98 protein-coding genes and 4 tRNA genes are annotated in these 102,258 nt (G+C 61.1%); 23 read left to right on the forward strand and 79 right to left on the reverse strand.

The window, feature by feature from the left end; all coding sequences use genetic code 11:
* Window positions 1-87 precede the first annotated feature (87 nt).
* From LU684_RS05545 to LU684_RS05555, 3 genes are read left to right on the forward strand one after another with little or no spacing between them, the layout of a single operon-like run.
* The gene (locus LU684_RS05545) at window positions 88-2,334 is read left to right on the forward strand and encodes an ATP-binding protein (protein ID WP_232894240.1); all 2,247 of its coding nucleotides are present in this window, start codon (window positions 88-90) and stop codon (window positions 2,332-2,334) included.
* 15 nt (window positions 2,335-2,349) lie between these two features.
* Window positions 2,350-2,811 (forward strand): response regulator, encoded by a 462-nt coding sequence (locus LU684_RS05550; RefSeq protein ID WP_016485929.1) that lies wholly within the window; start codon window positions 2,350-2,352, stop codon window positions 2,809-2,811.
* A 13-nt stretch (window positions 2,812-2,824) separates the two neighbouring features.
* Window positions 2,825-5,212, forward strand: coding sequence for a hybrid sensor histidine kinase/response regulator (locus tag LU684_RS05555; protein WP_232894241.1), 2,388 nt, complete (start codon window positions 2,825-2,827; stop codon window positions 5,210-5,212).
* Window positions 5,213-5,429: 217 nt separating this feature from the next.
* Here LU684_RS05555 and LU684_RS05560 read toward each other — a convergent pair.
* A tRNA-Gln gene (locus LU684_RS05560) sits at window positions 5,430-5,504 on the reverse strand.
* Window positions 5,505-5,763: 259 nt separating this feature from the next.
* Between LU684_RS05560 and LU684_RS05565 the strand changes: the two genes are divergently transcribed.
* Together LU684_RS05565 and zapE are read left to right on the forward strand one after the other, a co-directional pair.
* Window positions 5,764-6,006: a hypothetical protein gene (locus LU684_RS05565; protein WP_016485928.1), complete on the forward strand. Its 243-nt coding sequence runs from the start codon at window positions 5,764-5,766 to the stop codon at window positions 6,004-6,006.
* Window positions 6,007-6,133: 127 nt separating this feature from the next.
* Entirely contained in the window at window positions 6,134-7,204 is a 1,071-nt protein-coding gene (gene zapE, locus LU684_RS05570; RefSeq protein WP_232894242.1) for a cell division protein ZapE, read from the forward strand.
* A 125-nt stretch (window positions 7,205-7,329) separates the two neighbouring features.
* Here the strand turns inward: zapE and LU684_RS05575 are convergent, their stop codons facing one another.
* Window positions 7,330-9,219, reverse strand: a complete 1,890-nt coding sequence (locus tag LU684_RS05575) for a propionyl-CoA synthetase (RefSeq protein WP_070086769.1) — start codon at window positions 9,217-9,219, stop codon at window positions 7,330-7,332.
* A gap of 178 nt (window positions 9,220-9,397) precedes the next feature.
* On the opposite strand from LU684_RS05575, the gene LU684_RS05580 reads away from it, so the two are divergent.
* Window positions 9,398-10,264, forward strand: coding sequence for a LysR family transcriptional regulator (locus LU684_RS05580; protein ID WP_023049247.1), 867 nt, complete (start codon window positions 9,398-9,400; stop codon window positions 10,262-10,264).
* Here the strand turns inward: LU684_RS05580 and LU684_RS05585 are convergent.
* The 5 genes from LU684_RS05585 to LU684_RS05605 all read right to left on the reverse strand — a co-directional run bounded on the left by LU684_RS05585 (window position 10,238) and on the right by LU684_RS05605 (window position 14,270).
* On the reverse strand, window positions 10,238-11,392 hold the full coding sequence (locus LU684_RS05585; RefSeq protein WP_095114807.1) for an HPP family protein: 1,155 nt from the start codon (window positions 11,390-11,392) through the stop codon (window positions 10,238-10,240). The genes LU684_RS05580 and LU684_RS05585 overlap by 27 nt on opposite strands.
* A 270-nt stretch (window positions 11,393-11,662) precedes the next feature.
* Window positions 11,663-12,982: an ATP-binding protein gene (locus LU684_RS05590; RefSeq protein WP_016485923.1), complete on the reverse strand. Its 1,320-nt coding sequence runs from the start codon at window positions 12,980-12,982 to the stop codon at window positions 11,663-11,665.
* Window positions 12,979-13,647, reverse strand: a complete 669-nt coding sequence (locus LU684_RS05595) for a response regulator transcription factor (RefSeq protein ID WP_016485922.1) — start codon at window positions 13,645-13,647, stop codon at window positions 12,979-12,981. Before LU684_RS05595 ends, LU684_RS05590 begins: the two co-directional genes overlap by 4 nt.
* Window positions 13,648-13,962 (reverse strand): PepSY domain-containing protein, encoded by a 315-nt coding sequence (locus LU684_RS05600; RefSeq protein ID WP_016485921.1) that lies wholly within the window; start codon window positions 13,960-13,962, stop codon window positions 13,648-13,650. It lies immediately after the preceding gene.
* Window positions 13,962-14,270: a PepSY domain-containing protein gene (locus LU684_RS05605; RefSeq protein WP_016485920.1), complete on the reverse strand. Its 309-nt coding sequence runs from the start codon at window positions 14,268-14,270 to the stop codon at window positions 13,962-13,964. Before LU684_RS05605 ends, LU684_RS05600 begins: the two co-directional genes overlap by 1 nt.
* 193 nt (window positions 14,271-14,463) lie before the next feature.
* Here LU684_RS05605 and LU684_RS05610 point away from each other — a divergent pair, with 193 nt between their 5' ends.
* On the forward strand, window positions 14,464-15,543 hold the full coding sequence (locus tag LU684_RS05610) for a patatin-like phospholipase family protein (protein ID WP_016485919.1): 1,080 nt from the start codon (window positions 14,464-14,466) through the stop codon (window positions 15,541-15,543).
* A 53-nt stretch (window positions 15,544-15,596) separates the two neighbouring features.
* Window positions 15,597-15,953, forward strand: a complete 357-nt coding sequence (gene queD, locus LU684_RS05615; RefSeq protein ID WP_012271598.1) for a 6-carboxytetrahydropterin synthase QueD — start codon at window positions 15,597-15,599, stop codon at window positions 15,951-15,953.
* A 10-nt stretch (window positions 15,954-15,963) separates the two neighbouring features.
* Here queD and LU684_RS05620 read toward each other — a convergent pair whose 3' ends face one another.
* Complete coding sequence (locus LU684_RS05620; protein WP_161775554.1) at window positions 15,964-16,446, reverse strand: DUF1289 domain-containing protein; 483 nt, start codon at window positions 16,444-16,446, stop codon at window positions 15,964-15,966.
* Window positions 16,447-16,852: 406 nt separating this feature from the next.
* On the opposite strand from LU684_RS05620, the gene acnB reads away from it, so the two are divergent.
* A complete protein-coding gene (gene acnB, locus LU684_RS05625; protein ID WP_016485917.1) occupies window positions 16,853-19,462 on the forward strand; it encodes a bifunctional aconitate hydratase 2/2-methylisocitrate dehydratase in 2,610 nt (869 codons plus the stop codon).
* A 74-nt stretch (window positions 19,463-19,536) separates the two neighbouring features.
* On the opposite strand, the gene prpD is transcribed toward acnB, so the two are convergent.
* From prpD to LU684_RS05655, 6 genes are all read right to left on the reverse strand, one after another.
* Window positions 19,537-21,021, reverse strand: coding sequence for a 2-methylcitrate dehydratase (gene prpD, locus LU684_RS05630; RefSeq protein WP_016485916.1), 1,485 nt, complete (start codon window positions 21,019-21,021; stop codon window positions 19,537-19,539).
* A gap of 72 nt (window positions 21,022-21,093) precedes the next feature.
* Complete coding sequence (gene prpF / locus LU684_RS05635) at window positions 21,094-22,284, reverse strand: 2-methylaconitate cis-trans isomerase PrpF (RefSeq protein WP_232894243.1); 1,191 nt, start codon at window positions 22,282-22,284, stop codon at window positions 21,094-21,096.
* A gap of 150 nt (window positions 22,285-22,434) precedes the next feature.
* Window positions 22,435-25,023, reverse strand: a complete 2,589-nt coding sequence (gene acnD / locus LU684_RS05640; protein WP_232894244.1) for a Fe/S-dependent 2-methylisocitrate dehydratase AcnD — start codon at window positions 25,021-25,023, stop codon at window positions 22,435-22,437.
* Between the two features lie 193 nt (window positions 25,024-25,216).
* The gene (gene prpC / locus LU684_RS05645; protein ID WP_016485913.1) at window positions 25,217-26,344 is read right to left on the reverse strand and encodes a bifunctional 2-methylcitrate synthase/citrate synthase; all 1,128 of its coding nucleotides are present in this window, start codon (window positions 26,342-26,344) and stop codon (window positions 25,217-25,219) included.
* Window positions 26,345-26,402: 58 nt separating this feature from the next.
* On the reverse strand, window positions 26,403-27,293 hold the full coding sequence (gene prpB / locus LU684_RS05650) for a methylisocitrate lyase (protein WP_016485912.1): 891 nt from the start codon (window positions 27,291-27,293) through the stop codon (window positions 26,403-26,405).
* Entirely contained in the window at window positions 27,290-28,006 is a 717-nt protein-coding gene (locus tag LU684_RS05655) for a GntR family transcriptional regulator (protein WP_016485911.1), read from the reverse strand. The genes prpB and LU684_RS05655 overlap by 4 nt, the downstream gene beginning before the upstream one ends.
* Window positions 28,007-28,312: 306 nt before the next feature.
* Between LU684_RS05655 and rloA the strand changes: the two genes are divergently transcribed.
* The 5 genes from rloA (at window position 28,313) to LU684_RS05680 (ending at window position 33,736) form a co-directional block, all read left to right on the forward strand.
* Window positions 28,313-28,849 (forward strand): retropepsin-like aspartic peptidase RloA, encoded by a 537-nt coding sequence (gene rloA / locus LU684_RS05660; RefSeq protein ID WP_016485910.1) that lies wholly within the window; start codon window positions 28,313-28,315, stop codon window positions 28,847-28,849.
* A 5-nt stretch (window positions 28,850-28,854) separates the two neighbouring features.
* On the forward strand, window positions 28,855-30,390 hold the full coding sequence (gene rloB / locus LU684_RS05665) for an osmotic stress tolerance membrane protein RloB (protein WP_016485909.1): 1,536 nt from the start codon (window positions 28,855-28,857) through the stop codon (window positions 30,388-30,390).
* Window positions 30,390-31,370: an alpha-L-glutamate ligase-like protein gene (locus tag LU684_RS05670; RefSeq protein WP_023048389.1), complete on the forward strand. Its 981-nt coding sequence runs from the start codon at window positions 30,390-30,392 to the stop codon at window positions 31,368-31,370. The genes rloB and LU684_RS05670 overlap by 1 nt, the downstream gene beginning before the upstream one ends.
* 208 nt (window positions 31,371-31,578) lie before the next feature.
* On the forward strand, window positions 31,579-32,922 hold the full coding sequence (gene pabB, locus LU684_RS05675; protein ID WP_232894245.1) for an aminodeoxychorismate synthase component I: 1,344 nt from the start codon (window positions 31,579-31,581) through the stop codon (window positions 32,920-32,922).
* Between the two features lie 79 nt (window positions 32,923-33,001).
* A complete protein-coding gene (locus LU684_RS05680; RefSeq protein ID WP_016500538.1) occupies window positions 33,002-33,736 on the forward strand; it encodes a phosphoadenylyl-sulfate reductase in 735 nt (244 codons plus the stop codon).
* 39 nt (window positions 33,737-33,775) lie between these two features.
* On the opposite strand, the gene cysB is transcribed toward LU684_RS05680, so the two are convergent.
* The 3 genes from cysB to LU684_RS05695 all read right to left on the reverse strand — a co-directional run bounded on the left by cysB (window position 33,776) and on the right by LU684_RS05695 (window position 36,459).
* Window positions 33,776-34,750 (reverse strand): HTH-type transcriptional regulator CysB, encoded by a 975-nt coding sequence (gene cysB, locus LU684_RS05685; protein WP_016485905.1) that lies wholly within the window; start codon window positions 34,748-34,750, stop codon window positions 33,776-33,778.
* 128 nt (window positions 34,751-34,878) lie between these two features.
* On the reverse strand, window positions 34,879-35,376 hold the full coding sequence (locus LU684_RS05690) for a universal stress protein (RefSeq protein ID WP_016485904.1): 498 nt from the start codon (window positions 35,374-35,376) through the stop codon (window positions 34,879-34,881).
* Between the two features lie 135 nt (window positions 35,377-35,511).
* Window positions 35,512-36,459: a putative 2-dehydropantoate 2-reductase gene (locus LU684_RS05695; RefSeq protein WP_232894246.1), complete on the reverse strand. Its 948-nt coding sequence runs from the start codon at window positions 36,457-36,459 to the stop codon at window positions 35,512-35,514.
* Window positions 36,460-36,692: 233 nt separating this feature from the next.
* Between LU684_RS05695 and LU684_RS05700 the strand changes: the two genes are divergently transcribed.
* Window positions 36,693-37,769, forward strand: a complete 1,077-nt coding sequence (locus LU684_RS05700; protein WP_016485902.1) for a 3-deoxy-7-phosphoheptulonate synthase — start codon at window positions 36,693-36,695, stop codon at window positions 37,767-37,769.
* A gap of 134 nt (window positions 37,770-37,903) precedes the next feature.
* Here the strand turns inward: LU684_RS05700 and LU684_RS05705 are convergent, their stop codons facing one another.
* Window positions 37,904-38,185: a GNAT family N-acetyltransferase gene (locus tag LU684_RS05705; protein WP_003250290.1), complete on the reverse strand. Its 282-nt coding sequence runs from the start codon at window positions 38,183-38,185 to the stop codon at window positions 37,904-37,906.
* 508 nt (window positions 38,186-38,693) lie between these two features.
* On the opposite strand from LU684_RS05705, the gene oprI reads away from it, so the two are divergent.
* Window positions 38,694-38,945, forward strand: coding sequence for an outer membrane lipoprotei OprI (gene oprI, locus LU684_RS05710; protein ID WP_003259780.1), 252 nt, complete (start codon window positions 38,694-38,696; stop codon window positions 38,943-38,945).
* Window positions 38,946-39,077: 132 nt separating this feature from the next.
* Here oprI and LU684_RS05715 read toward each other — a convergent pair whose 3' ends face one another.
* The 3 genes from LU684_RS05715 to LU684_RS05725 all read right to left on the reverse strand — a co-directional run bounded on the left by LU684_RS05715 (window position 39,078) and on the right by LU684_RS05725 (window position 41,123).
* Window positions 39,078-40,055, reverse strand: a complete 978-nt coding sequence (locus tag LU684_RS05715; protein ID WP_016485901.1) for a L,D-transpeptidase family protein — start codon at window positions 40,053-40,055, stop codon at window positions 39,078-39,080.
* 113 nt (window positions 40,056-40,168) lie between these two features.
* Window positions 40,169-40,459, reverse strand: coding sequence for a hypothetical protein (locus LU684_RS05720; RefSeq protein WP_016485900.1), 291 nt, complete (start codon window positions 40,457-40,459; stop codon window positions 40,169-40,171).
* Window positions 40,460-40,517: 58 nt separating this feature from the next.
* Window positions 40,518-41,123, reverse strand: coding sequence for an arylesterase (locus LU684_RS05725; protein WP_016485899.1), 606 nt, complete (start codon window positions 41,121-41,123; stop codon window positions 40,518-40,520).
* A 10-nt stretch (window positions 41,124-41,133) separates the two neighbouring features.
* Here LU684_RS05725 and LU684_RS05730 point away from each other — a divergent pair, with 10 nt between their 5' ends.
* Both LU684_RS05730 and LU684_RS05735 read left to right on the forward strand, forming a co-directional pair.
* On the forward strand, window positions 41,134-41,817 hold the full coding sequence (locus LU684_RS05730) for an ABC transporter ATP-binding protein (RefSeq protein WP_016485898.1): 684 nt from the start codon (window positions 41,134-41,136) through the stop codon (window positions 41,815-41,817).
* Entirely contained in the window at window positions 41,817-44,324 is a 2,508-nt protein-coding gene (locus LU684_RS05735) for an ABC transporter permease (RefSeq protein WP_232894247.1), read from the forward strand. The genes LU684_RS05730 and LU684_RS05735 overlap by 1 nt, the downstream gene beginning before the upstream one ends.
* A gap of 64 nt (window positions 44,325-44,388) precedes the next feature.
* Here the strand turns inward: LU684_RS05735 and greB are convergent, their stop codons facing one another.
* The 3 genes from greB to LU684_RS05750 form a co-directional block, all read right to left on the reverse strand.
* Window positions 44,389-44,862 carry a transcription elongation factor GreB gene (greB, locus tag LU684_RS05740; protein WP_232894248.1) on the reverse strand — a complete coding sequence of 158 codons (474 nt, stop codon included), beginning with the start codon at window positions 44,860-44,862 and terminating at the stop codon, window positions 44,389-44,391.
* A gap of 11 nt (window positions 44,863-44,873) precedes the next feature.
* Complete coding sequence (locus tag LU684_RS05745; RefSeq protein ID WP_016485895.1) at window positions 44,874-45,182, reverse strand: hypothetical protein; 309 nt, start codon at window positions 45,180-45,182, stop codon at window positions 44,874-44,876.
* A 218-nt stretch (window positions 45,183-45,400) separates the two neighbouring features.
* Window positions 45,401-46,807: a transglycosylase SLT domain-containing protein gene (locus LU684_RS05750; RefSeq protein ID WP_016485894.1), complete on the reverse strand. Its 1,407-nt coding sequence runs from the start codon at window positions 46,805-46,807 to the stop codon at window positions 45,401-45,403.
* Between the two features lie 157 nt (window positions 46,808-46,964).
* Here LU684_RS05750 and LU684_RS05755 point away from each other — a divergent pair, with 157 nt between their 5' ends.
* The 3 genes from LU684_RS05755 (at window position 46,965) to LU684_RS05765 (ending at window position 49,794) form a co-directional block, all read left to right on the forward strand.
* Window positions 46,965-47,762, forward strand: coding sequence for a TatD family hydrolase (locus LU684_RS05755; RefSeq protein ID WP_016485893.1), 798 nt, complete (start codon window positions 46,965-46,967; stop codon window positions 47,760-47,762).
* A gap of 109 nt (window positions 47,763-47,871) precedes the next feature.
* Window positions 47,872-49,350 carry a methyl-accepting chemotaxis protein gene (locus LU684_RS05760; protein WP_232894249.1) on the forward strand — a complete coding sequence of 493 codons (1,479 nt, stop codon included), beginning with the start codon at window positions 47,872-47,874 and terminating at the stop codon, window positions 49,348-49,350.
* A 75-nt stretch (window positions 49,351-49,425) separates the two neighbouring features.
* Window positions 49,426-49,794 carry an Mpo1-like protein gene (locus tag LU684_RS05765; RefSeq protein ID WP_016485891.1) on the forward strand — a complete coding sequence of 123 codons (369 nt, stop codon included), beginning with the start codon at window positions 49,426-49,428 and terminating at the stop codon, window positions 49,792-49,794.
* Window positions 49,795-49,930: 136 nt separating this feature from the next.
* Here LU684_RS05765 and LU684_RS05770 read toward each other — a convergent pair whose 3' ends face one another.
* The 3 genes from LU684_RS05770 to LU684_RS05780 form a co-directional block, all read right to left on the reverse strand.
* Window positions 49,931-50,728 carry an acyl-CoA thioesterase gene (locus tag LU684_RS05770; RefSeq protein ID WP_016485890.1) on the reverse strand — a complete coding sequence of 266 codons (798 nt, stop codon included), beginning with the start codon at window positions 50,726-50,728 and terminating at the stop codon, window positions 49,931-49,933.
* An 88-nt stretch (window positions 50,729-50,816) separates the two neighbouring features.
* On the reverse strand, window positions 50,817-51,584 hold the full coding sequence (locus LU684_RS05775; RefSeq protein ID WP_060518922.1) for a CHAD domain-containing protein: 768 nt from the start codon (window positions 51,582-51,584) through the stop codon (window positions 50,817-50,819).
* Window positions 51,585-51,598: 14 nt separating this feature from the next.
* Window positions 51,599-51,877: a lipoprotein gene (locus LU684_RS05780; RefSeq protein ID WP_003250254.1), complete on the reverse strand. Its 279-nt coding sequence runs from the start codon at window positions 51,875-51,877 to the stop codon at window positions 51,599-51,601.
* A 178-nt stretch (window positions 51,878-52,055) separates the two neighbouring features.
* On the opposite strand from LU684_RS05780, the gene LU684_RS05785 reads away from it, so the two are divergent.
* A complete protein-coding gene (locus tag LU684_RS05785; protein WP_016485889.1) occupies window positions 52,056-53,096 on the forward strand; it encodes a patatin-like phospholipase family protein in 1,041 nt (346 codons plus the stop codon).
* Window positions 53,097-53,200: 104 nt separating this feature from the next.
* Here LU684_RS05785 and LU684_RS05790 read toward each other — a convergent pair whose 3' ends face one another.
* The 16 genes from LU684_RS05790 to terL all read right to left on the reverse strand — a co-directional run bounded on the left by LU684_RS05790 (window position 53,201) and on the right by terL (window position 69,173).
* Window positions 53,201-55,072: a SurA N-terminal domain-containing protein gene (locus LU684_RS05790; protein WP_016485888.1), complete on the reverse strand. Its 1,872-nt coding sequence runs from the start codon at window positions 55,070-55,072 to the stop codon at window positions 53,201-53,203.
* A gap of 181 nt (window positions 55,073-55,253) precedes the next feature.
* Window positions 55,254-55,526: an HU family DNA-binding protein gene (locus LU684_RS05795; RefSeq protein ID WP_016485887.1), complete on the reverse strand. Its 273-nt coding sequence runs from the start codon at window positions 55,524-55,526 to the stop codon at window positions 55,254-55,256.
* A 152-nt stretch (window positions 55,527-55,678) separates the two neighbouring features.
* Window positions 55,679-58,075, reverse strand: coding sequence for an endopeptidase La (lon, locus tag LU684_RS05800; protein ID WP_060518931.1), 2,397 nt, complete (start codon window positions 58,073-58,075; stop codon window positions 55,679-55,681).
* Window positions 58,076-58,238: 163 nt separating this feature from the next.
* Window positions 58,239-59,522, reverse strand: coding sequence for an ATP-dependent Clp protease ATP-binding subunit ClpX (gene clpX / locus LU684_RS05805; RefSeq protein ID WP_016485885.1), 1,284 nt, complete (start codon window positions 59,520-59,522; stop codon window positions 58,239-58,241).
* Between the two features lie 108 nt (window positions 59,523-59,630).
* Window positions 59,631-60,272 (reverse strand): ATP-dependent Clp endopeptidase proteolytic subunit ClpP, encoded by a 642-nt coding sequence (gene clpP / locus LU684_RS05810; RefSeq protein ID WP_012271562.1) that lies wholly within the window; start codon window positions 60,270-60,272, stop codon window positions 59,631-59,633.
* Window positions 60,273-60,363: 91 nt separating this feature from the next.
* Window positions 60,364-61,677: a trigger factor gene (gene tig / locus LU684_RS05815; RefSeq protein WP_016485884.1), complete on the reverse strand. Its 1,314-nt coding sequence runs from the start codon at window positions 61,675-61,677 to the stop codon at window positions 60,364-60,366.
* 248 nt (window positions 61,678-61,925) lie between these two features.
* Complete coding sequence (locus tag LU684_RS05820) at window positions 61,926-62,225, reverse strand: DUF6388 family protein (RefSeq protein ID WP_232894250.1); 300 nt, start codon at window positions 62,223-62,225, stop codon at window positions 61,926-61,928.
* Window positions 62,226-62,435: 210 nt separating this feature from the next.
* Window positions 62,436-62,511: transfer RNA gene (locus LU684_RS05825), tRNA-His, on the reverse strand.
* Between the two features lie 307 nt (window positions 62,512-62,818).
* Window positions 62,819-63,901 (reverse strand): tyrosine-type recombinase/integrase, encoded by a 1,083-nt coding sequence (locus tag LU684_RS05830; RefSeq protein WP_049587561.1) that lies wholly within the window; start codon window positions 63,899-63,901, stop codon window positions 62,819-62,821.
* Complete coding sequence (locus LU684_RS05835; protein WP_010953267.1) at window positions 63,876-64,232, reverse strand: hypothetical protein; 357 nt, start codon at window positions 64,230-64,232, stop codon at window positions 63,876-63,878. Before LU684_RS05835 ends, LU684_RS05830 begins: the two co-directional genes overlap by 26 nt.
* 414 nt (window positions 64,233-64,646) lie before the next feature.
* A complete protein-coding gene (locus tag LU684_RS05840) occupies window positions 64,647-65,231 on the reverse strand; it encodes an antirestriction protein ArdA (RefSeq protein WP_010953266.1) in 585 nt (194 codons plus the stop codon).
* Between the two features lie 245 nt (window positions 65,232-65,476).
* Window positions 65,477-65,809, reverse strand: a complete 333-nt coding sequence (locus LU684_RS05845) for a hypothetical protein (RefSeq protein ID WP_061405621.1) — start codon at window positions 65,807-65,809, stop codon at window positions 65,477-65,479.
* 20 nt (window positions 65,810-65,829) lie between these two features.
* Window positions 65,830-66,027 (reverse strand): hypothetical protein, encoded by a 198-nt coding sequence (locus LU684_RS05850; protein ID WP_126404369.1) that lies wholly within the window; start codon window positions 66,025-66,027, stop codon window positions 65,830-65,832.
* A gap of 404 nt (window positions 66,028-66,431) precedes the next feature.
* Entirely contained in the window at window positions 66,432-66,674 is a 243-nt protein-coding gene (locus LU684_RS05855) for a hypothetical protein (RefSeq protein WP_060518933.1), read from the reverse strand.
* 375 nt (window positions 66,675-67,049) lie between these two features.
* Window positions 67,050-67,433, reverse strand: a complete 384-nt coding sequence (locus LU684_RS05860; RefSeq protein WP_060518935.1) for a hypothetical protein — start codon at window positions 67,431-67,433, stop codon at window positions 67,050-67,052.
* A 51-nt stretch (window positions 67,434-67,484) separates the two neighbouring features.
* Complete coding sequence (gene terL, locus LU684_RS05865; RefSeq protein WP_060518937.1) at window positions 67,485-69,173, reverse strand: phage terminase large subunit; 1,689 nt, start codon at window positions 69,171-69,173, stop codon at window positions 67,485-67,487.
* A gap of 144 nt (window positions 69,174-69,317) precedes the next feature.
* On the opposite strand from terL, the gene LU684_RS05870 reads away from it, so the two are divergent.
* The gene (locus tag LU684_RS05870) at window positions 69,318-70,088 is read left to right on the forward strand and encodes a hypothetical protein (protein ID WP_060518939.1); all 771 of its coding nucleotides are present in this window, start codon (window positions 69,318-69,320) and stop codon (window positions 70,086-70,088) included.
* On the opposite strand, the gene LU684_RS05875 is transcribed toward LU684_RS05870, so the two are convergent.
* From LU684_RS05875 to LU684_RS06050, 36 genes are all read right to left on the reverse strand, one after another.
* Complete coding sequence (locus tag LU684_RS05875; protein ID WP_060518941.1) at window positions 70,069-70,356, reverse strand: hypothetical protein; 288 nt, start codon at window positions 70,354-70,356, stop codon at window positions 70,069-70,071. The genes LU684_RS05870 and LU684_RS05875 overlap by 20 nt on opposite strands.
* Window positions 70,343-70,579, reverse strand: coding sequence for a hypothetical protein (locus tag LU684_RS05880; RefSeq protein ID WP_060518943.1), 237 nt, complete (start codon window positions 70,577-70,579; stop codon window positions 70,343-70,345). Before LU684_RS05880 ends, LU684_RS05875 begins: the two co-directional genes overlap by 14 nt.
* A 46-nt stretch (window positions 70,580-70,625) precedes the next feature.
* Entirely contained in the window at window positions 70,626-71,129 is a 504-nt protein-coding gene (locus LU684_RS05885) for a DUF4376 domain-containing protein (protein ID WP_060518945.1), read from the reverse strand.
* A complete protein-coding gene (locus LU684_RS05890) occupies window positions 71,129-72,769 on the reverse strand; it encodes a phage tail fiber domain-containing protein (RefSeq protein ID WP_060518948.1) in 1,641 nt (546 codons plus the stop codon). Before LU684_RS05890 ends, LU684_RS05885 begins: the two co-directional genes overlap by 1 nt.
* 62 nt (window positions 72,770-72,831) lie before the next feature.
* Window positions 72,832-77,541, reverse strand: coding sequence for a transglycosylase SLT domain-containing protein (locus LU684_RS05895; protein WP_060518949.1), 4,710 nt, complete (start codon window positions 77,539-77,541; stop codon window positions 72,832-72,834).
* 12 nt (window positions 77,542-77,553) lie between these two features.
* Window positions 77,554-79,743, reverse strand: coding sequence for a hypothetical protein (locus tag LU684_RS05900; RefSeq protein WP_060518951.1), 2,190 nt, complete (start codon window positions 79,741-79,743; stop codon window positions 77,554-77,556).
* Between the two features lie 9 nt (window positions 79,744-79,752).
* Window positions 79,753-80,313: a virion core protein, T7 gp14 family gene (locus LU684_RS05905; protein ID WP_060518953.1), complete on the reverse strand. Its 561-nt coding sequence runs from the start codon at window positions 80,311-80,313 to the stop codon at window positions 79,753-79,755.
* Window positions 80,298-80,792: a hypothetical protein gene (locus LU684_RS05910; protein WP_155952726.1), complete on the reverse strand. Its 495-nt coding sequence runs from the start codon at window positions 80,790-80,792 to the stop codon at window positions 80,298-80,300. The genes LU684_RS05905 and LU684_RS05910 overlap by 16 nt, the downstream gene beginning before the upstream one ends.
* On the reverse strand, window positions 80,767-83,112 hold the full coding sequence (locus LU684_RS05915) for a phage nozzle protein (protein ID WP_060518955.1): 2,346 nt from the start codon (window positions 83,110-83,112) through the stop codon (window positions 80,767-80,769). The genes LU684_RS05910 and LU684_RS05915 overlap by 26 nt, the downstream gene beginning before the upstream one ends.
* Before the next feature lie 3 nt (window positions 83,113-83,115).
* Window positions 83,116-83,703, reverse strand: coding sequence for a hypothetical protein (locus tag LU684_RS05920; protein WP_060518957.1), 588 nt, complete (start codon window positions 83,701-83,703; stop codon window positions 83,116-83,118).
* Between the two features lie 61 nt (window positions 83,704-83,764).
* The gene (locus LU684_RS05925; RefSeq protein ID WP_060518959.1) at window positions 83,765-84,733 is read right to left on the reverse strand and encodes a hypothetical protein; all 969 of its coding nucleotides are present in this window, start codon (window positions 84,731-84,733) and stop codon (window positions 83,765-83,767) included.
* Between the two features lie 160 nt (window positions 84,734-84,893).
* Entirely contained in the window at window positions 84,894-85,094 is a 201-nt protein-coding gene (locus tag LU684_RS05930) for a hypothetical protein (protein WP_028692652.1), read from the reverse strand.
* Window positions 85,095-85,108: 14 nt separating this feature from the next.
* Entirely contained in the window at window positions 85,109-85,549 is a 441-nt protein-coding gene (locus tag LU684_RS05935; RefSeq protein WP_060518961.1) for a DUF1353 domain-containing protein, read from the reverse strand.
* Window positions 85,550-85,576: 27 nt separating this feature from the next.
* Window positions 85,577-86,356, reverse strand: a complete 780-nt coding sequence (locus tag LU684_RS05940) for a capsid assembly protein (protein ID WP_060518963.1) — start codon at window positions 86,354-86,356, stop codon at window positions 85,577-85,579.
* A 138-nt stretch (window positions 86,357-86,494) separates the two neighbouring features.
* Window positions 86,495-88,069, reverse strand: a complete 1,575-nt coding sequence (locus LU684_RS05945) for a portal protein (protein ID WP_060518965.1) — start codon at window positions 88,067-88,069, stop codon at window positions 86,495-86,497.
* A gap of 227 nt (window positions 88,070-88,296) precedes the next feature.
* The gene (locus LU684_RS05950) at window positions 88,297-88,491 is read right to left on the reverse strand and encodes a hypothetical protein (protein WP_010953250.1); all 195 of its coding nucleotides are present in this window, start codon (window positions 88,489-88,491) and stop codon (window positions 88,297-88,299) included.
* Between the two features lie 37 nt (window positions 88,492-88,528).
* Window positions 88,529-89,368, reverse strand: coding sequence for a hypothetical protein (locus LU684_RS05955; protein ID WP_060518967.1), 840 nt, complete (start codon window positions 89,366-89,368; stop codon window positions 88,529-88,531).
* Window positions 89,369-89,377: 9 nt separating this feature from the next.
* A complete protein-coding gene (locus tag LU684_RS05960; protein ID WP_232894251.1) occupies window positions 89,378-89,719 on the reverse strand; it encodes a DUF3310 domain-containing protein in 342 nt (113 codons plus the stop codon).
* A complete protein-coding gene (locus LU684_RS05965) occupies window positions 89,707-90,456 on the reverse strand; it encodes a hypothetical protein (RefSeq protein WP_197879344.1) in 750 nt (249 codons plus the stop codon). Before LU684_RS05965 ends, LU684_RS05960 begins: the two co-directional genes overlap by 13 nt.
* Window positions 90,405-90,614 carry a hypothetical protein gene (locus LU684_RS05970; RefSeq protein WP_010953247.1) on the reverse strand — a complete coding sequence of 70 codons (210 nt, stop codon included), beginning with the start codon at window positions 90,612-90,614 and terminating at the stop codon, window positions 90,405-90,407. The genes LU684_RS05965 and LU684_RS05970 overlap by 52 nt, the downstream gene beginning before the upstream one ends.
* Window positions 90,615-90,648: 34 nt before the next feature.
* Window positions 90,649-90,864: a hypothetical protein gene (locus LU684_RS05975; protein ID WP_009682626.1), complete on the reverse strand. Its 216-nt coding sequence runs from the start codon at window positions 90,862-90,864 to the stop codon at window positions 90,649-90,651.
* A 13-nt stretch (window positions 90,865-90,877) separates the two neighbouring features.
* The gene (locus tag LU684_RS05980) at window positions 90,878-92,929 is read right to left on the reverse strand and encodes a DNA polymerase (protein WP_060518973.1); all 2,052 of its coding nucleotides are present in this window, start codon (window positions 92,927-92,929) and stop codon (window positions 90,878-90,880) included.
* 11 nt (window positions 92,930-92,940) lie between these two features.
* On the reverse strand, window positions 92,941-93,135 hold the full coding sequence (locus tag LU684_RS05985; protein WP_028692657.1) for a hypothetical protein: 195 nt from the start codon (window positions 93,133-93,135) through the stop codon (window positions 92,941-92,943).
* Entirely contained in the window at window positions 93,125-93,682 is a 558-nt protein-coding gene (locus tag LU684_RS05990) for a hypothetical protein (RefSeq protein WP_232333238.1), read from the reverse strand. Before LU684_RS05990 ends, LU684_RS05985 begins: the two co-directional genes overlap by 11 nt.
* Before the next feature lie 63 nt (window positions 93,683-93,745).
* Window positions 93,746-93,913 (reverse strand): hypothetical protein, encoded by a 168-nt coding sequence (locus LU684_RS05995; protein WP_156343176.1) that lies wholly within the window; start codon window positions 93,911-93,913, stop codon window positions 93,746-93,748.
* A gap of 57 nt (window positions 93,914-93,970) precedes the next feature.
* Complete coding sequence (locus LU684_RS06000) at window positions 93,971-94,165, reverse strand: hypothetical protein (protein ID WP_148661758.1); 195 nt, start codon at window positions 94,163-94,165, stop codon at window positions 93,971-93,973.
* 3 nt (window positions 94,166-94,168) lie between these two features.
* Complete coding sequence (locus tag LU684_RS06005; protein ID WP_060518977.1) at window positions 94,169-94,618, reverse strand: hypothetical protein; 450 nt, start codon at window positions 94,616-94,618, stop codon at window positions 94,169-94,171.
* 3 nt (window positions 94,619-94,621) lie between these two features.
* Complete coding sequence (locus LU684_RS06010) at window positions 94,622-94,849, reverse strand: hypothetical protein (RefSeq protein WP_028692660.1); 228 nt, start codon at window positions 94,847-94,849, stop codon at window positions 94,622-94,624.
* Window positions 94,850-94,863: 14 nt separating this feature from the next.
* On the reverse strand, window positions 94,864-96,456 hold the full coding sequence (locus LU684_RS06015; RefSeq protein WP_232894252.1) for a toprim domain-containing protein: 1,593 nt from the start codon (window positions 96,454-96,456) through the stop codon (window positions 94,864-94,866).
* A gap of 130 nt (window positions 96,457-96,586) precedes the next feature.
* Complete coding sequence (locus LU684_RS06020) at window positions 96,587-97,036, reverse strand: N-acetylmuramoyl-L-alanine amidase (RefSeq protein ID WP_060518981.1); 450 nt, start codon at window positions 97,034-97,036, stop codon at window positions 96,587-96,589.
* 2 nt (window positions 97,037-97,038) lie between these two features.
* Window positions 97,039-97,521 (reverse strand): endodeoxyribonuclease, encoded by a 483-nt coding sequence (locus LU684_RS06025; RefSeq protein WP_232894253.1) that lies wholly within the window; start codon window positions 97,519-97,521, stop codon window positions 97,039-97,041.
* Window positions 97,487-98,200 carry a hypothetical protein gene (locus LU684_RS06030; RefSeq protein ID WP_060518983.1) on the reverse strand — a complete coding sequence of 238 codons (714 nt, stop codon included), beginning with the start codon at window positions 98,198-98,200 and terminating at the stop codon, window positions 97,487-97,489. Before LU684_RS06030 ends, LU684_RS06025 begins: the two co-directional genes overlap by 35 nt.
* 27 nt (window positions 98,201-98,227) lie before the next feature.
* The gene (locus LU684_RS06035) at window positions 98,228-98,404 is read right to left on the reverse strand and encodes a hypothetical protein (RefSeq protein WP_009682639.1); all 177 of its coding nucleotides are present in this window, start codon (window positions 98,402-98,404) and stop codon (window positions 98,228-98,230) included.
* Window positions 98,405-98,925: 521 nt separating this feature from the next.
* Complete coding sequence (locus tag LU684_RS06040; RefSeq protein ID WP_232894254.1) at window positions 98,926-101,472, reverse strand: DNA-directed RNA polymerase; 2,547 nt, start codon at window positions 101,470-101,472, stop codon at window positions 98,926-98,928.
* 565 nt (window positions 101,473-102,037) lie between these two features.
* Window positions 102,038-102,122: transfer RNA gene (locus LU684_RS06045), tRNA-Leu, on the reverse strand.
* Between the two features lie 52 nt (window positions 102,123-102,174).
* Window positions 102,175-102,250, reverse strand: a tRNA-His gene (locus tag LU684_RS06050).
* Window positions 102,251-102,258 lie beyond the last annotated feature (8 nt).

Genomic DNA, 102,258 nt, shown 5'->3' on the forward strand with positions numbered 1-102,258 from the left:
CCTGGTTTCTGGTAGGCTGAAGAGCGTTCATCCAGCGCCAGGCGCCTATGCCATACATGGACGGACATGACAGGAGCGTTTTCATTGATGACTGCAGACACCACGCTGGCAGAAGCCATGGAGCGCTGTGCCCGGGAACCTATCCACGTGCCGAGCAGCGTCCAGCCCCACGGTTTTCTGCTGGTGCTGGACCCCATCGACCTGTGCGTGCTGCAGGCCAGTGAAAACGTCGAGCACTGGCTGGGCTTGCCGGCCCGTGAACTGATCGGTTGCCCTTTCGCCAACCTGGTCAACGATGGCTTTGACCTGCACACGCAACTGGCACGGCTGCCTGAAGATGAAATCTTCCCCTTTCACATCGGGGATGTGCGCTTGTCCCAAGGTGCGCCTTACGGCACCCCGCTGCATTTGCTGGTGCACGGCCACGACGACGTACTGATTGCCGAATTCGAACCTCCGTGTTTATCGCCGGAACTGGCGGGGCAAGGCGACTATTACCCGCTGGTGCGCAACTTTGTCGGCAGCCTGCAATTGGCCAGCAGCCTCGAAGACCTGCTGCAGCAAACGGTGTTGCAGCTCAAGCGCATTACCGGCTTTGGCCGGGTCAAGGCGTACCGTTTCGATGCCGAGGGCAACGGCCAGGTACTGGCCGAGGCGGTTGACCCAGGTTACCCCGCTTACCTGGGGTTGTGCTTCCCGGCTGCAGACATCCCGCGCCAGGCGCGCGAACTGTACCGGGTCAACCGCATCCGCGTGATCGAGGATGCCAACTATCAACCCTCGCCCCTGCTCCCGGCGCTCAACCCACGCACCGGCAAGGCACTGGACATGAGTTTTGCCGCGCTGCGCAGTGTCTCGCCGGTGCACCTGCAATACATGCGCAACATGGGTACGCTGGCTTCGATGTCGCTGTCGATCGTGGTCGACGGCGAGCTGTGGGGGCTGGTGTCCTGCCACCATCAACAGCCGCGCGCGGTGGACCTGCGTACCCGCACAGCCTGCGAGTTGCTGGCCAGTGTGCTGTCGCTGCAGATCGAATCGCGCGAGTCCCATGCCAACACGCGCAAGCTGCTGGCATTGCGCCAACACATCGTGCGCATGATTTCGTCCATGGCCGACCACGACAGCGTCAGTGATGGCCTGCGTGACCTGCCCCAGGTGTTGCTGGCTTTTGCCGATGCCCAGGGCGCCGCCGTCATCTCGGCCGAACGCTGTGACCTGATCGGCCAGACGCCGCCTGAAGCCCAGGTGACCGCGCTGGTGCACTGGCTTGGCCAGCGCGGCGAAGACACTGTATTCCACAGTGACAACGTGCGCCGCGACATCACTGACCTGCCCGAGCTCGCTGCCCATGCCGGCGGCGTACTGGCGGTGGCCATCTCGCAGATCCACTCGCACTACCTGCTGTGGTTCCGGCCAGAGCAAGTGCGCACGGTGAACTGGGCGGGCCAGCCGATCAAGCAGGTCGGGCCGCAGGGCAACCTCGACCCGCGGCACAGTTTCGAACGCTGGCAGGAAGAACTGCGCGGCTACAGCGAGCCTTGGGACCCGCTGGTGATCGAGGGCGTACTGGAACTGCGCACCGCCGTGCTTGGCATCGTCCTGCGTAAAGCAGAAGAACTGGCCCAGCTGGCGGGTGACCTGCGCCGTTCGAACAAGGAACTCGAAGCGTTTTCCTACAGTGTTTCCCACGACCTGCGCGCCCCCCTGCGGCACATCGCGGGCTACACCGAACTGCTGGGCGAACTGGAAGGCCAGGGCCTGAGCGAGCGCGGCAAGCGCTTCCTGAATCATATCGGCGAAGCGGCGAACTTCGCCGGTAGCCTGGTCGACAACTTGCTCAACTTCTCGCAGATGGGCCGCTCGGCCCTGCGCCTGTCCGACGTGGACCTCAATACGCTGGTCGATGCCATTCGCAGCGAGCTGGCCCCCGATTACGAAGGCCGCGCAATCGTTTGGGACATCGCTCCGCTACCCAAGGTAATTGGTGATCCGGCCTTCATCAACCTGGCGCTGCGCAACCTGATCGCCAATGCAATCAAGTACACGCGCGGCCGTTCACCTGCACACATCGCGATCAGTGCGGTGCTGCATCCGGGCGAAACCGAGATCTGCATTCGCGACAATGGCGTGGGCTTCGACATGGCCTATGCAAGCAAGCTGTTCGGTGTATTCCAGCGCCTGCACCGCATGGAAGACTTCGAGGGCACAGGGATTGGCCTTGCCAGTGTGCGCCGCATCATCGAGCGCCATGATGGCCGGGTCTGGGCAGAAGGCCAGATCGACCAGGGCGCAAGCTTCCACTTTACCCTCCCCCGAAACACTGCTACCTGAGGCACCGCAACTATCATGCTCAAACCCATCCTGCTGGTCGAAGACAACCCCCGGGACCTGGAACTGACCCTGCTGGCCCTGGAACGCAGCCAGTTGGCCAACGAGGTCATCGTGCTGCGCGATGGCGCCGACGCACTCGACTACCTGCTGCGCCGCAACAGCTATGCCACACGCGATGACGGCAACCCTGCCGTGCTGTTGCTGGACCTGAAACTGCCCAAGGTCGATGGCCTGGAAGTGCTGAAGGAAGTACGCGCCACTGCCGAACTGCGCAGCATCCCCACGGTAATGCTGACCTCCTCGCGGGAGGAGCCCGACCTGTTGCGTGCCTATGAACTTGGGGTCAACGCCTACGTGGTCAAACCGGTAGATTTCAAGGAATTCGTCGCCGCCATTTCCGACCTCGGGATATTCTGGGCAGTGCTTAACGAACCGCCACCCGGCTCACTGCGGCTGAATCGTCGCGGTAGCAATTGAGGCCGCCGCAACGATGCAGCAAACACCATTGAAACTGCTGATGGTCGAAGACAGCTCGATGGACGCCGAGTTTACCCTGATGCGTCTGGAGCGCAGCGGGCTGCATGTGCAGTCACAGCTTGTGTTCGACCATGTGGGGGTTGAACATGCCCTGCGTGAGGCACGCTACGATCTGATCCTGTGCGACTGCGTCCTGCCGGGGTCGTCTGGCACCGAGGTGCTGGCCATCTCGCAGCGTTTGGCACCGGACACTCCGTTCATCTTCTTGTCTGGCATCTACGGCGAAGAGCACGCGGTGGAGATGATCCGCCTGGGCGCCACTGACTATGTGCTGAAGAAGAACCTGCCACTGCTGCCCAAGGCGGTACGCCGGGCCCTGACCGAAGTGCAGGAACGCCAGCGCCGGCGCCGCGCCGAAGAGGCCCTGGTCGACGTCGAAGCACGTGCGCGGATTGCCATCGATGCCGCCGGCATGGGCACCTGGGACCTGCGCCCACAAGAGCACCTGTTGCTGTGGGACGACCGCTGCAAGATCCTGTTCGGCCTGCCTGTCAGCACCGAAATGAGCCTTGAAGTGTTCTACGACGGCATCTACCCGGACGACCTGCCAATGGTACGTGAGGCCGTGGAACACGCCATGCGCCCGGAGAGCGGCGGCCGCTATCGGGTCGAATTTCGCATCGCGCAACCCAACGGCCTGGAACCACGCTGGTTGCTCAGCAGCGGCCAGAGCCAGTTCGTCGATGGCCAGTGCGTGCGTTTTTCCGGCGTGCTGCAGGACGTCAACACGCAACGCCTGGCCACCCAGGCGCTGCGTCAGCTCAACGAGATGCTGGGAGAAAGGGTCGAGCGCCGCACCCGCGAACGCGACCGTGCCTGGGAGCTGTCGCAGGACCTGCTGGCAGTGTTGAACAAAGACCTGACCCCAGTCGCACTGAACCCTGCATGGGAAGCCAGCCTGGGCTTCTCCCGCGAGCGCCTGAGCCAAACGTCATTGCTGCACCTGCTGCCCGAGCCCGACCAGGAACTGCTGCTGACCGAATTGGCCGCCCTCGCCCATGGCCGTACCAGCGTACGTTTCGTCGGCCGCATCCTGCACGCCGGCGGCCAGCAACGCTGGCTGTCGTGGGTGGTGGTGCCTGAAGACACCCTGCTGTACGTGGTGGCACGCGACATCACCAGCGAGCGCGAAGCCGCCTTGGGCCTTGCAGAGGCCAACGCCCGCCTGCGTGAACAGATCAACGAACGCGAGCGCATCGAGGCGGCGCTGCAGCAGATGCAGCGGCTCGAAGCAGTCGGCCAGCTGACCGCTGGCGTGGCCCACGACTTCAACAACCTGCTGACGGTGATCCTCACCGGCGCCAGCTTCCTTGAGCGCGACCTGGCCAAGGCCGACCTGGACAAGGCCCGCACGCGCCTCACCCACATCCGCGAAGCGGGCGAGCGTGGCGCCAAATTGACGTCGCAGTTGCTGGCTTTCTCGCGCCGCCAGCGCCTGGAGCCGGTAGCACTTAACCTCAACCAGACCCTGACCGGCCTGGAAGAACTGTTGCGCCGCACATTGGGGGGCAACGTCTCAGTGCGCCTGGACCTGGACCAGGCCCTGTGGCAGGCACTGACCGACCCCACCCAGACAGAGATGATCATCCTGAACCTGGCGATCAATGCCCGCGATGCCATGCCTGACGGCGGCCAACTGACCCTGACTACCCGCAACACCCGCATCGACACCCGCCCGCAACGCCCGGAAGATCCGGATCCCGGCGAGTATGTAATGCTGAGCATCCGCGATACCGGCTGCGGCATGAACGAAGAGGTGCTGACCAAGGTATTCGAGCCGTTTTTCACCACCAAGGACATCGGCAAGGGTTCGGGCCTGGGTCTGGCCCAAGTGTTCGGCTTCGCCAAACAGTCCGGGGGAGGCGTGCACATCGACACCGCGCCTGGCCAGGGCACCCAGGTGGCGGTGTACCTGCCAGCAGTAAAGGACCAGGCCGTCAGTGAGCCCGTGGTACCGATGCTCAACCAGCCAGTCAGCGAAAGTGGCCGCAACCGCACGGTGTTGCTGGTGGACGATGACCATCTGGTGCGTGACATGCTTGGCGATGTGCTGCGCCAGTATGGCTACCAGGTGCGTCAGGCGCACAGCGGCGAGCAGGCATTGGCGTTGCTGGACGATGAAATCGATCTGCTGCTTACCGATTTCGCAATGCCCGAATTCAACGGCGCACAATTGGCGTTGGCTGCGCGCGAAGGGTACCCCCAGTTGCCGGTGGTGTTCCTGACTGGCTATGCAGAGCTGCAAGGGCTGGAGCTACCGGGCAGCGTGGTGATCCAGAAGCCTGTGCAGAGTGATCAGCTGGCCAGGGTGCTGAACGAGATGCTGGGCATTACCGGGTAACCCGCGGCTGTAAGAGCGGCCTTGCCGGGGCGCCGGACCGGTCGGATGGGCTGCATGGCAGCCCCAAGGATTGCAGATCCCCGGGGCTGCTGCGCAGCCCATCGCAACACAAGGCCGCTTCTGCAGGGACTGCGGATCGATGAGAACACTGCGGAAACGACAAAACCCAGCGCCTATTTTTCTAAGCACCGGGTGACATACGTTTTAATCTGAAAAATGGCAGGGGCGGCTGGATTCGAACCAACGCATGGCAGGATCAAAACCTGCTGCCTTACCGCTTGGCGACGCCCCTGTATCGGATGCAGCATTCGCTGCTCTGACAATTCCAACTGAGTGACAACTGGGTTGTTGTCTTGGAATGCGCGGCACTTTAACAACAAACTTTCGGTCTGTGAACCCCCTGATGAAAAAAAATTACCAAAAAACAGCGGGTTAGTCATTTCAGTGGTGCGAGAACGACCATCCGTCGCTTTCCTTCCGCTTCGCTTCAACACAATCGCATTCCTCCCTTCCAATCAGATAAGCCCATTGCATTGACCAAGGAGGACCTCATGCCTGTCTCCCACGACCTCTACCAGGACCTGCACTACCCGCGTGAAATCGTCCAGCAACGCCGCCAGCAGGACAAGGCGCTTGACCGGCTGCTGGACGAGTATGTGGACATCGACAACCAGGTACTGGCCGCCGAATCGATCTCGGCGGGCAACTTCGTCGACGAAGACCTGCGCCACCTCAAGGAGCGCCGCCTGGCAGTGAAGTACATGATCGAGCGCCAGCTGGAGCGCAAGGGCTAGGCAAAGCGGGTGTGCGGCCCGACCTATCGCATGAAGTGATCATTCCCGGTCACTTTCTGTATTAGTCAAAACGGCCGCCCTCGGGCAAGCTGCACGCTGCCCCGCCATCGCCCAAGGAGCGTTGCCTGTGTCTGCCTGGATCCCTGCCCCACTGCGCCAGCTTGGCCAGCGCCTGCGCGGCGCCCCCGTCAACCAGAGCGAACTGCTTGACGGGTTCGAGGACAAAGCCCGAAGCCGGGGTTACCAGCTCAGTGACGGCCAGCGACAGGTGATCCACTGCATGGCCGAACAACTGGTACTGCTTGAACAAGGCCAGCCCCGCAGCCTGTACCTCTATGGGGCGGTGGGGCGCGGCAAGAGCTGGCTACTGGACGGCTTCTTCCAGGCGGTGCCGGTCGAGGCCAAGCGCCGCCTGCATTTTCATGACTTCTTTGCCCGCCTTCATCAGGGCATGCACCGCCATCGAGCCCTGGACGATGCGTTGGGCGCGACCCTCGACGAACTGGTGGGCGGCTGCCAGGTGTTGTGCTTCGACGAATTTCACGTGCATGACATCGGCGATGCCATGCTGCTTACCCGCTTGTTCAACGCGCTGTTCGCCCGTGGCGTGTTCCTGCTGGTGACCTCCAACTATGCGCCCGAAGGGCTATTGCCCAACCCGCTGTACCACGAGCGCTTCCTGCCGGTAATCCGTCTGATCAACGGGCGCATGCAAGTGCTGGAGGTGGGTGGCGACACCGACTTCCGTAGCTTGCCAGCCAATCGCGAGCACCAGCGGTTTACCCAGGGCCACTATGTATGGCCAGGGACGGCAGCACAGCGCCAGGTGCTGAGCGTGCCGCACGAGCAGCCGGTCATGCTTGAAGTGAACAAACGCCCGCTGCGTGCGCTGGCTATCGATGGCCGGCGGGTGGTACTTGGCTTTGACGATTTGTGTGAAAAAGCCACCGCGGTGATCGACTACCTGGCGCTGGCGCAGCAGTACGATGAATGGATCATCGATGGTCTGGATGACCTGGCGCAGTGCTCGCTGGCGGCCCAGCAGCGCTTCGTCAACCTGGTGGATGTGTTGTATGACCAGGACCGACAGGTGACGGTGATTGGCAAACGGCCGCTGGAAGAGAGCCTGGGCGGCCCACTCGCCGACCTGATGCGTACCCGCAGCCGGCTGGGGCAACTGCACCAGGTAGCCCCCTAGACCTGAATTGCCCGCACCGGCCTCATCGCCGGCAAGCCGGCTCCCACAGGTACCGCGCAGGCTTCAGGGTCTGTGACCAACCTGTGTGGGCTGGCTTGCCGGCGATGAGGCCCTGAGGTCAAGCATCAACCCGCCCTGGGCAAATCCGCCAGCACCGCCTCGATCTCCCCAAGCACCGCCGGGTCGTCCAGGGTAGAAGGCGGTACGTAATCCTGCCCATCGGCAATCTTGCGCAGCACCGCGCGCAAGATTTTCCCCGAGCGGGTCTTGGGCAGCCGCTTCACCAGCCGAACCCGGTTGAAACAGGCCAGCGGGCCAATCGACTCGCGCACGCTACCCACCAGGTCCACCAGCAACTGCGCCTCGGCAATGCCCTCGCCGTCCTTGAGGACAACCAGCGCCAACGGCACTTGCCCCTTGATTTCATCATGAACGCCAATCACCGCACACTCGGCCACTGCCGGGTGGCAGGCCACCAGGTCCTCCATTTCGCCGGTAGACAGCCGGTGCCCGGACACGTTGATCACGTCATCCGTGCGCCCCATGATGTAGACAAAACCGTCATCATCCAGAAAGCCGCCGTCGCCCGTGTGGTAATACCCCGGGTAGGTGCGCAGGTAAGCCTGCAAGTAACGCTCGTGGTCGCCCCACAGGGTCTGGCTGCACCCAGGCGGCAGTGGCAAGGCAATGACGATCGAGCCCTGGTGGTTGGGGCCCAGCAAGTGGCCCTCGTCATCCAGCACACGCACGTGATAACCCGGCACCGCCCGGTTGCTTGAGCCCGGCTTCGCCGCACTGCCTTCCAGCCCCACACAGGGCGCGGTGACCGGCCAGCCGGTCTCGGTCTGCCACCAGTGGTCGTGCACCGGTTTGCCAGTGACCCGCTCCAGCCATTCATGGGTGCTGGAATCGAGCTTCTCACCCGCCAGGAACAGCTGGCGCAGCGAGCTGAGGTCGTGCCTGCGGATCAACTCGCCCTCCGGATCTTCCTTGCGGATGGCACGCATGGCGGTAGGCGCACAGAACAGCGCGTTGACCTTGTACTGCTCCACCACCCGCCAGTAGGCCGAAGCATCCGGGGTGCGGATCGGCTTGCCTTCGTAAAACACGGTGGTGCAGCCGCTCATCAGCGGCCCATAGACGATCAGCGAATGGCCGACCACCCACCCTACATCGGAAATGCCCCACCACACGTCGCCGGCCTGCATGCCATAGATATGGCGCATGGCATAGCACAGCGCCACGGCATTGCCGCCATTTTCCCGGACGATGCCCTTGGGTTTGCCGGTGGTACCCGAGGTGTACATGATGTACAGCGGGTCGCCGGCATCCAGCTCGACCGGTGCCACCGGCTGGGCGCCGGCCAACGCTGCCTGCCAGTCCAGGTCGCGGCCTGGGTGCAGTGCAGCCTGCGCCTGCGGTCGTTGCAGCACCAGCACATTGCGCGGCTGGTGCCGGGCCAGCTGCAGGGCGCGGTCGACCAGCGGCTTATAGGCAATCACCTTGTCGAATTCCAGCCCGCAAGATGCCGTCAACAGCAGCGTGGGCCGGGCGTCATCGATGCGCAAAGCCAGCTCGTTGGCGGCAAAGCCGCCGAACACCACCGAATGCACTGCACCGATCCGCGCGCAGGCCAGCATGGCCATGGCCGCTTGCGGCACCATGGGCATATAGATGATCACCCCGTCGCCCTTTGTCACCCCTAGCTGGCGCAGCAAACCGGCCAGTTGCGCCACTTCATCGCGCAGCTGGTTGTAGGTGTAGGCCTGCTGCACGCCGGTGACTGGCGAATCGTAGACCAGCGCCAACTGCTCGCCACGGCCCTGCTCGATCTGGTGATCGAGGGCCAGGTAGCAACTGTTCAGGCGGCCGTCGGCGAACCAGCGGTGGGTACCGTCGGGGTTGTCTTGCAGGATGACGGCAGGCTTGCGGTGCCAGGCCAGGTGCGCGGCCTGTTCCGCCCAGAAAGCGGCAGGGTCGGAAATGGAATGGGCGTAGCTGTGCTGATAGCTCATATCGAAGGGAACCCGGTACTTGTTGTTATTGAAGGGCGAACCCTGAGTATGGACCGCTACACCCGCGCCGCCAGGGGACTAAAGTCACAACCGACCTGCAAATTTGCAGACAACGCAAAAACGCCCCATAACGGTGCAAAGCCTCTAGAATAGGCCACCCTCAGCCACCGAGCAGCCCATGGACATCGATCAGGCCCGAACCTTCCTGGAAATCGTGCGTTGCGGCAGCCTGGTCGCCGCCGCCGAACGCCTGTTCGTGTCACAAACGGCCATAACCGCCAGGGTTCAGCGCCTGGAGCAGCAACTGGGCTGCCAGCTGTTCGTGCGCAGCCGCAACGGCGCCAGCCTGACCAGCGATGGCGAGGCATTCGTCAGTTATGCCAACCAGCTGGTACAAACCTGGGAAGCGGCGCGACGTGACCTGCCGCTACCTGAGGGCTGCCAGCAAGTGCTGCATGTGGGGGGAGAAGTGAGCCTGGGCAACCCGATGCTGCTCGACTGGGTCAGCGCCCTGCACCGTGAGCTGCCCAGCCATGCCATCCGCAGCGAGGTGAGCGACGGCGAGTCGCTGCTGCGCAAGGTCGAGATGGGTTTGCTGGACGCTGCGCTGGTGTACCAGCCGACCTACGGGCCGGGCCTGCAGGTGGAACAGTTGATGGAAGAGAAGCTGATCCGCGTGCGCCGGGTCGACCGGCCAGAGCCCTATGTCTACATCGACTGGGGCGAGGCCTTCCGCCGCCAGCACGATGCCGCCCTGCCCGACTGCGCCCGCCCGGCGCTCAGCTTCAACCTGGGCCCACTGGCCTTGCAGTTCATCCTCGATCAGGGCGGCAGCGGTTATTTTCGTACGCGGGTGGTGCAGGCTTACCTGGACAGTGGCGTGTTCGAGCGGGTACCGCAGGCACCGGAATTCACCTACCCGACCTTTCTGGTATACCCACGCAAGCGCGACAGCGAGGCCCTGCAACAGGCCTTCGCCATCCTGCGCCGGCTGGTCGCCGCCGGCGCCAGCGACTGGTCACAACGCTGGGACCCGGTTATCTGAGGCCACGGCTTTGCTGAGCAGTTGCCGCTTGAGGCCGGCGATGAGGTCGGTCTGGGTGATTACCCCCACCAACTGGTCGCCATCGAGCACCGGCAGGCAGTGCAGACCTTGCTCGCACAGCAACGGCAGCAAGCACTCAAGCGGGTGCTGACTGCTGACACTGACCACCCGCCGGCTCATCACCTGCTCCATGCGTACCGCCTTGCGGCCGAACAGCCCCCGCCAGCTGAAGCGGCCATGCTGCATCGCCGGGCCCACCAGGTCGCTAAGGCTGACGATGCCCACCAGCCTGCCCTGTTGCAACACCGGCAGGGTTTTCAGGTGGTGGCTGGCCAGCATTTTCCAGGCCTGCTCGAGGGTAGTCTGGGGCGTGGCAAACTGAACATCGCGCGACATTACCGAGGCCGCGGTAATACCGCCAAGGCTGCGCTGCAGGGCGTGCTGCTCGGTGGCCAGGAGGATGCGCTCCAGCTCGTCACGGGTAACGTCGACGAACTCACCCAACTCTTCGAGGGCCTGGTCCAGGTCCTCGCCACGGATGCCGACCCGTTCACTGGGCTGTCGGTCGTGGGTGTGGTGCGAGTCTTTGCGTACCGCGACGCCTTTCGGGTAGCGCACCCCGGTGAGGCGGTTGTAGAGCACCGCCACGCTCACCAGGATCAGTGCATTGAGCAGGATCGGCTCAAGCAGGTGATCACCCATGGCGGTCAGCCCTGTGTCGGCCAGCACTGCACTCACCGCCACCCCGCCACCCGGCGGGTGCAGGCAGCGCAGCAGGCACATGACCAGGATCGAGATACCCAGGGCCGCAGCGGCCACCCACAGTTCCGGGCCAAAGCCTTGGCGCAGGGCCAGGCCGACCGCGCCAGCCAGCGCGTAGCTACCCAGCACCGGCCAAGGTTGGGCCAATGGACCGGAATGCACGGCGAATACCAGCACTGCCGAGGCAGCCAGCGGGCCCAGCAGGTGCAAGGCGATGTCGGGACCGTAGGCCATGCTGGTCAGCCAGCCCGCAAGGAACAAACCGAACACCGCACCGATACCGGCACGCAACCATTCTTTTGCAGGGGTATTCAGAGGCGCCGGCAACAGGCGCTGCAGACGGTTTTCGGAACGCGAGGCAGACATTTAGGTAATCGGGATCTTTGCTATTTCTGATTAAAAAGAAAGCCCAGCCGAGCTGGCCTGGGCCTCGTATTGCGCGTGCAATACCACAAGGGGCTCCGTCCGTGGAGAGATGGAAACCGCAGGGTTTCGTGAGGGGGATTTTGCCGGGTGGAGGGAAATTGGGCTAATTCAAAAAACTGCGGCTGTACTGCAATTTTTTTGCAGTACTGATAGGGCCAAAGGGGCGCTGCGCGGCCTTGTGTCGCGATGGGCCGCACAGCGGCCCCTGCATTACCGGGCCTTGCGCGGCAGGTCAATGCTCACGCGCAATCCGCCCAGCGGGCTCTCTTCCAAGGCCAGTTGCCCGCCCCAGGCGTCGACGATATCGCGCACGATGCCCAAGCCCAGGCCATGCCCGTCCACCTGCTCGTCCAACCGCGAACCACGCTCCAGCACTTGCTGGCGCTGGCCCTCAGGGATGCCGGGACCGTCGTCATCGACCCACAGCTGATAACCCTCGGCACTAGGCGCAATACCCAGTCGCACCTCGCTGTCAGCCCACTTGCAGGCGTTATCCAGCAGGTTGCCCAGCAGCTCCAGGAAGTCTTCACGGTCCCATGGCAATAACAGCCCGGGCGGCACATCACTTGCCAACAGCAGGCCTTCTCCGTGAATCATGCCCAACGTGCCCAGCAACCCCGGTAGCTCGGCGTCACAATCGAACTGCGCGCCTGGCAACGCGTCACCCGCCAGCCGCGCACGGTTCAGCTCGCGCGCCAGCCGCTGCTGAATCTGCTCCAGCTGCTCGCGCATCTGCGCGCGGACTTCGGGCAAATCCTTCAGACGCTCGCTGGAGGCCAGGCTCAGCAGCACTGCCAACGGCGTCTTCAGCGCATGCCCCAGGTTGCCCAAGGCATTGCGCGAACGGCGCAGGCTATCTTCGGTATGGCTGAGCAGGTGGTTGACCTGCCCCACCAGTGGCGCCAATTCGCTGGGCACCTCCTCATCCAGCTGCGAGCGCTGGCCCTGCTGCAGTTGGGCGATTTGCTGGCGTGCCCGCTCCAGCGGCCGCAGCGAGCGGGTAACCGTGATGCGCTGCAGCACCAGGACCAGGATCAGGGCCACCAACCCCATGCCCAGGCCGATCTGCTGCAAGCGCCGGAAGCCTTCGCGCACCGGCGAATAGTCCTGCGCCACGCTGATCGAGATGTCCTGGCCCAGGCGCCGGTAGTCGGCGCGCAGGGCCAACAGTTGCTGGCCTTCCGGGCCGAGTTCATGACTGTCGGAGAGCCCGGGCGCCGAAGGTTTCGGCATGTCCAGATCCCACAGCGAACGGGACCTCCAGGTACCTTTGTCGAAATCGATGCGGAAGTAGTAACCGGAAAAGGGCCGCTGGTAGGCAGCCGAAATACGGCGCTCATCCAGCTGCAGGCCGGACGGGCCACGCACCAATGCCACCAGCAGGTTCTCGCTTTCCTTGCGCAGGCCGTTTTCCAGGTAGCGCTGCAGGCCGGCTTCGAACAGCCACAGAGTCAGTTGCGCCAGCACCACGCCCACCACCACCAGCACCGCCACCAGGCCAAGGCTCAGGCGGGCCTGGATCGACTTCACTCAGCGCTCCCGGCATAGATATAGCCCTGCCCGCGACGGGTCTCGATCACGCTACGGCCCAGCTTGCGCCGCAAGTGATTGACGTGCACTTCCAACACGTTGGAGTCACGCTCGGTTTCACCATCGTAAAGGTGCTCGGCCAAGTGGCTCTTGGACAGGATCTGCTGCGGGTGCAGCATGAAGTAACGCAGCAGCCGGAACTCCGCAGCAGTCAGCTGCACATCCACGCCATCACGGCTCACGCACTGACGGCTTTCATCCAGGTGCAGCCCGGCCGCCTCCAGTTTCGGCTGGTTGGCCAGGCCCCGGGCACGCCGCAGCAACGCCTGGATACGCAATTGCAGCTCCTCCGGGTGAAACGGTTTGCTCAGGTAGTCATCGGCCCCGGCCTTCAACCCTTCGATGCGCTCGGCCCAGGAGCCACGGGCGGTGAGGATCAGCACCGGGGTGGCCAGGCCGGCAGCGCGCCACTGGGCCAGTACGTCCAGGCCCGGCAAGCCAGGCAGGCCAAGGTCGAGAATGATCAGGTCGTAGGGTTCGCTCTGGCCTTGGTAGACCGCGTCTCGGCCGTCGGCCAGCCAGTCCACGGCATAGCCCTGGCGCTGCAGGCCAGCAGTCAGTTCGTCGGCCAGCGGGACGTTGTCCTCGACAAGCAACAGGCGCATTCAGTCGTCTTCCTCGTCTTTGAGCAGGGCACCGGTGCTGGCATCGAGCTTGATCTCGCGCACCACACCTTCAGCCGTCAGCAGCTCGACTTCATATTCGTAGCGATCGTCGTCTTCTTCCAGCTCGGCTTCCAGCAGGCGCGCCCCGGGGTAACGCCCCAAGGCGGTTTCCAGCAATTGCTCAAGCGGCAGGATGACGCCCTTCTGGCGAAGCTTCAGGGCTTCGTCCTGGTCAAGGTCGCGGGCAGCGGCCAGAGAGCATACGGCCAACAGCGCCAGCGCGAGGTAGCGCGCTGGCCGCGGTAAGTGAATCATCAGCTGTCCCGCTCGTCCTTCAGCACTTCACCGGTCTTGGCGTCCAGGTCGACGTCCCATTCGACGTTCTGGGTGTCACGCATCTCTACCTTGTAGATGTAGCGACCGTATTCGTTTTCCAGCTCAGAGTCGGTGACGGTGGCCCCGGGGTGCTTGGCCACGGCGGCGGCTTTGAGCTCATCCAGCGACTTGATGGTCTTGGCGTTGACCAGCTTGACCACTTCGTCAGGCTGTACATCCTTGGCGAAAGCAGCATTGGCACCCAGGGCGAGGGCGGTGGCGGCGAACAGGGCAGTCAAGGTTTTCATCGTTCTTCTCTCCTGAGAACTGTGTAAGTTGTCTACGCAATCAAGACTAACCACCGGTCCTTAATTGAACCTGAAAACAGCTGGCGGCATGATAGCGCAGTTACACCTTCAGACAGACTCGGTCTGCAGCTGGTGCAGCCAGTTGTGTAGGCTATGACGGCCCTTTCGCACCGACATGCCCGAGAGATCCGTCATGAGCGCCATCCACATCAAGTACCCTGCCCTCACCTTCAAGGCCGGCCAGCGTGCCCTGCAACACATCCGCGAGCGCGGCCTGCAGGCCGCCGATGTCGGGGTGCTGCCGGGTGCAGCCGGTGGGCCCAAGCCGCTGGGTATCCAGGGGCTGGACCTGGCACTGTTCGGCGAGTGGCTGCCTTCGGCACCCCGCCAGCGCGCCCTGATAGGCGCTTCGATCGGTGCTTGGCGCTTCGCCAGCGCCTGCCTCGAGGACCCCATCGCCGGTATCCGTCGGCTGGGCGAGCTGTACACCGAACTGGATTTTGCCAAGGGCGCCACCCCGGCCGAAATCAGCCACAGTTGCCAACGCATGCTCGACGACCTGCTGCAGGGCCGTGACGCCCAACTGCTGGCCAACCCGCACTATCACCTGAATATCCTGGTAGTGAAAAGCCACGGCCAGCTTGCCCACGACCATCGCGGCCGGCTGGGCCTGGGCCTGGGCTCGGTAGTTGCCAGCAACCTGCTTGGCCGTTCACGGCTGGCGCGCCACTTCGAGCGCATCATCCTGCATGACGGGCGCGCCGCGCCGCCGCTCGACGCACTGACCGACTTCCCCTCCCGCTACCTGCCGCTGGACCTGACCAACCTGCGCCACGCCCTGCTGGCCTCGGGTTCGATCCCCATGGTCATGCACGGCGTGAAAGACATCCCCGGCGCTGGCGCCGGCACCTACCGCGACGGCGGCCTGCTCGACTACCACCTCGACCTGCCCTACCGTGGCGACGATCTGGTGCTGTACCCGCACTTCACCGACAAGGTGGTACCGGGCTGGTTCGACAAAGCCTTGCCTTGGCGCAAGGGCGATGCCACCCGCCTGCAGAACGTGCTGCTGATGACCCCTTCGCCGCAGTACCTGGCCGCCCTGCCCTACGGCAAGCTGCCCGACCGCAACGACTTCAAGCGCTTCCTGGGCGATGCACCAGGCCGCAAGCGCTATTGGTACAAGGCCATCGCTGAAAGCCAGCGCCTGGGCGACGAGCTGCTGGAGCTGGTCGCCACCGGGCGGCTGCATGAACGCCTGCAAGCCTTGTAACGGCCATGCTGGTAGACTGCGCGCATTATTGATTCACACAGAGTTATGACAGCGTGGAAATTTTCAAAGAATTCACATTCGAATCGGCCCATCGCCTGCCCCACGTCCCTGAAGGGCACAAATGCGGCCGCCTGCATGGCCACTCGTTCAAGGTCGGCCTGCACCTGACCGGCCCGCTCGACCCGCACACGGGCTGGATCCGCGACTTCGCCGAGGTCAAGGCGATCTTCAAGCCCATTTACGAGCAACTGGACCACAATTACCTGAACGACATCCCTGGCCTGGAAAACCCGACCAGCGAAGTGATCGCCAAGTGGATCTGGGACCAGGTCAAGCCGCTGATGCCAGAGCTGTCGAAGGTGCGCATCCACGAAACCTGCACCAGTGGTTGCGAATATACCGGCGACTGATTCGCCCTGCTCACTGGCCCTGCGCGCTGCCCATGGCATCGCGCAGGAAGCTGGGGGCGATGTAGCGCTGGTAATGCGCTTCTGAAAGCAGGAAGAACTCGCGATCGATGGCGTCGCGCAGTTGCGGCAGTTCCCAGCCACGGAACTCCGGCAGCAACACCATGCCGTAGGCCTCCAGGTCACGGATCATCCGCGCCCCGCGGGCTATCAGCTGGTAAGCCCAGCAATATTCCGACTGCTGATCGACAAAGCGGATGGAGCGCTGCTCCAGTTGCTGGCGCAACAGGCTTTTGTCGAACACTTCCAGCTTGGCCATCATCACCTGTACCAGCAACTGCTCAAGGCGCAGCCACACCGCACGCTTCTGCGCGTCGTCGTAGCCGTTCCAGTTGATCACTTCGTGGTGAAAACGCTTGCAGCCACGGCACACCGTGTCTCCGTACACCGTGGAGCACAGGCCGACGCAAGGGGTTTTGATGGACTTGTTGGACATGAAAAACAACAGCTTGGCGGTGGAACACCGGCCCATGTTAGCCCTTTGTCTAACCAGGGTCACTCGTTAAAGTCATGTTCACCGCCTTACCTTCGGGCTTTTTTTGCCGTAGAATCATCCGGCCTTTTCGAAGGCAACAATGTCCGTTGGAAGCTGTTTTCAAAGCGTCACGAGCACAGTTAATCCGGTAGAACGGCGTTGGCCCGGGCCATGCACCCCTCGCATGCCCGTGCCAGCCCTCATCAGCTCCCCGTTCTGCAGGCGTAAAACTTTGAAAGCAGCTTCTGTAAGGATTCTTTGCGACTCTGGCTGGGCGGCCCACAAAGCCGGCGCAGCGCATGGGTGCATTGAATGCTGGATAAGCGTCCCGGACCCCCTTTAGGGACCACTGATGAGGGAAATAACTGTGCTTGAAGCCTACCGCAAACACATCGAAGAGCGTGCCGCCCTGGGTATCGTGCCCCAGCCGCTGAACGCCGAACAAACTGCAGGCCTGGTCGAGCTGCTGAAAAACCCGCCGGCCGGCGAAGAAGCCTTCCTCGTAGACCTGATCACCAACCGCGTACCGCCAGGGGTCGACGAAGCTGCCTACGTCAAGGCCGCTTTCCTCTCTGCTGTTGCCAAGGGCGAAGCCAAGTCGCCACTGATCGACCGCAAGCACGCCACCGAACTGCTGGGCACCATGCAGGGCGGCTACAACATCGAAACGCTGGTCGCACTGCTGGATGACGCCGAACTGGGCGCCGTCGCGGCCGAACAGCTCAAGCACACCCTGCTGATGTTCGATGCCTTCCACGACGTGGCCGAAAAAGCCAAGGCCGGCAACGCTCACGCCAAGGCCGTGCTGGACTCCTGGGCTGCCGGCGAGTGGTTCACCGCCCGCCCGGCCATCGCCGAGAAGTACACCCTGACCGTGTTCAAGGTGCCTGGCGAAACCAACACCGACGACCTGTCGCCTGCTCCGGACGCCTGGTCGCGCCCTGACATCCCGCTGCACGCCCTGGCCATGCTGAAAATGGCCCGCGACGGCATCGAGCCGCAGCAGCCTGGTTCGGTCGGCCCGCTGGCACAGATCGAAGCCGTCAAGGCCAAGGGCTTCCCGGTTGCCTATGTAGGTGACGTGGTCGGTACCGGCTCCTCGCGTAAATCCGCTACCAACTCGGTACTGTGGTTCTTCGGCGACGACATTCCGTACGTGCCGAACAAGCGCGCCGGTGGCTTCTGCTTCGGCACCAAGATCGCCCCGATCTTCTACAACACCATGGAAGACGCCGGCGCCCTGCCGATCGAATTCGACTGCACCAACCTGGGCATGGGCGACGTCATCGATGTTTACCCTTACAAAGGTGAAGTACGCCGTCACGGCAGCGACGAACTGGTCACCAACTTCGAGCTGAAAACCGAAGTGCTGCTGGACGAAGTCCGCGCTGGCGGCCGTATCCCGCTGATCGTTGGCCGTGGCCTGACCGAAAAAGCCCGCGCCGAGCTGGGCCTGGGTGCTTCCGACCTGTTCAAGAAACCCGAGCAGCCTGCCGATTCCGGCAAGGGCTTCACTCTGGCGCAGAAAATGGTTGGCCGTGCCTGTGGCCTGCCAGAAGGCCAGGGCGTGCGCCCAGGTGCTTACTGCGAGCCGAAGATGACCACCGTCGGTTCCCAGGACACCACTGGCCCGATGACCCGCGACGAGCTGAAAGACCTGGCGTGCCTGGGCTTCTCCGCTGATCTGGTCATGCAGTCGTTCTGCCACACCGCGGCCTATCCGAAGCCGATCGACGTCACCACCCACCACACCCTGCCAGACTTCATCCGCACCCGTGGCGGCGTGTCGCTGCGCCCAGGCGACGGTATCATCCACAGCTGGCTGAACCGCATGCTGATGCCTGACACCGTCGGTACCGGCGGCGACTCGCACACCCGCTTCCCGATCGGCATCTCGTTCCCGGCCGGTTCCGGCCTGGTGGCCTTCGCCGCCGCCACCGGCGTCATGCCGCTGGACATGCCAGAGTCGATCCTGGTGCGCTTCAAGGGCAAACTGCAACCCGGCATCACCCTGCGTGACCTGGTGCATGCCATCCCTTACTACGCCATCCAGAAAGGCCTGCTGACCGTCGAGAAGAAAGGCAAGAAAAACGCCTTCTCCGGCCGCATCCTGGAAATCGAAGGCCTGGACGAACTCACCGTCGAGCAAGCCTTCGAGCTGTCCGACGCCTCGGCCGAGCGTTCCGCTGCCGGTTGCACCATCAAGCTGCCAGAGAAGGCCATTGCCGAGTACCTGACGTCCAACATCACCCTGCTGCGCTGGATGATCGGCGAAGGCTACGGCGATGCCCGCACCCTGGAGCGCCGCGCCCAGGCCATGGAAGCCTGGCTGGCCAACCCTGAGCTGCTGTCGGCCGACGCCGATGCCGAGTACGCCGAAATCATCGAAATCGACCTGGCCGACGTCAAAGAGCCCGTGCTCTGCGCGCCGAACGACCCGGACGACGCCCGCCTGCTGTCTTCGGTACAGGGCGAGAAGATCGACGAAGTGTTCATCGGTTCGTGCATGACCAACATCGGCCACTTCCGCGCTGCCGGCAAGCTGCTGGAGAAGGTCAAGGGCGGTATCCCGACCCGCCTGTGGCTGGCTCCGCCAACCAAGATGGATGCTCACCAGCTGACCGAAGAAGGCTACTACGGCATCTACGGCAAGGCCGGTGCGCGCATGGAAATGCCAGGCTGCTCGCTGTGCATGGGTAACCAGGCGCGTGTGCAGACCGGTTCGACCGTGGTCTCCACTTCGACCCGTAACTTCCCGAACCGTCTGGGCGATGCTACCAACGTGTACCTGGCATCGGCCGAGCTGGCTGCTGTCGCTTCGATCATCGGCAAGCTGCCGACCGTCGAAGAGTACATGCAGTACGCGAAAGACATCGACAGCATGGCTGCCGATGTATACCGCTACCTGAGCTTCGACCAGATCGCCGAGTTCCGCGAAGCGGCAGCCAACGCCAAGATCCCGGTGGTTCAGGCCTAAGCTGAGTTACAGGTTGTAAAGAAAGCCCCGGCAGCGATGCCGGGGCTTTTTTGTTTCAGGCTGTACTGGCAACCTCAGATCACAAACAAATCCACAAACCTGTGCACCGCCATCCCCTCCAGCCGCTGCTGGTCCTTGCACACATTCACAATCTGCGCACACCGCTGACGGGCAAATCGGGTCCCCAGGTTTGCCCTGAACTTGGCCTCCAGCAGCGGTATGCCCTCCCCGCGCCGCCGCCGGTGCCCGATCGGGTACTCCACCACGACCTGCGCGGTACTGCTGCCATCCTTGAAAAACACCTGCAGCGCGTTGGCAATCGAGCGCTTGTCCGGCTCCAGATACTCGCGACTGAAGCGCGGGTCTTCCACCACCTCCATCTTCTCGCGCAGGCGGTCGATGCTCGGGTGGTTGGCATGGAAGGCATCCTCATAATGCTCGGCCATCAAATGACCAAAGATCAGCGGTATCGCCACCATGTACTGCAGGCAGTGGTCACGATCGGCAGCATTGGCCAGCGGCCCACTCTTGGAAATGATGCGGATCGCCGACTCCTGAGTGGTGATGACAATACGGTCGATTTCATGCAGGCGGTTGCGCACCAGTGGATGCAGGGTTACCGCCGCCTCGCAGGCGGTCTGGGCGTGGAATTCGGCAGGGAAACTGACCTTGAACAGCACGTTTTCCATCACGTAGCTGCCCAAGGCCTGCGACACACGCAGCGCCTGCTGCCCGGCAGGTTTGAGTGCCAGGTCTTTGTTGGTATGGCTGAACAAGACGTCGTAGAAGCCCCACTGCGGGGCCGTGAGCACGCTCGGCACGCCCATTTCCCCGCGCAGGGCGATATCGGCCAGGCGCACGCCCCGGCTGGAAGCATCACCAGCGGCCCAGGACTTGCGCGAACCTGCATTGGGCGCGTGGCGGTAGGTACGCAGGGCCTGACCGTCGACAAAGGCGTGGGACAAGGCCGAGAGCATCTGCTCGCGATTGGCCCCCATCAGCCTGGCACACACGGCGGTTGAAGCCACCTTCACCAGAATCACATGATCGAGGCCGACGCGGTTGAATGAATTTTCCAGTGCCAGCACACCCTGGATCTCATGCGCCATGACCATGGCCTCAAGCACATCACGCATCAGCAGCGGTGCCTCACCTGCGGCTACATGTTTCTGGGACAGGTGATCAGCAACAGCCAGGATACCGCCAAGGTTATCCGAGGGATGAGCCCATTCAGCGGCCAGCCAGGTGTCGTTGTAGTCCAGCCAGCGCACCGTGCAGCCGATGTCCCAGGCAGCCTTGACCGGGTCCAGACGGTAGGCGGTGCCGGGGACGCGGGCACCATTGGGGACCAGCGTGCCTTCCACCTGAGGGCCGAGGAGCTTGGTGCATTCAGGGAAGCGCAGGGCCAGCAGGCCGCAGCCAAGGGTGTCCATAAGGCAATTGCGCGCGGTGTCCAGGGCCTCGAGGGACTCGACCCGGTAACCGAGGGCGTAGTCGGCCAGGGTTTGCAGCACCCGGTCGTAGTCCGGGCGGTCGTTGAGGTCTACGTTGGCGCTCATATCCAGCTCCCTTCAGAATTGCCGGGGCTGCGGTGCAGCCCCAACGAACTAAAGCCGAGCGCCAGTGGTGCTTTAGAAGCTGTCGCCAGGCACGCGAACCCAGCCCTCCATCAGCACGCGAGCACTGCGGCTCATGATTGCCTTGGTTACTGTCCACTCCCCCCCCACCTGCCGCGCCTCGGCCCCGACCCGCAGGGTGCCCGAAGGGTGGCCAAAACGCACAGCGCTACGCTCGCCCCCACCAGCGGCGAGGTTGACCAGCGTGCCCGGAATGGCCGCCGCAGTGCCGATCGCCACCGCCGCCGTACCCATCATGGCATGGTGCAGCTTGCCCATCGACAAGGCCCGCACCAACAGGTCGATATCACTTGCCTGCACCGACTTGCCACTGGACGCAGTGTAGGTGCTCGGTGGCGCAACGAACGCCACTTTTGGTGTGTGCTGACGCCCGGCAGCCTGTTCAACGTTGTCGATCAGCCCCATGCGCACGGCGCCATGGGCGCGAATGGTCTCGAACCGCAGCAGCGAGTGAGGGTCGCCGTTGATGGCGTCCTGCAGTTCGGTACCGGTGTAGCCGAGATCGGCAGCGTTGATAAAAATGGTCGGGATACCAGCATTGATCAAGGTCGCCTTGAAGGTGCCGACACCCGGCACTTCCAGGTCATCAATCAGCTGGCCGGTAGGGAACATGGCGCCGCCGTCGCCGTCTTCATCGGCTGCCGGGTCAAGAAACGCCAGTTGCACCTCGGCGGCCGGGAAGGTCACGCCGTCGAGCTCGAAATCGCCGGTCTCCTGGACTTCACCTTCGGTGATCGGGACGTGGGCGATGATGGTCTTGCCGATATTCGCCTGCCAGATACGCACCGTGGCGATGCCGTTGCGCGGAATGCGCGCCGGGTCGACCAGGCCGCTGCTGATGGCGAACGAACCCACTGCGGCGGACAGGTTGCCGCAGTTGCCGCTCCAGTCGACGAAGGCCTTGTCGATGCTGACCTGGCCGAACAGGTAGTCGACATCGTGCTCAGGCTTGATGCTTTGCGACAGGATCACGGTCTTGCTGGTGCTCGACGTCGCGCCGCCCATGCCGTCGATCTGCTTGCCGTAAGGGTCAGGGCTGCCAATGACCCGCAGCAGCAGTGCGTCGCGCGCGGGGCCGGGGATTTGCGCCTGTTCGGGCAGGTCTTGCAGGCGGAAGAACACGCCCTTGCTGGTGCCGCCACGGATATAGGTAGCGGGGATTTTGATCTGGGGTACATGTGCCATTGTCTTGGGCATCCTGATAGTCCGGTGAAATACCCTGGGGCTGCTATGCAGCCCTTTCGCGACACAAGGCCGCTCCCACAGGTACTGCGCCGCCCGTTGTGGGAGCGGCCTTGTGTCGCGATGGGCCGCAATGCGGCCCCCGATTCATGTTCAGGCGGTCGCTTCGAGGAAGTCCTGGGCAAAGCGCTGCAGCACGCCGCCCGCTTCGTAGATCGACACCTCCTCTGCAGTGTCCAGGCGGCAGGTCACCGGCACTTCCAGGCGCTCGCCAGTGGCGCGGGTAACCACCAACGTCAGGGTCGCCCGTGGCGTACGCGCGCCAATCACGTCATAGGTCTCGCTGCCGTCCAGGCCCAGAGTCTTGCGGTCGGTGCCTGGCTTGAACTCCAGCGGCAATACACCCATGCCCACCAGGTTGGTGCGGTGTATGCGCTCGAAGCCCTCGGCGACAATGGCCTCGACACCCGCCAGGCGCACGCCCTTGGCCGCCCAGTCACGGGACGAACCCTGGCCGTAGTCGGCGCCGGCAACAATGATCAGCGGCTGTTTACGCTGCATGTAGGTCTCGATTGCCTCCCACATGCGGGTGACCTTGCCTTCCGGCTCGATACGCGCCAGCGAGCCCTGCTTCACGCTACCGTCTTCCTTGCGCACCATTTCATTGAACAGCTTGGGGTTGGCGAAGGTGGCACGCTGAGCGGTCAGGTGGTCGCCACGGTGAGTGGCGTAGGAGTTGAAGTCCTCTTCCGGCAAGCCCATCTTCGCCAGGTACTCACCGGCGGCGCTGTCGAGCATGATGGCGTTGGACGGCGACAGGTGGTCGGTGGTGATGTTGTCCGGCAGTACCGCCAGCGGGCGCATGCCGCGCAGGGTACGCTCACCCGCCAATGCGCCTTCCCAGTACGGGGGGCGACGGATGTAGGTGCTCATCGGGCGCCAGTCATACAGCGGCGCCACCTTCGGCCCACGGTCTTCCTCGATGGCGAACATCGGGATATACACCTTGCGGAACTGTTCTGGCTTCACCGCAGCACGCACCACGGCATCAATCTCTTCATCACTCGGCCAGATGTCCTTGAGGCGGATTTCCTTGCCATCGACCACGCCCAGCACATCCTTTTCGATGTCGAAGCGGATGGTACCGGCAATGGCATAGGCCACCACCAGCGGCGGCGAGGCCAGGAAGGCCTGCTTGGCATACGGGTGGATACGCCCGTCGAAGTTGCGGTTGCCCGACAGCACGGCGGTGGCGTACAGGTCTCGGTCGATGATTTCTTGCTGGATCGCCGGGTCCAGGGCACCGGACATCCCGTTGCAGGTGGTGCAGGCGAAGGCGACGATGCCGAAACCGAGTTGCTCCAGCTCCTTCTCCAGCCCCGCTTCTTCCAGGTACAGCTGCACAGCCTTGGAACCTGGCGCCAGCGACGACTTGACCCACGGTTTGCGGGCCAGCCCCAGCCTGTTGGCATTGCGTGCAATCAGGCCAGCGGCGATCACGTTACGCGGGTTGCTGGTGTTGGTGCAGCTGGTGATCGCGGCAATGATTACCGCGCCGTCCGGCATCTGCCCAGGCACCTCTTCCCAGCTGCCGGCGATGCCTTTGGCTGCCAGATCGCTGGTAGCCACGCGAGCGTGCGGGTTGGACGGGCCGGCCATATTGCGCACCACGCTCGCCAGGTCGAAGCGCAGGGTGCGCTCGTAGACGGCGCCACCCAGGCTGTCAGCCCACAGGCCGGTGGCCTTGGCATAGGTTTCCACCAGCTTGACCTGCTGCTCTTCACGGCCGGTCAGGCGCAGGTAGTCGATGGTCTGCTGGTCGATGGCGAACATCGCTGCGGTGGCGCCGTATTCCGGCGCCATGTTGGAAATGGTGGCGCGGTCGCCCAGGGTCAGGGCCCGGGCACCTTCACCGTGAAACTCCAGATAGGCGCCAACTACCTTCTGTTTGCGCAGGAATTCGGTCAGGGCCAGCACCAGGTCGGTGGCGGTGATGTTCGGTGCCAGCTTGCCGGCCAGCTCGACGCCGACGATTTCCGGCAGGCGCATCCAGGAGGCGCGGCCGAGCATCACGTTCTCTGCCTCCAGGCCGCCCACGCCGATGGCGATCACGCCCAAGGCATCAACATGCGGGGTGTGGCTATCGGTGCCGACGCAGGTGTCCGGGTAGGCCACACCGCGGTCGTTGTGGATGACAGGCGACATCTTTTCCAGGTTGATCTGGTGCATGATGCCGTTGCCCGGCTGGATCACGTCGACATTCTTGAACGCCTTCTTGGTCCAGTTGATGAAGTGAAAGCGGTCTTCGTTGCGGCGGTCTTCAATGGCGCGGTTCTTCTCGAAGGCCTGCGGGTCGAAGCCACCGCACTCCACTGCCAGCGAGTGGTCGACGATCAGTTGCACCGGTACCACCGGGTTGACGGCAGCTGGGTCGCCACCCTTGTCGGCAATGGCATCGCGCAGGCCGGCGAGGTCGACCAGCGCGGTCTGGCCGAGGATGTCGTGGCACACCACGCGGGCCGGGAACCATGGGAAGTCGAGGTCGCGCTGGCGCTCGATCAGCTGGCCCAGCGAGGCGTCGAGGGTTGCCGGGTCGCAGCGGCGCACCAGGTTCTCGGCGAGCACGCGGGACGTGTAAGGCAGGCCGTCGTAGGCGCCGGGCTTGATCGCCTCGACCGCCGCACGGGCATCGAAGTAGTCCAGGTCGGTGCCTGGCAGGTGCTTGCGAAATGCTGTGTTCATATCGTTATCAGGCTCGGTCACGGTACGGTCGTGGATAGCTTTCTAATTGCTGTCCTGTGTTGGCTGGTCCGGCTTCATCGCCGGCAAGCCAGCTGCTACAGGTGCAGCGCAAGCCTCAAGGGCGGTGCAACACCTGTAGGCGCTGGCTTGCCGGCGATGAGGCCGGACCAGGCCACCCCACAGGTTCGGTCTGTCAGCGCTGCTCGATGGGCACGAACTGACGCTGCTCGACGCCGACATACTCGGCGCTCGGGCGGATGATGCGGTTGTTGGCGCGCTGCTCGAAGACGTGCGCCGCCCAGCCGGTCAGGCGCGAACAGACGAAGATCGGGGTGAACAGCTTGGTCGGAATGCCCATGAAGTGATAAGCCGACGCATGGTAGAAGTCAGCGTTGGGGAACAGGCGCTTCTGCTCCCACATGGTCTTGTCGATGGCTTCGGAAACCGGGTACAGCACAGTGTCGCCCACTTCGTCAGCCAACTGCTTCGACCAGCCCTTGATCACCTCGTTGCGCGGGTCGGACTCTTTGTAGATGGCGTGGCCAAAGCCCATGATCTTGTCCTTGCGCTCCAGCATGCGCAGCAGCTCGGCAGTGGCTTCCTGCGGGCTCTGGAAACGCTCGATCAACTCCATCGCTGCCTCGTTGGCCCCCCCGTGCAGCGGGCCGCGCAGCGAACCGATGGCGGCCGTGACGCAGGAGTACAGGTCGGACAAGGTCGACGCGCAGACGCGGGCGGTGAAGGTCGAGGCGTTGAACTCGTGCTCGGCGTAGAGGATCAGCGACACATTCATGACCTTGACGTGCAGCTCGCTCGGCTTCTTGCCGTGCAGCAGATGCAGGAAGTGGCCGCCGAGCGTGTCTTCGTCACTGGTGCAGTCGATGCGTACGCCATGGTGGGTAAAGCGGTACCAGTAGCACATCACTGCCGGGAACAGCGCCAGCAAGCGGTCGGTCTTGTCACGCTGGGCTTCAAAGGTCAGCTCTGGCTCCAGGGTGCCCAACACCGAGCAACCGGTGCGCATCACGTCCATCGGGTGAGCGTCACGCGGGATACGTTCCAGTACTTCTTTCAAGGCTTGCGGCAGGTCACGCAGGCCCTTGAGCTTGCGCTTGTAGTCATCCAGCTCGGCCTGGGAGGGTAGTTCGCCGTACAGCAGCAGGTAAGCGACTTCTTCGAATTCGGCACCTGCTGCCAGGTCACGTACGTCGTAACCGCGATAGGTCAGCCCGGCACCGGCCTGGCCCACGGTCGACAGTGCGGTCTGGCCGGCCACCTGACCGCGCAGACCTGCGCCACTGAGTACTTTCGCTTCGGCCATGGTGTTTCTCCTTTCTTGAACTTGTTATGGATTTGCTCTGGCTAATTCGGGGTGTTGCTCAGCCCTTTTTCTGGGCAAACAGCGCGTCGAGGCTCTGCTCGAAGGCGTGATAACCAATGGCATCGTAGAGCTCCATGCGGGTCTGCATGGTGTCAATCACATTTTTCTGGGTGCCGTCGCGGCGCAGCGCGGTGTATACGTTCTCGGCCGCCTTGTTCATGGCTCGGAACGCCGACAGCGGGTACAGCACCAGAGACACGTCGACCGAGGCCAGCTCTTCGGTGGTATACAGCGGCGTGGCGCCGAATTCGGTGATATTGGCCAGAATCGGTGCCTTCACCCGATCAGCGAACGTCTTGTACATCTGCAACTCGGTGATGGCCTCCGGGAAGATCATGTCGGCGCCAGCCTCGATGCACGCCTCGGCGCGATCAAGGGCTGCGTTCAGGCCTTCGACGGCCAGGGCATCGGTACGCGCCATGATCACGAAGCTGTCGTCGCTGCGGGCATCGACGGCCGCCTTGATGCGGTCGACCATTTCCTGCTGGCTGACGATTTCCTTGTTCGGGCGGTGGCCACAGCGTTTGGCGCCAACCTGGTCCTCGATATGGATGGCGGCAGCGCCGAACTTGCTCATCGAGCGCACGGTGCGGGCGACGTTGAAGGCTGACGCACCGAAGCCGGTGTCGACATCCACCAGCAACGGCACGTCGCACACGTCGGTAATCCGGCGCACATCGGTGAGCACGTCGTCCAGGCCGGTGATGCCCAGGTCCGGCAGGCCCAGCGAGCCTGCGGCCACACCGCCACCGGACAGGTAGATGGCCTTGAAGCCGGCGCGCTTGGCCAGCAGCGCATGGTTGGCGTTGATGGCGCCAACCACCTGCAGTGGATGCTCGGCGGCAACGGCATCGCGAAAACGCTGACCGGGGGTGCTCTTCACAGTCATTTCTCACCTCGTGGGCTGTTGTTGTGGGCGTCCAGATAGTGACGCTCGATGTTGCGCTTGGACGCGCCGATGTGGCGGCGCATCAGGAGTTCGGCCAGCTCGCCGTCACGGTCGGCGATGGCATCGAGTATGCGGTGGTGTTCGGCAAACGCCTGGCGTGGCCGATTGGGCGTGGCAGAGAACTGGATGCGATACATGCGCACCAATTGGTACAGTTCGCCGCACAGCATCTTGACCAAGGTCTGGTTGCCGCTGCCCTGGATGATCCGGTAATGGAAGTCGTAGTCGCCTTCCTGCTGGTAGTAACCCAGGCCGGCCTGAAACGCAGCATCGCGCTCATGGGTATCGAGCACCCGGCGCAGTTCGTCGATGTCGCCTTGGCTCATGCGCTCGGCAGCCAGGCGGCAGGCCATGCCTTCCAGCGACTCGCGAATTTCGTAGAGCTCGATCAGCTCGGCGTGGTTCAACGACACCACGCGCGCCCCAACATGCGGCACGCGCACTAACAGGCGCTGGCCCTCCAGGCGGTGGATGGCCTCGCGCAGCGGCCCGCGGCTGATGCCGTAGGTGCGCGCCAGCTCCGGCTCGGAAATCTTGCTGCCGGGGGCGATTTCGCCCTTGACGATGGCCGCCTGAATGCGCCTGAAGACGTTTTCAGACAAGGTTTCCGTTTCGTCTGTCAGCACCGGGCTGGGGGTGGAAAGGTCCTGCATATTGTCGACACCTTGAAAATCTATTCGCCAGAAATTAGCGAACTAAAGCGACCCAGTCAAAGAAAAAATGAATATTGTCGACAATCGTCTAAGAACGAACTAACCCCGCCCAGGTGATGTCAGATCGCGCACCGCTGGCGTCAAGACGTCGGCGTGATAGAATGCCGCGCCTCCGTTGGGGTATGGATAGCCTGTCTGTCATACATTCATGCTTGTTGACAGATACAAGAGGAAGGTTGCGCAGTCGTTGCCAGTCGCCTTGACCAGAACCTTGCCTAGAACCTTGCACTGCACCGCGCCAGGATTATGAGACTTACACCCGTTTTATTGCTGCTATGCCTCACCCTGCTGCCGGCCCTTGGCCAAGCTGCGGGCAAGACCGTCTATGGCCTGAACGAATATGCACGGCTGGGCGACCTGGACCTGGAAGTGGCTGCCAAGCTCGACACCGGTGCCAAGACCGCCTCGCTCAGCGCCCGTGACATCAAGCGCTTCAAGCGCAACGGCGAAAGCTGGGTGCGCTTCTACCTGGCCATCGATGCTGCCCATTCACACCCGATCGAGCGTCCGCTGGCACGCGTGAGCAAGATCAAGCGCCGGGCCGGCGACTATGATGCCGAATCGGGCAAGGCCTACACGGCACGCCCGGTCATCGAACTTGAAATCTGCATGGGCCAGGCCATGCGCACCATCGAAGTCAACCTCACCGACCGCAGCGCCTTCCAGTTCCCGCTGCTGATCGGCTCCGAGGCGCTCAAGCACTTCGACGCGCTGGTCGACCCAAGCCTTAAATATGCGGCCGGCAAACCTGCCTGTGCCACCGACGCTCCCAAAGCAGAGTAATCCCGATGCGCTCTCTTACCCTCCATCTGAAAGTCCTGATCACCGTACTGGTGCTACTGGGCGTGGCGGTCACGGCCTATCAGATCTTCTTCCTCGGCATTCCGGTGACCGAAGACGAAACCGACGACCTGTGGAACATCGACGCCAAGGTCGAGTTTGTGGCCAGCACCAAGGACCCGGTCAAGGTGCAGATGTTCGTGCCACCACTGAACCGCGACTACGTGAGCCTCAACGAGAGCTTCATCTCCAACAATTACGGGGTGAGCGTCAACCGCGCCGACGGCAACCGCAAGGTCACCTGGTCGGCCCGTCGCGCCAGCGGCAACCAGACCCTCTACTACCGCCTGGTGCTTACCAAGCGCTACAGCAACGAAAAGACCACGGTCAAAGGCCCGACCTTCCGGGACAGCCTGGCTATCGAAGGCCCCGAGAAGATCGCCGCCGAAGCCCTGATGGCGCCGATTCGCCAGCACTCCGCCGACGTCGAGACCTTCGTCAGCGAGACCATCAAGCGGGTCAACAACCTCAACGACGACAACGTCAAGCTGCTGCTGGCCGGCGACACCTCACCGATGAAGAAAGCTCAGGTCATCGACCTGCTGTTGTCGATTGCCCACGTGCCGATGGAAAAGGTGCACACCATCCGCCTGGTGGCTGACACCCCGCAAACCCCGGAGCTATGGCTGCGCAGCTTCAACGGTAACGACTGGCTGTACTTCAACCCCGACACCGGTGAACAAGGCCTGCCCAACGATCGCCTGCTGTGGTGGACCGGTGACGACAACCTGATCACCGTCGATGGCGGCAAGAAGGCCAACGTTACCTTCAGCATGAACAACAGCGAGATGAACGCCATCCGCCTGGCCAAGCTGACCGACGAGAACACCGACGCCGACTTCCTCGAGTATTCGCTGTACGGCCTGCCGTTGCAGACCCAGCAAACCTTCATGATCATGGTAATGATCCCGATCGGCGTGCTGGTGATTCTGGTCCTGCGCAACCTGGTCGGCCTGCAGACCCTGGGTACCTTCACCCCGGTGCTGATCGCCCTGGCGTTCCGCGAAACGCAGCTAGGCTTCGGCATCGTGCTGTTCACGGTGATTACCGCCCTTGGCCTGTCGCTACGCTCGTACCTCGAACACCTCAAGCTGCAAATGCTGCCACGCCTGTCGGTGGTGCTGACCTTCGTCGTGGTGCTGATCGCAGCCATCAGCCTGTTCAGCCACAAGCTCGGCCTTGAGCGCGGGCTGTCGGTGGCGCTGTTCCCGATGGTGATCCTGACCATGACCATCGAGCGCCTGTCGATCACCTGGGAAGAGCGTGGCGGTGGCCATGCCATGAAAGTGGCCATTGGCACCCTGTTTGCCGCTTCGGTGGCGCACCTGCTGATGATGGTGCCCGAGCTGGTGTACTTCGTGTTCACGTTCCCGGCCGTGCTGCTGATCCTGGTGGGCTTCATGCTGGCGATGGGCCGCTACCGTGGCTACCGCCTGACCGAACTTCTCCGCTTCAAGGCATTCCTGAAGAAGGCTGACGCCTGATGTTTGGCCTGATCAAGACGTGGAAAGCCCTGGAGGCCCGGGGCATCATGGGTATCAACCGGCGCAACGCGGACTACGTGTTGAAGTACAACAAGCGCAGCCTGTACCCGATCGTCGACGACAAGATCATCACCAAGGAGCGCGCCCTGGCGGCCGGCATCCATGTGCCGGAAATGTACGGCATCATCGAAACCGAGAAAGAAATCGAGAAGCTCGACCAGATCATTGGCGGGCGCAGTGATTTCGTCATCAAGCCGGCGCAAGGCGCCGGCGGTGATGGCATCCTGGTGATCGCCGACCGCTTCGAGGACCGCTACCGCACGGTATCGGGCAAGATCATCAGCCATGAGGAAATCGAGCACCAGATTTCGAGCATCCTCACTGGCCTGTACTCGCTGGGCGGGCACCGCGACCGGGCGCTGATCGAGTACCGGGTTACCCCCGACCAGATCTTCAAAAGCATCAGTTACGAAGGTGTGCCGGACATCCGCATCATTGTACTGATGGGTTACCCGGTAATGGCCATGCTGCGCCTGCCGACCCGCCAGTCCGGCGGCAAGGCCAACCTGCACCAGGGCGCCATCGGCGTAGGCGTTGACCTGGCCACCGGCGTAACCCTGCGCGGTACCTGGCTGAACAACATCATCAGCAAGCACCCGGATACCACCAACGCAGTGGACGGCGTGCAGTTGCCGAACTGGGACGGTTTCATGAAACTGGCCGCCGGCTGCTATGAACTGTGCGGGCTGGGTTACATCGGTGTGGACATGGTACTGGACCAGGAGAAGGGCCCACTGATTCTGGAGCTCAACGCCCGTCCGGGCCTGAACATCCAGATTGCCAACGACTGCGGCCTGACCCAGCGCACACATGCCATCGAGGCGCACATCGAAGCACTGGCCAAGGACGGCATCACCGAAGATGCCGAACAGCGGGTTCGGGTAGCTCAGGGTTTGTTCGGGCACGTGCCTAACCGCTGAAGTGCCGGGGCTGCCTGGCAGCCCTTTCGCAGCACAAGGCTGCTCCTACAGTTACTGCGCAGGTTTCCAGGGCTGCGTTTCACCTGCAGGAGCAGCCTTGTGCTGCGAATGGGCCAAACCCTCTGTTGAATGTCGCGCCCAGTGCTAGGCGCTTTTCCTGCACAGGTCTACAATCGCCCTCCTCGCTTTTACATCGCCGTCCACACTGATGCCGACCTGTACGCTTTACCCCCTGCCCTACCAGCCCGACCCTGCCGCGTATTTCGCCCGCCTGCGCCAGGCCCCTGGGGCGATTCTGCTCGACAGCGCCCGCCCCGGCGCCGAACGCGGCCGCTTCGACCTGCTCAGCGCGTGGCCGCTGCAGCAGCTTCAAGCACACCCCGGTGAACAAGGCCGCGCCTTCCTCCAACGCTTGCGCGCCGGCCTGGCGCAACTGGGCCATGCGCAACTGCCCGAAGGCAGCGCGCTACCCTTCGCCGGGGGCCTGATCGGCTACCTGAGCTACGATTTCGGCCGCCGCCTGGAACACCTGCCCAGCCTGGCTGTGGACGACCTTGGCCTGCCCGACGCGCAACTGGGTCTGTATGCCTGGGCACTGGTCAGTGACCATATGCATGGCACCAGTCAACTGGTGTTCCACCCAAGCCTGGCAGACAGCGAACGTGAACGCCTGATCACGCTTTTCGAAAGCGCCAGCAGCACCGCAATTGGCGACTTCCAGCTGCTCACGCCGATGGCCGGCGACCTGCAGCCTGAACAGTACCGTGCCGCCTTCGACCAGGTACAACGCTACATCCAGGCCGGCGATTGCTACCAGATCAACCTTACCCAACGCTTCCGCGCACCCTGCCAAGGTGACCCCTGGAGGGCCTATCAGGCCCTGCGGCAAGCCTGCCCGACGCCGTTTTCCGGCTACCAGCAACTGGCCGACGGCAGCGCGTTGCTGAGCTTTTCGCCTGAGCGCTTCATCCGCGTCAGCCAGGGCCAGGTTGAGACCCGACCAATCAAGGGCACGCGCCCACGTGCCCACGACCCGGTTGAAGACAAGCGCAATGCCGAAGAGCTGCTGCACAGCCCCAAAGACCGCTCGGAAAACCTGATGATCGTCGACCTGCTGCGCAACGACCTCGGGCGTACCTGCAAGATCGGTTCGGTGAAGGTACCGGAGCTGTTCAGCCTGGAGAGCTACCCTAACGTCCACCACCTGGTCAGCAGCATCACCGGCCAGTTGGCCAGCGACAAGGATGCCCTGGACCTGATCGGCGACAGCTTCCCCGGCGGCTCGATCACCGGGGCGCCGAAGATTCGCGCCATGCAGATCATCGACGAGCTGGAGCCGGCGCGCCGGGCGCTGTACTGCGGCTCGCTGCTGTATGTGGACGTGCGCGGCGAGATGGACAGCTCGATTGCCATTCGCAGCCTGCTGGTCAAAGACGGCCAGGTCAGTTGCTGGGGCGGCGGTGCCGTGGTGGCCGACTCCGAGTGGCAGGCCGAATATGAAGAGTCGATCGCCAAGGTGCGGGTGCTGATGCAGACCTTGCAGGGCCTGTGAGTCCGTCTAGCCCGCGTTTTTTTGTTACCATCACCTCACTACGAGCGCACAGCGCCACAGCCAAGATGGAAACCGCCTGATGAGCCAACCCTTCGACGTCGCCGCCCTGGCCGCGACCTACGCCAACAAGTCCCCACAGGATATTCTGAAGCTCGCCTTCGAGCATTTTGGTGATGACCTGTGGATTTCCTTCAGCGGCGCCGAGGACGTGGTGCTGGTCGACATGGCCTGGAAGCTGAACAAGCAGGTCAAGGTGTTCAGCCTCGACACCGGCCGCCTGCACCCGGAGACCTACCGGTTCATCGACCAGGTGCGCGAGCAGTACAACCTGCCGATTGAACTGCTCAGCCCCGACCGTGCCAAACTCGACCCGTTCGTCAAGGAAAAGGGCCTGTTCAGCTTCTACAAGGACGGCCACGGCGAGTGCTGCGGTATTCGCAAGATCGAGCCGCTGCGCCGCAAGTTGGCCACCGTGAGCGCCTGGGCTACCGGCCAGCGCCGCGACCAGAGCCCAGGCACCCGCAGCCAGGTGGCGGCACTGGAAATCGACAGCGCTTTCTCCACGCCCGAGCGCACCCTCTACAAATTCAACCCGCTGGCGCAGATGAGCAGTGAAGAAGTGTGGGGTTATATCCGCATGCTTGAGCTGCCATACAACAGCCTGCATGAGCGCGGCTTCATCAGCATCGGCTGCGAGCCATGCACCCGCCCGGTACTGCCAAACCAGCATGAGCGCGAAGGGCGTTGGTGGTGGGAAGAGTCAACGCAGAAGGAATGCGGGTTGCACGCAGGCAACCTGATCAGCAAGGCTTGAGATAGCCGGGGCTGCTTTGCAGCCCCCTGCAATCGTGGATCAGTGCACCGGCAGCTCAACACCGGCAAACAGCTCTTCGAGCTCTTGCTTGTTATGGCACTGAATGGCTTTGGCCATCACTTCGCGAGTCAGGTGCGGGGCAAACTTCTCGATGAAGTCGCACATGAAGCCACGCAGGAAGGTGCCACGGCGGAAGCCGATCTTGGTGATGCTGGCCTCGAACAGCTCGCTGGCATCCAGGGCCACCAGGTCATTGTCGAGTTTGGCGTCCACGGCCATACCCGCGACGATACCCACGCCCAGCCCAAGCCGCACATAGGTCTTGATCACGTCGGCGTCTGCCGCGGTAAACACCACTTTTGGCGTGAGGCCACGGTGGTTGAAGGCTTCGTCCAGCTTCGAGCGCCCGGTGAAACCAAACACGTAGGTCACGATCGGGTATTCGGCAACTGCTTCGAGGGTGAGTTTCGGCAGCTTGGCCAGCGGATGCCCCTGGGGCACCACAACACAGCGGTTCCACTTGTAGCACGGCATCATGATCAGGTCGCCAAACAGCTCCAGCGCCTCGGTGGCGATGGCGAAGTCGACCGTACCGTCCGCAGCCATCTCGGCAATCTGCATGGGCGAACCCTGGTGCATGTGCAGCGACACTTCCGGGTATTGCTTGATGAAACTGCTGATCACCGGCGGCAAGGCATAGCGCGCCTGGGTGTGGGTGGTGGCGATGGACAGCGTCCCCTTCTTCTCGTTAGAGAATTCCTGGGCGATCTGCTTGATGCTCTCGACCTTGCGCAGGATTTCGCCGGCGGTATTGATGATGCGCTCACCGGCCGGCGTGACACGGGTCAGGTGCTTGCCGCTGCGAGCAAAGACTTCAACACCCAGTTCGTCTTCGAGCAGGCGGATCTGCTTGCTGATACCAGGCTGGGAGGTATACAGGCTCTGCGCCGTCGCGGAGACGTTGAGGTCATGGTGCGCCACTTCCCAGATGTAGCGCAGTTGTTGAAGCTTCATAGGTTCCCCTCGGTTCAGCGATGAGTCCGCGGCAGCAGGCAGCGACGATATATAACTATATTAGTGGTTCTGGAAATAAATCTAGAACTATTTTGTTACATGCCCCCGCAAACAGCCTACGGCCATCTTCACACTTTCCTACGCCCCAGATGCTGCGCCAACGGCACCATGTACACCGGCACCGGCGACAGCTGCAGCAGCCGCACCGCCGTACGCCCCAAGGGCACATCCACACCGGCACCGGCGCTGTGGCTGCCGAAAATCAACAGGTCAACGCTCAACCGCTGCGCCTGGTCAAGGATCACCTGCGCGGGGTCACCTTGGCGTACCCGCACCGCTTTGATCACTGCCAGGTCGGCCTCCTCGCCCAGCTCATCGCGGAAGCTCTCCAGCACGCGCTGCTCAATGTTGGCCATCACCGTGCTCACCCCCTGGCTGTGCAACTGGTCAAGCGTCTGCTCATCGAGATAGCTTTGCAGCAGGGATTCGGCGAATTGCCCCATTGGCTCCACCGCATGGATCACATACAGCTCGGCATTGAACGTGCGCGCCAAGGCCAGCGCGTGCTGCATCACAAAAGGGGCGTAGACACCGAGGTCGGTGGCGTACAGCATGGAGCGGATCATTCGACCTCCTCGACTGCCGCAGCGGCAGAGCAAGCTTCAGCTTAGCAGCGCACCGGACACACGCTTTGCCGTCCGGCGCGCTACCGGCACGGGCTGGAGGCCCCGCAAAATCGCGCCATTGGGGTCAAAGCCAGCTCAGCGGGGTCGATCGCTGTCGTCGAGAAAACTCAGTGCCTGGTACAACATTTCGGTGCGTGGCAAGCTGCAGCCTGCCGCACGTGCACGCGCCAGCGGTTCAGCATAGATAGCCTGCAGTTCCAACGGGCGCATGAGGGCATAGTCGTGATACATGCTTGGCCAGTAGTCGGGCATGCGCTCAGTCATCTGGAACAGGTGCTCGGCATAGCCCTCGGGCAATACGTGCCCGCAGGCGCCAGCGCCTCGCACCACCTCAGCCATCAAGGCCTGTATCAGGGCACGGCTGTGGCTGCTTGCCATCAGCCCGGTGGTGCCTTCACCCAGCAGCACCGACAGGCCGTTATAAGGCACGTTCCATACAAGCTTCTGCCAGCGCGCCAAGTCCAGGTTCGGCATGGCCTGCGAATCGATGCCCGCCGCCTGAAACAACCCGGCACCTTCCCTGACAACTGCGGCACCACCCTCACGGGCCGGCCCACTGTGATAGCCCAGGTTGACCGCCCCCAGGGCCTGGTGACGAATTACACCCGGCGCGTGGCGGTTGACGCAGATGAAGCACAGGCCGCCGAGCAGGTGCATGTCGCCACGTAATGCCGGACGCAGCTGCTCTTCCACACCCAGGCCGTTTTGCAGCAGTAAAACCTTGGCGCCCGGCGCAGCAGCCTGCACGATCACAGGCGCCAGCTGGTCATTGCTGGTGGCCTTGGCACCGACCAGTAACCAGTCGCAAGCCGGCATATCTGCGGCATTGGCATAGGCCTGCACCTTCATCAGCAGCTTGCCGTGCACCGCACTGTCCAGCGCCAACCCCTGTTCGCGTACAACCTGATACTCGCTGCGCAGCAGAAAATGCACGTCGAAACCCGCGCGAGCCAGCATCACACCATAGAAGCCACCGATAGCCCCACTGCCAATGATGCCAATGCGTGGTGTGTGCGGATGCATGCGGACCTCCCGGGAAAAATCAGCCTTCTTTTTACACCGCTTGCGCACTGTCAGGTAGCCCATCGACACCAGCGCGCTAAAGGAGCAGGTAAAACAGCACGCTGACGGGACTTGCGCCCATTGTCGCGCCACCCGTAACGCGCTAAGGTTCGGCTCCCCGCTGCGATTATTCTTGCTGCTGGGCCGCACGGGGATAGTTGGCGGCCGGCACCCGTGACCTGACGAGTAACACGATGGCTGATTTACCGATCGATGACTTGAACGTTGCCTCCAACGAGACCCTGATCACCCCCGATCAGCTCAAGAAGGAAATCCCTCTCAGCGCCAAGGCCCTGCAGACCGTGACTGCCGGCCGTGAAGTGGTGCGCAATATTCTCGACGGCAAGGACCATCGCCTGTTCGTCGTGGTCGGCCCTTGCTCCATCCACGACATCAAGGCCGCCCACGAATACGCCGAGCGCCTGAAGGTACTGGCCGAAGAAGTGTCCGATACGCTGTACCTGGTCATGCGGGTGTACTTCGAAAAGCCGCGCACCACCGTCGGCTGGAAAGGCCTGATCAACGACCCGTACCTGGATGACTCGTTCAAGATCCAGGATGGCCTGCACATCGGCCGTCAGTTGCTGCTGGACCTGGCCGAAATGGGCCTGCCGACCGCTACCGAAGCACTGGACCCGATTTCCCCGCAATACCTGCAAGACCTGATCAGCTGGTCGGCCATCGGCGCCCGCACCACCGAATCGCAGACCCACCGCGAAATGGCCTCAGGCCTGTCCTCGGCGGTCGGCTTCAAGAACGGCACTGATGGCGGCCTGACCGTTGCCATCAATGCCCTGCAGTCGGTGTCCAAGCCACACCGCTTCCTCGGCATCAACCAGGAAGGCGGCGTGTCGATCGTCACCACCAAGGGTAATCCGTATGGCCACGTGGTACTGCGCGGCGGTAACGGCAAGCCTAACTACGACTCGGTCAGCGTCGCCCTGTGCGAGCAGGACCTGGCCAAGGCCAAGATCAAGGCCAATATCATGGTCGATTGCAGCCACGCCAACTCCAACAAGGACCCGGCCCTGCAACCACTGGTAATGGAGAACGTTGCCAACCAGATTCTGGAAGGCAACCAGTCGATCATCGGCCTGATGGTCGAAAGCCACCTGAACTGGGGCTGCCAGTCGATTCCGAAAGATTTGAACGAATTGCAGTACGGCGTCTCGATTACCGACTCGTGCATCGACTGGTCGGCGACCGAGAAGACCCTGCGCAGCATGCACGCCAAGCTCAAGGATGTGCTGCCGCAGCGTAAGCGTGGCTGAGTGATGTAAAAAAACGGGGCCGCTTCGCGCCCCATCGCGGCACAAGGCCGCTCCCACAGGTCTATGCGATTTCCTGTAGGAGCGGCCTTGTGCCGCGATGGGGCGTGAAGCGGCCCCGCTTTTTTAGGGGTGCGTCAGGCCTTGCTCGAGTGCCGCTGCTGGCGCTCCATGTAGCGTTCCACATATGAGCAGGACGGGATCACCGTGTAGCCCATCTGTTCAGCGTACTCCAGAGCCCGCTCGGTCAGTGCGGCAGCAATGCCGCGGCCCCGCAAGGCGTTGGGCACGAAGGTGCGATAGATGTCCAGCGTCTGCTTGCCCAGATCCATGTACGTAAGATAGGCACGATGACCGTCCACGTTGGTCTCGAACTGATGACCGGCCTGGTCATGGTGGATGGTCAGCGCTTCGCTCATCACTACTCCTCGCAGGTCTTCTCGGCAGACCCATACCTTAACCGATGGTGGTTTATCCGGCGCAAAATCCTCGACGCCACCTGTTGCCCCTTCGACCTCTGGACGATTGTAATCGTTCGAAGCCTCTGGCACTCACAAGATAGTAGGCGCCGCGAATGGGATTGCTCAAGGTGGCGGTGGCTAAAAAAGGGTGAAAATGCTGAGAGAGCGACTCTTCCCTGTACGCTCAATAGCCGCCGGATGTTGTAGGGCTTAAGACGTCCAAAGACAGTTAAAGTCACCGTTAGTTCAACAAAAAAGTTCCTGTACTACAACAGCTTGGGAACCGTGCACGTTTTTTTCACGTGCGCGTCGCAAATCTTGTCGGGACGGCGTCTAGCCACATTTTTTTTGCAGTTCTTGCGCTCAGTCAGTTTACTTACTACAAGTAATGGGTACTATGTACGCCGGCCAGTTTCTCTTTCCTGAGAGATGGCTCTTTAATAGAAAGTCCTTGAAGGGGAACACGATGAACAACGTTCTGAAATTCTCTGCTCTGGCTCTGGCCGCAGTTCTGGCTACCGGTTGCAGCAGCGTATCCAAAGAAACCGAAGCTCGTCTGACTGCGACTGAAGACGCAGCAGCTCGCGCTCAAGCTCGTGCTGACGAAGCCTACCGTAAGGCTGACGACGCACTGGCAGCCGCTCAGAAGGCTCAGCAGACCGCTGACGAAGCCAACGAGCGCGCTCTGCGTATGCTGGACAAAGCCAGCCGCAAGTAATAATCCTCACGGATTGTTAAGAAGCCGACCCACTTGTGGGTCGGCTTTTTTATTGCCTGCCAGCCAGGCAAACACGCCCGACATTCACGAAAAGGCCCGCACTTAGGCGGGCCGTGATGTGTCGCAATTACCTTACTGCAGTTCAGGCGGAATGCTCGACACCATTGGCGCGCCACCCTGGGTCTCGACCGGCACGGCAATTTCTACCGGCATGCCATCTTCTGCAGCCACCACGTCACGCACCATGTCCCAGTTCATGCGCAGGTTATTGGCCAAGTCTTCACGCTTGAGCAGCGCATTGATAACTGCGGTGTGTTTGTCGACCACCGAAGGGTTACCCTGATCGTCCAGCGGCGTGTGCGCCTCCAGATAGACCTTGCCGCCGCTGATACCGAACTTGTAAGGCTCATTGATGATGCGCACCGGAGTGCCCACAGGCACCATCTTCGACAGTTCCAGCACGTTGTTGTTGAGCATCCGGAAGCAGCCGTGGCTGGTACGCATGCCAATGCCGAACTTCTTGTTCGATCCATGGATCAAGTAGCCCGGCACGCCCAAGGTAAACTTGAACGGCCCCAGCGGGTTATCAGGGCCAGCCGGTACCACAGTCGGCAGGATGTCACCGTCCGCCGCGTGCTCTTTGCGGATCGAAGCGGGTGGCGTCCAGGTCGGATTTGGCGTCTTGGCGGTGATCTTGGTGTTGGCGATCGGCGAACCCCAACCCTCACGGCCAATGCCCAGCGGGAAGGTATGCACCACGTTCTGCCCTTTCGGGTAGTAGTACAGGCGGTACTCGGCCAGGTTGATGACAATACCTTCACGCGGGCCCGGCGGCAGGACGTAGCGGGTCGGTAGGATGATCTCGGTACCGGCGCCCGGCAGCCAAGGGTCGACACCCGGGTTGGCGGCAATCATTTCCAGGTAGCCGAGGTCGTTGGCGGTGCCGATGTCGGCGAACGTATCCTCGTACTTTGCCTTGATCACATGCACCTGGCCGACGATGTCTTCACCGGGCGGTGGCAGTGGCAGCTCCAGCGCAGCAGCGGGGCCCGCTACCAGCAGGGCGGCCAGGGACAGGCTACGGGTGACGGCAGGAAAGCGCGGCAACATCCGGTAAATCCTTCGAAAGGTGGGTCAAGAGGATCGATTGTACACCCGCACCGATGCAAGCGGGAGGCATTGGCGCGATGCAAGCGTTTCAGATGATGAAAGGTGCGTGCCGTTCAGCTGGCTTGCAGCTCTGGCCAGACCGGGCGCATGCCGCGCCGTTGAGCGTCGAGGATGGCACGGCACAAGTCACACAGGCGGCTGTCGCGGTAGATCGCGCGCGGCACCCCTGACCAACGCGGCTGCGCTGGCAGCAGGCCGCCGCACAAGGTACGGTCTACCGGCACGCCCAGCTCAAGCTGGCGGGCCACCAGGTGGACACGGATTTCCTGGCAGGCGAACAGGTCGAGCTGCTCGTCGGGCTCGATCAGTTGATAGGCATACAGGGACCAGGCAGGGCGCGGCATCGGGTGCACTCGAAACGGGGGGCGCAACATTAGCCGAAAGCCCGCCCCGTTTAAAGCATCACAGCAAGGGTTTTATCGCCGGCCAGGCATTTTCCAGCAGGCGCTGCTGGGCACCCTGGGCCGGGTGGATGCCATCGGCCTGCATCAATTCGGGCACCCCTCCTACCCCTTCGAGGAAAAACGGCACCAACGGCACCTGCATGTCCGCGGCCAGCTGCTCATACACCTTGGCAAAAGCGGTGGTATAGCGCACGCCGTAATTGGGTGGCAGGCGCATGCCCAGCAGCAGCACCTTGGCGCCGGCCTGCCGCGCGCTCCCGATCATCGAGGCAAGATTTTGTTGCAATTGCGCGGGCGGCTGCCCCCGCAGGCCATCGTTGCCGCCCAGCTCCAGCACCACCAGGTCCGGTTTATGCGCGGCAAGCAGCGCCGGGAGCCGCGCCTGGCCACCTGCGCTGGTGTCGCCACTGATTGACGCATTGATCACTTTGTCGTCGAAACCTTCGTCCTTGAGACGGGTCTGCAACAGGGTGACCCAACCCTGGCGGGTATCCAGGCCAAAACCGGCGCTGATACTATCGCCAACAACCAGCAGTGTTCCCGCCGCCGCGCTCTGGGCCAGGCAATACAGGGCCAGACCGGCACTCAACCACCACACTCGCATCGGATTCTCCATGGGCCCCAACATACTCGTTGCGCAGAACCTTAGCAAAGTGGTCCCCAGCGCGGAAGGTGACCTTACCATCCTCCACGCACTCTCCCTCGAGCTGGCCAAAGGCGACAGCCTGGCCATCGTCGGCGCCTCGGGCTCGGGCAAGTCGACCCTGCTCGGCCTACTCGCCGGCCTCGACCAGCCCAGCGCGGGCAAAGTCCTCCTCGCCGGCACCGACCTGGGGCCACTGGATGAAGACCAGCGCGCCCGGGTACGTGCCGAACATGTGGGCTTTGTGTTCCAGTCATTCCAGCTGCTCGACAGCCTGAATGCGCTGGAGAACGTGATGCTGCCACTGGAACTGGACGGCCGCCGCGACGCCCGCGAACAGGCGCGCAGCCTGCTGGAACGGGTCGGCCTGGGCAAGCGCCTGAGCCACACCCCGCGCCAACTGTCGGGCGGCGAACAGCAGCGGGTAGCCATCGCCCGCGCCTTCGCCGCGCAGCCTGCGGTGTTGTTTGCCGACGAACCCACCGGCAACCTCGACAGCCACACAGGCGAGCGCATCAGCGACTTGTTGTTTGAACTGAACAAAGAGCGCGGTACTACCCTGGTGCTGGTCACCCATGACGAACGCCTGGCCCGACGCTGCCGCCGCCAGATCCGCCTGGATGCGGGGCGCTTGGTGGCCCCGGTGGAGGCTTGATGAAACATATGCCGTTGTCCCGCCTGTACGGCCTGGCCCTGCGCCAGTTGCTACGCGACCTTCGCGCCAGCGAAGTACGCGTGCTGTTCTTCGCCCTGCTGGTGGCGGTGGCAGCCAGCACCGCCATCGGCTACTTCGGTGCACGCCTGAACGGCGCCATGCAACTGCGCGCCAGCGAATTCCTGGGCGCCGACCTGGTGCTGCAGGGCAGTGCCCCCGCTCGCGAGCAACAGATCGCTACCGGCACGGCACTTGGCTTGCGCCACGCGCAGGTGATCGAGTTCACCAGTGTGGTGGGCGGCGACAACGGCATCCAGTTGTCCAGCGTCAAGGCCGCCGACGCTGCCTACCCATTGCGCGGGCAGGTACGCAGCGCACCGGCGCCCTATGCAGAGGAAACACCTGGTGGCGGCCCGGCCCCTGGCGAGGCGTGGGTCGAGCCCCGCCTGTTGGCGGCGCTGGGGCTGGCGATTGGCGACAGCATCGACGTAGGCATGAAAACCCTGCGCATGAGCCGTGTGCTTACTTACGAACCGGACCGCGCCAACAACTTCTACAGCCTTACCCCAAGGGTGATGATGAACCTGGCCGACCTGGAAGCCACCGGTGTTATCCAGCCTGGCAGCCGGGTTACCTACCGCGACCTGTGGCGCGGCGATGCCGAGGCACTGGCCCAGTACCGCCAGGCCGTGGAAAAAGACCTGGCCGCCAACCAGCGCTTGCGCGACACACGCGATGGCAACCAGCAGATCGGTGGCGCCTTGGGCAAGGCCGAACGCTACCTGAACATGGCGAGTCTGGTGGCGGTGCTGCTGGCCGGGGTCGCCGTGGCCCTGTCGGCCAGCCGTTATGCCGCTCGGCGCCTGGATGCCAGCGCGCTGCTGCGCTGCCTGGGGCTCTCACGCCGCCAGGCACTGGGCCTGTATTGCCTGCAGTTGGCCATGCTCGGCCTGGTCGCCGCCTTTGCCGGCGCCCTGCTCGGCTGGCTGGCACAGCTGGGCCTGTTCCGCTTGCTGCACGGCCTGCTGCCGAGCGTGGTGCCGGCCGGCGGCATCGTCCCTGCCCTGGCTGGCATCGGCACCGGGCTGGTTGCACTGGCCGGCTTCGCCCTGCCGCCGATTGCTGCCTTGGGCCAAGTCCCGCCACTGCGGGTGCTGCGCCGTGATCTGTTGCCGATACCACCGAGCAGCTGGTTGGTGTACGGCGCCGCACTGTTTGCCTTGGGCCTGATCATGTGGCGCCTGAGCCTTGACCTGCTGCTCACCTTCGCCCTGCTCGGTGGCGGGCTGGTCGCCGCGCTACTGCTCGGTGGCTTGCTTTTGCTCGGTTTGCGCAGCCTGCGCCGGCTGTTGGCCGGCGCACCACTGGCCTGGCGCCTGGGGCTGGGCCAGTTGCTGCGCCACCCCACGGCAGCCGCCGGCCAGGCCTTGGCCTTCGGCCTGATCCTGCTCGCCATGGGGTTGGTCGCCCTGCTACGCGCAGAACTGCTCGACACCTGGCAAGCTCAGTTGCCAAAGGATGCCCCCAACCATTTCGCCCTGAACATCCTGCCGGATGACCGTGAACCGTTCGCTGAACGGCTGCATCAGGTCAATGCCACTTCAGCACCGCTATACCCGGTAACGCCCGGGCGCCTGGTGCAAATCAACCAGCAACCGGTACAGCAAATCGTCAGCAAGGATTCGGCGGGTGAGCGCGCCGTGCAGCGCGACCTCAGCCTGACCTGGGCCGCCGAGCTGCCCGAAGGCAATGCACTGACCGCCGGCAACTGGTGGCAAGCCTTGCCCGCCGACGACGAGACCCCTGGCGTTTCGGTGGAGGCCGAGCTGGCCAGCAGCCTGAAGCTTAAAATGGGCGACCTGCTGACCTTCGACATCGGCGGCCAGCAGCGCCAAGCGCGGGTCAGCAGCCTTCGCAGCGTGCACTGGGACAGCTTCCAGCCAAACTTCTACATGATCTTCCAGCCCGGCACGCTGCAGGGGCTACCGACCACCTACCTGACCAGCTTCTATCTGGCGCCGGGCCACGACCTGGACGTGGTGGCGCTGTCACGGGCATTCCCGGCAGTGACCATCTTGCAGGTGGATGCCTTGCTCGACCAACTGCGCAGCATCCTCGCCCAGGTGACCCTGGCAGTGGAGTATGTACTGGTCTTTGTGCTGGCTGCCGGGCTGGCGGTGCTGTTTGCCGGTTTGCAGGCAACGCTGGATGAACGCATTCGCCAGGGTGCCTTGCTCCGTGCGCTGGGGGCCGGGCGGCCATTGCTGGTCAAGGCACGGCGTATCGAGTTCGGCTTGCTGGGGGCAACCAGCGGATTGTTGGCCGCAGTGGGCTGTGAACTGATTACCCTGGTGCTGTACCGCTATGCCTTCGACTTGCAGTGGAGCCCGCACCCGTGGCTGCTGGCGTTGCCGCTGGCGGGGGCGCTGCTGGTGGGCGGTGCCGGAGTACTGGGCACGCGGCGGGCGTTGAATGCCAGCCCGTTGACGGTGTTGCGCGAGGGTTGAGGGTTACCTGCACCGGCCCCTTCGCGGGCGTGCCCGCGAAGGGGCCGGTGCAGGTAACATCAATTTATTGGCCGTAACTGATACTGTTGACATACCAGGTCGCTTCACCGGTAGGCGTGTGCACCACTACCTCATCGCCCTCCTCCTTCTTGAGCAAGGCGCGCGCCATGGGCGAGTCGATCGAGATGTAATCGTTGCGCCCGTAGATCTCGTCATAGCCGACAATGCGAAATTTCATGGTCTCGCCATCGTCATTCTCGACTTCGACCCAGGCACCAAAAAATACCTTGCCTTCCTGCTGAGGCGAGTAGGCCACCACTTTTACATCTTCAAGACGCTTGCGCAGGTAACGCACCCGGCGGTCGATTTCGCGCAACAGCTTCTTGTTGTACAGATAGTCGGCATTCTCGCTGCGGTCGCCCAGCGACGCGGCCCAGGCAACCTTCTGGGTGATCTCCGGGCGATATACCCGCCACAGGTGGTCCAGTTCTTTCTTCAGCGCCTCATGGCCTTGCGTGGTGATGATGTTGGTACTCAACAGCGCACTCCTCAGCGGCGGGTAATAAGGCCTTGGCGCGCGATGCGGGTGAGGTGGCCAATGACTTCTGCGGCCTCGCCCGGCGCCGGGGCCTGAATTACGGCCAGGTCGAAACGGTCATTGCCGTATTGCGCCAGGTGGCAGCCGATTTCAGCGAACTGGATCAGAAAGGCACGCGCCTGGCCCTTGCGCCGGGACAGGCCTTCGAGATGACGCAAAAGGGTGGGCTGATGCTGACCACCGAGCAGAATGCGCGGTGTGCGGGTGGCCTGGCTGGCAGGCAAAGGGCTCAAACAGACACTGGTACGTGGACAACTCATGGAGCTTCTCTCCGCCTCGCGAATCCCGCTGGGCAGCGGTGGGAGGCGTCACCGAACCAGCGCTTTAGCGGTATTTCGGATGGCCCGGAGGTGGGGCTTTCCTGCGCCCCGCAAGTAGCTGTTTAAATCGGCGCAGGCGGTATGCTAGAGCGATGAGCTACAAGTTGCAAGTTGCAAGCTGCAAGCTGCAAGCAAAAGCACGCCAGCAAAATCATTTATCAACGCTTCGCTACGCGCTCCAGCACGGCCCGCTCGCGGTTGAATGCCAAAAAGTACTTGTTGACACTGTTGACGAAGTTGACCGGCCCCATGCCTACCTGCTCCATGGCGATGCGTTCGGTCTGGAAGAACCACTGATTGCCGTTAAGGCCGCGCCGCCGGGCTTCGGCGCGCATGGCCTGAACGCGCTCGGGGCCGAGGTTGTAAGCCGCCAGCACAAAGGCCATGCGCTCACGCTCGTTGATTCTGGGGCTGGCAAAGAACTTACGCCGAATCAGGGCCAGGTAGCGTGCGCTGGCCTGTACATTGCCATCTACCGTGGCGGTGTTGCTTACCCCCACGCGCTGGGCCGCCGAAGGGGTAATCTGCATCAGGCCATGGGCACCGCCCGTGCCGCGTGCGGCCGGGTTGAGCGTCGATTCCTTGAAAGCCAGCGCCGCCAGGTTGAGCCAGTCGATCTGCTGCGCCTGACCATGCTTCTGCAGCACTGCCCGCACCGAGGCCAGCCGCTGGCGGTCCTTGCTGGCCAATGGGTTGTGCACCCGGTACTGGCGCCGGTAGATGCGCTCGAACGCGGCATCCTGATTGTCTGGCGCGCGGTAACCTCGCAGAAAGTGATCCACCGTGGCCAACAGCTGCGGCGCATCGCGCCCCACATACCAGCGCATGGCTTGCGGTGGCCCCAGGCGCACACGGCTGTCCAGCCGCAGGCGCGGCATAACCCGCGCCCAGCGCCGGGCAATCGGCTGTTCGACAACGGTAAGGTGGTAGATGCCTGCCTGCACCATTTCCAGTACATCCTCCACCGCCAACGTGGAGTCAACCCACTCCACCTTGATCGGCGGCCGCTTGCGCAGCGCCAGTTGCTGGTTGACCTGCTGGATCAGCGGGCCGGCGGCACTCGCGCTGGTCAAGGCCACGGTACGCCCGGACAGCTGTTCGACCTTGCTGAAGCTTCGCTCGCCTTTGCGCCCCACCAGCGTCAACGGCACCTGGTCGAGTATCGGCGCAGTGCTGCTGACGCCGCGTACCGTGCCAGGGTCGAGCAGCTCGCCCGGCGCAGCCAGGTCACCCTCCCCGCGGGCCAGAGCGCCCAGCAACTGCTCCTTGGCACGTGGGATGAGCTTTAGCTGGATCTGCTGGTCGTCCGCGTTGCGGGCATTGAGGTAATGCTCCAGGGCACGCAGGCGATAGTACTCGATGCCAACTGGCTCGCCCTTGACCTCGCCAGAGCTGTTACGGCTCTGGTTGACCAGCACCCGCAGCACTTTGCTGGTGCGAACCTGCTGCAAGTCACGCACCTTGGCGGGTGGTATGTTCTGCTGCGGCCCCGGCGCGCGCGCCTGGGCCGGGCCGGTCAGGGTCAGGCCCAGCGTCAGCAGAAAAACAAGCCAGCATCGCAGCATGCCAAAACGTGTCCGTGGTGGTTGGGCGGTATCCATGGGTTGAACCACCAAGTGAGAAATGACGGTAAAAGACCACGGCAACAGCATGAAGTTCTTGGTTTTTTCAGAAAAACGCGGATTTTGCTATGCTGGCCGCCCCGCGGCACGAGATAGCACCATGCAACTGATCGATATCGGCGTCAACCTGACGAACAGCAGTTTCCACGACCAGCAGGCGGCAATCGTCGAGCGCGCCCTTGAGGCCGGGGTCACACAAATGGTGCTGACAGGCACCAGCCTGGCAGTCAGTGAACAGGCGCTGGAGCTGTGCCAGCAGTTGGATGCAAGCGGTGCGCACCTGTTCGCCACAGCGGGCGTGCACCCCCACGATGCCAAGTCCTGGGATGCCGGCAGCGAGCGCCAGTTACGCCAGTTGTTGAATGAGCCGCGCGTGCGCGCCGTGGGCGAATGCGGCCTGGATTTCAACCGCGACTTCTCCCCTCGCCCACTGCAGGAACAAGCCCTGGAAGCCCAGTTGGCGCTGGCCGCAGAGCTGCGCCTGCCGGTGTTCCTGCACGAGCGCGACGCCAGCGAGCGCTTGCTTTCGATCCTCAAGCATTACCGCGACCACCTGAGCGGCGCGGTGGTGCACTGCTTTACCGGCGAGCGCGAGGCGCTGTTCGCCTATCTGGACATGGACCTGCACATTGGCATTACCGGCTGGATCTGCGATGAACGCCGTGGCACCCACCTGCATCCACTGGTAGGCAACATTGCCGAAGGGCGGCTGATGCTGGAGAGCGATGCCCCCTACCTGCTGCCACGCAGCCTGCGGCCCAAGCCGAAGAATGGGCGCAACGAGCCAGCATTTCTGCCGGAGGTGTTGCGCGAAGTGGCGCTGCATCGGGGCGAATCGGTCGAGCACACGGCGGCGCATACCACCGCAACGGCGCGGGCGTTTTTCCGGCTCCCCTGAGCCCTGTGCGCGGGCTGTTGATATGGGTCAACATCTGGCTGAGTAGATGCAGGCACAATGATGGCACCTTGCGAATACTGTTTCCGCTCAACTCAGAGAAGACCTGCCCATGGGTGCCTGGCTTAGCAATGTTTCCCTGAAGTACAAATTCTGGGCCGTCAATGCGGTGGCCTTTGTCACGACCCTGCTGCTGGTGCTCTACGCCGTACACCTTGAGCAACGCGCCCGCGCCGAAGCGGCGCAGGCGCAGGCGGCAGCGCAAGCCCAGCTGCTGGCTGCCTGGCCTGCCGGGCAAGCATTGCCACGCACGGCCAACGTCATCAGCTGGTCGGCCGGGCAGACGCCGATTTTCGCCGGTGAAGCGCTCGATAGCCTGCGCAGTGGCCAAGGTTGGGTCGAGCTGCCGAGCGCCTGGATCCTCGGCGAAAACCCGTTGCGCGGTGCGCAGGTCTTGCGCAACGGCGACCAGCAGGTGGCCGTACTGGCGCAGTCGCCAAGCCTGCGTCAGGTATTTTTCGACCGCTTCAGCAACTACGCGGTGTGCGTCCTGATCCTGATGCTGGCCATGCTCGGCGCCTCGCAGTTGCTGATCCGCTTCCTGCTCAGCCAGCTCAATACGTTGAAGGATGTGATGCTGCACGTGGAAAAGACCGGCGACCTTGCTGCCCGTGTGCCGCTGGCCTGCGGCGACGAGGTCGGCCAGATGGCCGGCGCCTTCAATGCCATGCAGGCCACCTACCACCGCGTGGTCAGCACCGTCGCCCACACTGCGGCACAGCTGGACTCGGGCGCCGCACGCCTGGCCGCCAGCATGAGCAACGTCCGCCACGGCATGCTCGGCCAGCAGAGCGAGACTGATCAGGCCGCCACCGCCATCAACGAAATGTCGGCGACGGTGCACCATATTGCCCAGCATGCCGGTGCCACCCGTGACCTGTCACAAACCGCCGACACCTTGGCCGGCAGCGGCCAAGAGGTGGTCAGCCGGGTGCAGGATTCGATTTCCGGGCTTTCCAGCGGTGTTCAGCAAACCGCTGAAATGATTCGCCAACTGGCTGACGACAGCCAGAAAATCAACAGCGTGGTCGGTGTGATCCACAGCATCGCCGAGCAGACCAACCTGTTGGCGCTCAACGCGGCCATCGAAGCAGCGCGCGCCGGGGATCTGGGCCGCGGCTTTGCTGTGGTGGCCGATGAAGTACGTAACCTGGCCAAGCGCGTGCAAACCTCAACCGACGAAATCACCACCATGGTCGCTGCCCTGCAATCAGGCACCCGCGATGCCGTGGAATTCATGCAGGAAAGCTCGTTCAAGGCAGACGATTGCGTGCGCCAGGCCAAGGAGGCCGGCGAAGCACTGGCCGAGATTACCGGAGCTGTGGCGCAAATGCGCGAAAGCAATACCCAGATTGCCGTGGCGGCCGAGCAGCAAAGCCAGGTGGCCGAGGAAATGAACCGGGCGGTGGTGAGCATCCGCGATGTCACCGAACAGACCGTGCAGCAGACGGTGGGCTCGGCGAATACCAGTAGCGAATTGGCGACCCTGGCCGGCGAACTGAACAGGGCCATTGGCCAGCTCAAGCTATAGTCGCCATAGCCTGCCTCGATTGGCCTGCGCCCGGCAACCGCACTAGACTTTGGGCATGACCGAGAGGAATTGCCCATGAGCAAACGCCTGCCCAACCTGCCCGCCTGGCAATGGCGCGGCTATCACAATAACCACCGTCACCCCGCCAATCTGGTGCTGCACCTGATTGCGGTGCCGCTGTTCATACTGGGCGCCCTGCTGATTTTGTCGGGCCTCTTCGCCCTGGACCTGGGCCAGATCGCCGTTGGCGTGATCGCCCTGATTGCCGGCCTTGGCTTACAGCGCCATGGCCACCGCCTGGAGGTAGAGCAGCCCGAACCCTTTGCCAACCGCCAGGATGCCGTGCAGCGCCTGCTGACAGAGCAGTTCATCACCTTTCCGCGCTTTGTGCTGAGCGGGGCGTGGTGGAAAGCCTGGCGGGAGCGGCACAAACACCGCCATTGATGCCATGGGGCTGCTTTGCAGCCCAATCGCGACGCAAGGCCGCTCCCACAAGGATCTCGCAATTTTCAGATTGCGCGTGATTCCTGTGGGAGCGGCCTTGCGCCGCGAAAGGAGCGCGCAGCGCTCCCAAGACTGATCAGGCAAACACGGTCACAGTCTGTCGGCTCAGGGCAAGCAATTCGCCTTCCGCCGTCCACAACGCCGCCGCAGCATGCCCATAACCCTCCCGCGCATGCTCGGTCTCCACGCAGTAGCGGCACCAGTCCAGGGTCGACAGCTTCGCCGTGGGCTGAATGAACTCGATGGTCCAGGTCAGGGTGCTGCCTGCTGCGGGCTGTTTGAGAAAGGGCATCAGGCTGGGTGGCCAGGCATCGACCAACGCCAGCAAATGCGCCTCATTGACCTGTTCTTCAGCCACATCGCGCAAGCGCACCCAACCGCCCATCTTGCGCGACTGATTGCCACTGAATGGCAACCCACCCACTGCCCAGCGCAAGGCCACGTGCCGCATGAACTCCGGAGTAACGCCTTTGATATACGGCAACTCGGGCGCTGCGTCATCGAGTGCTGGCATTTCCATCGCCGGTAACGCTGGCACCTCGACCACCGAAGGCCGGCCTGCACCGAAATTACCCTGCACCAGGGTCACCACCTGGCCATCCTGCACGGCGCGGCCGAGCAATGTGCTGACCGCCTTGCCTTCGCGCAGCACCTCCACTTCGAAACGGATTGGCACATCGGCAGCAGCAGGCGCGACGAAACTGATGGCCAGCGAGCGCACAGGGCGGCTGTCGGACAGTTTCAGGCACATGGCCTCATAAACCATGGCCGCCATGAGGCCGCCAAAGGCGGCGCGACCCTGGGCCCAGCCAGGCGGGATACTGACGGCATCCGGATTGGCCCGCACGGCGTCAAGCAGTTGGTTGAAGTTCATTGGCTGGCTCCTGCCCACAGCGATAAGGTCTGCCCATCGTAGCCAGCAAACTCCAGGCGATCAGCCCGCATATCGGTCAATGTTCGGGCTAGCGACGCGCCAGCGCGCGCAGCAGGGCATCCAGCGTCACATCCGCCGTGCGTTCCGCCTCGTGCAGTTCCTGCTCCCACGCGGCCTTGCAAGGGGCCAGGTCAGCATGGTCGCGTGCCTGCAGCAACCACTGCAGGCGGTCATGCCAGCCGCCCAGGTCTGCCTGTGCCTTTTTCAGCAGGCGCTGCAGTTTTTTCCCGGCATGGTCGAGCTGCGGGTAGGCTTCGTCGCCATAGCGCGCACGCTTGATCAGCAAGCGCAGGCGGTGGCGGTCGTGAGCAGGGTCTTGCAGGGCTTCGTGCAGCCTACGCCACTGCTTGACCAGGCGCTTGTCAATGCGCTTGTCCAGCGACTTGACCAGCCCCTCACGGCCTGCCGCCCGCAAGAACAACGGAAACGCGTCCACAATCGCCAGCACCCGGGTCAGTTGTGGGCTGGCAGCCACACTGGCAAAGGTCCTGCTACGCCCTTCCAGGCGCCGCTGCCCTGCTGCAGTATGGCCGCGCCCGATCAGTTCCGCTGCCAGCACCTCGCGGTCACGCAATGGCGTGGTCAGGGTACCCAACGCGCTGGCGGCCTCCTCCAACTGCTCCACACCAGGCAGCCCGCGCAGGGGCCTCAGCAGGCTGCGCAAGCGCCGCAGGCTGATGCGCAGGTCGTGCAAGGCCTCGCTGTCAGTATCAGCGGCCAGGCGTTCCCGGCAAGCCAGCAGCCGCACCTGCACCGCCAGGGTCTGTGCAACGACATGGTCTAGCATGGCAGACATACGACGCTCCTCGGTCAGCGCCCAGCGCGCGACTCACGAATGTAGAAGCGCGCCTTTTCGGCTTTGCGCGTGCAGCTTTCATAACCTTCGAACTGCTGCTGGGTCTTGGCCCCGGTCAACAGCGACAAAGCCTTGGAGTAACTGACAGCACCGGCAAAGCCTTCGGCCTTGGCCAGGTCCAATTCCTTCCAGGCGGCATCCAGCTGGGTCGCGCAGCTGTCACGGTAGGCCGTCTTGCCTGCGCAGCCAGCAAGGGCCAAGGCAATCAGTGGAAGGCAGATCCAGGCTTTCATCAGTATTACCTCAATGGAAAAAACAGTGGCTGTTCGACGCCCCGGCAGCTGAAAAGTGCCTTACCCGGCCAACTGTGCCTGGCCGGTTTTATTACAGTAGCTCAGCGCGATCTACATTGAAGCACAGCCTGTGATGGGTGCATTGTAGGACCATGGTTGCACTGGACGGGGAATATTCATGAGCAAACGCGTGGCACTGGTACTGGGCTCAGGCGGAGCCCGGGGGTATGCACACATCGGTGTGATTGAAGAAATCGAGCGGCGCGGCTACGACATTGCCTGCATTGCCGGCTGCTCCATGGGTGCAGTGGTTGGCGGCATCTATGCCGCCGGCAAGCTGAGCGACTATCGCAACTGGATCGAGAGCCTCGATTACCTGGATGTACTGCGCCTGGTCGACGTCAGCTTTCGCCTCGGTGCCATTCGTGGCGACAAGGTGTTCGGGCAAATCCGCAAGATCGTCGGCGAAATCAACATCGAGCAATTGCGCATCCCCTATACAGCGGTTGCAACCGACCTCACCAACCAACAGGAAATCTGGTTCCAGGAAGGCTGCCTGCACCAGGCCATGCGCGCCTCGGCGGCCATCCCAAGCCTGTTCACCCCTGTGATGCAGGGCAACCGTATGCTGGTCGACGGGGGCATCCTCAACCCGCTGCCGATTGTGCCTGTGGTATCCAGCCACTGCGACCTGATCATCGCGGTCAACCTCAACGCCACCAATCAGAAGCAATACCAGTTACCGGTGATTGAGCGCCCTGCGGCGTTCAAGATGCGTTTTGACTCCTTGCTGAGCTCATTGGGCTCTCGCCTGCCATTCCGGCGCAAGCCGGCGGAAGAGCTGATGCGTATCGAACAGGAGATCGCTGCCGATGGCCTGGCACCGCCAAACCCTTGGCTGGCAGATGCCGCCGACCCGGAAGGCCAACAACCGGCGGCGGCACCGGAACGCGAGGGCGCGCCAAAATCGGCGACCGGCTCGTTCATCATCGACAACGTGGGGCCTGCTTCGCTGCTGGACCTGATCAACCAGAGCTTCGAGGTCATGCAGACTTCGCTGGCGCAATACAAGATCGCCGGCTACCCACCGGACGTGCTGATCAACGTGCCCAAACGGGTGTGCCGATTCTTCGAGTTCTACAAGGCGCCCGAGCTGATTGCCCTGGGACGGGAAATTGCGCGGGATACGCTGGATAACCACGAAGGGGTGAAGCGCTAAGCGCTATAGCACCTGTGCCGCTCTCTTCGCGGTAGCCCGCCCCCACAGGTACTGAAACGAAACAGGCCGCACGAGGCGGCCTGTTCCTTCATGCAGCAACCACCTCAGTAACGGGTGATGTCAGCATTGGCTTCCAGCTGCTTGCGGTACGCCGCGAAGTCCTGCTGACCAGCACGCGATGCGAGGTAGCGGCGGATCTGCTGCTTCTCTTCGTCGGTGGCGGTAGCGCCTTCGTTGACACCCTTGAGCTGCAGCACCACCAGGCTACCGTCACGCAGCACTACGCTGCCATACACCGGCTTGTCCTTGGCTTGCGGCTTGCCCAGGCGGAACAGCGCCTGCAGTTCGGCCGGATCAATACCGTCCTCGCCACGGGTGACTGCTTCATGGGCCTTCCAGCCTTGCCCTTCGTGCACGCTGCCTGCGGCGATGGAGCCATCACGCAGGCCAGCAATCAGCTTGTCCGCCTTGGCCTTCAGCTCGGCAGTCGCCTTCTCTTTGGCCAGGTGTTCGCGGATGTTGCTGGCCACCGCTTCCAGCGGCAGTTGCTCCGGCTTGCGGTGCTCCTTGACGCGCAATACCACGGTGGTCTCCGGGTCGAGCTCGATCGCGGTGCTGTTGGCAGCCTCCTCCAGCACTTCTTCGGAGAACGCAGCCTGCACCACCGAACGGTTGGCGGTAATGCCTTCACCACCCTCGCGCCCAAAGGCTGCAGAGGTCTGCACCTTGAGGTTCAGGTCCTGAGCCGGCTGGGCCAGGTCGGAAGCCTCGTAGGCAGCATCCTGCAGCTGCTTGCTGGCATCGACGTAACGCTGCTCGACCAGCGGGATTTTCAGGTCACGGGTCAGTTTGTCCTTCAAGCTGGCGAAGCTCGGCACCTCAGGCGCCTGCACACCCAGCAGCTTGATCAGGTGGTAGCCAAACTCGGTGCGCACTGGCGCCGAGACCTGGCCGTCCTGCAGCTTGTACAGCGCGTCCTCGAACGCCGGGTCGTAGACACCCGGGCCGGCAAAGCCGAGGTCACCACCGCTGCTGGCCGAACCCGGGTCCTGGGAGAACTCCTTGGCCAACGCGGCAAAGCTTTCACCCTTGGCCAGGCGCTGCTCGATCTCTTCGGCACGGGCCTTGGCCTGGGCGTCGGTGACCTTGTCGTTGACCTCGATGAGGATGTGCGCGGCATGGCGTTGCTCGGCCAGGTTGGCGATTTCCTTCTCGTACTGGGCCTTGAGCTCTTCGTCGGTCACCTTGACCTGGTCGAAGAACGCCGACTTCTTCAGTTCGATGTAGTCGATCACCACCTGGTCAGGCGACATGAACTCCTTGGCGTGCTGCTCGTAATGCGCCTTGACCTCTTCGTCGCTGACCTTGACCGCAGCCGGGTCGGCCTTGAAGGTCAGGGAGGCGAAGTCACGGGTCTGCTTCTCCAGGCGAGCGAAGGCATCGACCTGCTGGTCGGTGACAAAACTGCTGCCGGCCAGGCCGGTGCGCAGCTGGCCGATGAGCATTTCCTCGGCGAGCATGTCGCGGAACTGCATGCGGCCGTAACCCATTTGGCGGATGACCTGGTCGAAGCGGTCAGCACTGAACTTGCCGTCCACCTGGAACTCCGGGGTTTGCAGGATCACCTGATCCAGCGCAGCCTCGGAGAAGGCAAACTTGGCATCTTCGGCGCCTTGCAGCAGCAACTTGCGGCTGATCAGGCCCTTGAGCGCCTCTTCACGCAGCAATTTGTCATCCAGCAGCGCTGGGTCGAAATCCTTGCCCAACTGTTGCATCAACTGACGGCGCTGCATGTCGGCAGCCTGCCCCAGCTCGTTCTGGCTGATGGTCTGGCCGTTCACCTTGGCGGCGTCCTGGCTATGGGTGGCGGCCTGGAAAATGGCTTCGAAACCGGTCAACGCCATCAAGACGACGATAAGGCCGATGATGGTCTTGGCAATCCAACCTTGTGAATTGTCCCTGATATTTTGCAGCATGCGTCCCCCAGAAACGGCTGTACCACTGCGTCGACAACCGCGGAGCGTGGGTAGAATCCTGATAAAAGAAAGGCGCATCCGAGGATGCGCCTTTTCTTAGCAAACGTGTCAGGCGGGAACGTTTGCGCCCCGCCTTCAGCGTGCTCGGACCCGGCAAGGCCGGGGCCGGCTGAAAGACGACTTAGTTGACGGCGTCTTTCAGGCCTTTGCCAGCCTTGAAACCTGGAACCTTGGCGGCTTCGATCTTGATGGCCTTACCGGTTTGAGGGTTGCGGCCAGTACGTTCGGCGCGGTCCTTGACCGAGAAGGTACCGAAGCCAACCAGAACGACGTCGTCGCCTGCTTTCAGGGCACCGGTTACGGAGTCGATCACAGCGTCCAAAGCCTTACCTGCGGTAGCTTTGGAAATGTCAGCCGATGCAGCGATAGCGTCAATCAGTTCCGACTTGTTCACTCTAAGTCCCCTTATTTCTCTAATGAGTTTGTTTCTAAGTATGTAATGAAAAGCTTATGAAACGTGCGCTGGGTGGCCTGATGACAATAGCGTGCCGCTTTATAGCAAGGGCCCGAAAAAACTGTCAAGGAAAGCCCCCCAGCCAAAAACTACTAATGCGTGCTGATTCTTTCCTTAGCATCGCCGTCGCGCTTTTCATCTTTCGCGACAATCTCAGGAGCCACATCTGGCAAGGGCTCCGGGGCGTATTGCAGCGCAATTTGCAGGACTTCGTCAATCCATTTGACCGGTTTGATCTGAAGATCCTGTTTGATATTTTCCGGAATCTCCTTCAGATCGCGAACATTCTCCTCTGGAATGATCACCGTCTTGATGCCGCCACGGTGTGCCGCCAGCAGTTTTTCCTTCAACCCGCCAATGGCCAGTACCTGGCCACGCAGGGTGATTTCGCCGGTCATGGCCACGTCGGCACGTACCGGAATCTGCGTCAGCGCCGACACCAGTGCAGTGCACATGCCGATACCCGCGCTTGGGCCGTCCTTCGGCGTGGCGCCTTCCGGCATGTGAATGTGCACGTCGCGCTTCTCGTGGAAGTCGGCGGCAATCCCCAGGCTGCGGGCGCGGCTGCGCACCACGGTCTGTGCGGCGGTGATCGACTCGACCATCACATCGCCCAGCGAGCCGGTCTTGATCAGTTGGCCCTTGCCAGGAATGACCACGGCCTCGATGGTCAGCAGCTCGCCACCCACCTGGGTCCAGGCCAGGCCGGTGACCTGACCGATCTGGTCCTGCTGCTCGGCCAGGCCGTAACGGAACTTGCGCACACCCAGCAGGTGCTCCAGCTGCTCGCTGGCCACCTTGACCTTGACCAGCTTCTGCCCGGTATGTTCCTTGACGACCTTGCGGCAGACCTTGGCAATTTGCCGCTCCAGCCCACGCACACCGGCTTCGCGGGTGTAATAGCGGATGATGTCGCGGATCGCCGAGACATCGACCTCCAGCTCGTCCTTCTTCAGGCCGTTGGCCTTGACCTGCTTGGGCACCAGGTATTTGACCGCGATGTTGATCTTCTCGTCTTCGGTGTAGCCCGGCAGGCGGATGACTTCCATCCGGTCGAGCAGCGCCGGCGGGATATTCATCGAGTTCGAGGTGCACAGGAACATCACGTCCGAGAGGTCGTAGTCGACTTCCAGGTAGTGGTCGTTGAAATTGTGGTTCTGCTCAGGGTCGAGCACTTCAAGCAGTGCCGAGGCCGGGTCGCCACGCATGTCGCTGCCCATCTTGTCGATTTCGTCGAGCAGGAACAGCGGGTTGCGCACCCCCACCTTGGTCATCTTCTGGATCAGACGGCCAGGCATGGAGCCGATGTAGGTACGGCGGTGGCCACGGATCTCTGCCTCGTCACGCACGCCACCGAGGGCCATGCGCACGAACTTGCGGTTGGTGGCAGCAGCGATCGATTCAGCCAGCGAGGTCTTGCCGACGCCAGGCGGGCCAACAAGGCAGAGCACCGGCCCGCGGATTTTCTTGACGCGCTTCTGCACGGCAAGGTACTCGAGAATGCGTTCCTTGACCTCTTCCAGGCCGTAGTGGTCGGCATCGAGGATTTCCTCGGCCTTTGTCAGGTCCAGACGCACCTTGCTCTGGGCTTTCCAAGGCACCTGCACGAGCCAGTCGAGGTACGAGCGCACCACAGTGGCCTCGGCCGACATTGGCGACATCTGCTTGAGCTTGTTCAGCTCTGCCTGGGCCTTGGCCAGGGCATCCTTGGGCAGGCCAGCGGCTTCGATGCGCTTTTTCAGCTCTTCGACTTCGTTGTGGCCTTCATCGCCATCACCGAGCTCTTTCTGAATGGCCTTCATCTGCTCATTCAGGTAGTACTCGCGCTGGCTGCGCTCCATCTGCTTCTTGACCCGGCCGCGGATGCGCTTTTCAACCTGCAGCAGGTCGATTTCAGCATCCAGCAGCGCCAATACGTGCTCGACACGGGTAGTCAGATCGACAATTTCGAGAATTTCCTGCTTCTGCTCGATCTTCAGGGCCATGTGGGCGGCCATGGTATCGACCAGACGCCCTGGCTCCTCGATGCTGTTCAGCGAAGACAGCACCTCGGCAGGGACTTTCTTGCCCAGTTGCACGTACTGCTCGAATTGCGACAGCAAGGTGCGCACGAACACTTCCGACTCGCGCTCGGCGGCGTCGGTTTCGTCGATCAGGGAGACTTCGGCACGGATGTGCCCTTCTACTTCGGTGAAACGTTCGACGGCGCCGCGCTGCTCGCCCTCGACCAGCACCTTGACGGTGCCATCAGGCAGTTTCAGCAGTTGGAGTACGGTGGCAACGGTACCGACACGATACAGGGCGTCCTCGCCCGGGTCGTCGTCGGCCGGGTTTTTCTGGGCAAGCAGGAGGATCTGCTTTTCGCCCGTCATCGCTGCCTCGAGGGCTTCGATGGACTTTTCGCGCCCCACGAACAGCGGGATAACCATGTGCGGGTAAACAACGACATCGCGCAATGGCAAAAGAGGCAAGTCGAGGGTTGTCTTCATGATTTCGCCTCTACAGCGGCCTTATGGCCGGAAACCGGTGGAAATGATGCTTGGACCTAATGTGGGGGCATGCCTGGGAAATTACAAGCGCTAGCGCAGGAAAAGCAGAAAGGGGCCCGTAGGCCCCCTTCTTGCTTGCAACCGCCACCGGCCATTGCCTGAATCAGGCGTCTGGCGCGGCCTTGGCTTGCGGCTCGCTGTTTTCGTAGATCATCAGCGGCTGCGAGGTGCCTTCGATGACGCTCTCGTCGATCACCACCTTGCTGACATCCTTTTTGGAAGGGATCTCGTACATGGTGTCGAGCAGCACGCCTTCGAGGATCGAACGCAGGCCACGGGCGCCAGTCTTGCGCTCCAGGGCCTTGCGGGCAACGGCCTTGAGCGCATCGCTGCGGAACTCGAGGTCGACGCTTTCCATCTCGAACAGCTTGGCATACTGCTTGGTCAGAGCATTCTTCGGCTCGGTGAGGATCTGCATCAATGCAGCCTCGTCCAGCTCGTCGAGGGTAGCCAGCACCGGCAGACGGCCGACGAATTCCGGAATCAGGCCAAACTTGACCAGATCGTCCGGCTCGACCTCACGCAGGGACTCGCCAACCTTCTTGCCCTCTTCCTTGCTGCGCACTTCTGCGCCAAAACCGATGCCACCCTTGGTGGAGCGGCCCTGGATGACTTTTTCCAGACCCGAGAACGCGCCACCGCAAATGAACAGGATATTGCGGGTATCAACCTGCAGGAATTCCTGTTGCGGGTGTTTACGCCCGCCTTGCGGCGGCACCGAGGCCACAGTGCCCTCGATCAGTTTCAACAGCGCCTGCTGCACGCCCTCGCCCGAGACGTCACGGGTGATGGACGGGTTGTCCGACTTGCGCGAGATCTTGTCGATTTCGTCAATGTAGACAATGCCCATCTGGGCCTTTTCCACATCGTAGTCGCACTTCTGCAACAGCTTCTGAATGATGTTCTCGACGTCCTCACCCACATAACCGGCCTCGGTCAGGGTGGTGGCGTCAGCAATGGTGAACGGTACGTTCAACAGGCGTGCCAGGGTTTCGGCGAGCAGGGTCTTGCCCGAGCCGGTCGGCCCGATGAGCAGGATGTTGCTCTTGCCCAGTTCGACTTCGTCACCCTTCTTGTCACGCTGGTTCAGGCGCTTGTAGTGGTTATACACCGCTACGGCAAGCACCTTCTTCGCGCGCTCCTGACCAATAACATACTGGTCAAGGATGCCGCTGATTTCTTTCGGCGAAGGCAATTTGTGCGCGCTGCTCTCGGCCTGGGCTTCCTGCACCTCCTCACGGATGATGTCGTTGCACAGGTCGACGCACTCGTCGCAGATAAATACCGAGGGCCCGGCAATCAATTTGCGCACTTCATGCTGGCTTTTGCCGCAGAAGGAGCAATAGAGCAATTTGCCGCTGTCCTCGCCGTTACGGGTGTCAGTCATTCGATCGATCCAATCCGGTAGGCTTGCAACACAAGATGAAGGCAATTGCGGGCTTTTTCAAGTCCGCAGGCAGGCGGTTTGCGCGCCTGCCTGCTCTGGCGCCCCGGTTCAGGAGGCCAGTTGCCGCTTGTCGTAGACCGAGTCGATCAGGCCGTACTCGGCCGCGCGCGAGGCGCTCATGAAGTTGTCACGCTCAGTGTCACGCTGGATGGTCTCGAGGTCCTGGCCGGTGTGATAGGCCAGCAGCTCGTTGAGACGCGCCTTGATGCTGAGGATTTCCTGGGCGTGGATCTGGATGTCGGTAGCCTGGCCCTGGAAGCCGCCCAGCGGCTGGTGAATCATCACCCGCGAGTTAGGCAGGCAATGACGCTTGCCCTTGGCACCGGCGGTCAACAGGAAGGCACCCATGCTGCAGGCCTGGCCGATGCAGATGGTCGAGACATCCGGCTTGATGAATTGCATGGTGTCGTAGATCGACATGCCAGCAGTCACCGAGCCGCCTGGGGAGTTGATGTAAAGATGGATATCCTTGTCCGGGTTTTCCGCTTCCAGGAACAGCATCTGCGCCACTACCAGGTTGGCCATGTAGTCTTCTACAGGACCGACCAGGAAGATCACTCGCTCCTTCAACAGGCGCGAGTAAATGTCGTAGGCACGTTCGCCACGGGCGGACTGCTCGATAACCATCGGGACCAGGCCGCCTGCGGCCTGGATGTCAGAGCTCTGCTGAATATAAGAATTGCGGGACATGTCCTGCGCTCACTCCCAAATAGTCATGGCTTGAATACGCACAAGCCAGCTCGAAGGCTGGCTTGTGGGGGTTTCCTACGAGAGAAGCCCGTTACTCAGCAGCGGCAGGTGCCTCAGCTGGTTTTACGGCTTCTTCGTACGAGACCGACTTGTCGGTCACAGTCGCTTTCTGCAGGACAGTATCTACAACTTGCTCTTCCAGCACAACCGAACGGACTTCGTTCATCTGCTGGTCGTTCTTGTAGTACCAGGCGATGACCTGCTCAGGCTCTTGGTAAGCCGAAGCCATTTCTTCGATCATCTCGCGAACCTTGGCGTCATCCGGCTTCAGCTCGAACTGCTTGACCACTTCGGCCACGATCAGGCCCAGCACTACGCGGCGCTTGGCTTGCTCTTCGAACAGCTCAACTGGCAGCTGCTCAGGCTTGATGTTGCCACCGAACTGCTGAACGGCCTGCACGCGCAGACGGTTGACTTCGTTTTCCAGCAAAGCCTTTGGCACTTCGATCGGGTTGGCGGCCAGCAGACCGTCCATGACCTGGTTCTTCACCTTGGTCTTGATCGCTTGGCGCAGTTCACGCTCCATGTTCTTGCGAACTTCGGTGCGGAAGCCTTCCAGGGTCGACTCTTTGATACCGAACTGGGCGAAGAACTCTTCGTTCAGCTCTGGCAGCACAGGGGCGGCAACACTGTTGACGGTGATGGTGAACTCGGCAGCCTTGCCAGCCAGGTCCAGGTTCTGATAGTCCTCTGGGAAGGTCACGTTGACAACGCGCTCTTCGCCAGCCTTGGCGCCAACCAGGCCTTCTTCGAAGCCCGGGATCATGCGGCCGGAACCCAGCACCAGCGGAGTGCCCTTGGCCGAACCACCCGCGAACACTTCACCGTCGACCTTGCCGACGAAGTCGATGTTGACCTGGTCGTCGTTCTGCGCGGCGCGCTCGACAGCCTCGAAACGGGTGTTCTGCTTGCGCAGCACTTCCAGCATGTTGTCCAGGTCGGCGTCAGCCACTTCGGCGCTCAGGCGCTCGACGCTGATCGACTCGAGGCCGGCAACGGTGAACTCCGGGAACACTTCGAAGATGGCGACGAATTCCAGGTCCTTGCCCTTTTCGAAGGACTTCGGCTCTACAGCGGGGGCGCCGGCCGGGTTCAGCTTCTGCTCGACGATGGCTTCGTAGAAGGATGCCTGGACCAGGTCACCGAAAGCCTCTTGACGGGCATCAGCTTCGAAACGCTGACGGATCACGTTCATCGGCACTTTACCAGGACGGAAGCCCGCAATCTTGGCGCGCTTGGCAGTCTGCTGCAGACGCTTGTTGACTTCGTTCTCGACGCGCTCGGCCGGAACGGCGATGGTCATGCGGCGCTCGAGAGCGGAAGTGTTTTCAACAGAAACTTGCATGGATATTCCTCGTTGCACAGACGTTAGCCGGCGTTAGCCCGACTCCAGAATCAAGGGCAAGCATTCTAGTGAGTCGCGCAGCAGAAGTCACCCCACTCGGGACGACGGGAAACCACGCCGGTCGATTAACTTTCATGGCCCGCACGGCATACCGCCAGGCCTGCTTCCAATAGGGGCCGCACGGCGCCCGTAGCGCCCTGTAGCCGAAATACCTTGTCAAACAACTGCCAGTGGCGAAATCGCTGCCTTTATTCAGGTTCGATTTCGTTGAACTGGCAATATTCTTCCCACTCCATCCCCAGCGCCTCGGCCACCTCGCGGTGCGTCTCCAGGCGCATGGCCTGCAGCTGCTCCGGGGTTTCGGCAACCAATTGCAGCGCCAATTCCCAGGGCTGAACGCCCTGCTCCTCGGCCGCGTCCTCGAACGCCCACTCGATTTGCTGGGCCTGCTCGCGCGCATCCAGCTCGCGGATCTCCTCGAGCAACTGCGGGTTGGCCTCTGCGAAGCGCTGTAGCGCCAGGGCCTGACGGGATTCTTTTGCGATCATTCGGCTGTTCCTCTGCCGGCCAAAAGACCGGTGTTTCAACCGGCTGAAATCTAACAGCTTTTATTGGGATGCCACTAGAGGATTGCAAGGGGGCGGATGTGAATTGGCGGTGAGGGCGTTCGCCACGACATTTTCAGCGCATGGAAGGCACGCACAGCGCCAAAACAAAAAGGCGCCCGATCTCACGATCAAGGCGCCTTTTCTGAAATATGGGGTGGACGATGGGAATCGAACCCACGACAACTGGAATCACAATCCAGCGCTCTACCAACTGAGCTACGCCCACCATATTGCGGTCTTGCGATGTTGCGGTACAGCTTTACAGAAGCATGGTGCGGACGAAGAGACTCGAACTCTTACAGCTTGCGCCGCTGGAACCTAAATCTGGTGCCAGAGCTTGGTCAATTCGCGAAACCCTTTAGATACAAGGGCTTGGCGCGCATCTTACACAGGTGGGACACACTATGCAACGCTAAATTCGTGTCCCAAGTGTCCCCATGTGTCCCGGTGTGTCCCGCCCCGTTTTGGGTGGGCCCACGGTCGCCGCTCAGGGCCTACTCTGCCCGAGCCACGAATCAGAAAATGTGTCCCAACTAGGCCGTTGTAGCCTCACCATAGTTGAAGAACGTGTCGCGCTCTACCGACTCAAAAGCGGTCGGCTGTGCCGGTGCTGCCTCTAGCGCATTGCGCGCCTGCATCAGATTTTCCGGTGCCAGATGCGCGTACCGGAGTGTCGTGTTGATGTTCTTGTGGCCCATCCAATGCTGGACGGAGGCCAATGGGACGCCGCGCTGTACCAGGCGCGAAGCGCAGGTGTGGCGAAGCATGTGAACGATGAACTGCGGGTCTTCTTCCATGCCCATGTAGGCGCGCAGAGTGGCCCACTGGTGACGCAAAGACGAAACGGTGAGCCCTTCAAAGGTAGTCAGGTTCATCCGCCTGCGGTGCAGGATGCGCGCCACGCGACTGGTAGCCGGGATGGCACGGGCGTCTCCGTTCTTGGTCTGTCCGGCGTACAGGTGAATCATCCCTTCCTGGAAGTCAGGAGCACTGAGCCCGAGGAGTTCAGCACGGCGGAACCCTGTATCGACCGCCACAATGATGAAGTCGTGAAGGCAGTTGAGCCCCAGGTGCTGGCACGCCTTTAGGACGTTGCCCTCCTCCTCCGTGTTCATCCAGCGGATACGGTGCTTGCCCTCTTTACGGCGGATCATACGTGGCACGCTGAGGAGCCAGTTGTGGTTCACAGCGGTCTTGAGGACCATAGAAAGAAGCGACAGCTTGCGGTTCACGGTCGAACCAGAGTTGCCCAAGTCCTCAAACTCCAGGACCATTTCGGTGATGGCCTCGGTCGTGATATCGCTCAGCAGCGTGTCGGCCCCAAGTGCTTTCAGCACGTTGCCGCCATTGAGTGTCATCGTTTTTTCAGACTTGCCACCCTTCCACTCCAGGCGGAATGTCAGGTCGTAGGCTTCTTGAAGGGTCTTGCGGGATTTCAGCGGGGAGATGGTGCCGGTGCCTTCGCCACGTACCGCCTTGGGTAGCGTGGCCCTCCTTGCTAGCTCTCTAGCCTCATCGGCCTTCGCCTCTTCCTCTGTGGCGAACGTTTGTCTGTAGCGGTCGTTGCGTGACCCGAGTGAAACTAGGTATCTATTTCCCTTCCTGTATATGGGCATTTTTGTCCTCTGATTCGAACAAGCTTTCAATGAATTTGCGCCCGGCGTCAGTGAACACCAGTTGCTTCTTACGCCAATCGTTCGGGTCTTCCTTAGCGACCAGGAAGCCCAAACCAGCGTCCGTGCGCCCACCACGCCCATAGCTCGCAGCGTAGCGGGATGCGACAGCTACACCTACCCCAACCAAGTCGGCCATTTCTGAAATGCCCACAGGCTCTTTTTGCTGGGCAAGAGTGAGCAAATAGATGACTTGCCGAATCGGCATTTTGGGGTCCAGGTCGTGGAACTTCTCAAGTGCCGTGACCAGGCTTGTGATCTGTGCGCTGTCCATGTTTCTTATCTACCACCTTGTTGAAAACCAAGTGAAGGCCCAGGAGCCAGATATGATTCTCACAGATGGAAAAGTAATAGTCAAGGAACATTCCCGAACGCGAATATGTTTCGAGGAAGAATTCCCATCCGAACAATGTCAAAAACACGCCTTTGAATCCTTTTAGTGAGCCTGTGACGGATAATTGTCACAAATGGAAAGGTATTGTTCAAGCGACATTTGCCTGACTAACGACTTCTCTTAGAAGATACTTTCTCATAGACAAAATCGAAAAATCCGGGGAGTCTACGCCTCAACACCCTGATGCGAAACCGCTACACTGTAAATTCATACAGTGCTTTTCGTCGGCGATAGAAAAAGCCCCCGGTAGTTCCCGAGGGCAGCGCTGAAACGATTTTGAGGAGTTCGTCACAATTACCAGGAGCTAAGGAACACGTAGCCGTCCTGATAGACGAATGTGTGGGACAGATCGCAGTCCCAAGCCTGCTGCCAGTCGATCCAGTTAAAGAAAGATTCATCTCCTTTCAGGCCGTGAAGCTCGCAGCACCACTCCTCTGCGAAGGCTTTTTCGCTGTCGTAATGGCCCCGGTAGGCGGCCTGGAAGTCATCTTCTGTAACAGAACCGCCATGATAGGCAGTGAAGGCAGCCCAGGCTTCGCCGTGCATCTCGACCATTTCCACATGGTTCAGGACACGCTGTATGTCCGGGTATTCGCCAAAGGTCGCCAAGCCCTCACCATCCCAATCGTGTGCAGCCCATTCCTCTGCCGAAGCCACCTGGCCGGTCTTATCGCAGCACCTGCAGAAGAACTGCTCGGGCTTCTTACCGCTGCACGCTGGGCAGGTAACGGTGACGTTAGGGTATGGGCTGGTGCGCAGGACGTAGACCGCAATGGCCTGTTTCAGCTCGTCCGCGTCCGCGTAGTCCTCCAGGTCGAACCAACGGCCGTGCAGGTGGCCGTTGTTGTAGGAGGCCAGGCAGGCTGCGTACATCTTCATTGTGTCGCTCCAGGTAGTGCGTGTGTTCGTAGTCACTTCCGACCGTGTGAATATATCGTATGTGGTAACGACACCCCATGCAAGTGATTTATTTCCATTTGTGGAAATGACGTGTTTTCGTAATTTTGGCGCGCTTCTACGCGGATTCTGTCGGGCTTAGCCCCTGCGAATTCTCCAGAATCGACGTACAGACGCGAAAAAGGGCCCGATTGGGCCCCTTGAGGTGTGATTGCGTATGACTTGCGTCAGCGCTTCCTCACGAACTTGGTGTAGGTGTAGAAGGCTCGACCACTCGGAGAAAGGAAGGTGACCGCGTACTCATTCTGTTGGAACACCTCCACACGCATCCCCGAACTGACGTGGCAGCGACCCTGGCTCACAAGCCGGTCAGCGCCCGCTTGATCGCCGTCCTGGGCAACGGCCCCGAACGCGTCAAGGTCGCTCTGCTTGTTGCAGTAAACATAGTCTGCGGGAATGACGCCGTTGTAACTTACGTCTCGCCATTGCGCCCAAGCACCAGAAGGGAGGGTGAGCGCTACAGCACCGACCGCAATAAATCCTTTCCAATCGACAGCCATGACTCGCCTCCAGGGACCATTCACTTGGTCTGCTTCTCGCCGTTTTCTTCCATAAACTCTGCGAACGCTTCGAGACGTACGCCATACCAGCCTTTGCCGTTTTTAGGAGACCAAAGCACGCCGCTTGGCTTTACGCGGATGTGGCCGACCACTCGGCCCTCAGGATCGACGATTTCATGATCTTCATATTTGCGCGGACGAAACGAATTAACTGCCATAACTTCCCCTGTCTCCGGCTCTCTGCCGCTAGCGATACGTGGGCAGCATTTTGCCATCACGATTGGAGCTGTGTGTAGCCCTCTGCGCAAAAACAGATAGCCGAACGTCCACACGCTTAGGATTTGCCGCTGAGGGCCCAAAAAAGCCCCACAAAGGGCCGAAGATGGCCGCCTGTGAGGCTGGAAAGGTGGAGCGCGGGATTCTTAATCTGGTGACAGGCCCTGTGTTTACTGGGGTTTCCGGCCATGTGGGACACATTCCGGGACACATTGGGCTGCCGCTGGGCCACTTGGGGCCTGCCCGGAGGGTTCTCAGAGGGCGGATTCTGACCGCTCGCTGGGGGCACCGGGGGTAGTCGCGGCCTATCAATTTCGAGGTGGGCTCTCAAATTTTTGCAACAAAATCATTTGGGCCATTTGCCCTTGAGACCCAGGACGAACCACAGCACTACAGGGACGCCAGGCCAGCCCACTAAGAGGCTCGCTATGGCCCAGGTGGTTTCGTTGGAGCCGTACCGCACGTAAGCCGTGAGGGAGTCCATGTGCCAGGTCAGGTAACGCATGATGAGGATGTATATAAAGAAGCCCACGGGGGCCAGGAGGATGCCCAGGAGGTGAATCCCTTGGACAGTCTTGAGGAGGCGCATTGGGGCTCTCTTTGGCTGCTGGAGGCGGCACTATAGAGCCCTGCGGGTGGAGGGTACAGTGAAGGTATATAAAGGAGGGATGATGATGGTGGTGGTACTTAATGACCACTAGAGATGAATCAGTGACTGCATCTCCATGATAGACCATTAGGAAACCTCAGTTAGCCCCCCTACCCCCCATAAAGAGAGTGGAGAGGTAAGGTTCCCAATGGTCATCATCATCAGCAGTCAAGCCATGACGGACACACTGAGGTCTCCCTACAGTCCGAACAGTGTCCGGCACCACGTAAGCCGTGATGTAGCCCCCGGATGAACGTCTCCGTCATCCTATTGTGGTCCCTTGGGGACTTGGGGGCGAACGTGCAGGGAACGTGCTTACTTGCAGGCTAGTCGCGCAGCGACGATGGAAGTCATTATCTGACGGCCACTCTCGCCACCTGGCGCTGCTTGCGCACGCTTCACCGCTTCGGCCTCCGTTTCCACGTAGGTGACGGATACGGTCTTACCCGTCCCTTCGATATCAGCGGTGAAACGAGTAAACCCAACGTATGCCCCGAACCCGTTCTTTCCGTTCACAGCGCCGCAAACATACCGGTGCGGCTCAGTTCCTACGACCTTCAAGTCCTTGAACTGGACAGCATCGGGATCGCGGAACTGAGCGGCTATCTGGGGTTTGGCAGCATCAAGCGTAGGATCGCCGCCATCCGAGCATCCTGTAAGCGCTGCCGCAACGAGTGTCGATCCAATAAGAAGTCGCATCACTAACCTCCATGTGAAAGGAGGATTATGGCGCTTTGCCTTTACCAATTGCTACCGGGCCCCTGCGTTGCCTCCCATCCAGCCTTTGTTGCGCTGAGGGCGGCCCAGTACGTGGCCCATGAACTTCTTCAATTCAGCGTCCATGTTCTTGGTCCGTATCTCCTGGACAGCCTTGTCGTTGTCCCGAGCCATGTGGTCTACCCAGTACGCTACGGCCATCGCCAGGGCATCGAGCCGGTCATCATGGGACAAGGCCCCACGGTCGCGTGTGAGGCGCGTGAGCTGGTAGAACAAGCTGTACTTGATGTCTGCCTGGGCCGACTCAAAGTCCCGCTCAATCAGCTTCTGGTCCACGATGAGACGGTGCTGCGTGAGGACGGGTTCCAGGGTGTCGATGACGCGCTGCTCTTTCTGCTGCGAGTGCTTCACCTCTTCGACCAGGCAGCGGTGATGCTTCTGCAGGATCGGCTGGAAGAGCTTGGTGTACATGCCGTCACCGAAGTTGGCTTCGATGATGATGTGGTTTGCTTGGTGCGCCTTGGCGATCTTGGCGAGCGTCTCCAGTGTTTCATCGGAGTAGCCACCACGGAGGCCCCCAGCGGCCACCAGGAACAGGTTGCCCATGAGGACTTTCACCACGGCATAGCCGGTTTCGTCTTGACCACGGCCCGAGGGGTCAATAGCCATCACGCATCCGGTGTACTCGCTCATCTCGCTGGCGTGCCACATAGGCCGGTAGAAGCGGTCCCCGGTGAGCGCAACGGTGGGCATATCGTTGATGCAGAGTTCAGGCGATGCAGCCCAGGCCAACTTGACGTGAGCCATGATCGGGTTGAGGTTCATCACCATCAGGTCTTGGACCTTGAGTGGGAACTTGTCACCGTCACTGAGGCTGGTGTCCAGCATGAACTGGAGGGCAAAGCCAGCGCGGCCATACGAGGCCATACGCTCCATCAGGTCTTTCTCATCGAACCTTCGCGGGTCCGTGGGCTTGCCTGAAAGTGTTGGGTCAGCTTCCATCGCTTGCGTGATGAATGGGGCCAAGCTGCCCTTGTAGTGCGGCACCTTCTGGAGTGTCGGGTACAGCGCGGGCCACACACGGATTTCATAGCCGCGTTCGGGGAGCCGGTTGTACAAGGACATCTCACACTGAGGTGTGCCCAGGTAGATGATGCGTGCCGACTGGAGCGGCTTGAGGATCGCATCGAATTCCTTCACGGCCTCGGACAGCTTGTCCCGCATCATCTGCGTGGCAGAGTTGTTCGGAATTTCGATGTCGTCCGCAATGATGATGTCGGCACGGGAACCAGTGATCTGGCCCATGATGCCCACGGACTTAACCGAAGGGGACTGGTCAGGAAGCGCGGGGGCAACCTCAAACGCCACCATCTTGTCGATCTGATCCGGCCCCGGCTTGAGGTGCTGGAGCAACGGCATTTCGTGGATGAGGCGTTTGACGAAGGTGGAGAACGCATCGGCGCGTGCGCTGGAGGCGGACACTACCAGGATGCGGAGTTGGGGGTTTCGCCACAGGAGCCAGCACACGAATGCGGCTGTGACCCATGACTTTCCCACACCCCGGAAGGCTTCAATGACGCATCGCCGGGGACCGTGTTGTAGGTATCGGGCGATGTCGTACTGGACGGGAGTAGGTTCGGGAAGGTTGAGGTGTTTCCACACCAGGTAGATGAACTTTCGAAAATCCTCCTGGGCGGGATGAACTTTAACGCGGTCAGCCATACGGCGAAGGGACTCCTTGGGCCCGCGCAGGAGCGAGCCAAGGCATAGCCGCAAGGCCGCCCAGGACGCGCCTGGGGGCACCTGTTATTGTTGTTTTTGAGTACGGTATATTGGCCTAGACACGGCCAATGAACTGGTAGAGAAATGGGATCGCTAGATTTTTACGCTGAGGAGCTAGGCCGCCAGGGCCTGATTATTCCGCCGTTCTGTAATAGGGACATGCTCGGGCGGATGGTAGACATCGTTCGAGAGCAATCTCCTGATATGGACTCGAAACTGGTATCGGTGCTGTCGGAGGTCTACACGCCCGCATGGTTCGCCACCATGGTCGTGTCTCGCTATGCTCAAACCCCGGTTATCAAGGAATACGCGATTACCATTAGCGAGGCGATAGAAGCCCATTTGCTCGGGTTAGATCACATTGCAGTGGCCGGGCTCATGCCCATCATTGAGGGGGCCATCGTGAAACTGGGCCTCGCCAACGGCATTAGCGCCAGAAAGACGATGAAGCAGAAGGTGGTAGCGCTCACCACATGCGCCATCGAGAAGAACCGCACAAAGAAGCTGGGAGATTATGAGGAGGTCGATTCGATGCTTCGCTCATTCATGGCCTTCCTTGAGACCTTCTTTTATGAAAACAGCGAGCGCTATCCGTTGCCGGACAAGACAAACCGCAACGGCATCCTCCACGGCGCATACGCGGATATCGATTACGGCCATCCGATCAACTTCTACAAGACGCTCACGGCGCTGAACATGCTGTGCTGGATTTCGGAATTCAATCCTTTTGCACCGAAGAACACGCCGGAGAGCCAGGCTCTTGCTGCGTACTACCTTTCGATGATACGCCTGCGTCCACAAGTCAAGGCTGGCTGTCATGAGCTGATCTTCGGCGCTACCTCGGAAGCGCGATAACGTTGTCGTCATCGAACACAGGCAGGTCGCTGAGGTCGCCCATGGTGCTGCCCTTGGGCGCCAGGGACTCAATTTTGTTGTCTTTCAGGAACTGGCGGATGACGTTGAGGTAGGCCGGTGCCGGTGGCGAACGCACCAACTTCCCGTCCTCCATCACACCTTCGCCGTCGATGGTCACGGGGACACCCCGCATGATTTCGAGGCACCACACGGCGAACTCGTTGTGGACTACTGCAAGTTCCTTTTCGGTTGCTCTATCCGAGGACATGGTGGACTACCATTTCGAGTGCTTTGGGGAAGCCGAAGTAGTTCACGGCCATGGTGATAGCTACGCCCAGGGCGAGCCATTTGATTTGAGTGAGGTTGTCCTGGATGTTGGTCAGGGCCTCATTCAAGGCTTCTGTCATCTTCTGGACCACGCCCAGTTCTTTTTCTTGCGCCTCCACGCGGACCTCCAGACGGGTCACGCGGCGGTCGATTGTTTCGCTCATTGTTGTTTTCCAAGTGGTGGCCCCCGGTCTCCCGAGGGCGAATCAATTAAGAGGTTGTAGTGGTCTGGACCCATAGGGCCGTTTGGGCTTCCCCGGAGAGCCTGAGCGCCTCCTGGAGTTCGGCCTTGGTGGCCTGGATGGTGCTGTTGTTCGCAAGTACCCAAGTGATGGTGTCGGTGTCGCCCAGGGCAACAATGGAGCGAGCCATGCGGTTCTGGCTGGCCTCATCGCCGTTGAAGGTATTACCTGCGGTGGTGGTTACTTTGATGGCTGCAACGGAATCGGCGCGACTCAGAACGAACTCCATCCGTGTGGTGGAGCTGGAGACCACAAAGTCCCCTACGGTTCCGAAGTCCCCTGCTACTGCGCGTGTGAATAGCTCGCGCCCGTAGTCGTGAGTGTCATCCTGGCTGGCCGTGAATGGGGCCTCACCAATCCCTGTGAAGGTGACAGTGAGGGTCACGGCGGTTTTGTCAGCGTTGGCATAGGCCGGGCCCGAAGCCGTGGTGTATACCGCTGGAGTGGAGCTGGTGGTGCTGGTATCGGTCATTACGCTACTCGCAACATAACGGTGGCCTTGTAGCCGGAGGAAAGGTATCCGCACACCATCCAGGTGCCGGATGCCGTGACGGAAGATTGGTAGTTGTAGGAGCCGTAGTAGATGGCAGAGCCAGCCAGGAGCGTGCCTGGGGCGTAGTTGCCGTTCGCCCACATGAAGGCATAGGTGCCGACCGCGCCCACTGCGAGCTGGCCGGTGTACGCCCCCAAGTTGCCCGTATGGATGATTGGGTAAGACACGTTCCCCATGGACCAGCCACCGACCTTGAACACGTTGTCCGTGTCGATGCCCAGGTAGCAGGCGTACTGCCCATCGCGAATGAACGCCATGACGGCGGAGGCATAGTCGTTGGAGCCGTTACCGATGGTGAGTGCGTTGGCTGCACCACTGGAGGTGATGTTGGCGATGGCGGGCGGGTTGGCTGATACAAAGCGCATCCCCGTTGTGTCGTGCGTCTCTCCTGCCTTGAGGTAGTCAGCGATAGCGAAGTGAGCGCTGTTGTACACCGTGAGCCAGCCGGACCAGGTAGTTGCTGCCGTGGCGTAACGGAAGAAGCGCTCAGTGCCTGAGGAGAACTCCTGGCAGATCGTGGTCAGCGCCGATGAGTCCTTCCACTGCGCATGATTCACTAGGACGCCGTAGGTAGGGTCGCCTAGACCTGGGATAGCTAACCCTGCTGGCCCCCCGGAGATGAACCCCACCTGGGTGCCTGTGCCGTACAAGTCCGCTGGAGTTGCAGCCGCCATCGTGGTGCTTCGGAAGTCCACAACGGCCCCCAGGCCATGCGCCAGGTGGGACGGGAAGTACTCCAGCCCTGTTTCCGTGGAGTTCTGCCGAAGAGCCTGGAGCGCCTCCCCCGTTGCGGCAGGCAGCTTCAAGCTCGCAGCGTAACCGGCTGCCTGCTGCTCAGACGTTGCGGCATTGGTCTCGCTGGTTTTCGCAGCGGCCTGAGAGGCGGCACTGGCTGTCTCCGATGCCGAAGCTGCGGCTGCCGAGTTCGCGGCGTTGGTTTCGCTCGTTTTGGCAGCCGTTTGGGAAGCTGAGGTTGCGGCTTCTGCGGCCTGAGTGATGGTGTTGAGGTCGTTCACAGCAGTCGTGTGAATCGCCTCCAGGTCACTGTTGGCGGCTGTACGGATAGCAGTGGTCTTGTCGATGGAGTCCTGCTCAATCGAAAGCATGGTGTTCTTGAAGTTGACGTTCATGTAGTTGAGCGTCATCAGGTCTTGCGCATCTACAGGGTCTGCGAAGTCAGTGGCGCGGACGCCTTGCCCATCCCATACGCCATCAGCGGTCAGGTGGATGCTGGCCTGGGTGCCGTCATACGCCTCCTGGGCGCAGTACAGGTTGTACGTGACAATCAGGTCCAGGTCCGCTTCGAGGAGCGTGGAGCCATCCTGGAAAGAAACGATGGCGGAATCCTTGGGAGTGATCCGGCGAATCTCGACCACGCCACCAGCAGTAGGCGCAGAGGCGATCTTGATGGTGTACGAATCTACCCATGTGAAGGCCGTGACCACTGTGTCTACGGACACCTGGATGTGGGCCGTGTCCAGGTATGGGAAGTTGAAGGGAAAGTTTGTGGTTGCTCCGTCCGCTTTCAACTGGACGTAGCTGTAGGGTGTGTAAGCCAAATAGAGGGTTCCAAAAAAAGAAAACCCCAGCCGAAGCCGGGGTTCCCATAGAGGTGGTTGTGTCAGTGCTGCTTCGAGCCGGTTGGGTAGTCGTTGGCAATCATGTTCAACATGGTGCTAACGGGCGCTACGTTGTTCATCGGCAGGAGGCGAGCCCAGTTCTTGATGTCCGAAGCGGACGTTTGGGAGTCATCAGAGAGCCCGTTCTTGACGAGCTTCTTCATGGAGATGAGGCCGTTGATGGCCTGATAGGTTGGGTTGGAGACAAAGCTGGACAGGTCGCTGGTGGTCCGCATCCCAGAGAACAGCGGGTACGGAGACACCGTGTCATAGAGGTTTGGCAGAAGAGAAGCCTGAGAAATTTTGCCGAAGCTGTTGGCCACAATCTGACCGGGGGCCATACGCTGGTCCAGGAACTTCTGGCGGTTCTCCTCATTCATCCCCATGGAATCCAGCATGGTTCGGCCCATGTAGGTCAGGCTCGCCAGGAATCCCCCGTGCAGGACAGTGGACAACGTGGCCCAGTCCCGGTGGTTCGCGGCGAAGAGCATGGACTTGTTCCAGCCGTGCATGGTGAAGGCCATGAACTGGAACATGGCTTTTCCTAGTGTGGTCCCCATGAGTGGAATCATGGAGCTAAGGTCGTTCTCCTGGATGACACGGCGAGACTCACGGTGCATCGCAGTCATGAACCTGGAGTAGTTCTCAGGGGAGTCCTTAACCCAGGCCCCGAAGTCCAGCTTACGGGAAGGCCCGAAGGCACCATTCCGGGGAGTGCTGTACTTCTTGAGGTCCGCCAGAACGCCGTTCGCTTGGTCTCTGCTCATCCCCATCCAGGCCAGTCGGTCATCGGTGAGGAGCTTGGACGCCGCACCATTGGCGTGATTGACCCAGTGATTCACCAGGGCGATAGCGTGGATGCGCTTCTGCTGGATCATGAGCGGTGTCATGCCGGTGTAGTCCAGGACGCCTTTGGCGACCTTGCGTAGCCCGTTGTCCACGGCATCCAGCTTGCGGTTGAACGCGGTGTCACCGTTATGGCGAACCCAATCGTCCTTGGCGCTGAAATTCAGGCGGGCCACGTAGTCAGCCCCGGCACCTCCGATTGTGTTCTCCAGGTGGTCCAGGAGGTCATCCGGGGCTTTGCCGGTGGCGATGTCACGGCGCAGTGCTCGGAGAGTGGGCACGGCCTGGAGCGTGGCCTTCCATCCCATGGACCCAGTGATCTGCGACAGCTCGGAGACTTGGTTCCATACCGCCCCGCCCATGAGGCGGATGACGTTGAAGTTACGCCACATTTCCAGGCTCTTGTTGAGCGTGGAGAACTCCTCCATCGGGAGGCCCTGGATGCGATCGAAGGCGAACTTCAAGTCCTTTCGCATACCGGCCACGTTCGCGCCTGGGCGCATCCCTTCCCCGAACTTGTTCTCCGTGGCGGCCATGATGGCCTTTTCGATGTCCTGCCCCTTGTACACGTCCAGGTGCTTTGCAAGGGCCACGCTCCCTGCCATACGGCGCAGGTACGGCTCCACTACTTCGAAGGCGTTGGTGTGGATGAAGTCGTTGAGAGAAACAGCGCTCTTCGTCCCATCGGCACCTGTCCAAGTCTCGGTGTGCAGCTCGTTCACGGAGTTCCGGTTCTTGAGACTTGAGGCAGTACGCCCCGCATCAGTCCCCTTCGTGGGCAGCATATCGTCCATGACCCGGACGGCCTCCTCTTCGGAGTAACCGCCATTGAGCATCAGCGAGTGCTTCAAGGCTTCCCGGTCGGTGCCCATCATCATGGAACCCATCGCGTCCTGCGTGCGGTTCGCATGGGCCTCTTCGACAGTCCGAACGTACCACTTCGCCCAGCGGTTGGCGGCCTCATCCGAGATGCCCTCACGGGCTCCCTGATACGCCCTAGCCCACCAGCCGGTGACAGCTTCATGGCCCCAGGTGTTGACCATGGAGTTCCACTTGTTCACGTCATGCTTTCGCGGGAGGTAGTTCGGGTTCTTTTCCAGGGTGCCGACCACGGAGGTAGCGCCCGTGTCGGAGTCACGGATTTCCGTTTCAGTCAGGCCCAGCTTGATCCGCCCTTCATCCTTGAGCGGGTTGTTGATGTAGTCCGCCACATGGTCCAGGGTCTTTCGGATGGTCTCACCAGCACGCACTACCTCATCAGGGAAGTCAGCATCCCGGCCCCGGATGAAGTCCGACACCAGGCTACCGAAGTGGTCAAATGCCTCAGCCTTCTGGTGCCACTTAAAGCCGTTGGCCTGGAACCACTTCTGGAACTGCGGGAGCGAGGTTTTCTTCATCTGCGTGGCCCAGCCTTCTGTCCACTTCGTGGTGTCGTCCCAGGCATTGGGCCCGACCACGGAATGGTCCTTGTAGCCAATGGACGTGCCGAAGAGCTTGGCGGCCAGCGCACGGACCGCGGTTGGAGAGTCAGCTTTGCCAAGCTTGTTTTCCAGGCCGAGGCCCCAGCCGAACACTTCGGGGATGTGCGCAGCCTTCGCGGCCTGAGCATCCACGCTGCCTTCCAATGCGGGACTGCGCACCGTCCTGGACACGCCTCCTGGGCGGGTAAGTGGGTTCGCCAGCTCCACCAGGCGGGACAGGGCGTTGTGTTCGTTTTTGCCGATTCCTAGCAACTTTCGAAGGCCACCGACAAAGCGGTCCCACAAGGAAGCATCGGGCTTGCCTGGAAGGGCCTTCCCCTTGAGCCACTGCTGGAACCGGGCATTAGTCAGTCCGTAGGCGATCATCTCCTTGGGGTTGTCCAGGTTAATCCCCAGGCGGCCCTCCAGAGCGCTCTTCCAGTGTTCCCCGAACTCATTCTGCGCAGCCTTGAGCATCGAGCCGTGCAGAGTGCTGAGGTCCGTAGTGGCCTTGCTGATCTGCGGGTCCGTGGACATGAGGCGGTCGCTGGTGGCGTGCATCTTGTACACGGTGGCTGCGTGGACCAGCTCATGCACGAAGGTTTCTTCATTCAGGCCGGACAGGTCCGACAGACGCCCGGTGGGGCTCATGTAGGAATGGCCCCGGAGGAACATTTGAATGCCATCCCCGGTGGACTGGTGCGGGGTGAGAACCGCGCCCTTAGCAGTTTTAATCACCGCGTCCATCGCCGCATTGCCAAACTTCTGGCCCTTTTCGATGACCTTGAAGTTCATCTTGCGGAGGTCCACAGCCTTGAGGACACGGTTCAGCACTTTGACCGTCTCGGGGTTCTTTGAGTACGCCCGGACGTAATCGGCCAACTGGCTCACGCGGTTGACGCCGCTGGGGAGGATCAGGTTGTCATCCCGGCCGCCACTGGCTTCGTAGCGGGGGGTGTCCCACTCTTCGCTCCAAGGCTGCTTGCGCCCAGGTGTACCCACTGACGGTTCCTGCGGCTCATCCCGTGGCTCACCCGCTGCCGGTGGTTCCTCTGGTGCCCGTGGCTCCTCGGGCGGCAAGTCCACGGTCTTGGGTTCCTCCCCCGGCGAGTGGATGCGGGCGGAGCCTCCGTCCTCAGTCCGCCAAATAATGGCGTTGCCAGGGGTGTTCTTCGTGTCCACGTCCTGGCCGAACCTGCGGAGAAACTCAGGCTGGCTCAGCGCGCCTTCACCGGGGCGCATGAGGCCCGAATCGGTAAGCTCCTTGATTTGCGCCTTGCCGGACTCCTGGCGGCCCCACTGGGCCAGGCGGGCGTTTTCCTCAGCCAGCGGCCCCTCTACGTGAGCGAGGCTACCGCCAATGGCCCCGAGGCCCAGGCCCATCGCAGCGGAGATGTACAAGTCGTCATCCGTGCGGAGCGGGTTGTATCGGTTCATCAGCGCATCATAGCCCACGTTGGTCCCAGCCCCGACCACGCCCATGCGGACTGCGTTGGCAATCCGTGAGCCAGCCGTGAGTAAGCCTTCGCCGCCCATACCGGGGACAAATCCGATGAGCGTGGGCAAATCCACCAGCCCGCCGACTAAACGGCCCCCGAAGCCTGCGACTCCCATTTCAGACAGCTTCTGCTCATCCTGCATGGACTGCTGCATACGGGAGCGCCGGAAGTCAGCATCGGAGTCACTTGTGGCCTGGAGGATGTAGTCCCAGCTCTTCTCGGGAATGCCCTCCAGGTACTTGCCAGCCTTATCGTTGTCCCAGGAGAAATTCCAGTCCGTCGATTGGGTGCCCCTGTCCCGCAACCAGTTCACCACGGAGTTGTCCGAGGCGAAGCCCAGGGCCAGAGCTTGGGGGATATTCTCTACGTTGTTGATGAGCCCCCCGTTCTCTGCCCGCTGCTGGGCCTGCATCTGCACCAGGTCCGAGGCGGAAGCGCTCTGATCCGGGTTGACTGAATCGCCGGAGGTGAAAGCGGAGGACAGGGGGTTAGGCTTTCCCGAGGGGGTCTGCCCTGCTGCGGGGGTGGTGCCGTTGAACTTGCTCAGGTAGTCCCGTGTTTCCGGCCAGGGACTCCCTGCGGCCAGCGCCTTGGCAGCCCGAGGGCCGCCGTTGTAGTCGGCCAGGGCCATATCCATGTTGCCGTTGTACTTAGCCAGGCTGTCCCGCATGTAGCGCCCAGCGGCATCAGCGGCCTGGGTGTAGTCGTGGGGGTCAGTGACGCCGTATGCCTTTTGAGTGGCGGGCATCAGTTGGAACGGACCTTCGGCGCCCTTGCCGCTTTCGGCATCGAGGTTGAACGATGATTCCTCACCGCTCATTTTGAACAGCGTCCCTTGAGGGAGGCCATATTGTTGCTCGGTCGAATCAGTGATTTTCCGGGCATCTTCCAGAGAAATTTTAGTCATTACTTACCTTTGTTATTGGAGGTACTGCGGGTCAATAGGATTCAGCGCACGCTGCACTTCGGCGGCATGTTCTGCATTAGCTGCGGCTGTCTTGGCCTTGAGGTCTGCGGCGTAGGTGTTGCCAATCCACTTCTCCACCTGTTGGCGGGAGTAGTTGAGGACTTGGTGATTCACGTCTGTGAGGGGCACTCCCCCGGTCCACATGGTGTAACCGCCTCGGTCGTTGGGCTCCATGCGGATGTTCCCCTTGCCGATGTCTTGGTCATCCGCGATCTTCCCTGGCACCTCGTCAATGAAGCGCTCGACCCACTTCCCCCGGTCTTCTCCCTTGGGGACTTGAGGCAGGTCTTTATTCAGGTACAGGGTGTTGTTGATGTTCGTGGAGACATTCGGGTCTTGCAGGTACTGCACGGTGGCCTTCACTGCGCTGGCCGCATCGGGCACCTGGCCGGACTTGAGGAGGAGTTCCGACCTTCGCCGGATGTCCGCTTGGACTGCCGTGAGGTTCGTCTGGTCATTGCCCCAAAGCCCCTCAGCCCAGTGGACGGAGCGAGATAGGAAGCCGGGGTTCACCACGTCATTCACAGCGCTCGCTACGTTGGCCTTCATGGCCCCCATATCGGCCTCGGTGACACCGGAGTTCCCGCCCTGATAGACCAGGGATGCCGCTGAGTTGGCATCGGGGAATCCGCCCTTCTCCATCAAGAACTGGATGTCGGAGAGCTTCTGGTATGCCCCACCGGCAAGCTGTTGGGCGTATGCGGGGTTCACCGCGTTGATGTGGTTGAAGGTGTCGATTGCGCCCTGGCCCTGCTGGTTAAGCTGGCCCTGCTGCTTCCCGTCCGGGGTCCAGCCGAGGGACGCCAGGTTGGTGAGACCCGACTGGAGAATGCTCTTCCACTGCGGGTTATCCACCTTGTTCGTGGAGTAGAACTGCACCTGCTTGTCGAACGGCATCTGCTCCTGCTGGACACGGTTTGCCATGTACTGCTGGGCGTACTGCTCAGTCTCGAAAGCCTTCATCTTGCCTTCGGGGCTCATCACCTGCTGGGGCTGGAGGTACGCCAGGTTGCCTTGGTCGATGGCTACCCGCGTGGATTGCTGGGCGTTCGCCATGGACTGCTGGGCGGTGGACAGAAGCTGGAAGCGGTTGATGTTGTTCTGCCGCTGATTCAACTGGGACTGGCTATGGTTGATGACAGCGTTCCAGGTGCTGGCTGTGACCCACCGTTCGTTCTTCTGCGCCCAGTCATTGAAGCCCTTCTGGTCCAGTTCACCGGTATCCGCTTGGGTCAGGAACGGGCGAATCTCATCATCCACACGCTTGCGCTGGTTCTGGTCATCCATGCTCTGCGCGTGGAGGCTCACTTCGGCAGCGGTGGTGCCGCCCAGTGTGGACGCCACAGTGGCACCGGATGACAGCTTCTGAGCCAGGAGCGCGTCCACCAGGGACTTGTTTCCGGTCTGCGCGATCTGGACCAGCGTGTTGTTCAAGGTGGTCTTGCGGGCATCGTCCCGGAGTAGCGAGGTGGACGACAGAAGGTTGAAGCGACTGGCGATGGCCTGGGCGGCTTGGTCAGTGGTGCCGTGGAACTGGTTCCCAGTGACATCCCCGACCACGTTCATGAGGTTGTCGCTGGACTGCTGGATGCCCTCAGTGATGGCCTTGGCGTTCATCGTCCGTGCGTTCGTGTCGAACACGTTCATGCGGAAGGCGTTATAGCCCTTGTCGAAGCCCGCAACGGCAAACTGGTTCTGCCCCTCAAGTGCCTCATTGCGGCTCTTCGTGAGGTACTCGTCCACCTGCTGCGGGTCGGTGAACTGGAGTTCGCCAGTCTGGATTTTCGACATGGTGTCCCGCTCCATGCCTTGCATCAGGTTCTCACCGTAGATGTGCTGGAGCGTGCCCTGGAAGGCTGGGGACTGGGAGGCCAGGATAGAGCCGTCTTTGATCTTCTGGCCCAGCTCGCCCACGGTCATGGAGTCGGCTGTGTCCTGGGCCTTCTGCCGCTCCCGTTGGTCCTCAGCGGAGCCGAACTGCTGGAGCGCCTGGGGGATCGCTGAGGAGCCCAGTGCCTGGGCCAATTGGTTCGCCTTCAATCCAGCCGTGTCATCCAGGTGCGCCCGGACTGGCTGGAAGGCGATTGGGTTTACTTGTTCCATGCCCTGGACGCCAGGGTCATAGTTCACTTGTCCACGCATGGGGCCTCCTTAGGAGCCATTAGGGGTGACGGTGGTTGAGCCGGAGTTGGCCCGGAGTTGGGTGCTGTAGGCCCCGAGAGCGCTGGAGCCGAGGCGGCTGGCCGCTTCCAGGTAGTTCGGGGAGTCCACAGAGCGGAGGGAGTTGAGCGCGCTTTGGGTGCCGTAGTAGTTGTTCTGTAGCTGGGTGTTGTTGTTCGCTACGGTCGTGCTGTAGTTCTGCTCTACGGATTGGTTGTAGTTGTCGCGCTGAGCCGAGAGGTCGGCCAGGAGCGCATCCACGGAGTTGCCCTCTACGCCCGCTTCACTCGCCTGGGCGCGCGCGGTGGACATAGCCGCTCGGGCCTTGAGGTTGTTCTGGTATTCCTGCTGAGAGGCAGACTGGCGGGCTTGCTCGTTCGCATACCCGGTCTGCGCTTGGTTGTCCTGAAACGCCTTCAAGTCGTTCTCAGACTGCTGCTCTTCATAGGCTGCGGTCGATTTCGCTTGCTGGTTCTGCTGGACCACGGACGCGGTGGTGCCAGCCGCTGCGATGGCCGTTGCGGCCCACGCTGCTGCTACGATGGTACACATGGGAATTGGACCTTCTGGAATTCCTGGAAGGCTTCGCCATCGGGGCCGAAGGGTTCCGGGTCGCAGAACTCAAAGCCCAGCCAGCGGAGCCACAGGAGATGAACAGGGTTGCCCGTCCACGCCCGGTTCATGAGGACCGGACGGAGTTCGTGCATTTGGTTGATGTAGTCCCGGCAGTGAGCCAGGAATGTCTTGCGGGCTTGCGGAAGCTCAGGGGAAGCGAGCATCCAGGGAGCGCCGACCATATCTGTCAGCGGAGCCACACCGAAGATGGCGACCACACGCCCATGAACCAGGAAGGTCCAAGTGCGCAGGGAATCCATCTGCCCAAGGAGCAATGCTTCCAGGGGTTGCAGGCGGGAGGACTTCCAGATTTCGTCCCGGTCCTCCTCCCGCATGTTGGCGGCCAACTCATGGCAGTGTGTCGGTGTCGTCTCAAGTACCCACGCGACCTCAGACAGCCTGGCTGCGTTTGACAAAGAAGCCCTCCCAGTCCGCGCTCAGGAAGGCCGAAGGCATCGGAGAGTCGTTCTGAATAACGATGGTGGCGTCCGTGTTCTGCGTCATGATGGGGAACGTGAACTTGCCGGTGCTTAGCTCTGCCTGTCCTAATGTGGCGCTTGGGGTGCCCAGTACCTTGCCCGAGTAGGTATAGGTGTAAGTGTCCCGGTAACGTGGCGTCACCTTCACCTGGAAGTACCCGGTGCTGGCAAAGTTCACGGACGCCTTGCGAAGCTGGAGGCGGCCTTCGGTGTCGCTCTTGGTGCCCCCGCCTGCGCTTTGGGTCTTCACGGTGATGGTGCTTAGCTGGAAGCTGAACACGTACCGCCGACCGACGATAAGGTCCGAGGAGGTGTAATTCCCCTTCACCTTCGCTGTTGTCCCATCCCACACAATTTCAGAGACCACGCCAGGCTTGAGTGTCTGCCCGGTGGCGGTCACGGCCATGTACGTGCCGTCATCCATAGCCCACGAATGCGGGATGGTGGTGTAGCCATCCGCGTAACTCAGGGTGTCTTTCGTGACGTATTGCTTTCGGTCCAGGTGAACCAGGTACGGCTCATTGGTGCCCAGGCTGTCCGTGGCTACAGTGAGTTTTTCGAAGTACAAGCCATCGGCGCGGTTGATCGCCAGGAACACTTCGGAGTCCAGGAACTCCGCGCTCAGGATGGTATCGGTGTCCGGGAAGGTCCACTTGCTCCAGGAGCTTTGCACCTTCGTGTCACCGTCCCAGTAGAACTTGTACACGTAGATCGAATGGCGGTCCCCGGTAGTGAGGACGCACAACATATCCTCAGAACTGGATGAGGCGATCTTGAACACGCCCGAAGGGATATACTGGGGAACATGCGAAGCCACGTCCGTGGAGTCGTTGGAGACATCGTTGGTGTCCGTGAAGTATTCCCGGATGGCCGTCCAGTTCTCCCGGTCAGAGGCGAAGTACACGTTCTTGCCCACGGATTGAGGAGTGGTCAAGGCGTTGCACACGAACTCCGTGGACGGCTTGATGGAGATGGTTTTGGGCGTGAGGGTGTCCCCGTTGTCGATCAGGAATTGGACCTCATCGGAGAACAGCAGGAGTTGCTTGTTGAACGACACCGCGTGCTTGAGGATCGCGACTTTGGTGTACGTGCTGGACACGTCGATAGGATCGCTGTCCAGAAGCTCCGTCACAGTGGTGCGGTAGAAGTTCCAGTATTTCCCCGACTCCGAGAAAATCACGGCCTCATCGGCTAGGAATCCCAGGCGGTTCCGGTAGAAGACAACATCGTTGATTGTCCGGCCCACAAAGGACGGGTCTTCGTTGGTGTCCGCATCGCCTGCCACTCTGTCCGTCCAGGTGGCTGCCTGGAAGGTGAAGGTGCCGTCCGCGTTACGGACCAGCGTGTGCGGCATGGTTGAGCCGTCCAGGCCCAGTGCCACGCCAGGGCCGACACACTCACGCCACACGCCAGTGCTGTCAGTACCGACATCGTAGTAGACGTAGTAGTCGTCCGAAGAATCGCCAGGGTCGCCGGTAATTTCGAACAGGCAGCCACCGGCCTGGGTGCAGTTGGAAGGCAGCGTGGAGAACGACTGGACTACCTTCTTGTACGCCTTCATGGCGTTGTTGTTGAAACCATCGTAACAGTCGATGGTGAAGTCCGCGGTGCTGGTGATGTACAGACAGGAGCCCGCCCGCACGCATGTGAAGCCCGCGCTTTGGATGCCCGCCACCAGCTCCGTGGCGATGTAGTCCGTGGAGGCCAGGGAGGTTTTCGTGGCATCGGACCCATCTGGGGTCGCGTATGTAGCCACGGTCACGCCGTTGAGGATGACCCCGTAGGTGCGCCCGTAGTTACCCTGGATGACACTGATGAGTGCCTCGGGCCCACGGGTGGCACTCACGGCTGCACGGTTCGCCACGGTGATGGCCTTGTTCACGATGAAGGTGTAGTCCGCCACGGTGATCGCGGTGAAGTCGCTTGCCGGGTCGCTTGCGGCTAGGTAGCCGGTTCCATCCGGGAAAGACACCGTGCGCTCAGTGCCGTCTACGGCAAATACACGGAGTCCGCCGTTGGTGATCGCCACTTGGTAGCGCTCGCTGGCATCGCGGTTGATGGTGTGGACGAATGCCGACTCCAATGGGGAGGCTGTCACTCGGGCCAGGTGGGTGGTTGGGGGGCGCTTCATCAGTCCCTCAGAGACGGTCGAGATGCCGTTCTCTTGGGCGTCCAGTTGGGAGGACAGACGGAGGGTGAATGGTTGCTGTGAGACGCCGTTAACGAAGTTCGGGATGGAGGATGAGATTAAGGACATAGGCTATCGGTCAAGTACCCGCATGACGGAGTAGTTGCCGGTCAGCACGTTGTAGCCCCCGGTCTCCGAGTCGTACTTGCGAATGGCGACCAGGGCCCGCGTTTCGTCCTTCTCGGTGAAGCCGTTGAGGACATCGGAGCCCACATTCCGCTGCTGGAACACTCGGGCGGCCCGGACGGTGATGTAGTGCCGCACCGATTGTGGAAGTTCGGAGAAGTCCAGGAGAACGATCATGTCCACGGTGATCGAGGAGCCGAACTCATACGTGTGGTTCTGGCGGTCGTAAATGCGCGTGCCCCGGAGAGTGATGTCCAGGGTGGCGCTCTTGCCGCTAGGTGTGACCTCCAGGCAGTTGCCGGGGACGGTGATGTACTTCGTGAGGAGAGCCGGAGTCAGCTTGTAGTTGCGCTCAGTGTTGAACTGCCATCCAGGCGATTGCACGTCGATGGTGACTTCGCGGAGGACTGAGCGGGCGATGGCGGCATCCGCTACGGGAAGGCCATCATCCAGGGAGTTGACTGGCGACTCGCCAATGGTATTGAGCATGATGTTTACGGCATCTAGCTCGGTCGTTTGGGCGAGTGTCTTCATTTTCTAGGCACGAAAAAAAAGCCCCACACAAGGAAGTCCTTGAGTGAGGCTAGGTTGGTGGTTAGGCGGTTTTCAGCTCTACAGCGGCTGCTGGGCGGAGGATGCCGTGGCCCATGGCGTACTTGGCGACCATGAGGGTGCCTTGACGGCGGATGTCGTAATCCGACTCCATCGCCAGGTCCATCAGCTTGACGGTGCCGACAGCGGCCTTGTGCATGACCAGGGCTGCGGTGCTGGTGGCATCTACAGCGTACTTGTCGCTGGTGCCTGCGGTCAGCGCGATGCCGCCATTCGCAACGGTGGCGATGTTGGAACCGAACGGAGCGTGGACAGCTTTCACCAGGTTGATGCCCGCCACTTGTGGCAGTTCGCCCTTGGCATAGCTGCCTTGGCCGCCCCACAGGGAGTTCATCAGTTTGGTGTTCTGAGCCAGCATGTAGTACGCCGCTGGGGTCAGGTAGGCGTAACGCTCATCAGCCGGGATGAATTTCTCATCCAGCTTCTGCGCGGCTGCGAACAGTGCAGCTACCAGGGCTTCGCCAGTGGTATCGGTCAGCAGCGCGGAGTCAGTTACCGAACCGCCACCAGCTTCGGTCGAGACCGGGGCCGATGCGCGGGCAGCCAGGACGCCCAGTTGCAGGATGTGCTTATCGTAGGTGTACGACAGAGCGCGGCCCATCTCAGTCGAGTACGGACCACGGACATCGTAGTGGTTCATGGCTTCGTCGATGGAAGCGATGAAGGCGTGCGAGATGAGCAAGTCGTCGATGGTGATAACTTGCTCGTTCGCAGGAACGCTCAGGCCAGCAATCTCAGCGCCCGGAGTGTGGTACTGGGCCGAGATTTTGCCCAGGATTGGGAACTGGGCAGACTTGCCGCTGGTAATGGTGCGGACCAGGTGCTTGTCAGCGGTGACGCACGACTCCTGAAAGGCAGTCAGGACTTCGCCCGAGAACACTTTCAGGAATAGCGCTTTGGCATCGCCAGTCAGGTTCGCTTGGCCCAGGCGGGAAACAGTTGCATCAGACATTGAGGGGTGAGTCCTTGAGAAAAAGTCGATGGAGCGAGCCGGGATGAATCCCGTGGCCCGCGTTGCCACCGCGCAGGGGCGCAGTGCGGCTGGACTTTTCTGTTGCTTCTCAAGGTGCTGAGGCGGCCCGTATTAACGGCTACGGGCCAGGCCGGGTTGATCAGTTGTCAGCGACAACGGCACCGGATGCAGCGGAGGCGCTGGTGGCGCTCGCCAGGGTCGAAACAGCGGCAGATGCCACCGCCTGGATTGCATCAGCCTTGGTCACAGTGCCGTCAGCGGCGACTTCGGAGACCAGGTTTGCCAGGACTTTTGCCAGGAACGACTCAGCGTCTACGGCTACGGTTTTCAGAAAGCTCATGGGGGTGTTTCCTTTTATTGGGGTGGGTTGGGTAGGTGGACCAGGCCGGACGGCTGGGTCACGTTTGCGGCCAATGCGTAAGCACGCACGGCCCCATAAATTACGGAGCGTTTCCACAGGGGAACTCCAAGGTCGGTCATGGCCTGGCGCAAGATCCGGTCGCATTCTTTTCGGGTGATGCGAATAGGCACGCCATCCAGTAGGACGGTGAGGGTCTCGCACAGGTAGTCATGGACGATTGCCGCCTGGCCGTATGTGCCCCATGGGGGAATCAGTGACCAGAACGGACGGGGTACAGAAGCTCCATCAGTGATGAAGCCAGCGGGGACATCCACGTACCGGCCAGTCCCTTCGGGACCGATCCAGTAGCGGAAAGGCGAAGATGCCCAGTAGTCCACGCCATCCACTTCCTCCATCCACTTGATGGAGAAGTGTTCGTCGGTGAAGCCGCTCATTGTTGTTTTTCTTATTGCGGCCAGGCGTCAGAAGACGTTGGAACGGAGGAGCTTGGCCTGGACTCGGGCACGGTATGCCGGGTCACTGCGGTAGCGCTTATCGCTCATCGCCTCAGTCACCTGGGAGGTGGATTCGAAGACATCGGCTGCGGCTGCTTTGCCACCGCCAATGAGGTTTGGCTCGCTGCCAATGGCAGAGCGGTACTGCGCGTTGAGGCCGTTCACGGCCAGCTTCGCTTGCTCCAGGCTGCCATTTACTGCGGTGTTGAAGGCTTCGATTTGAGCCGGTGCCAGATTGGCCTTGGCCCATGTGACCAGGCTTGCGTACTCATCGGCACCGCCAGCTTCGCCCTTGATTGCGGAGATGTGCTGGTCTGCCAGAGCCTGCTGGCCCGCCACATATTGGTCGACCACGCCACGCGGATAGCCCGCTTTTGCCAGGCGGTCGTAGCTTTCGGCACTCAGTGCGCCCGTGCGGTCGAACTCCTGGGAGAACTCATCCAGGTCCAAGCCTTTCGACTCCAGGGCCTTGCTCGCCTCATCCGGGGTGGCCATAGAGGGTTCGGGCTCTGCGGTCACTGCTGGAGTCTCGGGGGCAGGTGCCTTGAGGTCGGCGTAGGCTTTCGCCAGTTGGTCCCAGGAATCGAAGCCTTCGGGCAAGCCCTCGGGGCGCTCTACGGTTTCAGCAGGGGTCGTGATGTTGTCGCCTACCGGGCCAGCATTGGCCTTGTCGATGGCGGCAATCATTGCCTCATCATGCCCTTCGGGGGCAGACGGGTTCGGGGATACGATTTCGATGCTTTCCATTAAAGGTCTTCGAGAACGCGGCCATTAGCGAACACGCGGTATCGCTTGGCCTGGGGGTTGATGTTGAATTGAACTTGCTCTGCGCCCTCACCGAAGTATTCGATAAGGGGCTCTCTTACTGCGCCCTCTTCGGGCTCTTTAGGTTTGCGCTTGGCTGCCATCGGGTTGGCCTTTCTCCATCATGCGACCAGCGGCCTGCACTGCCGGGGCTACGCCCGACTGCATTGCCTGCTGCATCTGTTGCTGTTGTTGTTCCTGCTGGACCTCTTGATCGGTCTTCACCAGGCCGTCTGTGTCGATCCCTAGGGCGGTGGCCCTCCGGGTCATGTAGTTGCCCCAGTTGATCCGGGAGGCGGCATCAGGAATCTGCATGATGGTGGAGATGAACTGGTCCAGTTTGGTCAGGTCATTGCCACGACCAAGGGCCTCCATACCCGTCACAATGGTGGGGCTAACGGTGCCCTTGGGTAGTTCGGGGAGCTTCTTGCGGCGCTGCATCGAGAACATGATGCGGTTGACTAGCGGAAGCTGGAATTCTTGGCTGAGGATGGAGTAGACACCGCCCAAGGCAGCTTCCAATTCCCCGGCCATGTACCGGATTTCTTCGGCTGTCACACGCTCACCATTCCGCTGAATCGCGGAGTTCAGCATGAAGGCGAACTCAAGGCGCTCAGTGATGGTGTTGATGGTCTCCAGTGCCACACGGAAGTCACCGGACTTTTGAAGCTGGAGGGCCTGGACATCAGATGCCACGCCATCCACAAATTCGCCGTTCGGCGCTTCGGCCAGCTCGCTGGAGCTAGTGACCCCGTTGGGGTTCACCAGGAACAGGACTTTCGCGGAGGCTGCGGAGCCTTCCACGATGGCCTGGGAGAGACCTTCCAGGGACTTGATGTCGCCCAGGTACTCTTCCACGTAGGAGCGGCCATAGTTCTCACCGTCGATCTTGACGAATCGAATCGGGAGCCAGGCGCACTTATCTTTCGGGTACGTGCCTCGGGAGCCGGGAACAATCTGGCCCTTGACCTCCTGATACACGTTCCAGGTCTCACCCTTGAGGGTGATGTGGGTGTAGATCGAGACGTTCTTGTCATGGTCTCGGGGGGTGTCGCCGGAGTCATCGCCAGGCTCGACTAATGACCGGGCCTCTTCTGGCAGTACCGCCAGGGAGACCTCCTCCTTGACCACGATGTCCAGGACGTTGCCCATTGGGTCACGCCGGACCACGTAGCGGTCAAGGGGGTAGAACTTCATGCCGCCCTGCTGGGGCAGGTACACAAGGCCGTTGCCGCCAACAATCAAATGCTTGAGCAACTCAAAACCAGTCACACGGATGGCGGTGGTTTCAATCTCGGTTTGCACCGCTCGCTCAATCTTCGCCAGGCCCGCTTGAACATCAGCGTGCATCTGCGGATTGCTGGTCAGCTTCTCTTCGGTGAACTCGTCGATTTCCAGGCGGAAGAAGGGAGAGTTCGGTGGGAGCAAGGCCATGAGCAATTTTGCTCCGAGGTTGTTAACGCCTCGGGCGGCCACCGCTTGCCATGGGGTGTAGAACTTCGTGCCACTTGCGTGACCGGCAGGCGGGATCAGGGTGGGGATGCTGTATTTGGAACAGTCCCGCGCCCTCTGTAGGAAGGTCTCGCGGTCTGGTGCGAGCTTGGCATAAAGACTTGCGGCAAGGCCCCGTTCGGGTTCTTGCTCGGTCTTCGCCATGGGGTCTCGTTATAGAGGGATGTTCAGCCCCGAAGAGCTACTCCCAGTGGATGCTTGGGTCAGGTCGATGCGGAGGGACTTGCGCCCATTCGCTGCGGACTGAGCCTGTTGGGTATCGGTGCTTTCTGCGGTGTTGCTTGTCGCAGGCGCGGACTGCACCGTTGGAGCGGCTGGAGCAGGCGTTGGGGCCGCTACAGTCGTCTTAGGTGTGCTTGAGTGCGAACACATTATTGTGATTCCAGAACAGTAGTGTTTTGGATGTCGAAGCGGCTTCGCAGGAGTCGGATGACTTCTTGCTGTCCTTGACGGATGTTCACTTCGTTGATGGTGATGTGAGGGTCTACGGGCAGGACGTTGGGGAATCGCTTCTCCAGTTCCACCAGCAGCTCACGGGGAACGTTGGGGAATCTTTCCGTTTTCACGGCTCAGTAATCCTAATGTGGCCCCACGACCTTGTACCTACTCTCTACATTCGTGGGGCCTAACAAAGTGGTCGATATAAACGAGTAGGGAGAGGGCCTTGAAGCTGTTGAGTTTGGAGCCGTAAGAGACGTCCTCACCGTGAAGCACAGCGTGTCGATTCAATCCGGTGAAGCCTTTGCCCCGCTCGTTCTCTGTCTGAGCGATGGGCGCCGCTTCTTTTAGAGGAGAGATGAATGCGTCGAGCCACTTGCTCGGTGATTTATCCACCCACTTCCCAGTCGCGAGGTCAGTTTTCCCCCTCCCCTGCTTTCTAAACGGTGATGCCTGGATACGCGCATGGCACACCCCATCGGCTTGGGCAAGAAACACAGGGACGCTGAGGACGTACTGCCCATTCTCATGGGCTTGGATCGCCGCATCGATAATCGTAAAGCGGTCAGTGAGGGTGGCTTCGAATTTCTCGCGGATGGATGCAATCCGAGACTCAAAAAAACTGCACAGAATCGCATCTACTTTCTCCACATGGCCGGCCTGGAGCATCTCGCCCCACTCAATCATCTGGCGCTGGGGCATCTCGCCCGACACAAACCAGCCGTGCGAAGCCAGTTGCGAGACGGCCATCCGTATTTGCGGAGGCAACCTTTCGAGTGCTTCCTGCAGACCGGTGAATGGCTTGAATATCTCAGCCATGCGGTCCTGCATCGCTTGGAACGCGTTACCAATTTGAGTGATGCCCACAACTGGGGTGAGCGGGCGGATGGTGACTATCGGCTCGAATACCGGCAGCTTGAACTTAGGCAAAACGTCGAAGCGCCCATAGGTTTCGGCGAAACGCTTGTTCAACTCCAGGAGATAATTGTGCGTGTCGTCGCTCATGGTGCGCCCTCAAAAGGCGTCAATCTGCTCCAAGTCTTCGAAATTCTCAATACAGTAATCGAGGTAGTGACGAGCTTTCATCAAATCCTCTTTACCGTTTTTTGCCATACACCGGAGGACGTACTTGATTACATTGCCCCGGTAGAAACCAAGCCCCCACACCTTAACGATGTCGAAAGGCTGGATGGCGCGCAGATAGTGCTTACCGCCTACTTGGGTCTCGGCGGAAGGTGGTGTCTCATTCATTTCTAGGGCTTTCCATTTGGTGTATTCAGGGCCACAGCCCCTGCACACATTGATTTCAGTTGATTCAAGGCGGGCGCAAGATCCACAGTTCATCACGGGTTCCACAGCTTCACCTTCTGGTTCCTAAAGTCGTAATCCGAGGCACGGAGGATGCGGGCCACCCGGGCCTGCACAAGAGCCTCCTCTTCGCAGAGACCGGCCTTGTCGAAGGCAGCCACTACGGTGTCCCAGGTGGGGGACTTGTCCAGGAGCCGCTTGGCAGCCACGGGCCCAATGCCTGGGCAGCCTGAGTAGCCGTCCGTGGTGTCGCCCATGAGGGTCTGGTAGAGGTGCCAGTAGTCGGCCTCTTCCTCGGTCACTTCGAAGAACGTGTCTGTGTTGAAGTTGTAGTGGTGGCCGGGGACCGTCTTAAAGTCCTTGTCGATGGACGCGACCACGATTTCCTCACCGAACTTTCGGGCTCGGGTAAGGAGAATGCCGCACACGTCATCGCCTTCCAGGGTGGGCTTGGAGATGGACGGGAAGGTTTCTTGAGCCCAGGCCGTGAGGTGGGAGCGGAGCAACGGCTGGACGGTCTTGCTACGGTTGTGCTTGTAGGTCGGGAGAACGGTCTTGCGCCAGTTCACTTTGTCCGAGAAAACGAGAAGGGCTTCATCGGCCCCTGTCTTGTCTATCAAATTTTGCACCATCCCGGTGAAGGTGGCTTCGCCATCCTCTTCAAATGCGTGGAGGGTCCAGAGGGCTCGTTCACCCTCCTCATCGCCTCCCCAGCGGATGGCTTTCTGGTTTACTACTGCTGCTTGGACGGATAGGACATCGGCGTCGATGATAACTCTGCGCACTCGCGAATCTCTGTCAGGTCTTCTTGGAAGATGAAGCCGTATTGGCCGAAGAGCTTCACTAAGTCAGCGCCCAGTTCCGCATCAAGCGGACGTGCCGGATACTCCAATGCGTGCTTGGTGCCGTTCACGTCGATGGTGATGGTCCAGGGTTTCAACATGGGAGTGCCTCTCTGACTTAGTGAAGTGATGGGGTCACAGGTAGTCGTTTTCCCGTAGCAGGTCAAGGCCGGTGCCGGTGACACGCCACTTGCGACCATACTGGCCGTGACCTTCCAGGGTGCTGAGCAAGCCCAGCGATGCCAGCGATGCTACTGCCTGGGCTTCGAAGCGAGCGAAGTCCGATTGGATTTTGAAAGGGCTCTTGAAGGCTTCGTACAGGACTTCCAGGAGAACAGGGTCTTTAGTCATTTGCGTTTACTCGTTAGTGGGTTTCGGCCCAGTTCAGGCCCATTTTTGATTCACCGGCCAGGGGGCACCGGAAGTTGAAGGCTTCACCTGCTTTCGCCACGCACGCCTCAGCCGCTTCCCGAACGATGGCCGCGATGGCTTCGTTACGGCAGGCGATCTGCACTTCGTCGTGGACCCAGGCGCAGAAGGCGTAGTCGCCATCCCAGCCGTGTTTCAGCCCGCGTGCCTGGAGTTCGTCGTCCAGGAACACAAGCCACTGCTTACAGGCCAGCGCACCGGCCCCTTGCAGGAGGTAGTTGAGTGCCGCGTGGGCGGATTTGACGTGAACGTGGCGACCATCCAGGCCGACCAGGTGGCCGCGCTTGGCGGCTTCTTTCACAGCCTTGACCAGCTTTTTCAGGGCCGGGGTTTTGCGGAGGAAGGTTGCTTTCAGTTTCTTGCCAGCGGCCTTGAGCGCCTCTTCGTCCGGGTTGTCCTGCCCGTTAAAGAACACTTCCAGGAGGTGCTGGTAGTCGAGACCCAGCGCCTTGGCCTTGGCAACCATGCCGAACACAATGGTCCCGACCTTTTCATCACCGGCCCCATAGAGGAAGGCGTAGATAAAGGTCTTCGCACCATCGCGGTACAGCTTGTGCAGCGTGTTGTGGTCGTCACGCTTCTCACTGGTGATGCCCATGGCCTGGACGTTGGCCCAGTGGATGTCCCCGTTGAGTAGGATGTCCACGTACTTGCCACCATCGTAGCGAGCCATGAAGTGAGCCAGGCAGCGCAGCTCCAGGCCCGAGGCATCGGCACCGACCAGAAGCCAGCCGAGGGGCACCGTGAAGAGTTCGCGGCAGTCTTTACCGTAGGGGGAGCCAGATGCCGGCACCTGAGCCACGTTCGGGTAAGCGTGAGTAGCTCGCCCGGTGGCGGCACCGTTGGGGTTCACGGAGCCGTGGATACGGCCCTGCTTCTCCACCAGCATCCACGCCTGCTTCCCTTCGGCCAGTTGCGAGATGCGCTTGGCGACCAGGAGGTATTCCGTCAGGAGCTTGCACGGTGGGTAGCTCAGCTTGGACATCACTTCGTCGTCCACCTGGGGCTTGCCGCCCTTGGTGAACTTCTCGGGAACCCAGCCGTACAGGGCCGTCAGCCGGTCAGCGATGTGGTCCCGTGAGGACGGGTTGAACTCCACGATCTTGACTTTGGTGTACCGGACGCCCTCGGTGTACTTCTCAAACCAGCCCACTTGGTTGAACGCGGGCTGGCCCTTGAGCTTCACACGCCGCTCAGTGTTGCCCCGTGGGTCTTCGATAAAGACTCGCCGGGTTTTCTTGGTGAGCACTTCGCCTGCCGGTGCGTGCCAGAACTTGAAGAACTCTTTCAGCTCGCGCTCCAGGTCGCCCCTGCGCTGCGCCAATTTGGCGTACAGGAGGGCTGCCTTCTCGCGGTTGAAGTGGAACCCGTTGCGCTCCTGGGCGGCCATGAGCCAGGCCACTCGATGTTCCAGGGCCAGGGCCCGTGCCGAGTAGTTCTTGCCAAGGATTCGCTTCCACAGTGCGGAAGTGACCACAACGTCCTGGACGCAGTAGTCGAGCATCTCTTGCGAGAACTCCAGCCACTCCATGCCGTTCACGTAGGCATCGCCCATGCGCGCCTTGAACTCGGTTGCGTACTCGCCTTTCATCAGGCGCAGGCGGTAGCCCCAGGCTTCCAAGGAGTGGGAGCCGAAGAGCTTGCCGGGGAGGACTGCTTTCTTGAGGAGGCCGGTGTCGGTGTCCTTGATGTTCGACCAGATGAGTCGGGTGCAAACAAGGGTGTCGATGACCAGCGCGGGGTTCACGATGAAGCCGGGGTACAGCTTCTGGATGACGGGAATGTCGTACTTGATGACGTTGTGGCCGCCGATGAAGCGGCCTTGGGAATGTTGCTCCTGGAGCCATTTGACTCCCATGGCGATGAGGCCAGGCGGGAATTTCTTAACGTCCCCAGTTGCCGTGTCTTCGATGACAAGGCAATGGATGACGGAGACTGCCTCCAGGAACCCATTCGTTTCGAGGTCGAACAGAAGGGGTTCTTGCATTGGTCCCCCAATCAGCAGGGGGTCGGCGTATGCCACAGCTCTCGGAAGAGCGTACCGGTATCGGCCAGGGCATCACAAAAGCCGTGATACAGGCCCTTGAGGGCTTCGCCCAGGATCATAATTGGAACCAGGGGCAGCGCGATCATGACTCGGGTGAGCGGGTAGCGGTTGAGCCAGAACGGGCGCAGGTCGGATTCAGTGGACACGGATTTGCTCCAGGGTGGTTTCGTCGTGGATGTACTCGGGGTACTTCTCTTGCAGGCGAGATACGCGCTTGAATGAGCGGCGTTCTTCCAGGTCGCTTTCGCAGCGGAGAATTCGGAATGCCTTGTCCCGCACGCCCTCTTCGAAGGCCGCGGAAACGTGCAGGGAGTAGCCGTCATACGTGGCGCGGGACAGGTTTAGGTCGAACGAATCGGCCAGCTCTTGCGGGGTCATGAAGTCGGCCAGGATCAACTGGACGGGCAAGCCCTGTACGTCCTGGAGGAAGTCCCAGGCACCGTGCATATCCTTGCGACCATAAAGGGCGAGGAACGCGGGCTGCTTCACCTTCACGGTGAGTTCGGAGTCCAGCTCGTTGTGGTCAATGCTGCGCATGAACACGTCGATGTCTTTGATCGGTCGGCCCAGGAGGGCGTCCCGGATGGCACCGCCACCGATGACCGGGTGCGAGCCAGGAAACTCCCAGCGCACCAATTCCAGCGCGTCATCAAAGAGCGGCTGGAGGTGGCCCGGAAGCTTCCATTCAGGCAAGGACGAACACGACGATGAAGAGCAAGAAGAGGTAGTAGTTGGCTTCACTCATCAGCCCTCCCCTTAAAAGAACGCAATGAGGCCGTGGATGGCCCCAATCGGTGGGAAGGCGATGCCGACAATGCCCAGGAGCAAGGCGTCACCACACTGGTGGAAGGTCCAGACAACGTTGTAAACCCAGCCTAAGCACAGGCAGAAAACGACAAACAGGTAGGTCAGAATCAGAGGCATGGTTTTCTCTCAGGCACAAAAAAAGGCCCGCTTGGGGCCCGTGTGGTGGTGCATCTGCTAAAGCCGGAAGTCGTCCAGCAAAGCGTTGAGGTAGTTGCTCAGTTCGTAGCGATTGGTGAACACGTTGCAGTCACCTTCGTTTGCCAGGCCCAGGATGTTGTCTCGGGACCGGACGATGACTCCGTTGTCCACACGCTCAATGCGCAAGGACAGTTCTTTCAGGCGCGGAGGCCGTTGGGCTGGAGTCGTCATGGCTTACCTGCGGGAGCGGAAGCTGGAGAAGCTGCTGGTGCGATAGCTGTAGCTGGCTCGCGGTGCCGAGTAGCTGGCTCGCGGTGCAACGTAGGCTGGGCGTGGAGCCACATAGGCCGGACGCGGAGCCACGGTGGTCGCCCGGGTGTTGGTCGTGGTGTTGTTCACGATGGTGGTGTTATGGACAGCCGGGGCCGATGCCGAAGCACTGCCCAGAATGTGACCCATCATCATGCCGGTGAGCATGGCGTTAGAGTTGTCCTGGACCACGACAGGGGCTGCGACCACTGGCGCCGCTTGCACGATCGGGGCAGCCTGGACAACTGGAGCGGCAATCACAGGGGCCGGAGCTTCGACTACTGGGGCCTGTACAACGGCTGGGCTGTAGCAGGAGTGGCGCTCACAGGCGGCCAGGGAAAGGACGGCCAGGGCCGCGAAGATCAACTTGCGCACGATTCAGTCCAGGAGTTTGGAGATACGGGAGTGGATCATCGAAGCCCGGTCAGCCAGGGCGTACTGCATATCGGCGTGGTCGTGCAGATTGCAGGCGGTTTGCCGGGCCTGGCGTGCAGCTTCGCTATGGGAGGCTTCGGCCTGGCTCAGCTTGTCCAGGGTGCGCTCCAGGTCGGATACAGCGGACGCGGTGGTCTGCGGGAACACTTTTGCCAGCAGTCGTTTCAACATGGGAGTATCTCCAGTCAGAATTCGGATTCATCTTTAAAGGGTGAGGACGGCTCGGGCGCTTCGGTGAGCGAGAGCAATCCGGTATCGCGGTCGTATGCCAGGTACAGCACTTCCCCGGTCGCTTGGCCGGTGTAGCGGTCCTTGAGGATGCGGAAGGTGGTGGTTTGGCGAACTACGGGGTCTTCGGCCTGCTGGTCACGCTCAAGGCCGAACATGAAGTAGCTCCAGAAGCCGATGGCTCGGGAGCCTTTGAAGTGGCGAATCGTTACCCGCCCGCCTTCCTCATGGGGTTTGCCCTCGGGGGTGGTCAGGTGAGAGATGAACGTGATGATGATTCCCAGCTCGTTCGCCAGGCCCGCCATCTCTTTCATGATCTGCTCAAGCGAGCCCTTCTCATCTGCGGTGTCAGCCATCGCAGTGAGGTGGTCGATGTAGATAAGCTTGATTCCCTCGGAGACAGCCATGTAGCGCACCTTGCGCTTCACAATGTCCCACTCGGTTTCACCAAATGCGTCGTACATGACCAGGTTTTCGCCCAGCGCATCTACGGCTGCATCCAGCTCCTCATCGGTCCAGCCAGCGGTTTCCTTGGGAACGTGGAAGCGTCTCCCGGCGATCTTTCCGGCCACGCGCTTGGCGGTCTCGGTCGGTTTCTGCTCCAGGAAAATGGTGCCTACACGCTCGCCCAGGACTTGGATGTCGTATGCGATTTGCTGCGTGAGAAAGTCGGTCTTGCCCACACCAGTACCAGCGCCCAGCCCGTAGACTTCGCCGTAGCGGCGTCCATAGGTGAGTTGGGTAAGTGGATCAAGGAACCACGGCAAGCCCATGACCAGAGCCTTGCGAATCTCTTCGCGGAGGTCTCGGACGTTCACTACGCCATCAGGCCGGTACAGCTTGGCGTTCCAGATGGCGGTGACGATTTCCTGCTCACGGCCCGCTACCAGAAGTTCGTTGGCGTCCTTCATGGATAGCGTGGCGATCTTGCACTTGCCTGGGCTGAATAGCTCTGCGCATTCCTGCGCTGCTTCGCGGCCCGGTTCGTCCATATCGAACATGAGGATGACTTCTTCGAAGCTCTCCAGATATTCGATGTTTCGCTGGATGGCCTTGCGTGCTGCCGGAGCCCCGTTCGGGAGCGACACCACGGGCCACTTGTTGTTTTGCACCTGGGAGACAGACATAGCGTCCAGCTCGCCTTCGGTGACAACAATCTTCTTACCCCCACTCGCCCAAAGGTTCTGGCCGAAGAGGGTCAACTTTGCACCATCGCCCAGGATGGCGAAGCCTTTATCCTGATCGCGCAGTTTTTGGGCGACCATCACACCACTGTTGTCGAAGTACGGGGCAACTTGAACTAGCCTGCCACGCACCTCACTTACGAAGTATCCGAACTTGCGGCAAGTTTCCAGGGTAAGTCTGCGCTTCATCAGCGGCTTGAATTCGCCGAAGATTAACCCTTCCATTCGTTTTGTTCGCCCTCCAGTAGTTGGGGTTTCGCCATCGCCGTGAACGTAGTGCTCACAGGCGAAGCAATATTGGTGGTTGTCGGTGTAGATAGAGTTGGCATCACTTGAACCACAGTTTTCACAGGGCAGGTGGCGCACGAACTCACTCTCTGTTTCATGCTTTCGATTTTTCATGGGCAATAAAGAGGGCCAGCCCGAAGGCCAGCCCTTTATCAGAGTTGAGTGATAGACGTGGCGGCTGCCATATCCAACTGAGGGCCCACGACTCTTATAAGTTGGCCGCCACCCACGGTTTAACGTCGAAGCTTGGGCAAGCCTTGGCTATTTTCGGGAAGTCCCGGTGGCCTTGGATTGTCGCGGTAGGGTATTTCTCTTTCAGCTCGCCCAGCAGGTGCTTGAGACTTGCAAACTGCTCGGGCGTGAAGTTGTTTTCGGGGACGTTGATGTCCGCCTCGGTGACTCCACCGGCCATGCAGATGCCTACGGAGTTGATGTTGTGGCCCTCTACGTGAGCGCCGATTTGGTCCAGCTCGCGGCCCTCCTCCACCACGCCGTTACGGCGGATGACAAAGTGATAGCCGATGCAACGCCAACCTTTGGCGCGATGCCAGCGGTTGATGTCAGCGGCCCCGATGTCCTGGGATGGTCGCGTGGCGCTACAGTGAACTACCAGGTAGTCCGTCTCAGCGCGGGGTTTCGTTCCAGCGTTATAGGTCATTATTATTTTTCTTTGCTGAGGCCCTTGATGATCGACAGGGAGGCTTCATTGACCGGCTCTTTAAGCCAGGCATGGGGAACCAACTTGTCGGCATACTGGAAGCCGTTCTTGCTGCACCAATCCGCGTAGGTGGTGGTACTGCGTTTATTTATTTTTGTTTTTGAGTTGGAGAAGACAAAGCGCACGTCAAGTTCAGGGTGCTGCGCTTTGACCAGGAGTTGCTTTTGGCGGTCCTCGGTCAAAAAGCGGCCCTTAGTTTCGACGATGATGCCGTTCGCCAGTGCGAAGTCCGGGGTGTACTTGTGAACTTTCGCAGGTCGGGTATAGGGAACTACCAGACTTTCGAAAGTGAAGCCCATGCCGACAGCCGTTAGTTGGTCTGCGGCACGTTCTTCAAGCCCGGAGCGGAACCCATACTTGAGTCCCACCTTTTCGGCATCCAGAGGCGTCTTAGAAGTCGTCTTCGTAAGTGTTGCTTTCGCCACCTTCTTCCTCTTCTTCGAACTCGTCTTTTTCTTCTTGTTCTTGTTCGGCTACGGATTCAGCATCGAAACCGCCTTCCTCTTCACCGAAGCCGTATTCGCCAGCGGACTTGTTGCCGCCACTGCGCAGCTCGATGACCTGGACTGCGTTCAGGCGCAGTTTGATACCGGCCAGGGCGGTGCCTGGGATGAAGTAAGGGGCCACCTCAAAGCTCACCTTGCCTTCGGTGCCGCCCCAGATATCCGGGACTTTCAGCATTGGCTTGCCCTTGGCATCGAACAGGGCTGGTTTGCGGGTCCAGACGGAGCCGTCTTTCTTCGACTTGCCCGAGGCGGCCATTTTGATGTTGAAGAACAGGCGGCCAGTCGGCTCCTCGGTCTCCTTGTCGTACTCCTCGGTGAAGAGCGGCTGCACGGTCACGTCTTTCAGCTTCTTGCGGGCTTCGATCTTGAGCTTTTTGAACTCTTCACGGCCATTCTCGATGGCGGCTTCGTGCAGCGGTTCCAGCTTCGCCAGGAGAGGCGCGGCCTCTTCTTGGGTCAGGATCAGGGTGACTTTGTACTCACCGTCCGGCTTCGGGTACTCATCGGTGCCGAAGTCGGGTTTGGTCAGTGCCGGGTAGCGGAAAATGCCACGCGGCGAGGTCATGGTTACGTTCTTTGGGCGTTTCTGATAGGACATTTTGGGGACTCGTTTTGTGTGTGCGTGTTAGCGGCTGTGGCGCGCTTCCAGGGACGGAAGGTCAAAGCCTTGTTCAATCAACTCAGCGGCGAGGGCCATAGAGATGGAGCGACCCATGCCCCAAAGCGCGATAGCGCGGCCCAGGGCGGAGTCGTAGTTCTCGGGTTCGTTGCGTTGGTTGTCTGCGGTGCCGAAGCGATTCATTGCGGTTCTCTCGATACGGCCACGGGGTTGTGGCCTGGGTTGTCCGTTGGGGTTGCCTACGGGGCCCAGGCGCACGTTTCCCGTCCCTCTGCACCGGCACGGTGGAGGCTCTATGGCAAAGGTCAGGGGGAGTTGCGGGTGGTCCGTAGAGGTGTTGCGAAGGTGTTGCTGGTTCATCCGAGGCGTTGCGGCACTGGCACGGTGGAGGCTCTATGGCTGCTGCTGCAGATGAATAGGGAATTGGGGGTGGTCTCAGGATCGGCTCATAAATGAGCGGATGGCGCACTGGCACGGTGGAGGCTCGGGCGGAGACTGGGGTGTTGCGGCTTGGTTATCCGAATGTGGTCCCTCGGGCCCAGCTCAGAAATGAGCGAGGGGTCGCACTGACACGGTGGAGGCTCTGGCGGAGGGATGCGGCTCAGTTATCCGAATGTGGCCCCACGGGAATCACCGGGGGCCATTCAGAATCGTTCACTCATGGAAACGTTGCCTTTATGACTTACTTCCATGAATGAGAACGATCAGGCAAAACAAAAGCGCGACTCTGCTACCGCTGCCAGGCTCAGGCTGCCGCGTTTCGGGAGTTCTGCGAGCTTGGCCCGCGCCTTGTCGCTGAGTTGCGCGGCCAGCTCATCCCGGAAGCGCTCCAGTACGGCGGTCTCTTCGTACATTTCAATGAACGCCTTGCGGACAGTCATGAAGAAAAGCTCGGTCTCCCCTGCGGTGGTGCCGAAGCTGTCATGGATCATCGCGAAGCTCTTCAAGCCTGACTCCACGCCACGCACAACGGTGAGCATGAGGTGGGCCGCATCGCAGCTATGGACGAAGTTGGGGCTGATCCCCTGCGACTGCTTGCGCTTGTCCAAGGCGTCTTGCTCTTCGTTCATCAGTAGGCGCACACGGGCCCCGTTGATGGCCGTTTTGACGCGGCGAGCTACCACGGAGTTGTACGCCTGCATCACCGGAAAGCCCACGGCAGTGGTCCAGCACACCGGCAGTTCCTCTTTCGCAGCCAGGGTTGCAGCGTCCTGGAGCCACTTCATGGCCTCACCAGCTTTCACCAGAACCTGGTTCACGGCTGCCCAAATGGCCTTCGCCATCCAGCCAGCGGCCCGGAAGCCATCCCCGGTGAACGGGAAGTGGTGGGCGTCCACGTTACCTTCGGCATCGGTGGCCTTCTTGCGTGCCGGGTCCAGGATGTCCTCCATAACCTGGTCCTTGAAGCCGTACTCCTTGGAACCGTAGGCCAGGGTCATCACGGAGCGCTTCGTCACCTTGCGGTTGATGCCAAAGCGGGTCCATTGCTGGGCCAGGTTCTTCGTGCCCTCCTGGACATATGCTTTGCCGTCAGCGTCATGTTTCAGGACGTCTTCGGTGCCGTGCTTGGCATCGTAGATGGCCCGCTCGATGACCTTTTTGGCTACCAGGCCGTACACGTCTGCCGGGAGGTCGCTGGGGACCAGGTTCACGGCTGCGCCACCGACCTCATCCCGGAGCATCGCGGAGAAGTGCTGGATGCCGGAGCATGAGCCGTCCATAGCAATCGGGAGCTTCGACACGAAGCGGTCGCCGTGCTCGCAGTAGCCCTTCCACTCCAGGCAGAACGCCAGGAACTGCCATGGTTTGTCGATGGCCTGCGCGCCTACGTGGTCGGCCCAGCCGCGTGCCTGGAACGGGTCAGCAGCAATCTCCAGGATTTCCGCTTGGTGATCGTGGACCCACTTCACGCGGTCCTCCAGGCTGGCCTTGTCGTACCCGGCCACGTTCGCCCCGTGGATTGCCAGCCACTTGGCCCCATGCTCGCCCAGCGGCTTGCCATAGGCGAATCGGAGCAAGCCCTTCGTGTGGTCCGCGCCTTGGGGGTTCAGGTGCGGCACCGCGTAGATGCGGCCACGGAAGTCCAGTTGGTACGGGAAGTAAATCTTGCGGAACGGGGAGTAGCGGTTCGCGATGTCCAGGGACATAGAGACGTTGATGCGCGCGCCCTGAATCTCCAGGTTGTCCGAATGGGACTTGAACGCGGCTTTACGCCAGGCAGCGCGGGCCACCTCGTTGGTGTCGATGTCGAACGGTTTGACTGGCTGGGGGATGCCTTCACGGGGTGGGAGGCCGCACCAGGTGGCGCCCTGCTCCCACAGCGTGGTCATGATATTCAGGATTGGCGTGTTGATCTGCCACGCGGTGGCCTGGATGGCGTTGAGCGCGGTGTAGACCATCGGCATATCGACGTTGCCCAGCTCCTCCAGGTACGCCCGGTTGCGGGTCTTCACCATGCGCAGCGGCTTGAGGCTGGACGACAGGTAGCCCCCATCGGTCGGTGAGGTCCAGTTGCGTGGCGGGACAACCATCGGCTCATACACGGGGCGCAGCATGGCCGTGACGTTGTTCTTGCGGGCGATCCACTCCAGGGTGGACTCCAGCGGCTTCACATACTTCAGCGCTTTCTCCGTGCCTTCGCCGTTGGTGGCAATGTGGATCAGCCCCACGGAGTTCATCAGCAGCTCCAGGAGCTTGGTCCCTACGTGGATGCGGTCGTTGTTGCTCCAGTTGCTCCAGGTGTCCAGCGCAGAGGCCACACGGGTGGCGTAGATGTGCTTGTGGCGCTGGCTGGACCGCTTGTTGGCCCGCTCTACCAGTTGGTCGTACTTCTTGCGCTCCTTGTCGCGGATGCCGGACAGGCGCATTTCGTCTTCCACGGACTGAGCGATGGAGACGGACACATGCTGGAGCGTGCGGGGCTGCGAGATGCCAGCCAGGGTGTGCTTGAGGGTCAGGTAGGCCAGGACATCCGCATCGTAGCCACGGAGGAGCTTGTATGCGCTGCCCCAGCGGGACGACACACCGGCCTCAGACTCATCCATCCACACCTTGATGGCCTCAGCGAGCGCCTTCATGCGGCCGGAGACGATGATGGAGCCGTACTCGGTGCCATCCTCAGCGCCCATCCTGCGGGCGGCCTCTACGTTGCGCTGGAAACGGCTCACCCCGCGCTGGGTCATCTCCTCTTCCAGACGAACTTGGGTGGCGATGAGGTCTTCACCATCCAGGCGGCCAACTAGCGGAGTCATAGAGGTAGTCATAAAGGGAATCTCTTAGTAATCATCATTAAGTAATCATTTCTAAGGATGTCTTTAAGGATGTCTCTAAGGGTCATCTCAGAGGGCATCGCTAAGGAATCCAATTGTGGGTCCGCGACTCTGGATGTGGTCTCCCACAGCGCCCTGGCGCGGCCCTGGATGGCCCTCCATAAGCGGGAATATCTCGTCAATGAGTCAGTCTCATCTGAGAGAACCACCAGGCATAGCTACCCCCTCCAGGCAAAAACTGGCAGCCATAATGTGGTCCCATGACTTCACGCGGACAGCACTCTCCCGCACTGGATTTTCCCCGGTCAAAAGGGGCCAGTGTCAGCCGGTAAAGTCCGACGAACGGTCAGTTAGGGATTCAGTGGATGGGGGGGCTCAGAAGAGGTCAAAAAGGGCCTTTGTGTCCCAAAAGTGTCCCTTTTGCTCTCTTTGCTGAGAAGGAGATTATATGTGAAAAGGTATCATTCGCGCAAGTGATGGGCGAAAAAAATCCCCGAACCCTTGAGCCGTGTGGCTTTCAGGAATTCGGGGAGATTTTTCTAATTCGTGGTGCGGACGAAGAGACTCGAACTCTTACAGCTTGCGCCGCTGGAACCTAAATCCAGTGTGTCTACCAATTTCACCACGTCCGCGTAACGCTTAAAACAAAGGCGCCAGAAGCTATCGAGGCGCCTTTGAAGAATATGGGGTGGACGATGGGAATCGAACCCACGACAACTGGAATCACAATCCAGCGCTCTACCAACTGAGCTACGCCCACCATATTGC

This window comes from Pseudomonas sp. NMI542_15, assembly GCF_021283425.1.
In the GTDB taxonomy this organism is placed as follows: domain Bacteria; phylum Pseudomonadota; class Gammaproteobacteria; order Pseudomonadales; family Pseudomonadaceae; genus Aquipseudomonas; species Aquipseudomonas fortuita.

Excerpts from the sequence above, each read along its gene's own strand:
- LU684_RS05545 (WP_232894240.1), top strand. The coding sequence starts at position 88 with ATGACTGCAGACACCACGCTGGCAGAAGCCATGGAGCGCTGTGCCCGG.
- LU684_RS05550 (WP_016485929.1), top strand. The coding sequence starts at position 2,350 with ATGCTCAAACCCATCCTGCTGGTCGAAGACAACCCCCGGGACCTGGAA.
- LU684_RS05555 (WP_232894241.1), top strand. The coding sequence starts at position 2,825 with ATGCAGCAAACACCATTGAAACTGCTGATGGTCGAAGACAGCTCGATG.
- LU684_RS05565 (WP_016485928.1), top strand. The coding sequence starts at position 5,764 with ATGCCTGTCTCCCACGACCTCTACCAGGACCTGCACTACCCGCGTGAA.
- LU684_RS05575 (WP_070086769.1), bottom strand. The coding sequence starts at position 9,219 with ATGAGCTATCAGCACAGCTACGCCCATTCCATTTCCGACCCTGCCGCT.
- LU684_RS05580 (WP_023049247.1), top strand. The coding sequence starts at position 9,398 with ATGGACATCGATCAGGCCCGAACCTTCCTGGAAATCGTGCGTTGCGGC.
- LU684_RS05585 (WP_095114807.1), bottom strand. The coding sequence starts at position 11,392 with ATGTCTGCCTCGCGTTCCGAAAACCGTCTGCAGCGCCTGTTGCCGGCG.
- LU684_RS05595 (WP_016485922.1), bottom strand. The coding sequence starts at position 13,647 with ATGCGCCTGTTGCTTGTCGAGGACAACGTCCCGCTGGCCGACGAACTG.
- LU684_RS05600 (WP_016485921.1), bottom strand. The coding sequence starts at position 13,962 with ATGATTCACTTACCGCGGCCAGCGCGCTACCTCGCGCTGGCGCTGTTG.
- LU684_RS05605 (WP_016485920.1), bottom strand. The coding sequence starts at position 14,270 with ATGAAAACCTTGACTGCCCTGTTCGCCGCCACCGCCCTCGCCCTGGGT.
- LU684_RS05610 (WP_016485919.1), top strand. The coding sequence starts at position 14,464 with ATGAGCGCCATCCACATCAAGTACCCTGCCCTCACCTTCAAGGCCGGC.
- LU684_RS05620 (WP_161775554.1), bottom strand. The coding sequence starts at position 16,446 with ATGTCCAACAAGTCCATCAAAACCCCTTGCGTCGGCCTGTGCTCCACG.
- prpD (WP_016485916.1), bottom strand. The coding sequence starts at position 21,021 with ATGAGCGCCAACGTAGACCTCAACGACCGCCCGGACTACGACCGGGTG.
- prpF (WP_232894243.1), bottom strand. The coding sequence starts at position 22,284 with ATGGCACATGTACCCCAGATCAAAATCCCCGCTACCTATATCCGTGGC.
- acnD (WP_232894244.1), bottom strand. The coding sequence starts at position 25,023 with ATGAACACAGCATTTCGCAAGCACCTGCCAGGCACCGACCTGGACTAC.
- prpC (WP_016485913.1), bottom strand. The coding sequence starts at position 26,344 with ATGGCCGAAGCGAAAGTACTCAGTGGCGCAGGTCTGCGCGGTCAGGTG.
- prpB (WP_016485912.1), bottom strand. The coding sequence starts at position 27,293 with ATGACTGTGAAGAGCACCCCCGGTCAGCGTTTTCGCGATGCCGTTGCC.
- LU684_RS05655 (WP_016485911.1), bottom strand. The coding sequence starts at position 28,006 with ATGCAGGACCTTTCCACCCCCAGCCCGGTGCTGACAGACGAAACGGAA.
- rloA (WP_016485910.1), top strand. The coding sequence starts at position 28,313 with ATGAGACTTACACCCGTTTTATTGCTGCTATGCCTCACCCTGCTGCCG.
- rloB (WP_016485909.1), top strand. The coding sequence starts at position 28,855 with ATGCGCTCTCTTACCCTCCATCTGAAAGTCCTGATCACCGTACTGGTG.
- LU684_RS05670 (WP_023048389.1), top strand. The coding sequence starts at position 30,390 with ATGTTTGGCCTGATCAAGACGTGGAAAGCCCTGGAGGCCCGGGGCATC.
- pabB (WP_232894245.1), top strand. The coding sequence starts at position 31,579 with ATGCCGACCTGTACGCTTTACCCCCTGCCCTACCAGCCCGACCCTGCC.
- LU684_RS05680 (WP_016500538.1), top strand. The coding sequence starts at position 33,002 with ATGAGCCAACCCTTCGACGTCGCCGCCCTGGCCGCGACCTACGCCAAC.
- cysB (WP_016485905.1), bottom strand. The coding sequence starts at position 34,750 with ATGAAGCTTCAACAACTGCGCTACATCTGGGAAGTGGCGCACCATGAC.
- LU684_RS05690 (WP_016485904.1), bottom strand. The coding sequence starts at position 35,376 with ATGATCCGCTCCATGCTGTACGCCACCGACCTCGGTGTCTACGCCCCT.
- LU684_RS05695 (WP_232894246.1), bottom strand. The coding sequence starts at position 36,459 with ATGCATCCGCACACACCACGCATTGGCATCATTGGCAGTGGGGCTATC.
- LU684_RS05700 (WP_016485902.1), top strand. The coding sequence starts at position 36,693 with ATGGCTGATTTACCGATCGATGACTTGAACGTTGCCTCCAACGAGACC.
- LU684_RS05705 (WP_003250290.1), bottom strand. The coding sequence starts at position 38,185 with ATGAGCGAAGCGCTGACCATCCACCATGACCAGGCCGGTCATCAGTTC.
- oprI (WP_003259780.1), top strand. The coding sequence starts at position 38,694 with ATGAACAACGTTCTGAAATTCTCTGCTCTGGCTCTGGCCGCAGTTCTG.
- LU684_RS05715 (WP_016485901.1), bottom strand. The coding sequence starts at position 40,055 with ATGTTGCCGCGCTTTCCTGCCGTCACCCGTAGCCTGTCCCTGGCCGCC.
- LU684_RS05720 (WP_016485900.1), bottom strand. The coding sequence starts at position 40,459 with ATGCCGCGCCCTGCCTGGTCCCTGTATGCCTATCAACTGATCGAGCCC.
- LU684_RS05725 (WP_016485899.1), bottom strand. The coding sequence starts at position 41,123 with ATGCGAGTGTGGTGGTTGAGTGCCGGTCTGGCCCTGTATTGCCTGGCC.
- LU684_RS05730 (WP_016485898.1), top strand. The coding sequence starts at position 41,134 with ATGGGCCCCAACATACTCGTTGCGCAGAACCTTAGCAAAGTGGTCCCC.
- LU684_RS05735 (WP_232894247.1), top strand. The coding sequence starts at position 41,817 with ATGAAACATATGCCGTTGTCCCGCCTGTACGGCCTGGCCCTGCGCCAG.
- LU684_RS05745 (WP_016485895.1), bottom strand. The coding sequence starts at position 45,182 with ATGAGTTGTCCACGTACCAGTGTCTGTTTGAGCCCTTTGCCTGCCAGC.
- LU684_RS05750 (WP_016485894.1), bottom strand. The coding sequence starts at position 46,807 with ATGCTGCGATGCTGGCTTGTTTTTCTGCTGACGCTGGGCCTGACCCTG.
- LU684_RS05755 (WP_016485893.1), top strand. The coding sequence starts at position 46,965 with ATGCAACTGATCGATATCGGCGTCAACCTGACGAACAGCAGTTTCCAC.
- LU684_RS05760 (WP_232894249.1), top strand. The coding sequence starts at position 47,872 with ATGGGTGCCTGGCTTAGCAATGTTTCCCTGAAGTACAAATTCTGGGCC.
- LU684_RS05765 (WP_016485891.1), top strand. The coding sequence starts at position 49,426 with ATGAGCAAACGCCTGCCCAACCTGCCCGCCTGGCAATGGCGCGGCTAT.
- LU684_RS05770 (WP_016485890.1), bottom strand. The coding sequence starts at position 50,728 with ATGAACTTCAACCAACTGCTTGACGCCGTGCGGGCCAATCCGGATGCC.
- LU684_RS05775 (WP_060518922.1), bottom strand. The coding sequence starts at position 51,584 with ATGTCTGCCATGCTAGACCATGTCGTTGCACAGACCCTGGCGGTGCAG.
- LU684_RS05780 (WP_003250254.1), bottom strand. The coding sequence starts at position 51,877 with ATGAAAGCCTGGATCTGCCTTCCACTGATTGCCTTGGCCCTTGCTGGC.
- LU684_RS05785 (WP_016485889.1), top strand. The coding sequence starts at position 52,056 with ATGAGCAAACGCGTGGCACTGGTACTGGGCTCAGGCGGAGCCCGGGGG.
- LU684_RS05790 (WP_016485888.1), bottom strand. The coding sequence starts at position 55,072 with ATGCTGCAAAATATCAGGGACAATTCACAAGGTTGGATTGCCAAGACC.
- lon (WP_060518931.1), bottom strand. The coding sequence starts at position 58,075 with ATGAAGACAACCCTCGACTTGCCTCTTTTGCCATTGCGCGATGTCGTT.
- clpX (WP_016485885.1), bottom strand. The coding sequence starts at position 59,522 with ATGACTGACACCCGTAACGGCGAGGACAGCGGCAAATTGCTCTATTGC.
- clpP (WP_012271562.1), bottom strand. The coding sequence starts at position 60,272 with ATGTCCCGCAATTCTTATATTCAGCAGAGCTCTGACATCCAGGCCGCA.
- tig (WP_016485884.1), bottom strand. The coding sequence starts at position 61,677 with ATGCAAGTTTCTGTTGAAAACACTTCCGCTCTCGAGCGCCGCATGACC.
- LU684_RS05820 (WP_232894250.1), bottom strand. The coding sequence starts at position 62,225 with ATGATCGCAAAAGAATCCCGTCAGGCCCTGGCGCTACAGCGCTTCGCA.
- LU684_RS05830 (WP_049587561.1), bottom strand. The coding sequence starts at position 63,901 with ATGCCCATATACAGGAAGGGAAATAGATACCTAGTTTCACTCGGGTCA.
- LU684_RS05835 (WP_010953267.1), bottom strand. The coding sequence starts at position 64,232 with ATGGACAGCGCACAGATCACAAGCCTGGTCACGGCACTTGAGAAGTTC.
- LU684_RS05840 (WP_010953266.1), bottom strand. The coding sequence starts at position 65,231 with ATGAAGATGTACGCAGCCTGCCTGGCCTCCTACAACAACGGCCACCTG.
- LU684_RS05845 (WP_061405621.1), bottom strand. The coding sequence starts at position 65,809 with ATGGCTGTCGATTGGAAAGGATTTATTGCGGTCGGTGCTGTAGCGCTC.
- LU684_RS05850 (WP_126404369.1), bottom strand. The coding sequence starts at position 66,027 with ATGGCAGTTAATTCGTTTCGTCCGCGCAAATATGAAGATCATGAAATC.
- LU684_RS05855 (WP_060518933.1), bottom strand. The coding sequence starts at position 66,674 with ATGCGCCTCCTCAAGACTGTCCAAGGGATTCACCTCCTGGGCATCCTC.
- LU684_RS05860 (WP_060518935.1), bottom strand. The coding sequence starts at position 67,433 with ATGCGACTTCTTATTGGATCGACACTCGTTGCGGCAGCGCTTACAGGA.
- terL (WP_060518937.1), bottom strand. The coding sequence starts at position 69,173 with ATGGCTGACCGCGTTAAAGTTCATCCCGCCCAGGAGGATTTTCGAAAG.
- LU684_RS05870 (WP_060518939.1), top strand. The coding sequence starts at position 69,318 with ATGGGATCGCTAGATTTTTACGCTGAGGAGCTAGGCCGCCAGGGCCTG.
- LU684_RS05875 (WP_060518941.1), bottom strand. The coding sequence starts at position 70,356 with ATGTCCTCGGATAGAGCAACCGAAAAGGAACTTGCAGTAGTCCACAAC.
- LU684_RS05880 (WP_060518943.1), bottom strand. The coding sequence starts at position 70,579 with ATGAGCGAAACAATCGACCGCCGCGTGACCCGTCTGGAGGTCCGCGTG.
- LU684_RS05885 (WP_060518945.1), bottom strand. The coding sequence starts at position 71,129 with ATGACCGATACCAGCACCACCAGCTCCACTCCAGCGGTATACACCACG.
- LU684_RS05895 (WP_060518949.1), bottom strand. The coding sequence starts at position 77,541 with ATGACTAAAATTTCTCTGGAAGATGCCCGGAAAATCACTGATTCGACC.
- LU684_RS05900 (WP_060518951.1), bottom strand. The coding sequence starts at position 79,743 with ATGCGTGGACAAGTGAACTATGACCCTGGCGTCCAGGGCATGGAACAA.
- LU684_RS05905 (WP_060518953.1), bottom strand. The coding sequence starts at position 80,313 with ATGTGTACCATCGTAGCAGCAGCGTGGGCCGCAACGGCCATCGCAGCG.
- LU684_RS05915 (WP_060518955.1), bottom strand. The coding sequence starts at position 83,112 with ATGTCCTTAATCTCATCCTCCATCCCGAACTTCGTTAACGGCGTCTCA.
- LU684_RS05920 (WP_060518957.1), bottom strand. The coding sequence starts at position 83,703 with ATGAAGACACTCGCCCAAACGACCGAGCTAGATGCCGTAAACATCATG.
- LU684_RS05925 (WP_060518959.1), bottom strand. The coding sequence starts at position 84,733 with ATGTCTGATGCAACTGTTTCCCGCCTGGGCCAAGCGAACCTGACTGGC.
- LU684_RS05930 (WP_028692652.1), bottom strand. The coding sequence starts at position 85,094 with ATGAGCTTTCTGAAAACCGTAGCCGTAGACGCTGAGTCGTTCCTGGCA.
- LU684_RS05935 (WP_060518961.1), bottom strand. The coding sequence starts at position 85,549 with ATGAGCGGCTTCACCGACGAACACTTCTCCATCAAGTGGATGGAGGAA.
- LU684_RS05940 (WP_060518963.1), bottom strand. The coding sequence starts at position 86,356 with ATGGAAAGCATCGAAATCGTATCCCCGAACCCGTCTGCCCCCGAAGGG.
- LU684_RS05945 (WP_060518965.1), bottom strand. The coding sequence starts at position 88,069 with ATGGCGAAGACCGAGCAAGAACCCGAACGGGGCCTTGCCGCAAGTCTT.
- LU684_RS05955 (WP_060518967.1), bottom strand. The coding sequence starts at position 89,368 with ATGAGCGACGACACGCACAATTATCTCCTGGAGTTGAACAAGCGTTTC.
- LU684_RS05970 (WP_010953247.1), bottom strand. The coding sequence starts at position 90,614 with ATGTTGAAACCCTGGACCATCACCATCGACGTGAACGGCACCAAGCAC.
- LU684_RS05975 (WP_009682626.1), bottom strand. The coding sequence starts at position 90,864 with ATGACTAAAGACCCTGTTCTCCTGGAAGTCCTGTACGAAGCCTTCAAG.
- LU684_RS05980 (WP_060518973.1), bottom strand. The coding sequence starts at position 92,929 with ATGCAAGAACCCCTTCTGTTCGACCTCGAAACGAATGGGTTCCTGGAG.
- LU684_RS05995 (WP_156343176.1), bottom strand. The coding sequence starts at position 93,913 with ATGCCTCTGATTCTGACCTACCTGTTTGTCGTTTTCTGCCTGTGCTTA.
- LU684_RS06000 (WP_148661758.1), bottom strand. The coding sequence starts at position 94,165 with ATGACGACTCCAGCCCAACGGCCTCCGCGCCTGAAAGAACTGTCCTTG.
- LU684_RS06010 (WP_028692660.1), bottom strand. The coding sequence starts at position 94,849 with ATGTTGAAACGACTGCTGGCAAAAGTGTTCCCGCAGACCACCGCGTCC.
- LU684_RS06020 (WP_060518981.1), bottom strand. The coding sequence starts at position 97,036 with ATGACCTATAACGCTGGAACGAAACCCCGCGCTGAGACGGACTACCTG.
- LU684_RS06030 (WP_060518983.1), bottom strand. The coding sequence starts at position 98,200 with ATGTCCTATCAGAAACGCCCAAAGAACGTAACCATGACCTCGCCGCGT.
- LU684_RS06035 (WP_009682639.1), bottom strand. The coding sequence starts at position 98,404 with ATGAATCGCTTCGGCACCGCAGACAACCAACGCAACGAACCCGAGAAC.
- LU684_RS06040 (WP_232894254.1), bottom strand. The coding sequence starts at position 101,472 with ATGACTCCGCTAGTTGGCCGCCTGGATGGTGAAGACCTCATCGCCACC.